This is a genomic window from Actinacidiphila paucisporea, from assembly GCF_900142575.1.
GTDB classification, from domain to species: domain Bacteria; phylum Actinomycetota; class Actinomycetes; order Streptomycetales; family Streptomycetaceae; genus Actinacidiphila; species Actinacidiphila paucisporea.
Genome location: NZ_FRBI01000003.1, coordinates 158,256 through 273,598, shown reverse-complemented (window position 1 = coordinate 273,598; position 115,343 = coordinate 158,256). Strand labels below are relative to the sequence as shown.

Here is a 115,343-nt window from a genome sequence, read left to right as displayed (position 1 = left end):
TCGAAGTCGCAGGAGGCCAGCGGGCCACGGTAGAGGACGGTCAGATCCACGGCCGCCCCCTCACTTCGCGTCATAGGCGGCCATCGCGGCCCGCACGGCAGGGGAGAACAACTCGGGCCCCACCGCGTCGGAATGGGCGAGGCCCTCCGGCGACAGCCGCAGCAGCTCCGGCCCCTCGTCCAGCCAGCCGCGGGCGGCGAAGGCGGCCAGTTCGGGGCCGAAGTCCGCCTCCGGACGGCAGCCGAAGCGTTCCACGTAGTCGGCCACCGGCATGCCCCGCGCCTGGAGCAGCGACTGCAGCAGATGGCGGCGGCGGGATTCCGTACCGTCGACGGCCCGGCCGAAGTCGGCGTGGGCGAAGTCCGCGGCGGGGCGCGAGACGTAGTCGTCGATGATCGCCCGGACCTCGCCGGGGCCGACGGCGTAGTCGAAGCTGTAGTGCAGGCCCGCGGTGTACGAGCGGGCCCCGCAGCCCAGGCCGATCATGCCGTCGGTCTGGCACGCGTGATCGGCGGGTCCGCCCGGGTGGCTGTCCTTCGCGCGGAACATCCGCATCGACACCTGCTCGTAGCCCGCTTCGAGCAGCAGGTCGCGGCCCGCCCGGTACAGCCGCAGCCGCTGCTCGTCCCAACCGGCCTCCGTGCCCGCCGGATCGAGGCGGTGCAGGCCCGTCAGCGGGCGCACGTAGAGCGGGTAGAGATACAGCTCCTCCGGCCGCCAGGCCAGCGCCGCCGCCAGGGACGCGCGCCAGGACCGCTCGGTCTGGCCGTCGATGCCGTAGATCAGGTCGATGTTGAGCACCGGGAAGCCGGCGTCCCGGATACGGCCCAACGCCGTCTCCACGTGGGTGCGTTGCTGCCCCGGGCGGACCGCCGCCCTGGCCTCGGCGGGGTCGAAGGTCTGCACGCCCAGGCTGAGCCGGGTCGTGCCGTGGGCGGCGAGCACCGCGAGCCGGTCGGCGGTCGCGGTCGCCGGTGACGCCTCCACCGACAGCGGCACGGCCCGCAGGTCCGCGCCCATACGGCGCTCCGCGATGCCGAACAGCCGCTCCAGCTCGGCCGGTTCGAGGAAGGTCGGCGTCCCGCCGCCGAAGGCCGCGGTGGTGAAGCGCGGTGCCGGTTCGTCGCCGAGCGCGTCGCGGACGGCGACCGCCTGCCGCTCCAGCGCGTCGAGATAGCGGCCGGCCAGGCCCTCGGGGGCGCCGATCCGGGTGAAGAGGTTGCAGAAGCCGCAGCGGACCTCGCAGAAGGGGATGTGCAGATACAGCGCGAGCGAGTCCCTGGGCTCGGCCGCCCACAGGTCGCGCAGCGCCGGGCGCGGCCGCAGCGCGCCGTAGGCGGTCTTGTGCGGATAGGCGTAGACGTAGCTCTGATACGGCCGCGGCGCGGTCGCGGTGTCCAGGACGGTCATCCGGCCGGTGCCTCCAGGAAGAAGTGGGCGTAGGGCACGGTCCACACGGTGGGGTGGCCGATCCGGTGGCCGGTGTGGCCGTCCTCGCCGTATGCGGTGCCGTGGTCGGAGCACACGACGGCGAAGCAGCGGCGACGGCTGCTCGCCGCCGCGAAGAGCCGCCCGATGTGCCGGTCGACGTATTCCAGCGCGGCGGCGTGGCTGTCCCGGGTGTCGCCCGACTCCCGCGTCGCGCCTGGCAGATGGAACCAGTTGGGCTGGTGCAGTGCGGACACGTTCACGAACAGGAACAGCGGCTGGCGATACGGGGTCGCCGCCACCGCCTGCTCGGCGCGGTCCACCTGCGAGGCGAAGGACGTCGGTGACGCCACCCCGAACTCCGGCTCCCAGTGGCTCTCCTGGAAGAGTCCGGGCAGCACCGAACCGAGCGCTCCCTGCCGGTTGAAGAAGCCGACGCCGCCGACGCAGACGGTGCGGTAGCCGACCGCGGCGAGCCCCGCCACCAGGTCGGGCGCGTCGAAGACCCACGTACCGCCCGCCGTCGTCTCGCTCCCCCCGAACCTCCCGGCGAACAGCCGCGGATGCGGTCCGGGTGCCGCGGGCGTCGGCAGGAATCCGGCGAAGATCGCCTGATGCGACGCGTAAGTGAAACTCCCGGGCGCGTGCCGCTCCTCCCAGCGACCGCCGGGCAGATGCGCGGCGAGGTTCGGCAGCCGCCCGGCTGCGGCCAGCTCGGCGGCCACGTCGTAGCGGAGGGTGTCGAGGGTGACGAGCAGCAGGTCGTGGCTGCCGACGACTGCGTTCATGTCGGGTGCGTCCGGCGCCTCACGCGGCGGCATGGGCGCACTGTCGGGTGTCCCCGGCGCCTCACGCGGCGGCATGCGCGCCCTCAGCCCGCAGCACCGCGGCGACCTGGGCCGTGTAGGTGTCCCGGCCCGCCGCCGGGGTGCCTTGCAGGCCCGGCAGGCGGGGGAGGAGGTCGCCGAAGGCGTTGACCTCGGCGACGGTGAAGCGGCGCAGGTTGAGGGAGGGCAGGACGTCGACGCCGACGCACAGGGTGCCGGGGAAGCAGGCCGCGGCGCCCCGGGCCGCCGCCACCGCGTCGGACCACCGGCCGCCCGCCGCGGTGATCGCGGCCCGCAGCCGGGCGAGGTCGCCGCGGGCGCCGCCGAGGTGGAGGTTGGTCATCGGGTGGCGGCTGGTGCGGACCACCGCGTGGGTGACCCGGCCGCCGACCACCACCAGCCGCAGGTCGCACACCCGGCCGTCGAGTGCGGCCTTGGGCAGCCAGCGCTCGACGTGCAGGTGGTCCGGCGCCAAGGCGTCGACCAGCGCGGCCACTTCCCGCTCCGAGCGGTATTCGCGGACCCGCAGCGAATTGAACAGCGCCCCATCCGGCGCGACTTCCACCGACGTCACGGCCTTCACCCGCCCCGGCCCGCCGAGAGCCAGCGCGACCACACCCGAAGCCGACGATCCGTGCGCGGGTTTGACGAACACCCGCGACACCCCTGCCGCCGCCAGCCGCGCCCGCAGGTCGTCCCAGCCGGCCACCGGGGAAAGAGGCGTACCGGCGGCCCACGGCACCGGCACGCCGGCCGCCGCGAGCCCGGCGTGGCAGCGCCGCTTGTCGAACATCACCGCGATGTCCCCGGGGCCGTGCAGCAGCCGCGCCCCCGCGTCCACCGCGGCGGCCGCCAACTCGCCGACCACGGAGGTGAACCGCCCGTACCACCGGGCGCCGCCCTCCACCCGGGTCGGGTCACCGGCCCCCCGCAGCAGCCGGTCGACCTCCGCGTCCTCGCCGGGCGAGTCGATCCGCACGACCTCGCCGGCGCGGAAGCCGTACGAGCCGTGCAGCACGTCGCGCCAGCCCAGCACCCGGGGCGCGGGCAGGCCCGCGGCCCGTACGGCGTCGGCGAAGAGCGTCACCCGGCGGTGGCCGGGGTTGCCGACCACCGCGAACCGCACGCGGGCGCCGCCGGTCACTCCCCCACCGCGGTGTAGCGGTAGACGTCGCCGTCCTCGTCTTCTTCTTCCTCGCCCCGCTCGTCGAGGTCGACCTCGACGCCGGCCGTCTCCAGCCGCTGCCGAATCCGCTCGGCCACCTCCTCGCTGAGGAAGTTGTGGTGCAGGTCGAGCCATTCCAGGTGGCTCAGCGACTGCCCTTCGAGCAGCGCCTCCGCGCCCTCGTCGCCCAGCACCCCGAGTGACAGGTCAAGCGACTTCAGCCGGGCGACGACCGGGGCGTCGGCGAGCGCGGCGGCTATCTCGTCCTGGATCTCGCTGTTGCGCAGGCCCAGGTGCCGCAGCGCGGGCAGCCGCTCGCCGGTCAGCAGCGGGGCGAGGTCCTCCTCGGTGGCGTCGCCGCCGTATTCGTCGACGCCGAGCCACAGTTCCAGGTACTCCAGCGCCGGCAGGTCGCTCGCACCGACCGCGCGCACCACGCTCGCGGGCAGCCCGCCCGCCTCGACGGCCAGCGTCCGCAGGTGCTCGTGCCGCACGGCGTCGAGCACCAGGTGCGAACCGCCCCTCACCCCCAGTTCCTGGAGCCGCGGATAGGCGGTGAGCAGCGGTGTCACATCGCTCTGGGTGATCCAGGAGATCTCCGACTCCTCCATCACCATGTCGCCCACGAAGACCGCGACCAGGCCCGTCAGTTGCCCACTGGCCTCGATCAGCAGCCGGACGACCGCACCGGAGTCGTCGCTGTGGTCCTCGCTCCACCGACCGATGACCAGCGCCCGTATCCCGGCCGGGTCGACGGCTGCCAGGAAGCGCTGCCACAGCTGCTCGTAGGACTCGTCGGCCCCGTCCCCGTACGGGTCGACGGACAGCCGCCACGCCACCTCGCCGGGCTCGGGCAGCCCGGGGGCCTCCTCGCCCGCCGCGGGGAAGTCGAAGACGGGGAGGCCGTGCAGTTCCTTCAAGTGCTCTACGGCGGACATGTCGTGGGTCTCCTGACGCGGACGGCGTTGGCGGCGGCGTGGCCGGCTCGCTCCGGGCGGACGGCTCGATAGGAGGATTTCTACCAACGCCCACTGACACCGCCCGCGCCGGGTCGTCACCCGGCGCGGCCGCCCTCCGCCGCGGACCGCTGCCCGTCTCTCTCCTCCGCCTCCCAGGAGTGCGGTCCCGGGTGCGCGAGGAAGTGCCCGCATGCCGCCCTGCGTGGGGAGAAGCTGGTGCAGTCGGGCCGGATCCAGAAGGAGTCCGGGGATTCGCCGGTGTCCCACCGGGTCCAGAGCGCGCCCATGACCGGAGCCGGGAAGTGGTCGTAGAGCACCGCGTAGTGCTCGCCGACGCTGTGTGCCCCGAGGACGCAGACCAGGTCTTCCACGACCAGCAGGCGGTCGACCGTGGGATGGGTCCGGAGCAGCTCGCTCCGCAGGTGCGGCGGCAGATACGTGGCCGCCTCGCACTGGTCCGTCCCGACCGGATTCACTGCGCCACCTCTCCCCATACGGCCTTGCCGCCGTCCGTGGCGTCGACTCCCCATCGGCGACGGGTGCAGGCGTTCACGAGCTGCAGGCCACGGCCCCGAATCGCGCTGTCTCCTCCCTCGGGGCGCAGGACCGGCCACCTCGCGGTGTCCGCGTCGTGCACCTCGATGCGGACCCCGCACCCGCCGGTGAGGCGGAGGAGTTGCGTCTGCACCATGCCGTCGGGGTTGCGCGAGTGCTCCACGGCGTTGGACAGCAGTTCCGAGAGAACGAGCGCCGAGTCGTCGGCCAGGTCCGCCAACTCCCAGAGGTCCAGGGTCTCCCGCAGATGCCGCCGGGCGCCGGGCACCGACGCCGGGTTCTGCGACCACCGGCGTACTACCGCGTCGCCGCGGGCCGCACCGCTACTCTCGCCGTTCACGGCTCGTCTCCCTCCGTAGTGCTGCCACTACCCAGTGACGCCACAGTGGCCTACAGTCGGTAACCCCTCAACGTGGGAGAACCGGCGGGAGAGTTGGTGTCGAGGTGGTCAACCGCAAGGAGTTGCATCCCGAGAGCAGTCCAGAAGCGGCCTTCGGAGCACGCATACGCGGGTCACGGGAGGCCCGCGGGTGGACGCAGGATGACCTGGCAGACCGCATGGAGTATTCCAGCAAGCACATTTCGGCCATCGAAACTGCTCGCAGAGTGCCAACTCTGCGCTTCACGCGGAGTATCGACGTCGCCTTTGGCTTGGTCGGCACGGTGGACTCGTTCGAGCGGGAATGGCGCGAGATGCGCAGCGGCAGCCTGCTGGAAGGCTTCCCCGAGTACGTGGATTACGAGGGCCGCGCCGTGGAGATCCGGCTCTACGAGGTCGGGGTCATACCCGGGCTGCTCCAGACTCCCGAGTACGCCGCAGCACTGGCCGACAGCGACGTCAATCGTGGCTTGATCACGCCCGAGCAGGCCCGCGAACGTGTGACTCTCGTCGCCGACCGGCAAGCCGCGCTCGTCAGAAAGCCCCCTCCCCTCATTTTTGCCGCGCTCGACGAGAGCTGTGTCCGGCGGCCGGTCGGCGGACCCGACGTCATGGACACCCAACTCCGTCGCCTGGCGGAGTTCGCGGGGATGTCGAACAGCGTGCTGCAAGTGGCACCGTTCGACATGGGCACTCGGCGGCCGCTGACCTATCCGATCACGGTTCTTACCCTGCCGAACCGGTCGCTGATGGCGTACGCGGAGTCCGCTCTACGGGGTCACCTGGAGCGCGAAAGTACGTTCGTGCTTCCCATGTTGGCGGCCTACCATCAGCTACAGGCCGAAGCGCCGTCTCAATCGGACTCCGTGGCCATGATCGACCAGTTGCGAAAGGGTATCCCGTGACGACCGAATCTCCCCGCTGGTTCAAGTCCTCCTACAGCCAGAACGGCGGCCAGTGCGCCGAGGTCGCCACGAATCTTGTCGTCGTGGACGGCTCGGTCGCCGTGCGCGATTCCAAGGACCCGGCCGGCCCGGCGCTGACCTTCACGAGTGAGGCATGGACTGCCTTTGTGGCCGGCATCCGGAGCGGTGACTTTTCGGGCATCTAGCCGGCGAAAGGCCCCGCCGCCCGGAGGGGCAGCGGGGCCTTTCGGCTGTGTCGGCCTGGCGGAGGCGACTACGCGCAGGGTGCGCGCCTACGCCACGGCGCCGGCCGTCGTGGTGGCGGTCAGTGCATGACGACCGGCACCGACTCCTGCTCGGCCTCGGACTTCGTGCCCGAAGGGCCGTCCGTGCTGGAGGCGACCCGGACCGTGCCGGGCTTGCCGGCGGTGATGAAGATCAGGGCGATCAGCGAGGCGAGGACCTCGATGCCGAAGGCCCACCAGACCGCGTGCGCGTAGCCGTGGACCAGGCCCTGCGCCTGGGTGAGCTTCGCGGCCGCCGGGGTCGCCGCGTGGTGGGCGGCGAGGTAGGTGGCGGTCGCGGACGCGGCGATCGTGTTCAGCAGGGCCGTACCGATGGCGCCGCCGACCTGCTGGGAGGTGTTGACCATCGCCGAGGCGACGCCCGCGTCACGGGGCTGCACGCCGGAGGTGGCCAGCGACATGGCCGGCATGAAGGCGGTACCCATGCCCAGGCCCAGCAGCACCAGGCCCGGCAGGACCACGCCCGGGTAGGACGCGCCGACCGACAGGCGGGTCAGCAGCAGCATCGCGACCGCCGCCAGCGCGAAGCCGGGGGCCATGAGGACGCGGGCCGGCAGCCGGTTGACCAGCCGGGCGCCGATCTGGGTGGAGCCGATGACGAAGGCGGTCACCATGGGCAGGAAGGCGAAGCCGGTCTTGATCGCCGAGTAGCCCTGGACGACCTGCAGGTAGTAGGTCATGAAGAGGAAGACGCCGAACATCCCGATGATGGCCAGGCCCAGCGAGGCGTAGACACCGCCGCGGTTGCGGTCGGCGACCACCCGCATGGGCAGCAGCGGGTGCCGTACCCGGGACTCGACGGCCGCGAAGGCCGCCAGCAGGACGACCGCGCCGACCAGCAGCCCGATCGTGGACACCGACGACCAGCCGGCGGTCTCGGCGCGGGTGAAGCCGTAGACCAGCGAGACCAGGCCGAGCGTGGAGAGCAGCACGCCGGGGACGTCCAGCGGGGAGCGGTTGCGGCCGCCCTCCGGCTCGCGGATCACGAAGTAGGCGCCCAGGGCGGCGATCACCGCGAAGGGGATGTTGACGAAGAAGGTCCAGCGCCAGTCGAGGAACTCGGTCAGCACGCCGCCGAGCAGCAGACCGACCGCGCCGCCACCGCCGGCGATGGCGCCGAAGATGCCGAAGGCCTTGGCGCGCTCCTTCGCGTCGGTGAAGGTCGTCGCGAGCAGTGACAGCGCGGCGGGCGCCAGCAGGGCGCCGAACACGCCCTGTGCGGCGCGCGAGCTGAGCAGCATCGCCTCGTTGGTGGCGGCGCCGCCGATGGCGGAGGCGAGCGCGAAGCCGGTCAGGCCGGTGACGAAGGCGCGCTTGCGGCCCCACAGGTCGGCGATGCGGCCGCCGAAGAGCAGCAGCCCGCCGAACGCGAGGGCGTAGGCCGTGATGACCCACTGCTTGTTGGCGTCGGAAATGCCGAGGTCGTGCTGGGCGCTCGGCAGCGCGATGTTCACGATGGTCGCGTCGAGCACGACCATCAGCTGGGCCAGCGAGATGAAGACCAGCGCTTTCCAGCGCCGGGGATCGGGAAGCGCTGTTCCGGTGGTGTGAGACATGGAGGTATCCACTTCGGTACGCGGAGCACAAGGGTGCGAGGCTTGGCGGGTGTTGCGAGGCTTATGGGATGGCTTGCGGCTCAAGGGTGATAGGTCACGGCGTCGGGTCCGGGTACGGCGTCTTCAGGCCGTCGAGGAAGAGCTGGAGGTGGCGGTGCAGGTCGCTGCCGGTGCAGTCGACGCCGGGCAGCGGGCGGGTGAGCCGGGAGATGGCGACCATCAGGTCGTTGAGGGTCACGTCCAGCCGCAGCCGGCCGTCCCTCCTGGCCCGGTCCATCAGCTCGTCGAGCGCGGTCTCCAGCCGTGCGGCCTGCACGGCGATCTCGGCGGAGTGGCTGTCGTCACCGTTGACGAGCAGTCCGCACAGGGCGCCGACGTTGTCGTCCACGGCGGCGTGGGCGAAGCGGCCGAGCGCGGCACAGGGGTCGCCGCCCGCGGCGGCCAGCGCGGCCTCCGTCTCGGCGCGGTCCGCGGTGCGGGTCACGACGGACAGCAGGACGGCGTGCACGAGGGCGTCGCGGTCGGGGAAGTGCCGGTAGAGCGTGGCATTGCCGATGCCCGCGCGGCGGGCGATCTCGTCCAGCGGGGCGTCGGGGCCGTACTCGACGAAGATGCCGCGGGCCGCCGCGACGATCCGCTCCCGGTTGCGCAGGGCGTCCGCGCGGGTCCGGTGCGTACGGACCGCGGCCGCGGCCGGTGCGATCGTCTCCGCTGTGTCGACTGCGTCGGCGACGGTGGTCACAGTGGTCACTCCTCTCGGCGGCCGGCACGGTAACCGGGGAACAGGTCCCCGGTTTTTCATTCACATGCATGTAACGGGGACCGGGTCCCCGGTTATTTCGGCCGCCGATCGTGACCTGCGTCACGCCATCCGGTTCAGCCCGCCCACCGCCCCGAGGTGAAGGCCACGGTCAGCACCGTCATGAGCGGCCCGGCCACCGCCACGTACGCCGTACGCAGCCAGGGCCGCCGCAGCGTCCAGCCCGCCGCCACCGTCCACAGCGGCCACCACAGCAGCGAGGCCCGCGGTACGGACATGTACCAGTACGACGTCCCCAGCGCCCACAGCGTCAGCCCGAGGTAGACCGCCTCGGCCCACCGCCGCCGCCACACCAGCAGGCCGAAGAGGGCCAGGCCCACCACCATCCCGGCGAGCTCGAACTGGAAGAGCAGCGCGTACGGCGTGGTCTGGGTGTGCGAGAAGGCGCCGTGCCAGGTGTGGCTCCACGCCTGCCACGGCGAGTGGAACCGCCGGTACCAGCCGCGTTCCTGCGCGTGCTTCCAGGCCATCCAGTCGCCGGTGTGCGCGTGCAGGAACCAGGTGTACGCGGCCGCCGGCACGGCCGGCAGCACCAGCCACCCGGCCTGCCGCCACCTCCTGCGCCCCGCGCCCGCGGTGACGAACAGCACGGCGAGCGCGACGCCCAGGAAGACCCCGCTCACCCGCACCGCGCAGGCCCCGCACCCCAGCCACCCGGCCGCCGCCCACCGCCCCTGCCGCGCCGCCAGCCAGCAGGGGAGTGCCAGGGCGAGGAAGACGGCCTCGGTGTAGCCGGCGGCGAGGAAGACCGCGCACGGGGAGAGCAGCAGGTAGAAGACGGCGTGCCGGCCGGCGGCGTCACCGTCCCCGGCACCGGTCCGGATGGCGGCCCCGCGCAGGGAACCGGTCACTCTTGCGGCGCGCTTCCGGCCGAATGCCCCGGACCATCCTCCGGTGCGGACCTCCAGGCGGGCGATGCGCGCCAGTGCCAGCACGGCGACGGCGCCCGCCACGAAGGAGATCACCAGGCCCGCTGCCGTCCAGTCGGGTATCAGCACCGCGTGCACCGCCCGCAGCAGCAGCGGGAAGCCGGGGAAGAAAGCCTCGCGGTTGTCGTCGGTCGGCGCGCCGCTTGGGCCCGGCGGGCCGCTGAAGTAGCCGTGCTGGGCGATCCGCACGTAGAAGGCCCAGTCCCACTGCTGCCACCGCCCCAGCAGCGAGGGCGTGGCCCGCCCGCCGCCGTCGCCGCTGAACAGCCAGCCCGCGCAGTACGCGGTCAGCCACACACCGGCGCGGGTCGCGGCGTACATCGCGAGAACGCTGCGGTCCATGGCCGTCGGCACGGGCAGGCGCCACCGCCGCCCGGGGCCGGCGGCCGGGGCCGGCGCGGCTTCGATGACCGGCGGTGCCTGGGTGTCGTGCATGGTGCGGCTCTCCTGGGTGCGGGCGTGCCGCGTCGCCCCGCGGCGGGGGAGCGGGGTGCGGCGGGGCGGCGTATTCGGCTTGGTACCGCGGCTGCGGCTGCGACCAGCGGATACGGCCAGCGGAAACGCTACGGATACGGTTGCGGCTTACGGCGGCGAGGTCGTACCGCCGTCCGGTGGAAGGGTCGTCGTCGGGTGCCCGCCGAGCGTGGTCGGCAGGCCGTGCCCGGCGCCGGCGGGTGGTGAGGTCGGGATGCCGCGGCCGGCGGTGGGCGGGGTCGTGCGGACGGCGGACGGCGGGCTCGACGCGCCGGCGGTCGCGCTGGTGGCCGAGTGGGACGGCAGTACGGGTTGCCCGCCGGCCGGGAGCAGGACGGCGGTCAGGGCGGCGGCGCCGCCCCCGACGGCCACGCACACGGCGGCCGCGGTCAGCGCGAGGCGCACGCGCCGCCGCCGGTCGCCGCGCGCGGTGACCACGGCGAGCGGTGCGGGCGCGGCGGCGCGCTGCCCGGCCGCGGCGGCGTCCCTGAAGGCCGCCCGCAGCGGATCGCGGGACTCAGGCGTCGGCATCGGATCGCTCCTCACCCTGCAACTCGGGCAGCAGACGGGCGAGCGCGGCCCGCCCCCGCACCAGATGGGTCTTGACGGTGCTGCCGGACACGCCGGTCTCGGTCGCGATCTGCTCGACGGACAGGTCGCACACGTAGTGCAGCGCGACCGTCCTGCGCTGGTGCGGCGGCAGTTCGCGCAGCGCCGAGACCAGGGCGACGGAAGCGGGCCCCGGCCCTTCGAACGCGGCGGGGCCGCCGTGCCGCCGCCAGGCCTCGTCCGTACGCCGTCGACCGCGCCAGCGGCTCACCGCGAGCCGCCACGCGACCGTACGTATCCACGCCTCGGGATTCCCGTCCCCGCTGAGCTGCCGCCGCCGGCTCCACCCGCGGACGAACGCCTCCTGCACGACGTCCTGCGCCTCGTGCAGGTCCCCGAGCATCACGTACAGCTGCCCGGTGAGCCGGCCGACCGCGTGCGCGTAGAACTCCTCGAACTCCTCAGCGGTCACCCGCGCCCCCCGGTCCTTTCCTCGCCTCACCCCGCATACGCCCCAGCCCCCGCCGCCGGTCTACATGTCCCGGGAAAAACCCGTGTGACGCCGGTCACGGCTCACGGGCCCGGGTGCGCCGACAAGGTAACGCCCCCCGGCGGAACGGGAAAAACAGTGGAGCCGCGGTCGCCCGCGCCGCTACCGTGCTTGCGCCCGCGGCCACTCAGTCCCGCGGCCGCTCAGTCCCGCAACCACTCAGTCCCGCAGCCACTCCGTGAAGGACACGCCGTTGTACACCGTGTGAGATCCCCCGAGCGCTGATCCGTCGCGCGTCGCCCAGGTGCGCCGCGCTCCTTTCCGCTGCGGTCCTCTCACTGGAACCGGTGTCTGCCTGTGTCCGAAACCCGGGTGGCCATGCCCACCTGCCTGCCGATCCTTCAACTCCCCTGCTACGGGTGCGCCTTGGGGCGCCTCGGGGTGGACGGCCATGTCCCCGTCGACGCGCACCGCGAGCTCCTCGCGCTGTGCGCCGGCTGCGGGGACACCCTCACGATGAACGTGCGCCGCGTACGGCCCGAAGTCCTGGCGCCCGGCCGGGCGTTCGAGAGGCTCCACGACGCGGGCGGCCCGGGTCGCGCCGGGCGGCCGGCCTGGCAGTCGCCGTACGGTCCGCCGCCGCACCGGGCGCGCCGGGGCCGATGGGCGCCTGCGCCGGTCCCGGCGAGGCGCCGGCCCGCGCTGCGGCGCGGATACGTGTGCGGCCGGTGCGAGTGAAGCGCTGAGCCGTTCCGGCGCGGGGCCTGTCGGGTGGCGTCCGACAGGCCCTAACCCGGCACGTGCAGCGACTCCGCCCCGACCGGCCGGAAACCCGCGGCCTGGAAGGCCCTGACGCTGCGGGCGTTGCCCGCGGCCACCTGCGCCCAGACCGGCTCGGGCACCAGGTGCCGGGCGGCGGTGGCCAGCGCCCGCCCGAGGCCGCGCTGCCGCGCCTCCTCCTCGACCTCGACGGCCGCCTCCCACCGCCCGGCGACCCCCCGCCCGAGGACGAGCACCCCGCCGTCGGCGGCCCACACCCGCACGTCGTCGCGGCGCCCGAGGGCGCGCACGACCCGCGGATGCCCGCCGTCCTCGATCTCGCGCAGCGCGACGGGCGGCGGGCCGCTCAGCGGCGAGGCCACGCTCAGCAGGTCGATCGTGTCGGTCCGCCGCCCCGAGCGCTCCAGCAAGGCGGTCAAAAACCGCGGATTCATGGCGGCGGCCAGCGGGTCACATCCGACGGCGGCCAACTCCCGGCGCACCCACTCCGGGTCCTCGTCCGTGAAGACCACCGCATGCGCGGTGAAGGCCAGCACCCCGGCGTCCCGCACCCCGTCCTGGGCGACAACCGTCGTCCCTCCGTCGGCAGCCGGGAAAACCCCACCGGCGGCCGCCTCCACGATTCCCGCGAGCGCACTCCCCATACGCGGCATCGTAGGCCGCGCCGCAGGTGAACACGCCCGGCGTCTTGTCGAACACCGGACTGATCGACAAGCTGTGTACATGACATCTCCCCGGTGTCCGGCCCGCCCGGCGGGTTGACGTACGTCGGCACCATGCCTCCGGTGGCACCCCACCGGAGGCGGCGTAGCGAAGCCCCGCAATCGTGCATTTTCTCCGGAGGTCAGACCTATGCGCTGGAAGCGCTTGAATCGTGCAGCAGCACCGCGCGGCGGGTGGAGGAGAGCGCTCGTCCTCCTTCCCGCGGTCGCGGTCGCGGTGGCGGCCGGCGGCGTCACGACGCCGAACGCCGAGGCGGCGGTGCCGCCCACGCCGTCGGGTTTCACGCTCACCTGGAGCGACGACTTCAACGGTGCGTCCGGCACCGGCATCGACCAGGGGCTGTGGAAGTACGACACCGGGCCGGGCAGCACCTTCGGCACCGGTGAGATCGAGACCATGACCAGCAGCACGTCGAACGTGTACTACGACGGCCAGGGGCACTTGGTGCTCCAGGCCCAGCACTCCGGTTCCGACCCGCGCGCCGGATGGACCTCCGGGCGCGTGGAGACCCAGGCGGCGACCTTCGGCGCTCCGGCGGGCGGAGTCGTACGCATCGAGTCCGTCCTCCAGCAGCCCAACGTCAGCACCGCCAACGGCGCCGGCTACTGGCCGGCCTTCTGGATGCTCGGCGCGCCGCTGCGCGCCGGTGTGACCTGGCCGACGTCCGGCGAGATCGACATCATGGAGGACATCAACGGCCGCAGCTCCGACTTCAGCACCATCCACTGCGGTGTGAGCCCGGGCGGCCCGTGCAACGAGTCGACCGGCATCGGTTCGGGTGAGCGCGCCTGTTCCGGCTGCCAGACGGGCTTCCACGACTACGCGGCGGAGATCGACCGCTCGGTGTCGCCGGAGCAGATCCGGTTCTACCTCGACGGCAACAACTTCTTCACCGTCAACGCGGGCCAGGTGGACGCGACGACCTGGGCCAACGCGATCGACCACCCGTTCTTCATCATCTACGACCTGGCGATCGGCGGCGGCTTCCCTGACGCCTTCGGCGGCGGCCCGAACGCGGCCACGGTCTCCGGCGGCAAGCTGGTCGTCGACTCGGTCGCCGTCTACAACAAGGGGCCGGGCTCCGGGGGCGGCGGCGGGTCCGTGACCGGCCAGACGATCACCGGTCCCGGCGGCAAGTGCGTGGACGTGGCCGGTGACGACACCGGTGGCGACGGCGCCGCGGTCCAGCTGTGGGACTGCCAGCAGGCGGCCAGGGACCAGCACTGGACCTGGAGCGGCCAGACCCTGCAGACCCTCGGCAAGTGCCTGGACATCGCCGGCGGCAACAGCGCCGGGGGTACGAAGCTGCAGCTCGCCACGTGCAACAGCGGTGGCTACCAGTCCTGGGTGCGGCAGCCCGACGGCTCGCTGCGCAATCCGGCCAGCGGCCGGTGCGTCGACTCGCCGTCCGGCGCCACCGCGAACGGCACCCGGCTGCAGATCTGGGACTGCAACAGCTCCGGCGCGCAGAACTTCGCCATCGGCACCCCGATCTACGGTCCCGGCGGCAAGTGCGTGGACGTGGCGGGCGACGACACCGGCGGCGACGGCACCGCGATCCAGCTGTGGGACTGCCAGCAGGCGACCTCGCTCGACCAGAAGTGGACCTGGAGCGGCCAGACCCTGCGCACGCTGGGCAAGTGCCTGGACATCGCCGGAGGCGTCAACGCGGCCGGCACGCAGCTCCAGCTGGCCACCTGCAACGGCGGGGGATACCAGAACTGGGTGGTCGACGCCGACGGCTCGCTGTCCAACCCGACCACGGGCCGCTGCGTCGACTCGCCGTCGGGCGCCACGGCGAACGGCACCCGGCTGCAGATCTGGGACTGCAACGGCTCCGGCGCCCAGAAGTTCGCCCTGGCGTAGCAGCGAGGGGACTCCGGCCGCGGTCACGGCCGTGGACCTGCCCGCCCCGGACGGTCCCGGGCCGGGCAGATCCTGGCGGCGGGCCCGCGGCCGGTCCCTGCCGCGGGCCCCCTGCCGGGCGCGCCGGGCTCAGCGCAGCCCGTGCGCGTCCACCCACTCCGCGATCGCCTTCGCGATCTCGGCGGGGCTGTCCTCGGCGGCGTGGTGGCCGGCCGGGCCGCAGGGGACGGTGGTCAGTGCGGCGATGTTGTCGGCGCACCAGGCCGCGACGGGAGGAGTGATCGACAGGGTGGGGGAGCCGGTGAAGGTGAGCAGCAGCTTGGGGACCTGGGGGGAGGCGGCCAGCCACCTGTCGTAGGCCTCGATGCGCGGGATCAGCTCGGCGGGTTCGCCGTCGACGGGCATCTGGCGGGCCCAGGCGAGCAGCGGGCGGCGGCTCTCGACGGTGGGGTAGGGGGCCAGGTAGACGGCGAGTTCCGCGGCCGGGAGCGGGGTGCGGACGCCACCGGTGTAGGCGGCGCGGACCAGCGGGTTGTCGCCGCTGATCATCTCCTCGCCGCGGCCCGGGGTGCGCAGCATGCGGGTGCGTTCGAGGGCCTGCGGGGAGATGTCATCACTGGTCAGCGGCTTGATGATGGTCTCGAAGAAGGCGATGCCCGCGACCCGCTCGGGGTGCCGCGAGGCCCAGTCGAAGGCCAGGGCGCCGCCCCAGTCGTGGCCGACGAGGACGACCCGGTCCAGGTCGAGCGCGTCGAACCAGGCGTCGAGGTAGCGGGCGTGGTCGGCGAAGGAGTACGGGATGTCGGGCTTGCCCGAGCGGCCCATGCCGATCAGGTCGGGGGCCAAGGTGCGGCCGGCGCCGAGGCCAGGGGTGATCTCGCGCCACACGTAGGACGAGCCGGGGTTGCCGTGCAGCAGGACGACCGGCGTGCCGGCGCCGGGCGTCTCCTCGTAGTGGAGGGTCGAGTCGAGGACGTCGATGGTGGGCACGGAGGCCTCCGTAGAGTGTTAGTGGAGCTAACGTTCATCGCACTAACGAAAAAGTACATCGTTAGTGCCACTAACGCAACCGCACTAGAATTCCGCCATGACCGACTCCCCCCGCCCCACCCCCGACCGGCTGCGCACCCTCCCGAGCCGGCTGCTCGCACAGGCCGCCCAGCAGGGCGACCGCCTGGTCACCGGCGGTCTCGCGGCGGTCGGCGCCCGCCGGTGGCACTACGCGGTGCTCGCCGCCCTCCAGGAGTACGGGCCCGCCAGCCAGGCGGAGTTGAGCCGGCGGGCCGGGGTCTACCGCAGCGACATGGTCGCGGTGCTCAACGAACTCGCCGACGGCGGCCACGTCCGGCGCACCCCCGACCGGGACGACAAGCGGCGCAACGTCATCACCATCACCGAGCAGGGGCGCCGCAGGCTCGACCAGCTCGACGGCCTGATCGACGGCATCCAGGGCGAGTTGCTGGCCCCGCTCAGCCCGGCCGAGCGCGGCGAACTCGTCCGGCTGCTCACCGTCCTGGCCGCCCACTACGGCGACGCCATGCCGGACCGGATGTAGCCGGAAGGCGGGAGGCGGGTAGGACCGGAGATGGGCCGGACGCAGGACCGGGCGCAGGGCCGGACGCGAGGAGAGCCGTGATATCGGAGCCGGAACTGACCGGGGGTCCCGACGACGGCGGGGCCGAGGTGATCAGCGACGCCGACCGGCCGCCGCGGTGGGGCGGGGCGCGGGTGCGGCGGCCATGGGTGTGGGGGATCGGCGGGGTGCTGGTGGCGTCCGCGGTGTGGGCGGGCGGGCTGCGGGCGTGGGCGGTGCAGCACGACGGGCGGCCCGACCTGCACGGATACGTTCTCGGTGACAGCCCGTGCGCGGGCAGCACGCTGTCGCCGCTGACCTCGGCGCTGCACGCGACGGACACCGCTTCGGTGTCACCGGCCGCGGCCCGGCTCGGCCCGGCGATCGACCAGATCCGCTGCACCCTGTCGGCGGCCGTGCCGGGCGGCGGGGGCGGCACGGACCGCTTCGAGGTCTTCGTGACCATCGACCTGCACAAACGGACCGATCCGCGGGCGGAGTTCGAGGACCAGGCCCAGGTCGACGGCTCCGACCTGACGCCGGTGAAGTCCGTGCGAGCGGTCACCGGACTCGGCGACGAGGCGGTCGCGCAGACGCTGAGCAGGCAGAGCGAGGAGCTGAAAGTCCTGCACGGCGGCGCCGTGTTCACCCTCACGCTCACCGGTTACAGCACCGACTACGTCTCCGACGACACGCTCGGCGCGCTGCACGGCGGCCCCGACCACGTCGCCTCCGACGTCGGACGTTTCGAGCCGGCGCTGGTCGACGCGATGCGGAATGTGATGAAAGGGCAGCAGAAAAACCGGCGTTGACCGGTAGTGGATGAATTGCGGCGCTCGTCACGTCGCCGCCGAGGAGCGCAGAATCTTGCGCAAGAAAGTTACTTTCTCGCAATGATGAGCGTGGATATTGCGGACCCGTGTCCGCGACATTACGGTGCCCCTTGCGTTGACGCTCCACCCCCACCGGTACAGAACCGGCATTCTGTGTCTAAAGGAGCACCTGATGTTCCATATCCCCCACCACGCCCGAGGCCGCCTCAGACGAGCAGTCGCCGTCGTCGGCAGCACCGCACTCCTGACCACCGGCGGTGTGCTCGCCCTGAGCGCCGCCTCCCCCGCCTACGCGGCCGCCGGCGGCGGCAGCGGAGCGAGCCTGCCCTACGTCGAGGTGCAGGCCGAGAGTTCCGCCACCAACGGCAGCCAGATCGGCCCGAGTTGGGCTGCGGGCCAGCTCGCGGACGAGGCGTCGTACCGCAAGGCGGTGACCCTGTCGGGCAGCGGAAAGTACGTCACCTTCACCACCCCGGTGGCGACCAACTCGATCGACTTCCGCTACAGCATCCCCGACGGCTCGGGCGGCTCGGTCTACACCGCTCCGCTGTCGTTCTCCATCAACGGCGTCGCGCAGCCCGACTTCACCCTGACCGACGCCTACAGCTGGTACTACGGCAGCTACCCGTTCACCAACCAGCCGGGCAGCAACCCGCACCACTTCTACGACGAGGCCCACCGGCTGCTGCCGCAGACGTATCCGGCCGGCACCACCTTCACCCTGCAGACCAGCGGCGCCAGCGCCGCCACCACCCTCGACTTCGCCGACTTCGAGCAGGTCGGCGCGGCCCTCCCGCAGCCGTCGGGATCGGTGTCGGTCACCAGCAAGGGCGCCGACGCGACCGGCGGCGCGGACGCCACCGCGGCCTTCAACGCGGCCATCGCCGCGGCCGGTTCCGGCGGCACCGTGTGGATACCGCCGGGCACGTACAACATCCCCGGCCACATCATCGTCAACAACGTGACGGTGGCGGGCGCCGGCATGTGGTACTCGACGGTCAAGGGCGCGGCCCCCGGCTTCTACGGCAACTACCAGCCGAACCCGAGCAGCAACGTGCACCTGCAGAACTTCGCGATCTTCGGCGACGTGCAGGAGCGCAACGACAGCGCACAGGTCAACGGCATCGGCGGCGCGCTCAGCAATTCCACGGTCTCCAGCGTGTGGATCGACCACCTCAAGGTCGGCGCCTGGATGGACGGGCCGATGGACAAGCTGACCTTCACCGGGATGCGCATCCGCGACACCACCGCCGACGGCATCAACTTCCACGGCGGCGTGACCAACTCGACGGTCACCAACAGCGAGATCCGCAACACCGGTGACGACGGCATCGCGACCTGGGCGGACTCCTCGCTGGGCGCCGACGCCAACGACACGATCTCCAACAACACCGTCGAGACGCAGATCCTCGCCAACGGCATCGCGATCTACGGCGGTCACGACAACACCGTCAGCGGCAACCTGGTGATGGACACCGGCCTCGCGCAGGGCGGCGGCATCCACGTCGGCCAGCGCTTCACCTCCACGCCGGTCGGCACGACGAACATCACCAACAACACCATCATCCGGGCCGGCGGCCTCGACCCGAACTGGCAGTTCGGTGTCGGCGCGCTGTGGTTCGACGGCAGCCAGGGCTCGATCACCGGCCCGATCAACGTCAGCAACGCGCTGATCGAGCAGAGCCCCTACGAGGCCGTGCAGTGGGTCGAGGGCACCATCAGCGGGGTCAACCTCAGCAACGTGACCATCGCCGGCGCCGGCACCTTCGCGCTGCAGGAGCAGACCGGCGGCGCCGCGAAGCTGACCAACGTCACGGCGACCGGCATCGGCGCCTCCTCGCCGGTCTACAGCTGCGAGGGCGGCAACTTCGTCGTCACCGACGGCGGCGGCAACTCCGGCGTCACCGGCACGCCGGTGTGCGGCGGCTTCCCGGCCCCGGTCTTCCCGCCCTACCCGGCCAGCGGCGTCACGGCCACCCCGGGTGCGCTCAACTTCGGCTCGGTGGCGACCGGTTCGACCAGCCCCGCGCAGAACGTGACCGTCTCCAACCCGACCGGCTCGGCCGCCGCGGTCTCCGCGCTGTCCGCCTCCGGCGACTTCGCCCAGACCAACACCTGCGGCAGCTCGGTGCCGGCCAACGGCTCCTGCACCGTCGCCGTCACCTTCAAGCCGACCGCGGCCGGGGAGCGTACCGGCACCCTCACCGTCACCGCGGGCGGCAACACCTCCACCGTCACCCTGACCGGCACCGGCACCGCGCCGGGACCGGTGCTCAACGCCAACCCGGCGAACCTGTCCTTCGGCGGCACCGTCGTCGGCTCGACGGCCGCCCCGCAGACGGTGACCGTCACCAACTCCGGCACCACCGCCGCCACCGTCTCCGGTGTGACGGCGACCGGTGACTTCACGCAGACCAACAACTGCTCCTCGCTCGCGGTCGGCGCGTCCTGCGCGGTGACCGTCACCTTCAAGCCGACGGCCGGCGGCACGCGCAACGGCACGCTGACGCTGACCAGCAACGCCAACAACAGCCCGACCGCGGTCGCGCTGAGCGGCGCCGGCATCGACAGCAGCACCGACGTCGCGGCCGGCCACCCGGCCACCGCCAGCTCCACCAACGGCACCTTCGCGCCGGGCAACGTCACCGACGCGGACGCGTCCACGTACTGGGAGAGCGCCAACGGCGCCTTCCCGCAGTGGGTCCAGGTCGACCTCGGCCAGAACTACAGCGTCGGCAAGGTCACGTTGAAGCTGCCGCCGTCCACCGCGTGGGCGACTCGCACGCAGACGCTGTCCGTGCAGGGCTCCACCGACGGCAACTCCTTCAGCACCCTGTCGCCGTCCGCCCCGCAGACCTTCGACCCGAACGCCAACAACAACACGGTGACCGTCACCTTCACCGCGGCCACCGCCCGCTACGTGCGGATCAACGTCACGGCCAACTCCGGCTGGCAGGCGGCCCAGCTGTCCGCCCTCCAGGTCTTCCCGGCCGGCGGCGGCACCAACCCGTCGTCGGCGACCCTCGCGGTCACCCCGTCCTCGCTCACCTTCGCCGCCCAGGCGCCCGGCACCACCAGCGGCGCCCAGAACGTGACGGTGACCAACACCGGGACGGCGGCCGCCGCGATCAGCGGGGTCAGCACCTCCGGCGACTTCTCGCAGACCAACACCTGCGGCAGCTCGCTGGCCGTGAACGCCAGTTGCACGGTCGCGGTGAAGTTCGCCCCGACCGCGTCCGGCACCCGCACCGGCACGCTGACGATCACCAGCAACGCGTCCAACAACCCCACCACCGTCGCGCTGACCGGCACCGGCAGCGGCACGGTCAGCACCAACCTCGCGGCGGGCAGGCCCACCAGCGAGTCCAGCCACACCGACGTCTACCCGTCGTCCAACCTGACCGACGGCAACCAGGCCAGCTACTGGGAGAGCGCCAACAACGCCTTCCCGCAGTGGGCGCAGGTCGACCTCGGCTCCGCGCAGAGCGCCAGCAGGGTCGTCCTGCAGCTGCCGGCCGGCTGGGGTGCGCGCAACGAGGTGCTGTCGGTCACCGGCAGCACCGACGGCAGCACCTTCACCACCCTCAAGTCGTCCGCGTCCTACGCCTTCACCCCGGGCGCGAACAACACCGTCACGATCACCTTCACCGCGTCCACCCAGCGCTACGTCCGGGTGACGGTCACCTCCAACGACGGCTGGCCGGCGGCCCAGCTCTCCGAGGTGCAGGTGTGGAACACCTGACGCCGAACCGGTGAACGCCGGTGCCGCCGGGTGCATGGGCACCCGGCGGCACCGTGCCGTCCGCGCCACCGCGCCGCGGACCCCGGCCGCCGCCGGGCGCGGTCACCACGTCGGGACGAGACCGCCGTCGATCGTGAAGTCGCTGCCGGTGATGTTGCCCGCCCGGTCGCCGGCCAGGAAGAGCACCACGTCGGCGACCTCCGCCGGGCGGGTGAAGCGGCCGGTGGGCAGGCCGGCCGCCGTCTCCTCGACCACGCTCCTGGCCGTGCCGCCCGTCGAGGCCGACACGGTGTCGGCGACGCCCCCGCCGCCGAGCCACAGGTCGGTCTCCACCGGCCCGGGGCTGACCGTGTTCACCCGTACGCCCTTCGCCGCGACCTCCTTCGACAGGGCCTTGGAGAAGGCGACCAGCGCCGCCTTGCCCGCGCTGTAGTCGATCACCAGCGGGTCGGGCAGCGTGGCGTTGACCGACGCGACGGTCACCACCGAGCCGCGCCCGGCCTCCAGCATCAGCGGCAGCGCCGCCCGGGTGACCCGCACCGCGGCCAGCAGGTTCAGGTCGACCGTGCGCTGCCAGTCCGCGTCGGTGACCGACAGGAAACCGCCGGTGCGGACCGGGGCCGCGCCCACGTTGTTGACCAGCACGTCGATACGCCCGCCGGCCGCGTCCACCAGCCGCCCGGCGGCCGCCGGCTCCGCCAGATCCGCCCGCACCCACTCGACGCCGCCGCCCGCCACCAGCGCGTCCAGCTCCGCCGAGGTCCCCCTGGACCCCGCGACGACCCGCGCCCCCGCCCCGGCCAGCGCCGTCACGACGGCCAGCCCGATCCCCTTGCTCGCCCCGGTCACCACGGCGGTCCTGCCCTGCAGCTCGCCAGTCATCGTGCGTCTCCTCGGTAGGCGCTGTTGCCACGGATCCTAGGCTTGCCGCCCCGCGATTCCCCCGCACCGCCGCGGGCACGTCCTGCCGGCCCGCCGACGTGGGAAAGGGCCCCGCCCCCGCTCTTTCGAGCGGGGGCGGGGCCCTTCGGTGGATCGGGTGATCCGGGCCCGTCAGCTGGTGTAGTAGCCGAAGAGGTCCGCGATCACGTCGACGGAACCCGCGTTGACGTGGAAGTCGATCTTCCCGTTGACGACCGGGACGGTCACGAGGTTCGCCACGATCTGCCCCTTCGTCCAGTTGAGGTTGGACGACGTCGGGAGGGTCTTCCCGTCGGGCCACACGGTGAGGACACCGCCGCTGGTGCTGTCGGCGACGGTGACGTTCAGCACCACGGCCTTGGCGTTGGCGAGGACGTTGCCGTCGGCCAGGTTCAGCGAGAGGGAGCCGGTCGAGGTCAGCGGACCGACCTTCGGGGCGCCCACCCCGTAGCGGGTGTCGAGCACCCGGCTCGGGCCGGCGGCGTGGAAGGACGTGCCGCCGGTCGCGGTGGAGTAGTAGCCGAAGACGTCGGCCACGAAGTGCACCGTGCCGTTGCTGGCGTTGTACAGGTCGACCTTGCCGTTGGCGCCCAGCGGAAGGACCACGAGGTTCGGAGTGGTCTGCCCCTTCAGCCAGTTGATGTTCGACGAGGAGGGGCGGGTGGTACCGCTCGGGTACGCGATCAGGTGACCGGTGGCGGTCGGCGCGGTCGCGGTGACGTTCAGCACGACAGCCGTGGCACCGGTGGCCGGGACGCCGCCGGCGCCCGCGACGGTCAGCTCGACCGCCGAGTTGGCCGCGACCGGCTTCGTGGTGCCGACGCCGATCTTGGACCGGGTGTCCAGCACGCGGGCCGGGCCGACCGGGTTGTACGTGGCGCCGCCGGTCGCGGTGGAGTAGTAGCCGAAGACGTCGGCCACGAAGTGCACCGTGCCGCTGCTCGCGTTGTACAGGTTGACCTTGCCGTCCGCGCCCACCGGCACGATGACCAGGTTCGGGATCGTCTGCCCCTTCAACCAGTTGAGGTTGGAGGAGGTGGGACGGGTGGTGCCGCCCGGGTACGCGGTCAGGTGACCGGTCGCGGTCGGCGCCGTGGCGGTCACGTTCAGCACGACCGCGGTGACGCCGGACGCCGGGACGGTCCCGCCGACGCTGCCGGCGATCTGCAGCGACACAGCGGAGTTGGCGGCGACCGGCGTGGTGCCGGTGCGGCCGATCGCGTAGCGGGTGTCCAGGATGCGCGCCGGGTTCACCGAGGTGAAGGTGCCGGCCGGCTGCTGGGCGACGGACTTGCACAGCGTCGGGATGATGCTGCGGGCGTGCGGGGTGCCCCGACCGGTGGTCAGGTCGTAGCCCGCGGCGGCCGAGTAGTCGCCGGACGGGACTCCGGTGTACGACAGGTAGTTGCTGCCGCTGGTGATGTCGCGGAAGGCGGTCGCCGGCAGCTTGTAGAGGGCCGGGTTGACGAAGCCCACCGGGCCGTCGGCCTGGCAGGACAGGTCGAGGTCGGCCTGGGCGATGAGCGCCGCCCAGGTCGGGGAGGCACCGCTGGTGCCGCCGATGATGGTCCAGTACTGACCGCCGGTGTCGTCCTGCCCGTTGGCGAGCAGGTAGCCGGTGAGCGGGTCGGCCAGGGCCGACACGTCAGGGACCTGGCGGCACTTGCCGGTGGCGCCCGCGGCGCAGCCGTCGGCGTAACCGGGGCCGTTCACCCCGGCCTGGTAGCCGGTCGTGGCGTCGAGCGCGAAGTGCTGCGAGACACCGCCGCCGGTGGCGCCGTCGAGGCTGTTCCAGACGGCCGCGGCCGACTCGGAGCCGGTCATGCTCGTACCGCCGACGCCGAGGACGTACGGCTGGCTCGCCGGGTCGTCGGTGGCCACGGAGGTGCCGTGCGGGTCGTCGTTGACGCCGTCGCCGTCCACGTCGTACCAGCAGTCGGCGGAGCCGTTGTCACCGCTCGCGGCGGTGACGGTCTGGCCCTGGGCCGCCGCACGCTGGAAGATCGCGTTCTCGGCGTCCATGAAGGACGCCGGGGTGTCCGGCTCGCAGCCGCCCCAGCTGGTCGAGATGACCTGGGCGCGGTTGTCGGTGACCATCTTGTTGTAGACGTTCAGCACGTTCTGCCAGGTGGCGTTCTCGGCGTCCACACCCTGGTAGACCACGACGGACGCCTGCGGCACCAGGCCGATGACGTCCTCGATGTCCAGCGCCGACTCGACGCCGTACCCGAGGTCGGCGTCGGCCGCGTACTTCGGGCCGCCGTCCACCTTGACCGCGCTGACCGGCACCTTGGTGCCGTAGCAGGACTGGTAGGCCGCGATGTCCTTCGTGCTGTAGTTCTCCAGCTCGAAGATGCCGACGGTCACGCCGGTACCGACGTTCGGCTCGTTGGCCATGCCGTACGTGCTCGCCAGCTTGCCCGCGCTCCAGTAGTCGCGGGTGTCGGCGAGGCCGTACTGCGACAGCAGGCTGCTGATGCTGCTGCACAGCGCCGGCGTCTTGCCGGCCATGTGCGGCTGGGCCGTGCCGCCGGCGGTGGACTTCGGCGCGACGACCCGCTTGGTGGCGGCCGTGTAGTGCGGCTTCACCACGGAGAGCGTGCTCAGGCCGGTCACCGCGGTGATCGAGGAGGCGACATCGCCCTCGACGGCGGGCGCGGCGGTGTTGGACACCGCGGTGCGGCCGTCGGCCGTCCGGTAGCTCGTGAAGCCGGTGCGGAACGCCTTGGCCGCGGCGCCGACCGTGGTGTGCAGCGGGACGGTCATGCCGTCGGCCGCCAGGGCACCCGGGTGGAGACCCTGGGCCTGGAGCGCGCCGCGCACCTTCTGCACGGTGGCGGCGGCCGGCCCGAAGGTGGGGCCGAACTCACCGGTCTTGAGGTAGTGGTGGTACAGCGGCGAGCCGGGGGTCGACACGTCCGTGACGAACTTCGTCAGGGCCGCGGGGTCCCGGGGTGCCAGCACGACGCTCAGATCGAGCGCGGTGCTGTCCGCCGGAGTGCCGGTCCGCACGGCGCCGTGCGGCAGCGTCGGCGTCGCACCGAGGCGCTGCAGCGGCGCTGCGGGAGCGGTGTCGGCCATGGCGGCCGGGGCGGTCGCGGCGATCATGGCGACCGCCGTGGCGGCGACCACGCCGCCGAACAACGCGGTTCTGCGGCGGGATGGCGTGACGGCCCCCCGCGGCATCAGGGATGCCTCTTCGCGGGCAGATATGCCCATGCACAGTCTCCTTCGAATACACGTCAACAGGCCGAGCGGGCAAGGCGATACCTGGGTGGCACGCCGTACCGTCACGACGGACGGCGGCGAAGAAGCGGTCGGTTCCCCCCCTGGCTGCCATTCCGCTCCCCCAAGCGGGCGTCGGCGCCGGATGTTCGAGACCCCCCAGGCGGTATCACCGTGTGAGGGAGCGGCCGGCTCCCCCACATCCTGAAACTGCCAGCAGAGCTTTGTATCAGCTGTGGCGGGGGGATGTTGCGACCGGGTGTGCGATGTTTACCATCCCTTGGGATTCGGCTTGCGCCGTCCTGGCCGCGACACTCCGCACTCTGGCGGCCCGTCACCGGTGAAAGCCCAGGTCGGACAGGGTGTTGCCGGGCGACCCGGCACCGACGGCACCGGTGGGGGCGGAGAACGACGAAGAAGGCGAGGAGGCCGACGCCGCGGGCGACTCGCGGGGCGGTCCGCCGCGTGCGGAGGCTCCCTCGGTTATCGAGACGCTTTGTCGCCGTTGACTCATTACGTCATAGAACGGTCGTCGTGCAGCACCTACACTGCGGATGTGCCGAAACTGTGGAACGAGACGATCGAGGCGCACCGCACCGCGGTCAGGGACGCCACGATGGACACCACGGCAGCGCTGGTCGCCGAGCGCGGGCTCACCGGCGTGACGATGTCGCAGATCGCCGAGCGCACCGGCATCGGCAGGGCCACGCTCTACAAGTACTTCCCCGACGTCGAGTCCATCCTGGCCGCCTGGCACGAGCGCCAGGTCGGCGCGCACCTCGCGAAGCTCACCGCCGCCCCGGCCACCCCCGGCGACCCGGCGGGCCGCCTCGCCGCGGTCCTCGACGCGTACGCCCTGATCCAGTACGAGCACCCGGTGCACGCACTCGCGGCCGTGACGCACCGCGGCGGCCACGTCCCGCGGGCCGAGCAGCACCTCACCGACTTCCTCACCGCCCTGATCGCGGCGGCCGCCGCGACCGGTGACCTGCGCACCGACGTCCCCGCCGCCGAGCTGGCCCGCTTCTGCCTGGCCGCCACGGCCGGCGCCCGCGGCCTGCCGTCGAAGGCGGCGGTGCACCGCCTGGTGCGGGTGACGCTGTCGGGCCTGCGGCCCGCGCGCTGACGTGCCCGCCGGGGGGCTGCGAGCCGCGCGCTGACGTGCCTGTCGGGTTCTGCGGGCCGCGCGCTGACATGGTCCCCAGCGAGGCCGCGGGCCGCGCGCTGACGTGCCCGCAGCCCGCCTGGTGCGGGTGACGCCGGCGGGTCTGCGGCCCGCGCCCCGACGTGTCCGCCGGCGGGTCTGGGATGCTGATCCGCATGCTGCCGCCCGACTTCCTCACCCAGTTGCGCGACGGCGCCCGCGAGCGCCGCCGTGACCGCCCCAAGGGGCCGGAGATGGCCGCCGTCGAGGACCTCACCGGGCCCGGCGGGGTGCCGGTGCGCCGCTACCGGCCGGGCGGCGACGGGCTGCCGCTGCTGGTCTTCCTGCACGGCGGCGGCTTCGTCTTCTGCGACCTGGACACCCACGACCGCACCTGCCGCCGTATCGCCCGCGCCTGCGACGTCGACGTGCTGGCCGTCGACTACCGGCTCGCGCCCGAGCACCCGCACCCCGCCGCGCTGGACGACGCCGTCGCCGTACTGCGCCAGGCGCGGCCCGCCGCGGTCGCCGGGGACAGCGCGGGCGGCTTCCTCGCGGCCGCCGCCTGCCTCGCCCTGCGGGACACCGGCGGCCCGCTGCCCGCCCTCCAGGCGCTGATCTGCCCCAACACCGATCTGACCCTCACCCGGCCGTCGATCACCGAGAAGGGCACCGGATACGGCCTCGACGCCGACGAGCTCGCCTTCTTCGCCGCGTCCTACGTCCCCGACCCGGCCGCCCGCGCCGCCGCGAGCCCCCTGCACGCCCCCGACCTCACCGGCCTGCCGCCCGCCGTGGTCGTCACCGCCGAGCACGACGCCCTGCGCGACGAGGGCGACGCCTACGCCCGGCGCCTCGCCGCCGCCGGCGTCCCCGTACGCCACCGCCGCGAAGCCGGCCTGCCGCACGGCTTCATCCAGAACATGGATCTGACCTCCGCGGTGGCCGCCGCGGCACACGACCGCGTCTTCGCCGACCTGCGCGAGCTGATCCCCCGCGACCGGTGACCTTGCGGGGCCGCGAACGCGACAAGCCCCCACCGGCGGGCGGCCGGCGGGGGCGGGTGACGGGCAGCCGTCAGAGTGTCGGGGTCGTCGTCGGGGCCGGGTGACAGGTGAAGCCGAGACGGGTCAGGGCGCGGACGACCTCGGTGGTGGTGAAGTCACGGCGGTCCTGGCCGGTGATGATCGCGCCGACCTGCTTGATCGGGTACTGCTTGCGGCCGATCGTCACGGACGCCTCGGTGACGGGCTCCGGCTTGACCCCGCTCATGGACTTCTCGACCTCGTCCTTGATGAGGTCGAAAGAGAAGCGGGCGATGACGCAGCGCATGGTGCCTCCGCAGAGTTCGAGAGAGGGGGACGTTCAGGACCTACGGCGTGCGGGACGGCGCCCGGGGCGGGAGGAGCGGGCCGGCCGGGCGGACGTGGCCGACGCGGGTGCCGGGGTCGCGGGGACCGGGACGCCGGACGGGGCCTGCGCGCCGGTGATGCGCGTCAGCGCCGCCTCGCCCGAACGGACCTGCGTGACCTCCGGGGTGATGCCTGCGGCGGCCATCAGCCGGGCCATCTCACGGCGCTGGTGCGGCAGCACCAGGGTGACCACGCTGCCGGACTCGCCCGCGCGGGCCGTACGGCCGCCCCGGTGCAGGTAGTCCTTGTGGTCGCTGGGCGGATCGATGTTGACGACCAGGTCGAGGTCGTCGATGTGGATGCCGCGGGCCGCGACGTTCGTGGCCACCAGCGCGGTGACGTCGCCGGTCTTGAAGCGGGCCAGCGTGCGGGTGCGCTGCGGCTGGGACTTGCCGCCGTGCAGGGCCGCGGCCCGCACCCCGCTGTTGAGCAGGTGCGTGGTGAGCCGGTCCACCGCGTGCTTGGTGTCCAGGAAGAGCAGCACCCGCCCGTCGCGGGCGGCGATCTCCGTGGTGGTGGCGTACTTGTCGGCGTCGTGCACGTGCAGCACGTGGTGCGCCATCGTGGTGACCGCGCCGGCCGCCGGGTCGACGGAGTGCACGACCGGGTCGTGCAGGTAGCGCTTGACCAGCAGGTCGACATTGCGGTCCAGGGTCGCCGAGAACAGCATCCGCTGCCCCTGCGGGCGTACCTGGTCCAGCAGCTTGGTGACCTGCGGCATGAAGCCCATGTCGGCCATCTGGTCGGCCTCGTCGAGCACGGTGATGCCGACCTCGTCCAGCCGGCAGTCGCCGCGTTCGATCAGGTCGGCGAGCCGGCCGGGCGTGGCGATCACGATGTCGGCGCCGCGCCGCAGCGCCGTCGTCTGCCGGCCGATGGACATGCCGCCGACCACGGTGGTGAGCCGCAGCTGCAGCGTGCGCGCGTACGGGGTGAGGGCGTCGGTGACCTGCTGGGCCAGTTCCCTGGTCGGGACCAGGACCAGGCCGAGCGGGCGGCGCGGCTCGGCCTTGCGGCCGACCTCGGCGGTGCGGACCAGCAGCGCGAGCCCAAAGGCCAGCGTCTTGCCGGAACCGGTGCGTCCCCGGCCGAGCACGTCGCGCCCGGCGAGGGTGTTGGGCAGGGTGGCCGCCTGGATCGGGAAGGGCTCCGTCACGCCCTGGGCGGTGAGGACCTTCAGTACCGGGAGGGGTATCCGCAGCTCGGCGAAGGCCGCGACCGCGGGCAGCGCCGGGGTGAGGGTGACCGGCATGGCGAATTCGCCCTGCCGGGTGGCGCCGCCGCCGGGACGGGAGCCGGAGCGCTGCGGGCTACCGCCGCCGGTGCGGCCGTAGCCGCCGCCGCGGGCGCCACCCGAGCCGGAGCCCGCGCCGCCGGAGCCGCGCGTACCGCCTGCTCCGCGCGCTCCGCGCGAGGTCCTGGAATATCGATCGGTGTCACGAGCCTGACGATTCATGCAAGCCTTTCCTCGATGCGGCGCGTATCGAGGAATTCCCGGGGTGCGGCGGTCCGAGTCCGTACGCGTACGAATGCCTGTACGAGTGCGGGCCGCGGCGCCGGGGAATTGCAGGAACGGGCCGGAAACACGAACCCGGGTCCGCACCCGAAGGTGCGGACCCGGATGTGCTGATGCGGGGTACGTCAGGCGGGAACGATGTTCTCGGCCTGCGGGCCCTTCTGGCCCTGGGTGACGTCGAAGGTCACCTTCTGGCCTTCCTGCAGCTCACGAAAGCCGGAGGCAGCGATGTTGGAGTAGTGGGCGAAGACGTCGGCGCCGCCGCCGTCCTGCTCGATGAAGCCGAAGCCCTTTTCCGCGTTGAACCACTTCACGGTGCCAGTAGCCATATTTCTTAATTCTCCTTGGGGCAATACCGCCGGGCCCGCACTGCGCAAACCCGGTGTCGCCGAGATGATTACCCCGTCCGGAGAACTGCACCGGAATCAAGCCTTTGGGAACCACGACTGCAACTGCTTCCACCGTAGCACGGCGCAACCGGGCAGGCGCGGGATGTCATTTCGCTGAGCCCGCCGTGCCATAAACCCTCCGCGGGGGTTCCGACAATTTCTGCCGTGGCGGGCACAGAAATACTCAGGCGCCGCTGTCGGGGCGGCGCTCGCCGGCCGGCTGCCGGCCGCGCATCTCCTCGTTGAGCCGCCTGGCCTCCTCCAGCTGGTCCTCCAGGATCACGATCCGGCACGCGGCCTCGATCGGCGTACCGGAGTCGACCAGCTCGCGCGCCCTGGCGGCGATGCGCAGCTGGTAGCGCGAGTAGCGGCGGTGGCCGCCCTCGGATCGCAGCGGGGTGATCAGCCGGGCCTCACCGATGGCCCGCAGGAAACTGGGGGTGGCGCCGATCATCTCTGCGGCGCGGCCCATCGTGTACGCCGGGTAGTCGTCGTCGTTCAGCCGGTCGGCGGCCCGCGGCGGGGGTTCAGGGGGCACGTACACCTCTTGGGGGATGCGCCGGGCTTGGCCCGGCCGCACAAGGAATCCTACCGGGCCTGCGGCAGCATTTCACGCCCGCGCGAGCCCCGCGCCCGGCGCCACGCCGGTCCCCGTCACACCCGGATGGACGGTGTCGCTCAGCCCGGCGTCCGCGCAGACGCGCTGCAGCAGGCTCACGAAGGCCGCCGCCTCGTCCACGTCGAGACCGCCGAGCAGTCTGGCCTCGAAGCGGTCGAGCAGCACGTCGGCCTCGGCGTGCAGCTGCCGGCCGGCCGGCAGCAGGTGCAGCGCGTGCGCGCGGCGGTCGGTGGGGTGCCGCCGGCGCTCGACCAGGCCGCGCTCCTCCAGCTCGTCGACCAGGTCGACCATCACGTTGCGGTGGATGTTCAGCGGTCCGCACAGCTGGTGCTGGGTGAGGCCGTCCTGCCCGCTGAGCAGGCTGAGCATGCCGAAGTGGCGCGGGTGGATGCCCAGCGGTGCCAGCAGGGCGGTGACCTGCTGCTGGACGTGGACGTCGAGCTGGGTGAGCAGGCACGCGGGGTGCCCGATGAGCGGCTGCGTCTTCACATGACCAGCATAGCCGCCATGAATATCACCTTGAGTGATAGTCACCTCATGTGCATACTGGCCGGGTGACTCATGGCACTCAGGGCACCCCTGACACCGTCCCGTCGACCGCGACCTCCCCGTCACCAGGCATCCCTCCCACCGCGACCTCCCCGTCATCCGGCAGCGACACCGCGCCGCCCCCCGACCCGCGCCGCCGGCTCGCCTTCGCCGTCGTCCTGGTGGCCGGCTTCATGGACCTGGTCGACTCCACCGTCGTCAACGTCACCGCGCCGAGCGTCCAGCAGGACCTGCACGCCCGCTACGTGCAGATCGAGTGGATCGTCGCGGCCTACGTCCTGTCCTTCGCCGCCCTGCTGATCCTCAGCGGCCAGCTGGGCGACATATACGGGCGCAAACGCGTCTTCACCGTCGGCATGGCGGGGTTCACGCTCACCTCGCTGTGCTGCGGGCTGTCGACCGGCCCCGGCATGCTCATCGCCGCCCGGCTCGCCCAGGGCGCCTTCGCGGGGCTGATGGTGACCCAGATCCTCGCCATCCTCCGGGTGACCTTCCCACCGGCGGAACGCGCGAAGGCCGTCGGCGTCTTCGGCGCGGTGACCGGCTCCTCGGCCGTCCTCGGGCTGGCGCTGGGGGGCGTGATCGTGCAGTGGGACCTGTTCGGCCTGCACTGGCGGCCGATCTTCCTGGTCAACGTCCCCGTCGGCGTCGCGGCCCTGATCGCCGGCGGGATCGTCATCCGCGAATCGCGTGCCCCCCGCGTGCCGGAACTCGACGTGCCCGGCATGCTGCTCGCGCTCACCGCGGTCACGCTGCTGGTCTACCCGCTGACCGAGGGGCGCTCGCTCGGCTGGCCCGCGTGGACGCTGGCGATGATGGCCGGGGCCGCGGTGCTGCTCGCCGTCTTCGTCGGCTACGAGCGGCGCCGGTTCGCCCGCGTCGGCTCGGCGCTGGTCGACTTCGCCGTCTTCCGCTCCCGCGCCTTCTCCGTCGGCATGGGCATGTGGTGGCTGTTCTGGACCGTCTCGGGCGGCTTCTTCTTCACCTGGACGCTGTTCCTGCAGCAGGGCCTCGGCTGGACGCCGCTGCACGCGGGCCTGGCCGCCGCCACCTTCGCCGTCGGCGTCGGGACAGGCGCCGGCAATGCGCCCGCCAAGCTGGTGCCGCGCCTGGGCCGTACGGTCCTGGTGCTCGGCGCGCTCGTCAACGCGGCCGGCTTCCTCGCCTTCGGCTGGCTGGTGTGGCACTACGGCACCGGCCTCGCCACCTGGCAGATCGCCGCCGTGCAGGTGGTGGCGGGGGCGGGCTTCGGCATGGTCATCGCGCCCACCCTCGACCTGCTGCTCGGCCAGGTCGGCAGCGGCGACGCGGGCGCGGCCTCGGGCATGCTCAACACCGTGCAGCAGCTCGGCATCACCTTCGGCGTGGCGCTGTCCGGCGTCCTCTTCTTCGGCCGCCTGCACGGCGGCACGGACGGCACGGGAGGCACCGGCGACTTCCCGGCCGCCTTCAGCCTGGTCCTGCTGGTGGCCGGCGGCATCCTGCTCGTCGTGGGACTCGGCTTCCTGGCACTGCCGGGCCGCCGCAAGGAGCAGGCGTACGTGTACGGCCCGCGTCCGTAGCCGGACAGGCGGCAGGCCCCGACCGCGGTGCGAGCGGTCGGGGCCTGCCGGGCTCCTGGGTGCTGCGTCCTGTGCGCCGGGGTCTCAGGCGTCGTGCGTCACCGGGGGCGGATCAGTGCTCGACCCACTGCGACCACGCCATGTTCCACCCGTTGATGCCGTTGTCCGGCGAGATCACCTTGTCCGGGGAGTTGACGACCTGGACCACGTCGCCGATCAGCGAGTGGTTGTAGAACCAGGCGGCCGGGGTGCTCGGGTCGCCGCCGCCCTTGACGTCGTGCAGGCCGACGCAGCCGTGGCTGGCGTTCACGTGGCCGAAGGTGGACAACGGGCGCCAGTAGTTGCCGTGCGTGTAGGTGCCGGAGTCCGACAGCCGCATGCCGTGCGGGACGTCCTTGATGTGGTAGGCGTTGCCGAGCCCCACGGACTGGGAGTCCATGTCCACCACCGGCTCCTTGCTCTCGATCACCATCTTGCCGTTGTAGGTGGTGTGCTCGGCGTCACCGAGCGTGGCAGGGAAGGTCTTGAAGAGCTTGCCGTCGCGGTAGATCTTCAGCGTCTTCGACGTGTTGTCGGCGACGGACGTCTGCGAGCGGCCGATGGTGAACGACACGTCCTTGTACTGCGCCCCATAGGAGGTCTTGGACGTCTTCACGCCGTCGAGCTTGAGGTGCAGCGTGACCTTGGTGCCGGGTGCCCAGTACTGCTCGGGGCGGAAGTCGATGCGCTGGGAGCCGAACCAGTGGCCCTCGACCGGGACGCTGGGAGTGGTGGTGACGGAGATCGCGTGGCGGACGTCGGCCTGGTGGGTGACCGCCTTGCCGAAGCGGATCGAGACCTCCATGCCCACGCCGTACGTCGCGCCCTGCTCGACGTTGAAGATGCCGTAGTTGGCGGCGGAGGCCGCCGGCTTCAGGGTGGTGAAGGTCGACTGCCGGCTGGCGGCCTTGCCCGCGCTGTCCGTGGCGGTCGCGGCGACGCTGTACTGCGTGCCGGTCCGCAGGTTGCCCTTCGGCGTCCAGCTGAGGCCGTCGGCGGATATCGCGCCGTCGACCGCGGTGCCGTCCTTCGCGGTCACGGCGACCTTGGTCAGCTTGCCCTTGGCTGCCGAGACCTGGAGCGCGCCCGTGGTGTCCACACCGGTGGCACCGTCACCGGGCAGCACCGTGACGGTTGCCTGCGAGCCGTCGGGCGTGGCGGCGCCCTTCGACGACCCGGCCTTCCCGTCCTGCTGCGAGCCGGCGTTCGCGTCCGCGTTCCCCCCGCAGGCCGCGGCGCCGAGCAGTACGGCGCCCAGCGCGAGCGCCATCAGCCCCCGCCTGCCCCGCCGGCCCCGCACGCTCCAGGTCCCCCGGCCGCCGGGGGCGGCCCCCTCCACCCTGGCGGCGGTGTCGGCCGCCGTCTGCTCCGTCATCACTCGTGTCTCCCCATTTCCGCAAAGGTCGCACTCTAGGAGACCGCATCCCGGGTCCGCGGTTGCGGCTGTTGCATGACTGATACGCCATATTCCCCGGCGCGTTTCAGCCGGGGTGCCGTTTTGGCCGCCTTTACGGTCCTGGTCGGAGGCCCGCCGGGGGTCGGCGGGGGGTGCGGCGGGTTCGCGGTGGCGGGTGCGGGAGGTCGGCGGTGGCGGTGCGGCCCGGGGCCGGCGGCGGGTGCGGCGGGGTCGTGGCGGCGGGTGCCCGCCCGGTCCGGCGGGGGTGCCGTCCCGGGCGGATTCCTACCTCGTGGACGTTTCGGGAAGCGGGTTTGTTCCGTAAACGTTGCCGGTTCTCTTGACACCGCGGAGGGCGGGGGAAGACTCTCCTGAGAGCGCTCTCACCTCCCCCCAACCGGTGTCGCGGCAAGGCCAGTTGCGGTACCGACCCCCCACAGGAGAAGGAGTACGACCGCATGTCGATCAGAGGCAAGCGATTGCGCCGCCGTGCGCCGCTCAAGCGGTTCGCGATCGGGCTGCTGGCCGCCACGGCTGTGGCGGCCGTCACACTGGCCGGCTCCGGCCAGGCGTCGGCGAACGGCTCGGCGTCCTCCCGGGCCGCGGCCCAGCCGGCCGCCGCCGTACAGCAGGCCGCCCAGCCCGCCGCCGTACAGCCGGCAGCCGTCCCCGCCGCACCGGCCGGCTTCACCACCACCTGGAGCGATGACTTCAACGGTGCCGCCAACACCGGTCTGGACACCGGCTCCTGGCGTTACGACGCCGGCGCCGGCTGGACCTTCGGCACCGGCGAGATCGAGACGATGACCAACAGCACGGCCAACGTCTACCAGGACGGCAGCGGCCACCTGGTGCTCAAGGCCCTGCACACCGGCACCGACCCGGCCGCCAACTGGACGTCGGGCCGTGTGGAGACGCAGGCCGACGGCTTCGGCGCGCAGCCGGGCGGCGTCGTCCGCATGCAGGCGTCGATCCAGCAGCCCAACGTGACCACCGCCAACGGCGCCGGCTACTGGCCGGCGTTCTGGATGCTCGGCTCGCCCCTGCGGGTCGGCGTGCCGTGGCCCGGGTCCGGCGAGGTCGACATCCTGGAGGACATCAACGGCCGCAGCTCCGTCTTCGGCACCCTGCACTGCGGTGTCGGCTCCGGCGGCCCCTGCAACGAGACCAGCGGCGTCGGCAGCGGCGAGCGCGCCTGCTCCGGCTGCCAGACCGGTTACCACACCTATGCGGTGGAGGTCGACCGCTCGACCTCGCCCGAGCAGATCCGCTGGTACCTGGACGGCGCCAACTACTTCACGCTCAACTCCAACCAGGTGGACGCGGCGGCCTGGGCCAACGCGGTCGACCACAGCTTCTACATCATCTTCGACCTGGCGATCGGCGGCGGCTTCCCCGCGGCCTTCGGCGGCGGTCCCAACGCGGCCACCGTCTCCGGCGGCCAGATGAACATCGACTACGTGGCCGTCTACAACAAGACGCCCGACCACGGCACCAACATCGCCAAGGGCAAGCCGACCACGTCCTCGTCCAACGAGAGCGCGACCTTCCCGGCCTCCAACGCCACCGACGGCGACATCACCACCCGCTGGTCGAGCGGCTTCTCCGACCCGCAGTGGCTCCAGGTCGACCTCGGCCAGAACTACAACCTCAACCACGCGACCCTGACCTGGGAGGCGGCGGCAGCGTCCGCCTACCAGTTGCAGACGTCCACCGACGGGACCAACTGGACCACCGTCTACACCAACAACAACAGCCCGGCCGACATCCAGGACACCAACCTGTCGACGACCGCCCGCTACGTCAGGGTCTACGCCACCGCGAGATCCTCGCAGTACGGCGACTCGCTGTACGAGATCGCCCTCTTCGGCAGCCCGTCGTCCGGCGGCACCACGGGCGGCGGCACGGGCGGCACCGGCGGCACGCCGACCCTGCTCTCGCAGGGGAAGACGGCCACCGCCTCGTCCTCGGAGAACGGCAGCTTCACCGCCCCCATGGCGGTGGACGGCAACACCGGCACCCGCTGGTCGAGCACCTTCTCCGACCCGCAGTGGCTCCAGGTCGACCTCGGCGCCAGCCACACCATCAGCCAGGTCGTCCTCAACTGGGAGACGGCCGCGGCCAAGTCCTTCCAGATCCAGACCTCGGCCGACGGCGCCAACTGGACCACCGTCTACAGCACCACGACCGGCACCGGCGGCGTCCAGACCGTCCCGGTCACCGGCACCGGCCGCTACGTCCGGGTGAACGGCACCGCCCGCACCACGCAGTACGGCTACTCGCTCTGGGAGTTCCAGGTCTTCGGCACCTGACCTCCCCGGCTGCCCGCGGTACGCCCGCCGCTCCGACGCGGCGGGCGTACGTGGGCCAGATCCCGCCGGTCAGACGGGACTTCGCGGACACGCCCTAGCGTGCCGGGGTCCTGCGCCGCCTGAGCAGCACCACGTTGCCGACCGCCGCGGCGGTCAGCACCAGGACGTTCAGCGTCCCGCTGCCGGCCGTCAGCCACCCGGCGTCGCTGCCGTCGGCGACCGTACGGGACGCGAACAGCCCGCCGACGCCGGACAGCAGCGCGTAGCCGCCGTAGATCGCCACCACCGCGGCGATGCCGCACGGCAGCGCCAGCACGATCGCGGCCAGGTAGTAGTGCCCGTCCGCGCGCACCGACCCGAGCAGCGCGAGCACGGCGACCGCGCCCACGTACACACCCTCGGCCGACCCTCGCCACCCCATGACCACAGTGTGGCAGCAGGCCGGAAGCTCCCTACCGCCAGGGCCAGTCGGCGCGGCGGCCCGCCTCCAGCAGCGGGATCATCCGGAAGGCGTGGTCGGTCAGACCGCCGAAGGTGTGCCGGCGGCCGTGGCCCGAGGGGGTCGCGCCGGCGACGTAACCGGCCATGTTCCACATGTAGACGGGGACGTCGGGCGGCACGAGCGTGTCGATCTCGGTCGGCGGCATGCCGCCGTGGGCGGCGGCGTTCGACGGGAGCCAACCCGCCCTGGTCTGCTCGTCGGTGATCACCACCACCCGGTCGTGCCCGGCGAAGTGCGCCTTGACCGCCGACGGGATGTCGGTGCCGTCCTGCCGCCCGAAGGCCTTCACCAGCCGCAGCACGCTGGCGCCCTTCGGCACGCGGACGACCTTGTTGCGTATCCCGAACTCGACCAGCGTGGGCGCCTGCGCCCGCACCGCGAGCGCCGCGCCGAAGAGCGCGGCCTGCTCGGCCAGCGGGATGTCCGAGCTGTTCGGCGTCGAGAAGGAGTGGCCGGGGAACATCGACAGCGACCTGTCCACCAGGATCAGCGAACGGCCCTCCAGGGCCGGCACGTTGGCCAGCGACAGATTCACCGCCCGCTCCAGCGCCTGCGCCCAGCGCAGCGAGTCGGTGTGCTTGTACGCGGCCCAGAACCGGAAGGGCAGCATCCGCGAATCCGCCACCTCCCGCGGGTCGCTGATCCGCCGCGCCACCTGCTCGGCGACGTCGTCGCGGAGACCGGCCCTGTCGAAATTGCGCAGGTTGCGGACCAGGGCGAAGATCCCCATGGACGGGATGACCGCCTCCCAGGCGGCCGCGTCCATCGGGCCCTGCAACCACCCCGCCAGCGCCTCCCACGTCATCCCGGCCGCCGCGAGCCGCTCCCCGGCCGCCGCGTCCCGCACCGACGCGCGCCGCCGCTCCACCGGTTCGGCCAGCAGCTCGGCCCGCGCCCGCAGGACGCCCAGCGGTTCGGGGATCGACTCCCCCCGCCCGTGCCGCCGGTCGATCGCGTGCCGGAACAACTCCCCCTGCCAGGGCGCCCGCGGCGCCGGGTGCACCAGCTCCAGGACGTCGCCGAAGCGGAAGCCGGCGGCGGCGGAGTCGTACTTGAGCAGCGCCTTCTCCGTGTACAGCCCGCCGATCGCGTCGGCGACACCGCGCTTCACCGGCTTGGGCACCTGCCGCCCGTAGCGCGACATCCAATACGCCAGCAGCTCCCCCGGCTCGTCGGCCCGCCGCAGCACCGACGCGACGACCTCCCGGTTGCTCACCCCGTCCCCGGCGGCGCCGGCCGCCAGCCGCGCACGGACGAACTCGGCGGCCCCCACGATCGCGGCCGTCCGCATGTTGCCCTCGCCGCGCAGCCAACCCAGCAGCCCCGCCGTCCACTCGGCGTCCTCGACCGCCGACTCCCGCACCAGCTCGCGGAACCGCTCGTCGCGGTCGGACCCCTTCTCGTAGAAGGTGTCCGTCCCGACGAAGTCGGCGACCGCCAGCAGGAACAGCTCCGACCTGGCATCCCGCCGGTATCCCGACGCCCCCTCCGCGGTCGCCACCCGCTCCCCGGTGCTCCGCACGGGCGACGCGGCCGCCGCCGCGCGCAGGCGGCGGGTATTGAATCGGGACATACGTATCTCCCCCTCACGGGATCAGGAAGCCACGACGACACGGAGGGAGAACGCAGCCCGCAGCGCCCCCCGCACCCGGGGGGCGAACCTGCGGCTGAGCCTCCCGAGATCAAAGCGGCTGCGGATCGCGGGGTTCGATCCCCGCTCGCCCGAGGGCGATTCGCCAGAAGAAGTAACCGCGGCCTGCGCACCGGGAGGTGCAAGACGTCGTGCCTGGACAATAGCCCGCGAGGTGCGTGCCGTGTCGGCCTATTTACGCCGCCGGGCCCGCGCGGACGCCCCCGCCGGGGCCTTCGCCACCGCCGCGCGGGTCCGTCCCCTTCCGTCCCCCGTACGGCGCCCCCGCGCTGGCGCGCGTGCCGCGGGGCGGACAGGATGGATCGGCGGGCACCCGTACGGACAGGTCACCGACCCTGGAGCGCGATGTGGACGTCTTTCCGCCCCTGCCGCTGGAGTCGTGGCGGGACACGAAGGAGACGCTGCACCGCTTCCTGCAGATCGTCGGCAAGATCCGGCTGGAGGGCAGCCCGCGCCGCAACCACTGGTGGAACGTGCCGTTCCACCTGACCGGGCGCGGGATCACCACCCGCCCGATGGGCCCGATCCACGGCGGCGACGCCTTCTGCATCGACTTCGACTTCGTCGCGCACCGCCTCGTGGTGCGGACGCTCTCCGGCCGGGAGGCGTCCTTCCCGCTGGCCGAGCGCTCGGTCGCGGACTTCTACCGGGACACCCTGACCGCGCTGGTCGCCCTCGACATCGACGCGGCGCCGCAGCACCCGTATCCCTACGACCTGCCGGACGCGCGCCGGGCCTTCGCCGAGGACCGCGAGCACCGCAGCTACGACCAGGCCGCGGTCAGCCGCTACTGGCAGATCCTGAGCCAGGTGAACCTGCTGCTGGAGCAGTACGCGGCCGGCTTCTCCGGCAAGACCAGCCCGGTCCACCACTTCTGGCACACCTTCGACATCGCCGTGACCCGCTTCTCCGAGCGCGAGATCACCCCGCCCGCCGAGGCCGACCCGGTCACCCGTGAGGCCTACTCGCGCGAGGTGATCAGCGCGGGCTTCTGGTTCGGCGACGACACCGTGCCCGCGCCCGCCTTCTACTCCTACACCGCCCCCGAGCCGCCCGGCCTGCCCGACCGCCCCCTCCACCCGGAGGCGGCCCGGTGGTCGGAGGCCCGCGGCAGCCACATCGCGCTGCTGATGTACGACGACGCGCGCGCGGCCACCGACCCGTGGTCGACCACCCTCCGCTTCCTGGACAGCGCCTACCGCGCCGGTTCCGAGCTGACGCACTGGGATCGCCGCCGCGAGTGCCCCGGCGGCATCACCGACCCCCAGCTCCGCGGGGACCCCGCCTGAGCCGCTGCCGGGGGACCCGTCACGGCTGGAAGTGGTCCGCCCTCATGCGGCTGACCGTTCCGGCGCCGTCCGGTCGTTCCTGACCGTCCCTCTCGGCGTGACCTCGAAGCTTGGCATGGCCAGATCTCCACCCCCGCGCCCGGCGCCGTGGCCAGACGGGTCAGGGGCGCGGGCCCGCGCCGCCGCCCAGCCTTCGGGCAGCGCCTGTCCGGCTCAGTAGTGCCAGTGCGGCCGCCCGGACTCCATGACGCAGGTGATGGATCGGCCCTTGGCGTCGGTGGTGGTGGCGCCGAGGTCCGCCTTCCTGCAGAACTGCCCGGCGGTGTAGCAGTTGCCCGCGTTGGAACGGATGCTGCACACGGCGGCCTTGCGGGCCGGCGGGGTGGTCCGGTGGACCGGTCGCGCGGTGGTGTGCCGCACGGGCGCCTTCGGCTTCGTCGTGTGCGGGGCGCTCGTCCTCCTGGCCGCGGTGGGGCTCGGCGACGGGGGCGGCGGGGTCGGCGAGGCCGACGGGGATATCGAGGCGGACGCCGAGGCCGGCGGCGTCGTGGCCGTCACGGTGCTCGTGGTCGGCGCCCCACCCGCGTCCGATACCCCCGCCGGGCCGCACGCGGCGAGCGTGATCGCGGCGATTCCGGTGGCGACTGCGACAACTGTGCGAACGATCTTCATGTCCGGCACGCTAGAGCCGCCCGGAAGCCGCCCGCGGCGGAAACGGGCACAGCTACGCTGCGTGCGCCTGCCCGCATAGACGAACCGCCCGAACCGGGCGTACGCGCGCAGGCCTCGCGGTACCGGATCAGCTCGTACCGCCAGGTGCGCAATGGCCCGGCGCCGATCCGGCCTCCCCCGACGCGACGCCGCCGGAGCCTCGCCGCGCGGACGGCTGGCGGTCTTCGGGGCTGCCGCCTCGGACTGCTCCGGCATGCGCGCGGCCCGTGTGCGCAGGGGGGAACGGCCTTCCGGGGGGACGCGGCAGCGCGGGGGTGTCGGTGGCGGCGGTTAGCCTGGCCCGGGCGGGACGGATGCGGGAGTAGGTGCGGTGGCGTGGCAGGGCGCTCATGGCCGGTGGCGGGCACCCCCGCCGGCCGCGTCCCGGGCGCGGTGCCGCAGCCGGTCGCCGTGGACCGGGGACGGCTGCTCGCCGCGCTGCCCGCGCTGGCAGCCGGTGAGGCGGTGTTCCTCCCCGCCGACCCGCCCCGCGAGGGACACGTGGCCTTCTGGACGCCGGACGGCGACCCGCCCGACCTGGGGATCGAGCCGGCGCAGCTCACGGTGGCCGGCCCGGACGGGGCCTCCGCACGCCGGGTGAGCGCCGTCGTCCTGCCGGTGGAGCACGCCGTGCAGCTGCTCACCCGCTGCCGCGCCCTCGGCGCCACCGGCCGGGCATCGGCCGCCACGACCTTCTGGGGCGCGGCGGCCACCCTGGCCCTGAGCCTGCTCGCCCGCGGCCGGGTCCTGCCCGTGGTGACCCCGGCGGGGGCGGACGCCTGGGAGGCCGGTCCGCTGGACGTCGCCGATCGCGAGCGGATCGCCGCGCTCGCGGCGACGATGCCGCCGGGGGCGGGCGGGTGGCTGGCCGGTCCGCTGGACGTCGCCGATCGCGAGCGGATCGCGGCGATCGCGGCGCCGGGTCCCGGCGGGTGGTCGGGGGTGACCCCGGCGGGGGCGGACGCCTGGGAGGCCGGTCCGCTGGACGTCGCCGATCGCGAGCGGATCGCCGCGCTCGCGGGGGCGGGGCCCGGCAGGGAGCCGGCTCCGGTCGCGCTCCCGGCGGCGGAGCCGCTGCTGCGGGCGTTCCTGGACGCCGTGGCCGACGCGCTCACCCGTACGCCTGCCGCCAGGCACCGGCCGACCGGCCCGGCGGTCATCGCGGTGGCGCGGCCCGTGGCCGACGACCCGGCCGGGGACGAAGCCCCCGGGCTGGAGGTGTCCCTGCGCGTGGAGTTGGACCCGTCCGCGCAGGACGGCGAAGCCGCCGCCTTCCGTGTCGTCGTCCAACTGCGCAGCCTGGCCGACCCGGCGGCCCTCACCGACGCCGCCGACCTGTGGGCCGGTACGGCCGCGGCGCCCGAACTGTTCGGCCCTCGCGCCCGGTCGGACGTGGCGCGGGCGCTGCGCCGGGCCGCCCGCGTATGGCCGCCGGCCGAGCGGCTGCTGGCCGCACCGGCCCCGAGCGGTCTCGAGCTGGCCGGCGAGGAGGCGGCGGCCCTGCTCGGCCCGGCGGCAACGCGGCTGTCCGCGGCCGGAATCGCCGTGCACTGGCCGAAGTCGCTGGTACGCGGCCTGACCGCCACCGGCGTCCTGGAGCCGGCACGCGAGAGCCCGCGGTCGTCCGCGGAGACGCTCCTGTCGTCCGGCGGGGTGCTGGACTTCCGCTGGCGGGTCGCGCTCGGCGAGCGGGAACTCACCGCGGCCGAGCTGGAGAAGCTCGTGGGCACGCATCGGCCGATCGTGCGGCTGCGCGACCAGTGGGTGGTCGTGGAGGCCGGGTTGGTGCGCCGGCTGCGTCGCCGCAGGCCGCCGCTGACCGCGATCGACGCCCTGGGCGCGGCGCTGACCGGCACCGTCGAGGTGGACGGCGAGCGGGTGGAGGTGACGGCCGGGGGCGTACTGGCGGACCTGCGGGCCCGTATCGCGGAGCCCGAGCGCGAGCCCGGCCCGCCTACCGCACCCGCTTCCCCCGGACCGCCGGAGGCCCTGGCCGGGACGCTGCGGGACTACCAACTCCGCGGCCTGGACTGGCTGCACCGCATGACCTCGCTGGGACTCGGCGGCTGCCTGGCCGACGACATGGGCCTGGGCAAGACCGTCACCCTCATCTCGCTGCACCTGCGCCGCCAGGAGCAGGCGGCCACCGCGGGCCCCACGCTGGTGGTCTGCCCGGCCTCGCTGCTGGGCAACTGGGAGCGCGAGGTCCGCCGCTTCGCGCCCACCGCACCGGTCCACCGCTACCACGGCCCGGGCCGCGTCCTGCCCGATCCGGCGGCCCCGGAGAGCGCCGGTTTCGTCCTGACCACCTACGGGACGATGCGCCGCGACGCCGACCTGCTGGCGGCCGCGGGCTCCTGGGGCCTGCTGGTCGCCGACGAGGCCCAGCACGCCAAGAACCCGCACTCCCGCACCGCGCGGGCCCTGCGCACGATTCCCTCCAGGGGCCGCGTCGCGCTGACCGGAACCCCGGTCGAGAACAACCTCACCGAGCTGTGGGCCCTGCTCGACTGGACCACCCCCGGCCTGCTCGGCACGCTCCCCGCCTTCCGCGACCGCTACGCCCGAGCCGTCGAAGGCGACAGGGACCAGCGCGCGGCGAGCGAACTGACAGCCCTCGTAAGTCCTTTCCTGCTGCGCCGCCGCAAGTCCGACCCGGGCGTCGCGCCGGAGCTGCCGCCCAAGACCGAGACCGACCGGCCCGTGTCCCTCACCAGGGAGCAGGTGTCGCTCTACGAGTCCCTGGTCCGCGAGGTGATGGCCGAGATCGAGGGCACCGACGGCATGGCGCGGCGCGGCCTGGTGATGAAGCTGCTCACGGGGCTCAAGCAGGTCTGCAACCACCCGGCGCACTTCCTGAAGGAGCCCGCGGGCCGCGCCAAACTGCCGGGCCGCTCGGGGAAGTTGCAGCTGCTCGACGACCTCCTGGACACCGTCGTCGCCGAGGACGGCTCGGCCCTGGTCTTCACCCAGTACGTGGCCATGGGCCGCCTGCTGGAGCGGCACTTGACCGGCCGCGGCGTCACCACGGCCTTCCTGCACGGCGGTACACCGGTCGGCCGCCGCGAGCAGCTGGTCGACGCCTTCCAGGCGGGCGGGCACCGGGTGTTCCTGCTGTCCCTCAAGGCCGCGGGCACGGGTCTGAACCTGACCCGCGCCGGCCACGTCATCCACTACGACCGCTGGTGGAACCCGGCCGTCGAGGACCAGGCGACCGACCGGGCGTACCGCATCGGCCAGACCCGGCCGGTGCAGGTGCACCGGCTCATCGCCGAGGGGACGGTCGAGGACCGGGTCGCCGACATGCTCCGCCGCAAGCGCGAGCTGGCCGACGCCGTACTCGGAGCGGGGGAGGCGGCGTTCGGCGATCTGACCGACCGCGAGCTGGCCGACCTGGTCACCCTGCGAAGGCCCCGCCGCTGAGCGCCGTCTGATCTACAGTGCTGCGGTCAGTAACGGTCACCCCTGGTGACCTGAGAAGGACACAGAAGGACCAGAAGGGCCAACGGACCATGTCGACCGAGACGTTCGAGTTCCAGGTGGAAGCGCGCCAGCTTCTGCAGATGATGATCCACTCGATCTACTCCAACAAGGACGTGTTCCTGCGCGAACTCGTCTCCAACGCCTCAGACGCCCTCGACAAGCTGCGGCTCGAAGCGCTCCGCGACGACTCCCTCGGCGCGGACGTCTCCGACCTCCACATCGCCCTGGAGACCGACCCGCAGGCCCGTACGCTGACCGTGCGGGACAACGGGATCGGCATGTCGCGTGCCGAGGTGGTCGAGCTGATCGGCACGATCGCCAACTCGGGCACGGCGTCCTTCCTGCGGGAGCTGAAGGAGGCCGGCGACTCCTCGGCGGCGACGCAGGGCCTGATCGGCCAGTTCGGCGTCGGCTTCTACTCCAGCTTCATGGTCGCCGACGAGGTGACGCTGCTGACCCGGCGCGCGGGCGAGAGCCAGGGCACCCGCTGGACGTCCAGCGGCGAGGGCACGTACACGGTGGAGACGGTGGACGACGCACCGCAGGGCACATCGATCGTGCTGCGGCTCAAGCCGGCCGACACCGAGGACCAGCTGTACGACTACACGTCGCCGTGGAAGCTCCGGGAGATCGTCAAGCGCTACTCGGACTTCATCACCTGGCCCATCAGGATGGCCGCCCGCCCGGCCGAACAGCCGGACGCCGAGGCGGATGCGGAGCCGGACCCCGGCACCGAGGCCGAGCCGGAGACCCTCAACTCGATGAAGGCCCTGTGGGCCCGCTCGCGCGACGAGGTGACCGACGAGGAATACCACGAGCTGTACAAGCACATCAGCCACGACTGGACCGACCCGCTGGAGACCATCCGCCTCCAGGCGGAAGGCACCTTCGAATACCAGGCGCTGCTCTTCATCCCGGCCCACGCCCCGCAGGACCTCTTCCTCCAGGGCTACAAGCGCGGCGTGCAGCTCTACGTGAAGCGCGTGTTCATCATGGACGACTGCGAAGCACTGATGCCGCAGTACCTGCGCTTCGTCAAGGGCGTCGTGGACGCGCAGGACCTGTCGCTGAACGTCTCCCGGGAGATCCTCCAGCAGGACCGCCAGATCCAGCTCATGCACCGCCGCCTGGCCAAGAAGGTGCTCTCCACGGTCAAGGACATGATGTCCGCGCACCCCGAGCGGTACGCCACCTTCTGGCGGGAGTTCGGCCGTGTCCTGAAGGAGGGGCTGCTCGGCGACCCGGAGAACCGCGACGCCATCCTCGGTGTGTCCTCCTTCGCCACGACCCACGACAAGGACCAGCCGACGACGCTGGCGCAGTACGTGGAGCGGATGAAGGACGGCCAGGAGCACATCTACTACCTGACCGGCGAGTCGCGCCAGACCATCGAGAACTCCCCCCACATGGAAGCCTTCCAGGCCCGCGGCATCGAGGTCCTGCTGCTCACCGACCCCGTCGACGAGGTGTGGGTCGACACCGCCCCGCAGTTCGACGGCAAGGAATTCCGGTCCGTGGCCAAGGGCGAGGTCGACCTCGGCACGGAGGAGGAGAAGCAGCAGGCCGACACCGAACGCGAGCAGCAGCAGGAGCAGTACGCCCCCCTGCTGACCTGGATGGCCGCCCAACTGGCCGACCAGGTCAAGGAGGTCCGCCTCTCCTCCCGCCTCACCGTCTCCCCGGCCTGCGTCGTGACCGACACCCACGACGTGACCCCGGCCCTGGAGAACCTCTACCGCGCCATGGGCCAGGAGATCCCGCACGCCAAGCGCATCCTCGAACTCAACCCGGCCCACCCGCTGGTCACCGCCCTCCAGCAGGCCCACACCGCGACGCCCGACGCCCCCACCCTCCCCGAGACGGCCGAACTCCTGCACGGCCTGGCCCTCCTGGCCGAGGGCGGCGAAGTCCCCGACCCGGCCCGCTTCGTGAAGCTGGTGTCGTCCCGCCTGGAACACACGCTGTGAGCCTGGGCCCGTCCCCTTCCCCGGGTACGTCGGCCGGTTCGACGGCCGGTCCGACGGCCGGTCCGACGGCCGGTCCGACGGCCGGTCCGACGGCCGGTCCGTCGGCCGGTCCGTCGGCCGGGGGAGGGGCGGGCCTCGACCCGGCCGCGCGCCGGAGACCGTAAGAGAGCCGGCGGGACCGCCGGCCGCCGCGGTGCCGAGCCCGCCGCTCACCCCGTCTCGCCCCGCGCCATGACCGCGCGGGCCAGGGAGACGCGGGAGCGGACGGCGAGTTTGCGGTAGGCGCGGGTGAGGGCGGCCTCGACGGTCTTGACGCTGATGGTGAGGTGGGTGGCGATCTCGCGGTTGCTGGCGCCCTGGGCGACGAGCAGGGCGACCCGGTGCTCGGTGCCGGTCAGGGCGTCGAGCGGGGTGGGTGGCAGGACGGTCTCCGCCTGCCCGCCGGGCGTCAACGACGCGAGGTGGTGCGCGCGTTCGGCCGGGTCGTCGGCCGCCCCGGCGAGCGCGGCATGCACCCGGCGGCGTACGGCCGGGTCGGCGTCCTCGTAGAGGACCCGCGGCATCAGCGGCTGCGTGAAGCGTACGGTCCCGGTCGGCGACGGCTCGACGACGCCCAGCCGGACCGCGTCGCGTACGTCGGCCGACGCGGTGCCGAAGCCGGCCCGGCACAGCAGCGCCACGGTGGGGCGGGCGGCCGCGCTCGCGGCGAGCAGCGTGCGGCGGGCCCGCGAGGTCAGCGGGGTGAGCCGGCGCAGCAACAGGCGGCGCAGAGACGGCGGGATCGGCAGCGGACCGGCCGGGTCACGCCCGGTGGCGCGGCCCTCCTCAGCCAGCGCGCGGGCCAACTCCAGCGCGGCATGCGGGTTTCCCCCCGACGCCTCGTGCAGCCGCGCCAGTTGGGCGCCCGAGGGAGTAGGCCCCTCCTGCCCGGCGAGCAGCGCCGCGACCTCGCATGCGGTCATCGGCGGTACGGGCAGCGCCAGTACGGGCGCCGGGCACAGCGCCTGGGCCTTCCCGCTCCAGGCCCACGCCGGGCCGTAGGGGGTGCGTACGGCCGCGATCGCGGTCAGCGGCAGGCGCCGCGCGCGCCGGGCCACGAAGGCCAGCGCCTCCGCGCTGGGCCGGTCCAGCCACTGTGCGTCGTCCAGCACGAGCAGCACGGGGGAGCGCTCGCACAGCGCGGCCAGCGTCTTGAGCACGGCCACCCGCAGCGTGAGGACGTCGTCGTACGCGCTCCCGTACGACCGCCCGCGCGGCGCCTCCTCCCCGGTGCGGTGCAAGGCGGCCCGCAGCAGGGTCCGTTCACGGGACGACAGCGCCTCGAACGCCGGTGGGCCCACCTCGGACAGCAGGTCGATCATGCCGAGGAAGGGCAGGTGCCGTTCGGACTCCGCCGGCGCGCACCGCAGTACCAGGTTTCCGGCGCGTTCCGCCGCCAGGGCGGCCAGCACCGTGGAGCGGCCGATTCCCGGCTCGCCCGTGATCAGGACGCTGTCGCCCGCGTCGAGCGCGGCCCTGGCGGTCGTGAGCAGCGCGCTCCGGCCGGTGAGCCGCGCGTCCGCACTGCCCGATTCGATCCGGCTACTGACCATGCACCTGCCAACCTGAGAGGGTGATCTCAGTGTCGGAAGTGGCGCCCCCGCGGTCAATGCCGCCTCGCTCCCGCACGCGAGCGGCGGGCGCCTCCCCGCGAGGGGAACGCCCGCCGCCACGCCCTCCGACGGCTACCCGTCGATGCGGTGCGTGCTCCAGAACGACGTCAGGTCGGTCGACGTCGCCGCCTGCGCCGCCGCCTTGAACTCGGCGGTCGTGGACACCCCGTACCAGTGCGCCTGCGCGTAACTCCGCAGCAGCGACGTCATCGCGCTGTCACCGATGAGCCGCCGCAGATCGTGCAGCGCGCACTTCCCGTACCCGTACACCACCGTGGAGTAGCGCGACGAGTGCGCGTCCCAGTACGCCATCGAGTTGGTGATCTTCTCGCTCGACGACGCCCACGAGACGCTGCTCCAGCAGTTCGTCCCCGTCTTGCCGAGCGCGAGGTCCGTGGAGTAGTCCGCGAAGGACTCGTCCAGCCACGGGTTGTTGTACTCGTCGTCGCCGACGATGCCGTACCACCACTGGTGCCCCAGCTCGTGGGTGAGCGCGGTGCTGTCCACCAGGTCCAGGACGAAGCCCGGGTATTCCATCCCGCCGAACCAGAAGTTGTTGTCCAGCACGGCGTCCACCTCCGCGTACGGGTAGGCCCCGAACCGCCCGGCGTGCGCGTCGACCGCCGAGATCGACGTGGTGAGCATCGACTGGGCGTTCGCCGAGCTGATCCCGCTGACCGCGTAGACGTTGACCTTCACACCGGCCGGCGACGTACCCGACACCTTGCTGAAGGCGCCCGCGGCCCAGGCGAAGTCCCGCACCTTGGTGGCGGTGGCCGTGGTGACCGTACGGCCGGAGGCCCCCGGTGTGTCCACCGACGTACCGGTGGCGGGCACTTGGAGGCCCGTCGGGTGGTCGAGGGTGACCCGGAAGTCCGCGGCCAGCGAGTAGAACGACTCGCCGTTGTTGGTGTACGGGTCCAGGTGCCACCCGGCCCCGTCCCTGATCGCCAGCAGCGGCAGCGCGTTGCCGATGAAGCTGAACGCCCCGTCCCGCCCGAACCGGTCGGCCCCGCTGGGCACCACGATCCTCAGGTCGAACCCGACCGTGCCCGACTGGCCTTGGGCCAGTGGCGCGGGCAGCGTGATGTCCAGCGCCGTGCAACCGACCGACAGCGCACCCGCGGTGCCGCCCGACACATTGGTGACGGTGATCGGCGTCGTCGGGCACGAGCCGTGGTAGTTGTCCCACAGCCGCAGATAGACGTCACCCAGCGGCGACGGCGAGGCGTTGGTGAAGGTCACGCTCTCGTGCCCGGTCCAGGTGACGCCGGTCGCGTCGCTGGAGAGGCTGACGGTGTAACCGGGCGCGGCCGGTGTCCGGGTGGAGTCCGCGGGCGGCGGAGTCGTGGGCGGCGGTGTGGTCGGCGGCGGTGTGGTGGGCGGCGGGGTGCCGTCCCCCGAGGTGGTCAGCGACACGTCGTCGAGCACGAAGCTGGTCTGCAGCCCGGAGTCCTCGGTGCCGCTGAAGGCGAGGCTCACGTTCTGCCCGAGGTACGCCGACACGTCGAACGTCCGCTGCACGTACCCCGTCCCCGCGTTGAGGTTCGAGTACGTCGCCAGCGTGCCGCTGCCGAGCTTCACGGTGAGCTTGTCGTACGCCGTCGTGGTCGTCGTCTCGGCGGTGTCGACATGCACCCACACGGTCAGCGACGCGGCGCTGCACCCCGCCGGTATCGCCACCGACTGGCTGAGCGTGTCCGTATGGCTGGACCCGTAGCCGTTCAGCCATGCGAACGCGCTCCCGCTGTGCGCGCTCTGCCCGCCGCCGCTCGTGATCACCCCGCTCGACGCCGTCCACGGCGAAGTCCCGCTCTCGAAGCCGCCGTTGCCGACCACCTGCGCGGGCGCGCAAGCCGCGGCCCGGGCCGGGGCTCCGGCGCCGGTGGCGCCCGCCGTCCCGGCCACGCCCAGGCTCACCGCGAGGGCGAGCCCGGCCGCGCCCGCGCCGGCCATCAGGGAGAGAAGTCGTTTCCTCATCTACTCATCGGTCCTCTCGGAGGTGGGGGGATGAGCCGGCAAGTGCCACTGCCGTAAAGGAAGCTGAGCACGCCCGCTGCCCGCCGGTAAGGCCCGGCGGGCAGCGGTAGGGATATCCCTATGCGTTTCCTGTGCGCCTCGCGGGTGCCCCGGCGCGCGGGGTGCCTACGGTGTCACGCTGCCGTCGCTCTGACCCGGGTTGGGGGTCGGGCTCTGGCTCGGGGCGGGGGTCGGCGGGGCGGACGTCGGGCCGGCGGGGTTCGCCGGCGTCTGCGGGGTGCTGGGCTGCGGGGTCGAGGGGGTGGTGTGCGGGCTGGGCCACTTGCCGCCGTTGTGGCGCTGCGGGGTGGTGGTGCCGCCCTCGCCGGTCGTACCCGATGTGCCGGTCGTACCCGATGTGCCGGACGTGTCGGAGGGGTCGGGCGTGGGTGTGGGCTTGGTTCCGCCCGAGTGCGGCGAGCTGTGCCCGGTGACGGCGTTGCCGATGGTCGTACCGTGCCCGTGGCCGCTGATGTTCTCGCCGGCGACGGCCTCGTAGCCGGTGATCCCGCCCATGGTCAGCCCGAAGGCGATCACGAGGCCGACGACGGGCCGCTTCCAGTTCCTGCGCCGGCCTGCCCGGTAGGAGGTGGGCGCACCGTAGCCGTCGGGAAGGGGGCCGGGGCCGGGGGTGGTGCCCGTCGCGGGATTCCTGTCCGCCGGGTGGTGGGTGGCTTCGTGGCCGGTCGCCGGGAGCGGCCGCGTACGGTCCGGGGCGTCCGTGCGTGGCCGGACCCGGCGGATGGTCGGCCGGGCCTGGACGGCGACCACCTGCACGTGCCGACCGGTGCGCCGGAAGACGTGCTGGAGTATCGACCCGCCGCACGTTCCCAGAACGCTGACGACACCCGCGCCGACGATGGTCCCGTAGACCCCGAGATTGGACGCGAGCTTGGCGGCCACCACCGCGGCGACCGCGCTCCCGGCCACCTGCGGCACGCTCAGTCCCAGCCTGCCCTCGCGCTCGTCAGGGCCCGCCTGCTCCGGCGACGGCATGCGCTTCTCCGGTGACGGCGCGTGCTTCTCCAGTGACGGCCCGCTCTCCGTCCGCCCTGTCTCACCCGGGCGCCGGTCACCGCCCCATGCCTCGCCCATGCCGGACCCTGCCCGCCTCTCCCGATCGTCGTCGTGGGTTCATACGGACAAGCGGAGACAGGGGTTCCATTTGTCGCGTTTTCGTGAGGTACGCCACTGCCGCGGCCTCGTGCGGGTGGCGACGGTCCGTGCTCGTACCGTCGCATTCCGCGCAGGGCGCGGCAGGCGTGGGCGCGGGCGACGCCGGGATCAGCCGCTCAGGGAAGGTCGACGTCGTAGCCGCCCGCGGCTTCGATCAGCCGGCGCAGGGCGGGGCGGCCTCCGTAGGGGTGCCCGTCGGTGCCGTACCGGAGACCCAGCCGGTGCCACGGCCGCTGGTCCCGCCGTCCCACCAGCGCCAGCTGCGGCTGTCGGCCGCCCCGCCGGGGTCGAAGAGGTTGAGCCAGTCCAGCAGCCGCCAGTCCGCGTCCGCGTCCGTCCTGACCTCGGTCTCACGCTGCCGGCGGGTCAGCCCGTGCCACCAGGTCGTCCAGGAACCGGCAGCGCCCTCGCGTACGGGAGCCTCGGGCGCGCAGCGCTTTTCGGCTCGACGGGCGGCTCGACGGACGGTGCGGACGCCCGTCTGTCGGCCGGCCCTGGCCGCTGGGGGGCTGGGGTGAGCCCGGGGGCAGGCGCGTCGGCGGCGTCCGTGCCGCGGTTCCGCGGAAACCGGATCGGTGTGTAACAACGCGCTCCGGAACTGTCGTTCAGCCCGGATGCCGCAGTGACACGGCTGTTGCACGCTCCCCTCGATACTGATCACCACGTCGCCACCACGTTCGATCACCGGGAGAAACCGTGTCTCGTGCCCTGTGCACTGCCGCTGTCGCCGCAGCCGCCCTCGTTGCGTCTGTCGGCCTCGCTGCCTGCGACGCGGGATCATCCACGTCGGCGAAGCCGCCGGCCTCCACGACGCCGAGCGCGAGCGCCCCCGGGGCCGCGACCGCCACGGACGCACCGGGCACGTCGGACCCGACGGACCCGACGGACGCGGTCGACGCGAAGCCCGGCGCGGCCGGCGCGAAGGCGTCGTCCGCGGGCGGCAACGGCAAACCCGCAGCCGCCGTCACCGGCCGCTGCCACACAGCCGGGTTGAGGTTCTCCTTCGGCAACGGGAGCCAGGGCTACAGCAGTTCGGACGACCAGCAGCACCTTCAGGTCGTGATGACGAACACCAGCGGAAGGACCTGCACGGTCAAGGGCTTCCCGGGCGTGGACCTCAAGGCCGCGGACACCTGGTCCCTCGTCCGCTCCTCCGCGTCCAGCTCCGCCGTAACCCTCAAGCCCGGCGCCCGCGCGAGCTTCACGGTGACCTACCTCCCCTGGGAGGCTGGCTCCGGAGTGGAGTTCAAGGCGAAGAGCCTCGTCGTCACCCCGCCCGACGAGACCACCCCGGTCACCCTCACCTGGCCGGGCGGCAGCGTCCTGCGCCAGGACGGCGCCACCCACCCCGGCACGTACGTGGGCCCGGTCGCCACTTCTTGAGCAGGCAGGCCGGCGGGGTGACGTCGGCCCTGCGCGGGCTCGCCGTCAGTGCCGTCCGGCTGCCGTGCGGCGGCGCACCGCGAACAGCACGGCTCCGCCGGCGGCGACCACCGCGGCGGCCGACCCGGCGATGAGACCGGTGTTGCTCCCGCCGCCGGTGGAGGCGAGTTGGGTCCCCGCACCGTTCGAGGACGCGGACGCCGAAGGGGCCGCGGACGTCGAGGACACCGGCGCGACGGCGGCCGGGGAGGTCGGCGACGCCGCGGGGGCCGGGCTGGTCGCTGTCGGAGTGCCGCCCGACGGGGAGGCGTCGGGCACGCACGCGGTGTCCGGGGAGATCGGCAGTTCCGTCAGCCGCTCGTCGGCGAGGCTGCCCGCCGTGACCGAGACGTTCCACTGGTAGCCCTGCATCCACGGCACGAGGATCGTGGTGGTCGCCTGCCCCGTGGTGAAGTGGTCGATGTGCCCGGTGCCGACGGTCTCGCCGTCGAACCCGCTCGCCATCCTGATCCGCACGGTGATGTCCGCGGGCGTGCCGGAGGGGTCCGTGTCCGTGACGGTGATGGCGGCCTTGGCCGTGCCCGTGCTGGTGTCGCAGGACGCCTTCGCGGTGAAGTCGCCGATGCTGCAGGCGTAGGCGCTGCCAGAGGCCAGAAATACGGCAGCGGTTCCGGCCACGGCGGCAGCGGTGACGGCGCGCTTGGAAATCACGGGTGTCCCTCCCCAGGGAAATCGACGAGGGACGCCCGGCTCGGACCCCCACTCGCTGCGGGCCCAAACCCGCGAAGCCTCCGAGGGACCAGTGTCCCCGTCGAAGCGGCTCGCATTATGCCAACCCGCCCGACCGGCCAACGCACCGGCCCCCGGGCGTGATAAGCGATGCGCGTGCCGGGGCTGACCGGCGACGAGGCATGGCGCGGGCGTGGCCGGATTGCGGTGCCCGGTCCCGGGCGGCACGTAGAGTCGTGCGACTCGTCGCGGACATCTTGGGGGAGCACGCGTATGGCGCAGGTCGAGCAGCCGTTTCCGGTGCCCCAACTGCTCGCGGCGGTTCGGTCGGAGATCGCCGCCGAGCGGCGGAGCGACGGCATGGACGCGGAGAAGGTCTCGCTCGGCTCGGGGCGCCGGGTCACCACCGGGGGAGGACGAACCGAGTACGTCTTCACCTGCCGCAAGTGGAATCCGGTGCTGGACGGCGCCAAGGTCCTGATCCGCCCCTCACAAGCCCGCGGCCCGTGGACGCCGGCCGAGGTGTCCCGCATGCCCGACGGCAAGATCCGGGTCGTGGTCACCGGACCCGAATGGGGGCTCTCGGTGACCAGCGCCCAACTGCGCAGGGACGACGCCGAGAGCTGGGCCGCCATGGCTCGGAGTCTTGAAACGGTCGGTACGCCGAACAGCACCGTGCGGCTGGAGAGCGCCGGCTGGATACTCGGGCAGGGCAGTCCCCGCAACGCCCGGGTTCCCGACCCCGCTCGGTGGGTCGCCGGCTGGTCCGGGCTCAACCTCAACGCACGCCAGCGCCAGGCCGTGGAACAGGCCCTGGGGAGTCAGGTCCTGTTCCTCTGGGGACCGCCGGGTACGGGCAAGACCGATGTGGTCGGCCACATCATCGAGGGCAGCGTAAGACAGGGCCTCAAAGTCCTGTTCGTTGCCCCGACGAAGGTGGCCGTCGACCAGGCGCTGGAACGCGTCTGCGATCTCATGCGCGCCGAACCCGGTTTCACCGACGGTCTGGTGCAGCGTGCGGGCGCCATCGAACTTCCCTCGCTGAACGAGCGCTATGGCGAGCAGGTCGACACGGCTCGGATCACGGCCCGTATGTCGGCCCGGCTGGATGCCGCGCTGACCGAGGCCGCACACGCTCTGTCCGGAACACGCGCCGTCATCGCCCTCCATGACGAGGCTGCGTCGATCGAGGAAAAGCTCACCGGAGCCCGTGCCACACGTGCCGTAGACGCACAGGCTGCGAAGGCTGCCGAGGCGGAGCAACTGGGAGCAGAGGCGGAGGCGTCCCGGCTCCGCTCGAAAATCCTCCAGATGGGCGTGCCCAAAGGCATTTTCGCCAAGCGCAGGGAGGCCCAACTGGCTGAGCTCCAGGACGACATCACCCGCGCCGACACCGCCGCAGCGGCAGCACGGCGGCTTGCCGCCGACAGCACGCTTCGTGCTCGCCGGACCGCCGTCGCCATCGAGGACCTGCAGGATCGGGCAGCCACCGCCCGCGCGCGGCTCGCAGGGGCGTCGCCCCGGCCTGTGCTCGCCCAGCAGGCCGAGCAGCTCCAAGAGCGGATCGACGGACTCGACAAGCAGCGCAGGACGATGCAGGACACCGTGCGGGCCAAATGCCGTGTCATGGGTGCGACCGTTGCCAAGGCCATCCAGGCCCGCAAGCTTCTCGACCAGGTCGATGTCGTCGTCATGGACGAGGCCGGGATGGTAAGTCTGCCCGCCGCCTGGCTGGCCGCCGGACTCGCGGGCAAGCGCGTGGTCGTCGCTGGGGACTTCCGCCAACTGCCTGCGGTGATCAAAGGCGACAGCGACCCCGAGTCGACGGAGGCGGAGCGCGGGCACTCGCGGCACTGGGCTGCCCGGGATCCCTTCCATGCGGCTGGTCTGGTGGACCCCGGCGGCCGGGTGCGTCCGGACTCCCGTCTCGTAGCCCTCGACACCCAGTACCGCATGCGGGCCCCGATCTGCGATCTCGTCAACACGGTCGCCTACCCGGACGCCCGACTCGCCACCGGCCGCCAGGATCGCAGCAGCATCCCGTTCAACGGCCTGATCGACGCGCCCGTGATCCTCGTCGACACCTCCGAGCAGCGCATCCCCGGCTCCGACCACAAGACCAACACCGTCAACGAGGCCGTCGTCCACGAGATCGTGCGCGGCCTGCAGTACGAGGGGGTACTCCCGGGCCGTAAATGGGACTCGGACGAGATCGTACGAGGCGAGCGCGCCACCGACCGCCTCGGGGTGATCGCCCCCTACCGTGCCCAGGTCCGTGCGCTCCAGGGGAGTCTGAAGTACCGCTTCGGCCAGGAGTACGAAGGCCTGGTCGACACCATTCATCGTTTTCAAGGCAGCCAGCGCCCGGTTGTCGTCATGGACACCGTCGCGGGCGCCGGGAGACATCCGGGCTACTTCTACCAGGGCACGGGCCTCGACTCGCAGACCTGCCGCCTGCTCAACGTCGCACTGAGCCGGGCCCAGGACCACCTTGTCGTCGTCGCCGACGCCGACCACCTGAGGCGGCACCTGCCTCCCCACAGCGAAGCCATGCGCATGCTCGACCACCTCGGGGCACACGCCCAGCTGATGTCCGCCGACCAGCTCGTACCGACCCGCGGCGCCGCGCAGCTCGGCGGGTTGTCCGAGGAAGAACTCGCCCGCCCGGCGTTCTTCCCAGCAGACGAGGTGTACCGGGCCGTCGAGTGGGACATCGCGCACGCCGGCACCAGTATCGAGATCTACTGCGCCTTCCTGGACCCGAAGCCCGTGGCCAAGTGGTCGGCGCAGCTCGCCGCACGCACCGCCGCGGGAATACGCGTCGTCGTCCATACCCGCCCAGCTGAGGAACAGCGCGACACCGCCGCCGTGATCCGCCACCAGCAACAGATCGACGAACTACGGTCGGCCGGCTGCGAGGTGGACTTCCGCGAGCGCATGCACGAGAAGGTCCTCATCCTCGACGACACCGTCCTCTGGCACGGCTCACTCAACCTCCTGGCGAACATCGGCCCGACGGACCTGATGATGCGGCTCACCGACCCGACATCCTGTGCACGTGTCGGCCGCGTCGTCGGCCGCGCCCGCAAGGATCGGACCGCCTGGAAACCCCACGCCGCCACCCCTGCCGCCCCGTCTGCGGAATCGAGTGCCGAGGGTGTCCGCCCGGGTGCGGTCGTCGCAGGACGCCTCTACCTGAACGTCCCCTTCGCGGAGAAGGACGAGGCGAAGCGAACCATCGGTGCCCGGTGGGACGGCAAGAACCGCCTGTGGCACGTGGACGCCGAACGCGTCACCCGCCAGCAGGCCGGCCGCTGGCTACCGTGACCTCCGCCCCGGACTCTCTTCCGACCGGGGCACCCCGAATCAGCCCTACATGACGCCGGGGCCCGTACCCCGGGGCGTGGCCAGGATCTCGTGCCCGCGGGCCTGGGTGATCAGTTGGGCCAGGACAGGGTCGGCGAGCAGGGATACCGGGGCGACGTGGTCCTCGCACTCCGGGCGCCACAGGCGCAGCGCCGCCCGGAGTTCGGGCCAGGCTTTGTCGGTTGGTCGGGGATCTGGAACGGCCGGGTGCAAGGCGAGAGGGTCGATGACGGCGTGCACGGCCGCGTCGAAGTCGGGGCCGCCGCCGAAGGTGAGCCGGAAGCCTGGTTCTTCCGTCCGGGCCTCGTAGTCGGCGATGAGCGTTCGTACCGGTTCGGGCGCGTACTCCTTGAGCCGCGGTAGGGGCCGCAGGTCGTGAGGGTGGGCGAGCCGGTCGTGCCGAACCAGCAGCGGGAGGAGCTCCGTGGCGAACAGCGGGCTGAGAAGGAGGTCGTCCTTCGTCGGGCTGTACCACAGCAGGCTCGCGATGATCCGGGGCCAGTCGCCGAGCATCGCTTTCATCTGCGCGCTCAGGACATCGGCGCGCTCGCGTCCGTACTCGTACGCCTGGGCGAACGTGGCGAGCGGTTCGCTCACCGCCCCGGCCAGCGCCTCACCTCGGGCCCGCTCGACTTCCGCGTCCCAGTGGTCCCGAGTGGCACCCGGTGGCTTGCGCAAGGCGTGGAAGGACACCCACTGCCGGCGCATGAGGTCGTGGAACGATCCGTACCGCTCCGGCCCCTCGCCGGACCAGGAGGCGAGCCAGTACCCTGCCCACTCGCCGTCCTCGTCCACGTCGTCCGGGTCGAGCAACATGACCGCGGCGTCACCCTCGAGAGAAAGACGCAGGGAACGCGCGAGGACCTTCGCCTCCTGGACGCCAAAGGCTTCCTCGCCGTCATCGTCTTCCTCGATGTTGTCTTCCGTGAGGTCTTCCCAGACTTCGATCCAGTTGCGGTCGTCGGTGTCCCGCAGCCACTCCAGTTCCGTGGTTCCCGCCAGTCGGTAGATGAAGTTCCCCGCATCCCGCCACCCGTTGGTGACGAGCAGGAACTCCCGCAGTGAAGGCGGCAGTCGGCGCCCGAGCCGAGCCTCGGCCGCAGCGACCTCGGCCTCGCTCGCCGGCGCGAACCCGAGCCAGGCGTCCCGTACGACCTCCTCCGCGAGCGGCCCGTCCTGATCCGGATCGTGCGCAGCGACCCACTCCTCACTCCACTGCTTCAGAAAAGGCCGCCAAGCCCCATGCTCACCCATCGTCCCCACCCCTCGTCGTCCACCCTTCGACTTCACCCCACCACAGGGCTACGACACACGGGTCACGTGGTCGCCGGGGGAGGCACGGTCTTGGCAACGGCCGTCGGCTGGTGCGGGACACAGGTTGCCAAGGAGTCCGTTGTCGTCAGGACGGCCATGCGTCCGAAGTCCGCGCAGGACGAGCGATCCGGCACGCCGGCCCGGTCATGCCGGTTACACGTCCAATGCGACGCACTGCCCGACGAGGTCCTGGAGTTCGAACGCGGCCTCGGTGACCCGCTGTGCCGCGTCGTCCTCGTACAGTGCGATGTTCCCTTCGGTCGCTGAGAAGATGTCCACAGGATGTTCGCCCCCGGCTTCGGAATGGCGTCCTGCGCCCCCCAGGCGTCGGCACACGCCTGGATGAACTGCTGGCGCTGCTGGTCGCCGACGAGCAGTTCCGCGATGAGTACGCCGGGGGCGGCACCGATGCGGCCGGGCAGACGCTTAGGGAGGGGTAGGGCATGGGGATGTTCAGCAGGAAGCGGGCCGGGTAACGCGACGTCCCGCCTGAGTTGGTCGACGAAGCCAAGGCCAATCCCGGGGGCTGGGTCTACGAGATCGACGGGGACATGGTCGACGATCCGAACGGGGACGTACCGTCTGAGGCCATCATCGGAGCGTGGCAGGTCAACGCACGCGGGAAGATCTCCGGCGCGTTCCAGCCGAATCCGAACTACCGGCCGGGGGCGGAAGACCAGTAGCTCGGCGCCGACGCGGCGGATGGCCTGGGCACCCACACGGCAGTCGTGGGGCGATCACTCGCCGTCGTCCACCGGCTGGAGAATCTGCTCGAAGTCGCCTTCGTCGAGTGCGCCGCTGATCGCCGCGGTCATGTTGGCGATGCCGGCTTCGCGAACGATCAGCCCGTCCGAGCACCAGAAGTAGCGACCTCCCGCCGCCTCGCCGGTCCGGGCCCACCTCTCCATCACGCGCTGCACCTCGGCGACGGTCGTCGTCGGTCACCGGGTGAGTATCCCGAGCGAATTGCTGCGGCATCAACGGCACTTCCTGCGGCTGCCCCTCTATCTTTCCTTGCGACGGGCCCATTTGCGGAGCATCGACGTACGGGGCTGCTCCGTATCGTCCACGACCGCCGAGCCTTGCCGGGCGGCGAGGGTCTTTCGAGCCAGGCGCACTGTCTTGGGATCGATGCCTGGGCAGATCAATACGACGTGCGCGAGGGGGTCGTGCAGCGCGGTCGGCCGCCGGCCGACTGCTTGGGCGGCGTGGAGGTAGCGTCGCGAGACGGCGTCCGCGATTTCGGCGCGCCGGCCGGGATTGCGCCAGGCCTCGACGCACAGGGCGAACGCGGCGGCGTCGACGGTCCAGTCCTCGGGTCCGAACAGCAGGCGCAGCAGCAGGGTGCGCCGGGTGGACCGGGGCCACGGCTCTTCCACATGGTGGTGGAGGATGCCGAGGCACACCCACGCCTGGGCGAACCGCTCCCAGTACAGCGGGTGTTCGCGCTGGAGGTTCACCCATGACGGTTCGCGTGGCGGTGGCATATGGGCGAGCAGCCCCAGGAGATCGGCCGAGTCCAGGGTCGTGAAAGCCGAGGCCCGGTCGAAGGCGGTCAGGGGGTCGGCCCAGACGCCGGATGCGACGTGGTGGACGAGGTCGACGGCCTCCGGTGAGGGCGGTGGCACGGTCGCGGTGGCCTCGGTGCCGCGGTAGGTCCACAGCGGCGGACCGAATTCCGTACGGACGGGGATGCGCGGGTCGGGGTCGGACGGTTCCGGCACCGCGAGCGTGGACCGGGGGAAGCGCGTGTGAAGGAGGGACGTCGGGGTCGGTGCTTCGAGGGACGTCGCGTGTGACCTGACACCGGTGACCTTCCCCTGCCCTGACTCCTCGATCTCGGTCAGGTGACCGAAGGTCAGGGTGACGGCTTCGGTCGGCGGGGGGACGGTCTGGAGCCAGGTCGCGTCGTGGCAGGCACGCGATACGCACATGGCGAGGTAGGACTCGTCCGGATGTGCCAGTGCGAGTTCGATGAGCGCGGTCAGCTGGGCTACGTCGCCGCCCTCGTGGGCCTGCCTGCTCGCTCGGTATCGGGCCGCGAGGAGTGCCGCCCGGGCCTTGACCCCCGAACGGTCGGCTGCCGCCGCGCGCTCGGCCCAGCTCAGCGACTGGTCGAAGTCGCCCTGGTCGTACGTGATGTCCACGAGGTCGAGCAGGAGATCGGCGTTCGTGGGCCGCAGCGCGGTGGCGCGCGTCCAGGCGTCGATCGCCTGCTCAGGCTGTCCGCCGTCGCGGTGGGCGTAGCCGAGCATGATCAGGGTGAGCTGCGTCGTACTGCCCGTGGCACGTTCGGTCTTCTCGGCCAATTCGCACCACGCGATCGCCTCCGGGTACGCCCCGAGCCGTCTGGCCAACGCGGAGAGGGCGCACAGGAGGTCGGCGTCGGCGTCCCGGCGCTCCGCGGCTATTCGGGCCAGCGCCAGCCATGGTGCCAGCGGCATCATCGTCTCGGGCGGCGCCGGGTTGTCGATGGCTTGCCAGACAGCCGTTACAGCTTTGCCGATGGATATCAGCGGCAGAGAGGCGGCGAGTTCCGGGCTGAACCAGGGCGCGGCGGCCCACGGCCTCTCGGGTTGAGCGGCCACCAGGGACCCGAGCAGTTCGACGGCGTCGGCTGCCCGGCCCTCTCCGGCGATCAACACGATGATCGCCGCCGCGTTCCCGGAGAAGACCGTGGTGCCGTCGCCCTTGAACAGGTCGCGCGCCGCATCGGACGACCCGGCGGCCTCGGCGAGGTCACTGAGCGCGGCATAGGCGGACGCGAAGGTCGGATCATGGGAGAGTGCCTGGCCGAGATGGTGGGCAGCGTGCGAAAGCCGGCCGACGGCCACGTTGTTGCGGCAGGCTCTCACCTCGGCCGCAGCCCGAGAGCCAGGTGTCTTCGGCGTCATTCCGCTCCCATCGGCCCAGCGGACCAGGGCGCCCGCGAACGGGGAGCATACCGATGCGCAGTGACAGGCCGGCCGCGCGACCAGGAATCCGCAAGGGCGTTGCGGCCGACCGCTGGTGGAGCGTGCGTCCAGTGCTCTGACCGGGCGGGTTTCTCTAGTTGAGTAGGCTCAGCCTGGCTGCGTTGGAGGAGGAGGGCGGGTGTGACGGGGAGACCGTCGGGGCGGCGGCGGGGCGAATGGTTCCGGAGCCGGTCCGGGCGGGACACCGGCGCAGCTGCACTGCTCTTCGCAGGTGACGCACGGGGCGACAGCCGCGTCAGGAGGCCAGGGACGTCATCAAGTGGCGCATGGCCGTGGTCATGGCTGGGCGGAGATGGGTGAGGTCGGGCTCCTCCGGCGGGTCGCCGGAGTCCGTCGGGGACTCGTTGGTGCCGTTCCACTGGGTGTAACCGGTGACCTGGAGGGTGAGTACGGCGCCGCCGTGGAGGACTTCAAGCGTCTGGCCGGGGGCGGAGGGTGTCAGCAGGTATCCCTCGTCTCCGACGCCGGTCACGGGGTGCACGTCGGCGGCGGAGGTGAAACCGCTCTCGGCGATGGCGATCGCGGGGTCGCTGCCCGCGTCGTAGCCGGGGAGGTTGGAGACCCGGGCGTGGCGGGTGTTCTCGAACTCGGCGCGGGGGTCGGTCTTCTTGTGGAGTTCCACGCTGACGCTGATGTCGTAGGTGGTTGCCCATCCGTCGCCGGCCGACGACGCGGTGGTCAGGACGCACGACAGCTTGTCCAGCGCAGGTCCCCTGCTCACGGTTGCGCCGGACGTGACGAAGTCCCGCCTGCCCACGGCATCCTTGAGAGGCTTGAGAACGTCGCCGCTGCACGGGTTGCCGCTCAGGTGGTAGCCGTGCAGGTCCGGCGTCGTGCCGCCGGTCCCGTGCATGACCGCCGCCCACACCGCCGAAGCCACTGCGATTCCGCCGACCGCCCACAGCCACGGCCGGGGTTCGCGGACCACGGTGGGCCCGGTACCAGGTCCGTCGGAGTTGCTCAGCAGATCGCCGGGTAGGTCGCCGCCCGGGTCATCCGACATCTCCGGCTCACTGATCACAGCGGTTCCCCCCTTGCCACATGCTCCTGACATTAGTCGCTGCTGCTGTTCCGCTGTTCCGAACTGCGGGGCGGCGTTCTTACTTATGCTGTGCGACGTCGCCGACGGTCTCACCCCCCTCGGTGGCCGTCCGGCTAATACCTTCCTTACGCGTCCAGCTGGCGCAAGACTCCGCGATTGTCGACGCGCACCCACTCCTCGACAAGGCGTCCCCGGTCGTCGAAGCGGAAGATGTTGATCAGGTCGAACACGACGCGTCTGCCGTTGGGCGGCAGCGGGCCGACCGGTGACTGGGTGAACTCACGGGCGAATGTGCCTTCGATCCACGTCTGGCAGGCCACGTGGTCACCTTCGGCCACCACGATGCCGCGCCGTATCGACCGGTCGTCGAATGCCTCGCGCACCGACGCGAAGTAGTCGTTGAGCCCGGCGAAGTCGGACTCGAAGCCGTCCGGCCCGTGGAAGCGGAACTCCTCGGTGTCGAAGTACGTCGCCGCCTCGTCCGGATCCTCGCCCGACACCTCCAGTTCGCCGGCCCGGACCAGGCGTGCCACGAGTTCGTCACGAGTGAATTGCTGGGTCATGCCACCAGCCTGCCCGCCCCCAGCCATGCGGTCAAACGATGATTCGGCACCACTCGCATGACGGAACCGCATGTTAGGTTCGGGTCATGGCAGAGTTCACCCTCACTGGCTTCCGCGTCGTTCACCAGGTCGCCACCGCGGGATCGTTCACCCGGGCCGCCGAGATGCTCGGCTACACACAGTCGGGCGTCTCCCGCCAGGTCGCTGCCATGGAGGCGGCAGCCGGAGCGCCGATCTTCGACCGCACACGACGCGGCGTCGCGCTCACACCGGCAGGCCAGGTGCTCGTCCGCCGCGCGACGGAGGTTCTCGCCGGCGTGGCGGCGACCGAGCTGGAGCTCGCCGGCTTGCGCGACCGGCTCGCGGGGCGTCTCACGATCGGCGCCTACCCCACCGCCGCCATGGCATTGGTCCCGCGAGCGATGGCGCAGGTGACCTCCGGCCATCCAGGTCTCGCCGTGCTCCTGGAGGAGGCCGCTACGCCCGCCCTGCTCCGGCGGCTGCGGATGGGCCGGCTGGACATGGCCGTCATCGGGGTCGGCCACGGCCTGCCCGACTACGACCTGAGCGACCTCCGGCAGACCACCGTGCTCCAAGGCGATCTTCTGGTGGTCGTCCCGGACACGCACCGGTTCGCGGGCCACGCCGGCGTCACCGTACCGGACCTGGCCCAGGAACACTGGATCGCCGGGGACGGCGCGGCGGGTGAGCCGCAGTTCGGAGCCTGGCCGACACTGTCGGACCCCCACATCGCCCACACCGCGCGCAGCTGGTCGACACGCCTCAGCCTGGTCGCGGCCGGACTGGGCATCACGGTCATCCCCGACCTGGCCCTACCGGCCCTGCCGACGGGCGTACGGGCCGTGGCCGTCACCGACACCTACTGGCCCCGCCGCGCGACCGTCACCGTGACCCGGCCGCACCCTTCCGCTCAGACACAGGCAATGGTGGCAGCCCTGCAGAACCAGGCTGCCCGCCTGCAGGAACCGCCTGCGGACTCCTAGCAGGCAGAGGTCCTCAGGCGGCGCCGGCAGATGATGGCGCAGCCGGGGGTGAGGAAGGCTTCGTGGAGGTCGTCGCGGATCTCCCAGCGGGTGCGCCGGGAGGCGAGTTGACGGAGGAGGCCGACCGTCGCACGGTCGAAGTGTCCCGGACGGGCGGCCTGAGGGCTGCGGCAGCGGGGTCGCGTACCGGGCTCAGGCGTCGAGGCAGAGGACGAAGAGCGGGAAAGCGTAACGGCCCGGCTCGTCGCCGACCTCCCTGAGCGCGGCGGCGATCTCCCGCAGGTGGTCGGTGCTCATCTCCAGCGGGGGTTCGTCCGGCTGGTGGACCGTGCGGATGGGGTAGTCCACACCGGGGCTGCGCGTCATCTCGATATGGCAGCCGAGTACGTGGGTCACGGTCCGCCGGTCGCAGAAGTCGATCAGGCGGTCGATCGTACGCGTGAAGGCGGGCCGGTCCTGGACGTAGAGGCGCCCCGGGTAGACCGTGTCGCCGGTGAGGAGGAATCCCGTCCACGGGTCGTAGAAGGTGACGGCGGCCTCGTGGTGGCCGGGAGTGGCCAGGCATTCCAGCACCCGGCCACCCAGGTCGACCCGCGCCACGGCGTCGGGGTCGTGGTGGAAGCCGAAGTACGCCCATGCGGTGGCCAGATCGGCGCCGACGACCGTGGTGTCGGGCCGGTCGGCGAACTGTCCGTCGCCCGCGATGTGGTCCCCGTGCGCGTGGGTGTGCAGCACCAGAAGGCGGTATCCGTCCCGAGGGTGTTGGGCGAGCCACTCCGCGACGAGCCCGTCGACCACGCGTCGTACCGGAAAGAACTCCGGGGACGCGGTGGCACCGGTATCGATGAGCACCGCCTCGGTGTGTCCGAACAGCAGGAAGAGGAAGGGCGCCTCGAAGTTGATCGCCATGTTCTGCCGCAGGATGAAGGTGTGCTCGTCGTAGGCGTGGACCTGGATATCGGGGTCCGTGTTGTGCTTGGCCGACGGCGACCCGTGGATCCACGAGACACCCAGCCCGGCCTGCCCGACGAGTTCGTTCCGCGCCACATCACCACCCACGACGTCTCCTTCTCCGTACGCCACGCCGGCCCCCGGCTCACCGTATCGGCCGGAGCGCGGGAGCCGGCTCACCGTGCCGCCGCCCTGTGCGCGCGAATCTCCGGGGCGGGCCGCGGTGGAGGGGCGTGGCGCAGGAGCATCACCACGAGCGTCCCCGCGAGGACGTAGCCGACGCCTTGCGCCACAAGTATCGGGACGATGCCGAGTGTCCGGCCGAGGAAGCCCGCCGCGCTCGTGCCCGCGACGACCGCGATCCCCTCAACGGCGCTGAGCGCCCCGAAAACGCGGCCGCGTTGGCTGTCGGCGGTTTGGCGCTGCAGCAAGGTCGTCATGGAGGTGACCGTCAGCGCGCCGGGAACGCCCACCACGATCATCAGCACCATGGCGGGCCAGGTGGCCGCATACCCCCCGGGATAGAGGAACACCGCGAGGTCGATCAGGCCGAACGCCACCGCGGCTCGGCCCATCGTTCGGGTGGCGCGTAGCCGGTTGCCGATCGACGCGGCGAGAAGCCCGCCGCCGATGCCGCCGATCGCCTGGGCGGCGCTGATCAGTCCGTAGGTGCCGGCGCTCGCGTGCAGCACCGACCGGACGAAGGGAGCGAAGAGCGTGCTCATGACGCCCTCGCCGACACTGGTGATGAGCAGGAAGACGGCAATGGTGCGCAGCACGCGCCGGCGCAGGCACAGCCGTATCCCGTCCCTCCAGTCGGTGCGCAGCCGCGTGATGCGGGCACTGAGGTCCGTGCGCGCCGCGGGCGTCCGCTCGGTGCGCGGCGAGGCCGGGATCGCCGCGACCAGGGCAGCAGAGGCGACGAAGCTCATGCAGTCGAGGAGCGCGAGCAGGCCGATCCCACCGGCAAGCATCTGCTGGGAATATTGGGTAACGGCCATGGCTCGGATAGCGTGATCACGACCGACCGTGGATCTGCCGCGAGGAAGTACGTCAAGATGCGTGATCTGAACATCCTGAGCCTCGTGATGACCGCCCTCATCGCGGTCTGTGCCTGCATCACCTTTGGCATCACGGACGACGCCTGGGTACAGGGCCTCTCCGCTGGGACAGCACTGCTGGCTGTGCTGGGAGGCTGGCGTGAGCTACGGGCAGTACGCAGGTGACCCGTGCTCGGCACAGCTGGTCGGCCGCCAGTGACGTGTGGAGCCGTGTGCCGTTTTCCCAGTGACGGCCGACGCCGGACTGGTCAATCCCGATGGGCTTCGCGGGAGGTCGGCTGTCCACTCCGGCGGCCGGCCCAGGCGCTGAGGCGGTCATGGGGGAGTTGACTTGCTCCGCGCAGTCCGGTCCGGTCTGTTCCGATCCGGTCTGGTCCGGTCCGGTCTGTTCCGGTCCGGTCCGGGAGAAGGGGGTGACCACCATCGTGGGAGCCAGTGGTGCTCAAGGCCGGAGGGCCGTTTCCCGTGGCGGGAACCGGCCCTCCAGGTACGGGTACGGGGTCAGTTGACGGTGAGCGCGGCCGTGTCGTTCGACGTGTTCGTGTCGAACGCCGGCTGCCCCGCCGGGCTCCAGTCCATGGCGACGGAACCCTGGGCGCCGGGGATCACCTGGTCGACGCGCACGGTGAGGGAGAAGTCCGTGACGGTGCCGGCCTTCGAGACGATGCTCTGACTCGAGCAGTGGTATCCACCGCCCTGCTGACGGCAGTTGGCGGAGGAGCCGACGGGCGATGTGCCCGGCGGCAGCTGGACGTCGACGATGCCGACGACGTCGCCGCTGCGGTAGAAGATGGTCGCGGGACCGTTGTTGGTCATGGCGAGGTCCAGCGTCACGGTGTCGCCCTCGGCCGCGGTGGCGCTCGCGCCGGTCACCGAGAAATCGGCCGTGTTGGCGGCCTGCAGGCTGGTGATGCGGTAGTCGCCGTGCGTGCCGCGCTCGGACAGCGACACGACGCCGGACGGCGCGTCGTCGGCGGTTCCGGGAGTGATGACCTTCAGCGTCAGCTGGCCGCCGGCGCCCTGCGTCCACTGGTGCCCCGCGGCCGACTGCTGGATGCCCGGGTCACCGGCCGGCGCGATCATCGAGTCCAGGTAGGTGTAGTACGCGGTCGACTCGACGTTCAGCCGGACTGCCGGCGCGAGCGCGGCCTTCTCCCCCGGCAGCACCTGTCCGGGGATGGTGCACAGCGCCATCTCCGCGACCATGGGGCCGCCATCGGCGCTGTACTCGCAGTTGGCGAAGTGCTTGGCGAACCCGATGCCGGGTGACGCCCACAGCAGCACCTGCGTGCCGTCCGCGGCGCGGTCGCCGATGTTGGTGAAGCGCACCGGCTCGTTGACGGTCGACCCGACCGCCAGGCCGGTCAGGTTCGTCGGCTGGGCCTGGTCGTAGGCCGGTCCGCCGATCTCCACCGTGCCCTGGCCGCCGACGATCGCCGCGTTGTCCGCGGTGCCGCTGATCGTATAGCTGCCGGACGACCCGACCGGCGCGCCGGCCTTCGCCTTCACGGTCATCTGGGTGTCGGCGCCGATCGTGCCGACACCGGTCAGGTCGTCGTAGTAGAACGACTCCCCGCAGCTGGCGACGTGCTGGACCACCGTGCAGTTGCCCGAGAACGTCACGTCCGCGATCTCGGAGAGCTGCGTCACGTCGATCGTCAGCGTGGCGCTGGTGCTCAGGCTCTTCGCCGTGGTCGTGAACGAGAGGTAGGGCGTCGCGGTCTTCGACACCCCCGCCAGGGTGGCCGGGGAGACCGCGACCGGTGCGATCTGCTGGAGGGCGATGACGGGCTGGTCGTCTGCCTGCGCCGGGACGGCGGCGACCCCGGCGAGCGCGAGGCCCACGGCCGCGCCGACGACTGCGGTCAGCGCCATGGCACGGCGCTTCGGACTGTGTTGCATGCGGTTCCCCCCACAAAGAGTGCACAGGGCGTGCGCGGGACAGGCTAGGCACCGGCAGCTGGAGCTGACCATTCCGGTCCCGCGCCCGGCCGGGCCAAATCCGGCTGATCCAGCATGAACACCCTGCGGCTTTGCGGACATTTGACGAGCGCGCAAGACGGCCCTGACCTGAGGTTCCTGGACGCCGGCTGCGGGTGTCGACCTCTTCGAGCAGCGGGGACACGCGAGTGGCGGCCGTCACGGACAGGAGGGCTGGCGGGGGGGTGGGTATGGACGAAGGCCAGGTCAGGGTGCGGACGTGGCCGGGGAGACCCCGGGGACATGGAGGGTGTCGGCCGATTCGGCTGGGTCACAGATCCGGAGGGCAATCGGATCGAGCTGTGGCAGTCCGCCTGACCGCGACATCCCCGAGGGTGTGACGCCGGCTCCGTTCGCCGGGTCCGGCGAGTGGCCTCCGGCGGCTCAACGCCCGCGGGTGCCCGGGGCGATCCGGGCGATGATCGCCGAGGCCTGTTCCGGGTGAGCCGCCAGCCAGGTGCCGAGGTGTTCCCGGACGCCCTCCGCTACGCAGTCGCGTACGGGGGCGCTGCCCAGCGCGCCGCGGGGGGGGGCGCCTTCGAAGATGGGGAAGTCCAGCTTCACGGACACGACCGCCGTCAGGCCCTCACCGATTCGGTCAGCGCTGAGATCAGGACCGGCGGCCGGCAGCAGTCGATGCCGCCGTGAGTAGGCGTTGACAGCGGCCGCCGCGCCTTCGCGGAAGCCCTCCATGTGTGTGCCGCCGTAGGGAGTGGGGCGGCTGTTGGCGAAGCCGCGGATCCGCTCCTCGCCGGAGGCGCACCACCGCAGGGCGACCTCCGCCACGCCCTCCATCCGCTGGTCCTCCCACGCGAAGCCGATGACGTCCGGATGGACGGGGCTGCCCGCCGGCGCATCGAGGAAGGCGACGAAGTCCCGGGCCCCGCCGGGGGATTGGAACCGTACCGATCGGGGCTCGCCCGGGTGGCGCGCGTCGGTCAGTGAGATCGCCAGGCCCTGGTTGAGGATAGCCAGCTCTCTGAAGCGTGCCGCCAGCACGCCGAACGAGCACTCGACGGTCTCGAAGATGTCGGGGCCGGGCCAGAAGCTGATGGCGCTCCCGCCGTCCACCGCCGGTCCCACGGCACTGGGCGGGGCGACGGGCACGCCGCGTGCCTACTGCTGGACCCAGCGGGTGCCCTCGCGCCGCACCTCGGCCGTCAGACGGCTCGACAGGGCGTTGGTGACGCAGAGGCCGAGGACCGCAAAGCCCATGGCCGCGGTGTCGCGGCCGACGAGTTCCCACCGATCGGGCACGCGGGTCAGCAGGGCTTCGAGGCCGGGATCGTCGGTGTCCCCGGCCGCTTCGACGGGAACATCGGGATCGTCATCGACGACGCTTACGCCGCCGTCGGACATGAGAGTGACGTCGACGGAGGTGGCACGGCCGGCCAGAACCTCGTTCACCGACCGGCCGACGACTTCGAACACCGCCTGGTGCAGGCCGCGTTCGCTGGTCGAGCCGAGGTATATCCCCGGCCGCTTACGAATGGCCTCCCACCCGTTCAGCACGGTGATGCCACTGGCGTTGTAGCTCTTGGCGCCGCCATCGCTCGTGAAGCCCCCTCCGACTGTGTCCAGCAGACCTCGCCAGCGTAGGCGAATTCCCGGAAAATGGCAGGTCAGAGGTGGTTTGGCGAGGGTGTGGGCGGGCTGGTGAGCGTCTATCCGGAGGTGGTCGGCCCCGGAGTCGCGGGCCGCAGCCGCAATGCGGCCGGCCCTCAACCGAGGCCGCTCGCGGCCCTTTTCACGGCACCTCCAGCGTGCCTGATTTCACGGCGTCAGCGCGCACCGCCCGCCGCATCGGTTCTACGCCGTCGACGCGCTGACGGCTCCCTTACCGAGGCGTTCGCGGCGATGATTCCCCCGCGCGGGTGGGGCGGCTGCGCATGCCGCCCGAGCCGACTCTGGCGAGGTCCGCGGGAAGCAACCGTGGGTTACGGGGCAGGGCGTTCAGGGCTCACCGCAGGGCTCCGAAAAGAGCAGTACGAGAGGGATCAGCCGCGATCCGCTGCCGGTCTTGTTGCAAGGCCGCCCGGGAACGCCCCTGACCTGCTGCCCCCGAACTGGGACGCCGGAATCAGAACCCGCGGCCGGTCCGCCGCCGTGACTGGACCGGGGCTCGATCTTGGTCCGCCGTGTGGGGGACCCCGCGACTACGGGAACCGCCTGGTGCGCGAGCCGCTCCGGCGGATGACCGATGAGTTCCGGCCGGGCGGGGAGTCGGTACTTCCGCAAAGGCACTCGACCACCCGGAGGCATCATCGTGTCCACCAGTAGTAACGCCAACGCCCTGCCCCCCGTCGTCGACGTCCCCACCTGGCAGAAGGAGCTGGCGGCTCTGCGGGTGCGGGAGAAGGCCGCCACCCGCGAGCTCGACGCCATCGCAGCGCAGCGCCGCCGGCTGCCCATGGTGGAGATGCCCGACTACGTGCTGGAGGGCGAAGACGGCCCTGTCCGGCTCGCGGAGATCTTCGGCGAGCATCCGCAGCTGATCGTCTACAGCCACATGTGGCACGAGGGCGCCGAGTGGCAGTGCGGGGGCTGCACGGGCTTCACCTCCCAGTTCACCCGGCTTGCGGGCCTGGAAAAGTTCGACGCCCGGTTCGTGATCGTCACTCAGGGCCCGATCGACGAGGCCCTCGCCTACAAGCGCAAGGTGGGCAACAAGATGACGTGGTACTCGACGGCGAACAGCACGTTCGGCGGCGATGTCGGCGCCCCGCCGAACGGCGGCTTCGCGGTCAACGTGTTCCTGCGTGACGGCGATACGGTCTACCGCACCTGGCACACCGACGGCCGCGGCACCGAGCAACTGAGCTACCTGTTCCCCCTGGTCGACGTCCTGCCTTACGGCCGCCAGGAGGAGTGGCAGGACTCCCCGGACGGCTGGCCCCAGTCGCCGACCTACAGCCGCTGGGCGTCGTCGCAGGAGATCGCTGCGGCGTACGGCGAGGGCGCCAACTGAGGCGTTGCGGCCAGGGGGTCCGGGCCGAGGCGGGAGTCACCTCCCGGGTCCGGGCTCTACTGGTCGGCCGCGATGTTCCCGACGAAGAAGTGGACGGCCCGGTCGGGGGGGGGACGATCTGGTCGAACCACCCTTGCCGCAGCTTGTTCAGGACTTCCTGCTCGACGGCCGACGGTAGGTCGTGCTCGATGGCTGATCGACGGGGGCTGGGCTCAGAAGGTCCAGCGGGTGGCGCCGCCCGGCTCGACCGTGGCGGTGGCGTACGCCGATCGGGCGGTGATGCGGTAGACGGACCACGGCGGTTTTCCGGCAGACGGCGCACTGAACGGCGCTGTGAGGGCTGTGCCAGTGGTGTCGACTTCGCAGGGCCAGCCTCCCTCGGCCCGGACTGCGGCGAGCCGGGCGACGGTGCCGCGGTCGGTGACGGGTTCGGCGGTGCCCTCGACCACGAGGTCGAACTCGTGGGTGGCGATCGCGACGGTGCATCGCGGGTCGCGGGCCAGGTTGCGGCCCTTGCTGGTGGTCCGGCCGGTCTCGAACCAGAAGCTGCCGTCGATCCAGAGGGACCCGATCGCGGTGACGTGCGGGCTGCCGTCGGGATTGATGGTCGTGAGCCACGTCGTGTGCCTGTCGGGGCCGCCCGATCCGGGTGCCTGGTCGCAGCCGGCGTCGAGCCGGTCGGTGACCGACGACCAGTCGAGGGGCGCCAGTTCGTAGAGGTGTGCGAGGTTTTTGATGTCCATGCCCGTGTAGACGCGGTGGGCGTCCCGAACTCATCGGTGGCCCGCACCATCGACACCCCGGATTTCCTGTCCGGGCTGGCGGACGGCCCGCCTCGGGTGATACCCGGGGCGGTCGCTTGTCGTCGAACCGCTGAGCCGCGACCCGGATCAGGTGTCGAGCAACGTCATCAGGACGGCCCGTGGGCGGGTGCCGCCCGGTCCCTGCCAGCCGGTCGCGACATGGCCGAGGGCACCCTGGCGCGGCAGCGGCGGACGCTCGCCGACGGGGTCGAGGACGCGGTGGACGTGCAGGATCGTGCCGCCGGGCGTGGGGATTCGGGTCCCGTCGTGGTCGTCGGTGGGGTGGGGCGTGAAGCCGTCCGGGCCGAGCGGGGTGCCGGTGTGGGAGCGGGTCACTTCGTGGTCGCGGGTGTCGGTGATGCTCTGCGCCATCGCTGGTGCGGTGCCCTCGATGAGCGCCAGCAGTTCGGTGACGAGCACTGGGTCGTGGCAGCCGTCGTATACCCATCGTGTGCCCAGCACGCCGTGCTGCGCCGTTCCGATGAGGGCGGGTTCGGCGCCCTCCAACGGCGCCGCGCGGTAAGTGAGCGGTACGAGATAGGCCGTCCGCTCGGGGCCGCTCGTGTCGGTGGCCACCATGAACTCGATGCCGACCTCGCCCTCCGGGTCGTCCAGCCGGAAGCCACCCGACTTCTCCAGCACGGGCGTTTCCGGTCCGCCCCGGTACCAGGGGCGGGTGGGCAGCCAGCCGGCGAGCAGCTCCACCTTGCTCGGCGTGAGGGTGGTGTGGTGAATCAGGGCCATGCCGGTGGTCGCCCCTCTGTCGCGGATCTGGTTCCTCGCAGCCTTCCACACCGGTGGTTCCAGCGAAGATCGCCGGTGCCGTGGGGTCATGCCCGGGCGAGTGAGCGAGCACCGACGGGTCCCAGAACTTGTCCGCCATTTCGCGCGCTGCGAGTGCGGGCCACCGACGACGATGGGCTACTCGCGGACATGCGGGACGCCCTTCAGGCACTACGGCTGCATCGTTCCATTTGTCGGCGTCGGGGCGGTGAAGACGGCGAGGTAGCGGAACTCGCCCCGGGACCGTCCTGCAGTGAGTACGGATGCCAGTTGAGGGAGAAGGAGCCGTGCAGGGTTCGCGTGTGGCCCGGGTAATCACCGCCACCCCAGAGGAGTTGGCCCGTGAGGGGGCGGCCCTCGTGATTGCGGAATTCGCGATCCCGGATGTTGCCCTGCTTCGGCGGCGTCCACAGGCCGGATTCGTTGGTGATGAGCAGGGCCAAGCCGTTCTGGTTGGGGTTGCCGAAGCGCTCCAAGCGGGCGATGTCGGAGACGAAGCCCAGGCGGGCCAGGTCTGGGGCCGAGTGCGACTTCAGCGCGTACTGCTCCGGGGCCGGTCCGGTTGCCCCGGTCCACCTCACCGTGCGGTACTTGAACTCGATGGCGGTGCGGGCTGACGGTCCGATGCCGCTGGAGCTGGGGCCATGACCTCGGGCAGCGATACTTCGCCGGCGATGAGAGGTCCGGACGTCGTGACGACCCCTGAACGCTGTTCCGCTGATCTGTCTTGCATGTGTAGCTTCCCCCCGGTCGGCAATCCGTGGCGGCGACCGTAGCGCCGTCGGGAGGGCCGTCTCGGACCTTCCGCCGACTCGGGCCGCTCCCGCCGGGGAGCCGGATTTCGGGTGTGGCTCCCAAAAGGCCCCCAGGGAGGGCTCAGGGCCCTGACCTGCTGCTATACCGTAGGAGTGGCGGAATTTGAACCCACGGCCTCTTCGTCCCGAAGGCAGTTGAGGCCCCTGGCGTGACCTGCGGGATTCGGGAAACCGCAGGTCAGGGGGTTGGTGAGGGTTGGTCTGAGCGGGTGTGGGGAGGCGGTTTTTCCATGATCGTCTCCCAATTTTCTCCCAGAGCCCTGGGTCCTGACCTGCTCGATCACACGCCTGGCCGTTGGCGGCGCGTAGCGGCCAACGAGCTCCCATCTGTGGCGCCGGGAGCAATGAGCACGTGGAGCTACTGCACTTACGCGAGCTGGCCGTCATCCGATCTAAATAGGTCAGATGTGATCAAGTGCTGGCCGGGTGTCGCTCGGGTTCGGCAGTATGCGCCCAGGGTGGGATCTGTCGGACTATGCCGAGTTCGGAGGGGTGCATGGCGATCAACGTGCTGCCAGTGACAGGGGAGCAGCCGGAACTACTCGCTGCAGCCATTGCGCTTGGCAACCGCTACAAGAAGCAGCTGGGCCTGCTCACGCCGCCCGCCTACCGCAAGTACGCCGACGACGGTGGGCTGCTGGTGGCGCTGGAGGGGTCCGAGGTCGTCGGGTACACGCTCTTTGGCTTGCCCAAGCGCAACCAGCACGTGCGTCTCGCCCACCTCTGCGTGGCGGAGGAACGTCGGGGCTCGTGGCGGCCGGCGGTGGCGAGGACAGACCCGATGGTGATGATGCGGCCCCAGCCGAAGGCGGCCATGCCGGCGGTCAGCTCGTGGGCCAGCAGATAGTGGCTGGTGAGGTTGGTGGCCAGCATGTCGTCCCAGACATTGGGAGTGGTTCCGGCCCAACTGGTGCGGGGGTAGGCACCGGCGTTGCTGACGAGGATGTCGACAGGACCGAGCCGGGAGTGGGCCTGCTGGCAGAGGTCGCGGACCGCATCGAGGTCGCGCAGGTCGGCCTCCACCGGTCGGGCGGTACCGCCGTCGGCGGTGATCTCCTCAGCGAGGGCGCCGGCGGCGTCCCAGCAGTCGAGGTGGGCGAGGACAACGGCGGCACCCTCGGCGGCCAGGCGGCGGGCTATGGCCGCGCCGAGGCCGCCGGTGGCTCCGGTGACGAGCGCGGTGTGGCCTTTCAGGGAGCGGGGCATTGTGCCTCCTCGATGGAGAAGAAGGTGAGGGGGTCGAAGGTCCGGCTCATGGCTTCTGTGAGGCGGGCCAGGACGAGCAGTCGGTCCGTAGGCGCGAGGTCGGCCAGGTTGTAGACGGCGAGGATGCGCATGGCCAGGTACGGGCGCAGGAGTTCGCCGAGACCGGCGTTCGGCCAGAGCTTGTCGGCGACGGGCTGTACGAGGCGGTGCCAGTACGCCGTCGCAGCGGCTCGCCTGGGCGCGGCGAGGACGGACGTGTAGTCGATGTGGATAGTGCGCGAGACGTGGTTGACCCGCGCACCATCCAGGAGGGGACGGTTGGCGTCGACGCTAGGGAACGTCGCCGGGTGGTCGGCGAAGGCAGCCGAGTTGTACGTAGGAACGAGCCAGCCGCCGAGGGCGGTGACGTACCAGAGGAAGTTGGCGAACTCGCCGAGGACACTGTTGAGGCCGGCGGTGTCGTAGTCGAACCATGCCAGCGGATGCGCGAGGTTGACGTCGGTGGGGTCGCCTTGGGTGAGCGCGGCCCAGACCGGTTCGTCGCGCTGGAAGTGGGTGCGAAGCCGCCGCAACGCAGCCGCCCAGCCGAATGCGAGGGGGCGGCCGTTGACCGCGATGACGTACTCGGCCAGGCGGCTGACCGGCAGGTCGATGATGCCGTCGGCGACAGGGAAGTCGGCATCGGCGTAGTAAGTGTCGAGGCGTCCGCCGGGCGCGGCGCGGTCCCAGTACAGCTTGCGGACGACGCGCGCGGGCGGCACTTCCTGAGCCGTCTCCAGGATGACTTCGCGGTATGCGGTGGTGAGGTCCTCCACGTACCGCAGGAGTTCCGGACCGGGTTCCTGCGTGTTGAGCAGGTCGAGCAGCAGCCCGCGGTCGGTACCGCCGGGCAACCGCTCGTAGGCCAGCAGGTAACCGCCCGGCACGCGCACGTGGGCATGGAGGGCGGGCACGCGGTAGTGCTCGCGCAGGCGGGCGTGACCGCGTATCTCCTGGCGGGCCTCGTCGCGATTGCGCGTGTACTTCACCAGCAGCGGACGGCCGCGCCAGTCGACCGGCAGGAGGAGGTTGCGAGTGGCGCGACGCAGGGGGCCTACCCCCCAACGGCGGTCCGCGGTCACCGGTCGGCTCCGGCCAGGAGGTCCGCGCAGACCCGGGCCAGCGCTGCCGGAGTGATGGCGTCCAGGCCGACATCCGTGGCCGGTGCTATGCGATCTCGCACCGGGCACAGGTCGCCCTGGTGCATCCGCTCGGAGAACGGCGTGGCTACCGCATGATGGTGGGGCAGGCCCGTTCGCCATTTGCTGTGGGCGTGGCGGGCGTAGAGGCCGATGACGGCCGGACCGCCGCCGTCCGCGGTACGGGCGAGAGCGGCGAGGTGGGTAAGCCCGGTGTCGTTGCCCATGACGAGGTCGCAGTGCGGAAACACGTCGGCGAGCTCGTCGGCGGGAACACCGTCGAGGTGCAGCGCGCTCACCCCGCGGCCGGCTTGCGCCGCGGCTATGCGCACGCATCCGTCTGCGCTGCCTTCGATCAGCAGAAGGCGCACCTGAGTCCGGCTGACGTCGGCGAGCCGGACGGCGACGTCGGTGAACCGCTGCGCGGTGTAATCCTTGCGCTCCGGCCAACTCGTCGCGGTGATGGCGGCCAGGGTGACGCCGTTGAACCAGCCCGCTGCTTGGAGTTGCTGTGCGAGTCGGCTGGGTGTCGCGGACAGAACCGGAGCGAAAGGCGGATCGGCCGGCAGGCGTACTCCGAGACGGCGTTCGATGGCGAGGTAGTAGCGGGCCGGCATGTCGGGAAGAGCATGCCCGTCAGCGGCCCAGCACGGTGGCGCGGCAGGGTCGCAGACGACACTCGCGTACGCCTCGGCCTGGTGGCGCGCGACGGATTCGGGGTCTCCGATGACGGCGTACCGGCCCCGCGGCGGCGTAGCGGGCGGGCCTGTGACCAAGCCGCTACGGGTGATCAACGGTGCGTACGGCCCCTCCACGTGGAACGGCGGGGACGCCTGCGACCGTGCCGCGAACCAGTCCCGCATGGCGCGCACGGCGGACAGCGCCAGAAGCGAGTCACCGAGCTTGCCCTCGAAGGACACCAGGACCTCGCCGCACTCGGCGAGGCGGTCGACGAGTTCGGCCGAAGGGGGCAATGGGAGGGGCCTTCCCACAGCCAGAAGCTGCCGGTCGTAGCCCAGGGGGGTCGCATGTACTACGCCCTCGTCGAATGCCTCGCCTCCCGGGCAGAAGCGCACGCCGGTCGTCGCGGGCGCGGTCACCGTGTGGGCTCCAGACTCGTCAACGCCACCAGGGGCATGTCCAGGCGGGCGAGCAGTTCTCGGGCGCCCTGGGTGACGTCCTCCACCAGGCAGGCGGCAGCGAGCGGCTGGGCTCCGGCCTCGCGCAGGCGGCGCGTCAGGTCCGCGAGGGTCCGGCCCGTGGTGACCTCGTCGTCCACCAGGACGATGCGCTGGCCGGGTGCGATTCCGTACGCGAAGACGTCGGTGCGCACCGCGTGCGGCTCGCTGAAGCGGACGGCCCCTGCAAGGGGCAGGTGCAGCTTCCAGGCGATCTTGTAGGGGAGGGCGGCGGCCGAGGAGAGGGAGACGGTGGGGAGGATGCCGCCTGCGTCGAGACCGAGCAGGAAGTCCACGCCACCCAGTGCCGACGGGATTTCGGTCAGGAGGTGATTCCAGAGCCGAGCCCCGGCGGCGGTGAGCGTGTCGGGGTGGACTGGGTCCTCCAGGCCGTCGAGCGAGTGGATGACACGCTCGCGGCGACTCGCGGGGCCGACGCCGAGGCGTTCGACGACGCGGGCCGAGAACGGCGGAACGACAACGGTTTCGGGCATGGCGAAGCTCCCGTTGAGAGGTTGAAGTCGGTGGCGAGAGGTGGTGGTCAGGCGGCGAGCTGGGCCGCGTACCAGTCAAGGAGGGCGTCGACCGCCGGAAGGACCTGGGCCAGTGCCTGGTCGCGCGTGCCCTCGCGCCAGGCGGCGGCGGTCTCGGCCAGTGTCGGAAGGGACGAGTCGGGCAGGCCGGGCAGCCTTGTGGCGGCGGCCAGGATCTTATCCGGCCCGGTCTCCCACACGCCGTGCTCGCGCAGGAGAAGCCGGCTGGCGAGCACCAGGTGCTTGTAGAGCTGCCGCAGGAGGTCCGGGGCGGCGTCGGCGCGCAACCTGCGCAGGGTGAGCATCACCTGGGGCAGCTCGTACACTGCGGCGAGCGCGAGGTCGCCGGATGTGATGTGCGGCAATTCCAGGTGCGGGTCCGCATACAGCACCGGTCGGTCGGCCTGGAGCTGGTGCAGGGCGAAGGCGAGCCGCGGGGTGAATCGGCGAGAGAGCAGTTCGTGCGGCGTCGCGAGGGTCAGTCCGACGGAGGCCGTGCCGCCCAGGTCCCGCCGGTAGGCACGCAGCGCCTCCGCGACGGGTGCGGCTGCGGTGTGGTCGGAGACGACCAGGAGGTCGAGATCGGACCAGCCGGCTATCCAGGTGCCCTCTCCGGGGCTGCCGGTGAGGGCGACCAGGCGAACGGCGGGTGCGTGCGAGCGCAGCCTGTCGACGAGGTCGGAGGTGGCGGCTGCGGCAGGACCCGGCAGGCCGAGGCCGTACGGCGTGGTGTTGCGCGGCCTCGCCGGTATTGGCGGTGCGACGATCTTGCGCAGCCGGGCGCGGAGTTCGACGATGCTGCAGGAATTGTCGACGAGGTGGTCCGCGAGGGCCGCGACCTGGTGGGCTCCGCGGCTCATCTTGATCTCGTCCTTGGCGGCGACGGCATGTGCAGCCATTCCGGACCGGCTCACCCGCACGGCGAAGGACGCGTCCAGGTAGACGATCTGGAGCCGGTCACCCATGAGTTTCTTCAGCTCGCCGATCGACGCCTCGTCGTGGACGGATTCGATGGTGATGAGCCGGGTGTCGACGTGAGCGTCGGCGAAGCGATTCAACTCGTCCAGGAGCAGTTCCGCCTGGCGGCGGGGCGAGAGGGCGTACGGGTCGGCCAAGCCGTGGCGTGCGGCGGACTGGCGCAGCAGGTAGCCGATCTTGAAGCGCTGCGCCCCGCAGGCCCGGCGGACGAATTCCGCGCTGGTGCTCTTGCCGCATTCGCTGAGCCCGCCGAAGGCGACGACCCGGGCGAGACGGCGACTTGGCGTAATCTCCGACGCCACCGCCTCGTCCGCGCCGTACAACTTGTAGCGCGCGGGGGCCGGGAGGCGTCGGACGCCGGCGATCACGTCGGCGGTGAGGGCGTCGAGCGCAGCGTGCAGGTCCTCGCGCTGCCGGTGCAGGGCCGGCACCCGGCGTTTGGCCAGGTCGTCCCGGTCCGCGGCGTGCTCGCTGTGCCAGATGCGCAGGGTCAGTACGGACAGGCGGTCGAGAACGGAGGCGAGGGTCTCCGTGTGCAGGGGTGCCTCGGTCGGCGCGGCGCCGGCAAGCACGCTCAGAACCTCGTCGGCGCGCTCGGCGAGGACATTGCGTTCGGCGTTAAACTGGTCGATCTCGCGCTTGAAGTCCGCTACACGGTCGGCGGACAGACCGACCGCACGGACACGGTCCTCGGTCTGCCACAGGCGGGCGTTGACCGCGTGGAGACGGGCGAGTGCGTCGTCGAGGCGGCGCAGCTCCTTCTCGGGCAGGCCGGCGGCGGCGCGGGCGAAGCCGGATGGGAGGAGTAACGGGGGCGGACCCCCGATGAGGGCGGTCATCTGTGGTCGTCATCCTCTCGGCGCGGGTGGGAGGGCAGGAGAAGGTCGAGGCCTGTGACGATCTGCCGGTGGACTTCGGCGACGTCGTGGTTCTCGCAGTCGACGACCAGGTCGTAAATCCCCTCCTCCGCCTGGTGGCGCAGGATCGCGTGCAAGTGCCGCTGATAGGCCGGGTAGATCCCCGTCCACGGGCGGTTCTCGCGGGTGCTGGTGATCGCGTAACTGCGGTCCGGGTCGAGCGAGGGCAGGAGCAGGACTGAGGCTTCCCGGTGCGTGGGGAACGGTGCGGTGATGTGCCGGATGGTCCGGAGTGCCTCGTCCGCGGAGAGGCCGTCCTTGACGACGCTGGTCGCCGCTGCCACGGCAGTGAGCATCGACAGGCCCCGGTCGAGCAGCCCCGTGCGCGGCGCCCTGCGCGCCGCGGCGCGCTTGAGGTGGCTGCTGACCAGCATGGTGGTCAGCTCCACGGTCGTCGACTTCTCGAACCACCAGCTCGCGTAGTCGTCCGCGGCGACACGCTCCCAAGGCTCGGGGTCGTGCTCGTGGACGGCGCCGAGCATCTGGAAGGTGTCCCAGCGTTCCGCGAGCCGTTGCAACTGGGTCGTCTTGCCGGCATTGTCGGGCCCGTTGACGCTGACGAACTCAGGCACGCCCGCCACGTCACGCCTTCCGGACCGGGGTGTCGAGGACGGAGACGATCGCCTCGATGTTGGCCGCGACGAACTCGGCCAGCTCGGGCGGCATGAGGTCGAGTTCGCTGACCGATTCGGCGGTGAAGGGTACGCGGACAACGTCGTAGGCGCCGCGCTCGGGCTTGGCGAACTCGGTGCCCGTTCGCACGGACAGGTCCATCCCGGCCAGGCGGGCAGCGAAGATGTGCTGGACGCCGATGCCGTCTTCCAGGCGGTCCGTGATCAGGTGGACCAACTCGGCCTTTTCCAGGGTGCCGCCGAGCTCCTCGAAGATTTCGCGATGCAGTGCCGATTCGATGCTGTCGTCTTCCACCTCGACACCGCCGCCGACGGTCACCCAGTACGGATCCCGTCCGGGCTTGGTGCGCTTGATGAGCACCAGCTCGTCTCCGTCGAGCAGAACAGCACGGGCGTTGCGCTTGACGATCTCGGGCATGCGGAGAACTCCTCGACGGAGATGGGTCTTTCGGGACCGGCCGGTGCCGACCGCGGGTACAGCATGCTGCACACCGGTGACCGGAAGTGACGTACGGATGCCGCACAAACGCCGTACCGCTGCCGAACACGACTCGTTACGCTGGGTATTTCGCGGTGCGGGAGGGGACTGAACGGTCATGGTCACGGTGCAGACGTGGACCGGACGGGAGGCCCGGCTGCTTCGTGCGGCCATGCGGATGAGCATCCGGGACTTCGCCGCGCACTTGGGCGTCAGTGATCGCGTCATCTCCAAGTGGGAGGCGGGAGGGGAGAACTACACCCCGCGTCCCGACTCGCAAGCTGTTCTCGACACCGCTCTGGCGCGGTCCTCGGGCGAGATCAGGGCGCGCTTCGCCGGGGCGCAGGGCCAGCCGACGGTCGCCGCGCCTAATACGGCGGAGATACGGGTCAATTCCCACAAGCTCGTACCCGTCTTCGTTGGTACGGAGCAGGCGCAGCACCTTCGGGCCGGAATGAACACAGGCTCGAAAGACAGCTGGCTCGAGTCGTCGTGGGCACGCGCCGACCACCCGGATGAGGGCACCGTCTGCACTCTCCACGCCTTCGCCTGCGGCGTGGTCGTCTTCCACCTCGTTCAGCAACAGATACCGCAGTCGCTGACCGAGCTGGCTCTATGGCGGTACCGCTCGTACGCCTCCGACCTGCCGTGGGCCGGATCTCTGATGCGGGAATTGCTGCACGTCGGCCCCGGTGAACAACCCGATCCCGAGTACGTCCTCTCGCTGTACTGGGTGACCTCGGGCCCGTGGAGCGCCGGACCGGAGTTCGACACAGCGTTGCGTCTGCTGTCCACACCTTCGGTACTGGTCGACCGCGGTACGCCCGGCGGACCCGCGGCGCTTCACCCGTCCGTCGAAGAATCCCTGCTGGCTTCGGGATTCGACCACCCCGACCTCGTCTCCTTCGGCATACGGGGCGTGTCCACGGGCTACGCGGGCTGGTCCGGCGTCGCCTACGCCGCTCACGCAATTGAGCGCAGCCTCACGATCGACGAACTCATCTCCTGCGAACTCACGGTCCAGGCACTGTGGTGCTTTTCCCGTCAGGTCCAACAGCTCGTGGAGGACGGCCAGGACCCCTCGACCCACGAGGACTTCGGCTGGCGATTCCTGCGGGCGGCGTCGTCCCGTCTCACCACCGCCAGAGCGCAGGAGACCGCGCAGCATGTCCTCATGAGAGAGGCCATCATGAAGACGAGCGGACTCGCGGAGCGACTGCGTGCCGCGCAGGACGCTCTCCGGGACAATATGGGCTGACGACGGGAGAACAAGGCCATGGACGTCACGGACACCGCAGTGGACATCGACCGCGCAGTCCTGATCGTTGTCGACGTGCAGAACGGCTTCACCAACCACCACAGCCGACACGTCGTTCCTGTCATCTCCGGCGTCGCTGAACGGTGGTCCGCCGCCAGCCGGCCTGTCGTCTTCACCCGCTACCGCAACTACCCCGGTAGCTCGTTCGAGCGGTTCTTCCGCTGGAGCCGGTTGCAGGACTCACCGGAGACGGACATTGTTCCGGAGCTGGCGGATCAGGCTGCGTCCGCCTATGCCGTACTCGACAAGGTCGGCTACTCCCTGTTCACCGACGAGGCCATCACCCTGCTCGCCGACGCGGGCTGGACCGATCTCGTCTTCTGTGGCATCGCGACCGAGAGCTGCGTTCTGAAGTCCGCGGCAGACGCCTTCGAGCGGGGCTACGCGCCTTGGGTCCTCACCGATGCCTCCGCCAGCGACGCGGGGCCCGCGGTCCACGACGCCGGCCTCACGGTCGCCCGCCGGCTCATCGGCCCACGCCAACTGATCACCACCGAGAACCTCTTGGCCCAACTCGCCCCAAGGCTCGAAGTCCCGGTGCTGGAATAGCCCCATGACAGCGATCGCGGACCTGGTCATCATCGGTGGAGGCCCAGCCGGCTGCGCGGCAGCGGTGATGGCCGCGAGCGTCGGCATGCGGTCGGTCCTGATCGAGCCGGATGCCCTGTGCGCCAAGCTCCGACACATCGCCGCCATCAACAACGTCGTAGGCGGCCACACCGGCGGGCCGGAACTCGCCGCAGCTATTGCGGCGGACGTCGCTCGCGCCGAGCGGTGCGAGGTGGACCTCGGGGCGCGGGTGACCGAGGTACGTGCCAACGACGACCACGTGTCCGTCACGACGGACACCGGCCGCACCGTCAGCGCCTCTTACGCGGTCGTGGCCACCGGCGTGGGCCCGGTCCCCGTCTCGGCCGCCGCCTGGCTGACGGTGGCAAGCGACTCCGACCTGCCCACCCTCTGGGGCGCGGAAGCCCCCGAGACGGCTGCCGGTTCCCTCCTCGTGCTGGGCGCAGATCGTCCCCTCGGCACGTTCCTCCGTGCCCACCCGGCTCTCGACACGACGGTCCTGGTCGCGTATCCACCGGGGGACGACTACAAGGTCGACGAAGTACGCGAGGACGCCCGCGTCACCCTGCTCCCGGTCACCCGCCTGTCGGTGCAGGTAGGTGGTGCTTCGGCGTTCACCGCTGAGTGGCTCGGCCGAGACGGCCGCCGCGATGCGGGGACTGCTGACGCCGCCTACCTCAACCTGGGGAGCGCCCCCAGACCACCGCAAGGCGCCCTGGTGCCCGACAGCACCGGCTACTGCCCGCCGGACCGCCAGCACCCGCGCATCCTCACCGCCGGTGACCTGCGCTCCTCCCGCTACCAGCGCATCATGGCCGCTACCGGCTCCGGAAGCGAGGCCGCCCTGGGGGCGTACTACGCCCTGCGGGGTGTGGGGTCTGCGTAACGTGCGGCATCCGAACGAGAAGCGCTGGAACCCCCCTTTGTCACGAGCCGTCAGGGTCGTCCCGTGACCTCAGAGAGGCGCGCTGTCGTCGTTGGAGCCGGTGTGGCCGGACTGACCACGGCGGTGCTGCTTGCCGAGAGCGGCCGGCGAATTCAGGTGGTCTGCGATCGGCTTCCCGGGACCACATCACTTGCTGCAGGGGCGATGTGGGGACCGTACCTGGTAGAGCCGAAGGACCAGGTCGATCACTGGAGCCAAAGGTCGCTGGAAATCTTCGGGACATTGAGCGAGAACCCGGCCACAGGGGTGCGGTTCACCAGTGGCATCGAAGCCTCCCGCACAGCCGAAACCGCGCCGGACTGGGCTACAACGCTGCCTGGCTTCCGTCCGTGCCAGGCAGCCGAACTCCCCAGTGGATTCACCGCCGGCTACCGGTTCACGGTGCCCCTCATCGATATGCCGGTCTACCTTGCCTACCTCCAGCAGCGCCTCCGCAGGGCCGGAGGAACCGTTGAGCAGCGAACCCTCGGCTCCCTCGCCGAAGCCGGTCCGTCCTCGGCGATCATCAACTGCACGGGCCTCGGCTCCCGCGCTCTCGTACCGGACCCTGACCTGCGTCCGATCCGCGGACAGCACGTCGTCGTCTCGAACCCCGGCTTGACCGAGTTCTTCTCCGAGGACACCGGCACGTCGCCGGACCTCCTGTGCATCTATCCGCACGGCGACACCGTCGTACTCGGCGGCACGGCGATCGACGGTGAGGGCGGCTTGGGACCGGACGAGGAGGCAGCGTCGGCCATCCTGCGTAGGTGCGCTCAGGTGGAGCCGCGGTTGGCCGAGGCGCGGGTTCTCGGCGGCCGTGTCGGAGCCAGGCCCACCCGGGGCAAGGTGCGAGTCGAAGCTGATCGTCTGGCGGATGGGACGTTGGTGGTGCACAACTACGGCCACGGCGGCGCGGGCGTCACGCTGTCCTGGGGGTGCGCTGAGAACGTTCTGACCCTGCTCGGCGAGAGGTGACGAGAGGCTGCGGGCCGCTGCGGGGGTGCGGTGAACGGAGGTGCGTCCCTTCGCCGTTACGGTGCATGGGGCGCGCCCCGTGCTCTGCCGTCGACCAGGGAGTCGCCTATGAACGAGCTGGACGAGCGACCGAAACCGTTCCTGTACGCCGTGGTGTGCGCGGCAGGCGTCGCGGGGGACGTGGGCAAACTGATCACCATGGCGCAGGACCGTGGGTGGGGCGTTGGCGTAGTTGCCACCCCGCAGGGGCTTCATTTCATCGATGGCGCGGCCGTCGAGGCACAGACGGGCTACCCGATCAGGTCTGCGTGGCGCTCGCCCGGGGACCCGCGTCCGCTTCCGCCTGCGGATGCGATCGCCGTTGCGCCGGCGACGTTCAACACGATCAACAAGTGGGCTGCCGGGGTCTCCGACACGCTGGCGTTGGGCATTCTCTGCGAGGCGTACGGACTTGGCATTCCGACGGCTGTGCTGCCGTATGTGAACTCGGCCACGGCCGCCCACCCCGCTTACCAGGAGAGCCTGGACCGGCTGCGGGGGATGGGCGTCATGGTCAGTTCCTACGAGCCGCATCCGCCGAAGGCGGGCGGGGGCGCTGATCGGTTCCGCTGGGAGGAAGCGCTGGAACTGCTCGGCCCAGCTGTGGACGCGCGGCGGTGAGTACCCTTTCCGGGCGAGCGAGCGTTCTCCTCGTTTCGGAGTGTGAGGGTCAGCGGTCGCTCGCCGAGCAGACGGAGATCGCGCAGGTCCGAATCGATTCCTCACTGCATGCGCTGCACGTCAAGCCGTATCCGTACTACGACGTCCGACGCCACGACCGCGGACGTCGTCGACTGCCTGCGCTCCGCTGCCGTACGCCGATACGCCTGGCGATCTGCTTCCGGCCCTGCCCGGCCCGGTGGCTTCGGGCTGCGCAGAACACCCCGAGCCACCAGCGCCCGGTCAGGGTCAGGGTCAGGGCGTCAAGCGGTGCAGGTCACGCGGGAACAAGGTGGTGCGGCGGATGTTGTCGGCGCCGGTCAGGCGGGCCGTCCAGCGCTCCAGGCCGAGGGCGAAGCCGCCGTGCGGGGGCATCCCGTGCGCGAAGGCGGACAGGTAGCTCTCGTACGGCTCCGCGGACTCACCGCGCGCGGCCAATGCGGCCACATAGTCCTCGTACCGGTGCAGCCGCTGCCCGCCGGTGACCAGTTCCAGGCCGCGGAAGAGCAAGTCGAAGCTGTTGGAGTACGCGGGCCGCTCCGGGTCCGGATGGGTGTAGAAGGGGCGCTTGGCCATCGGGTAGCCGGTCACGAACAGCAGTTCGCTGCCGTGTTCGCGCAGCGCCCATTCGCTGAGGAAACGTTCGTGTGCCGGTGCGAGGTCGGGCTCGTCCACGCCGAGCATCTTCATCGCGTCGGCGAAGTGGATCTGCGGGATCTCCGCGGGCACCTCAGGCAGCGTCAACTCCAGCCGCTCCACGGCCTCGGCGGACCGCTCCTCGATGCCCTCGACCATGCCGGCAACGGCTTCCCGCACCACGGCCATCACATCGCGGTGGTCGGTGATGAACCCCAGCTCGGCGTCGAGGCTGGTGTATTGGGCCAGGTGGCGGGCGGTGTCGTGCGGCTCGGCGCGGAAGACCGGGCCGGTCTCGTAGACCCGCTCGAAAACCCCGACCATGGCTTGCTTGAAGAACTGCGGGGACTGCGCGAGATAAGCGGGGCGGCCGAACCAGTCCAGAGCGAAGACGCTCGCACCGGACTCCGTTGCCGAGGAGACGACCTTCGGCGTGTGGATCTCGGTGAAGGACAGTGCGTCCAGTGCGGCCCGGAATCCCGCCACCGAGGCGGCGGAGAGCTGGAACGGCGCCTTGAGGTGCGGATGGCGCAGGGCTACGGGTGCGTGGTCGAGGATGGTGGGCAGTCCTGCAGACACCGCGGGGCGGTACAGGTCGAACGGCGGGGCCTGGGCGAGCGAGGACAGCGGCTCGATCTGCGGCGAGGTCAGCTCGACCCCGCCGGGCGCCTGCGCGTTGGCGGTGACCGTGCCGCGTACCCGCAGCACGGTCTCTTCGGGGACGTCACCACCGGGCGTGGTCAGGACGACCTGGGTCAGCCCGGAGCGGTCCCGCAGGACCAGGAAGGTGACGGATTTCAGTTCGCGGCGGCGGTGCAGCCAGCCGGAGACGTCGACGGTTTCGCCTACGTGCGCGGGCAGCTCGGCCGCCAGGACGCGGTTCGTCGTGTGGATCATCGCGGCCCTCCATGGGGCGTCGTGGTGATCCCTTCTGGGTGCGGGCGAGAAGGGCAACTCGCGGTGCCACCGCACCTTCGCCGCCACGCGCAGCGTGACGGCCTCGTTCCTGCCCGGTGACGGGGGCAAACCGGCGGGGCATGGGGCCTTCGGCCGTTCCTCCCCGCGCTCGGGAGTGTCTTCGCCCCAGGTCGCGAGGCTGCCTTCTCAGCTACCGGCAGCTCTCTCGGCTCGCGTGGGCCCGTGGTTACTCGTCTCCGTCTACGCGTTACGGCCGAGAATACGGGGACTACTGCGTGTCAGCAACGAGATACCCTGCGGGTCGCCGGTTGGAGGGATCAGGCCGGCCGACGGACCTGCTGCAGCCGGGCCGCCGCAACCTCGACACTCAGCCCAGAAAGGGGTCCGCCTGGCCGGTCGCCCTTCATCGCCGGACACGCTCAGCAGCTACGAGTCGAGCGGCGTACGGGCTGATGGGATGACGTCTACGACGAAGGCCTGAAGCCAGACCGGCGTTCGTCCTCCAGGCCGCCGAGACGGACGCCGCCTTCGACCAGGGCCATGGGTCTACCGCCGCTCGGTTGCCGTCCGTGGTACTGGACGACGGCTCGTATGGCCGGGTGCCGTTCGTCATCTCCGGCTGCCTTCGTAGCCCACGCTGGCCCGAGGCCCATGCCTGCGCGCCGATCAGATCTGCTCGCCGGGGATATCCAGGTACTCCGTGCGGAGGATGTCCAGAATCGGGTGGTCGCCGGCGAGTTCGGTGTTGTCGATGCGGGCGATGGCTCGGACGCCGATGGCGGCGTTGGTGGCGAAGGCCGCTTGCATCGTGCTCAGGCCGGACAGGGTGACGGGAATGTCGATGTGCTGGTAGGCGTCCTGTAGGAGCAGCATGGTGATGCCTGGGAGTGATGCGGCGGTCGGCCAGATGATGCGGTTGCCGTCGTAGAAGCCGATGTTCCATGTGACGCCTTCGCTGATGACGCCGTCCTCGTCCACGAAGAGGGCATCGTCGAAGCCGTAGAGCTGGGCGGTCCTTCGGTGGTGGAGGGAGGCGAAGAGTCCCACGCTCTTCACGTGGGGTACTTCGCGTCGGTAGACCGTCGACTGGACTGACAATGGCGGCAGTGGCAAGACCCCAGCCGATCGTTGGGTCACAAGGATGCGCGGATTGTCGGCACGGCTGGGATGGCCGAGATCGGTCTCGGGGTCGAAGACAGTGACCCGAATGGTCGCTGCCCCGACCCTCGGCGCGACGCGGCGAACGAGGCTCCGAATGTGCTCCTGGTCCAGGTCGACCCCGAATAGGATTCGGCTGTCCCTGGTGAGCCGCTCCAAGTGCAGTGCCAGGCCCCGAACGCGTCCGTCGTCCACCCGCAGGCTCGTGAACGAACCGTAGTTGGTCAGGGCGAGAGCCTGTAGTTCGTCCACGGTGACGGGACGTCCGTCGAGTTCGGCCATGGGCGAAGCATGACAGCCAGGTTGGCGGCCGGCGTCCCCGCGGAAGCCGTCTGATTTCGTGTTCACTGGTACGTCACGGCTGCCGCGGCGACCGCATTCCCAGGAGGCAACCGTCGTCAAGTGGGATGCGGGCGAGTAGCCGGGCAGGGCGGGTTTCGCCTGCTGAGGCAGGATGAGGCCTTCGACCACTGCGGGAGGGCCGGGGATGGGTTACGAGTTGCAGGCGGTGATCGCGGAGGAGGGGCTGCTGCGTGCTGCCGTACGGGACCTTCCCGGCGCCGGGGTGGCGTCTCTTGGCCAGGGCCTGTCGCTGATGGTGATAACGGACCAGCTGTTCGACGCCGTCACGGACGGCGGCTCCGTCGGGGCTTTGGGGTTTTGGCGACTGCCGGGAGGCTTCGAGTTGACGCTCGCGGAGTGGTCGACCGCGGGGCCGGTCGCCTACGTGGAAGCGGAGTTTTTCGGCGGTGATGGTGAGCAGCGAGCCGCAGTGTGGGCTGATGGGGCCGCTGCACACGCCGCCGGGTCAGCCCTTCCCCTCCGCCGGCAGCCCGATTTCACAGGCGCTTCGACGGTTGGGCGCCGTGCGGCGCGCGGACGGGGACGAGTTCTTGGCCGTGGGCCTGGACCGCCATCGATTCAGCGAAGACTGGATTGATGGCGCTGACCGTCAGGGCCCGCGCTGAGACGTCGACGGTTGTGGGGAGAGTCGGCACCTATGTGATGGCGGTGGCCGTCGAGATGGTGGGGTCGGCGCTCGCACCGCGAGCAACTCGGTCCTCGTCGCAGTCGCGCTTCCGTCGCGGACGATGTTGAAGTGTCCGTCCGGCAGGTTAGCGTGGTCCGGTGACTCAGCTCGTCTTCGATGCCCAGAGCTTCGTGAACTTCCGGAACTACAAGTTCACGGGACACGGTCATCGATGGGCCGACGTGAAGTCCTTCCGGATCACCTCGGGAGACAAGGACGATGAGCTGCTGGCGCTGCTGGTCGCCGACGAGCAGTTCCGCGATGACTACGCGGGGGGCGGCACTGACGCGTCCGGGCAGCGCCATGGGCCGTACGGGCTGCGTCACATCACCGCAGACGCCTACCAGGAGGTGGGCAGCGCCGACGTCGTAGGCACGATCCGTCGCTGGGCCGACCAGCATGGTGCGCTTCCCGAAGCCCTCGAAGCGGTGATGGCCGCGGAAGTGTACGCGGTGCTCGCGGCGGCCACCAGGTGCTTCGTCCTGCCGGATCTGGGCAGGACCGCGTTTCACGATTGGGGCGGGGTGCACACCGAGTTCCATGAATACGTCGTGATCGACCGCGAGCGGGCGTCCTTGGCGTTGATCGTCGCGGCAGACGACTGACGGCGGGCTTCCATCGATCCGAGACGGTCTGGAATCGATCACAGGTTTGCCGCCGGAGCGGTGCTGTGGCTCTGCTCGGGATAGCACGCGAGCCCAGCTTGCGGGCACGCTCGGGGGACAGGCGCAGGTTGGCGCCAGCCGCGAAAGGCGAGGTCACGCTCTTGCGCCGGCCAATGGGCTGGGGTGGTGGCCGTTGGGGGCGGCGCGGGCCTGGGCTCGTCAGCGTGTGGCGGTACGGGTGCGCTCGGTCAGGGTGTCCTGCGAGGTGACGTCCGGGCCCGCGCAGGTGCGGCGGATGCCCTCGTGCGGGGCCGGGCGCGCACAGACGGTGTACTCGTACCGGCGAGGCAGAGCGGTGACCGGCTCCGGCGCCGGAGGGAGCTTGCGGGTCAGGCGGTCGCGGGGAAGGCCGACGCGCTGTGGACCCGTTCGGGCAGGCCGCCAGCGGAGCAGAGGAGAGGTCGCGGGTGCCGAGGGCGCGTTCCAGCCAGGGCCCCACGGTAGGGGAAACTTCAGCCTGTGTACCGGCCGTCTTACGCGACGCACGCGCGGAGAGTACAACCATCGGTGACTAGCAGTTTCCAACCGTGAGGATCTCCGCGAGGAAGGCGAGCCGTGCTCTCCGCAGACTTATGGTCCGAGATCCTGGCCCAGGGCTCGGAACGACGTTTCCGCGCGGGCAGCGTGATGCTGCGCCAGGGGGATACGGGGACTCATCTGCTCGCCCTCACTGGGGGTCTCGCGAAGGTCGTAAGCCGAGATCGGGACGGAACCGCGACCCTGCTCGCCTTCCGCGGGCCGGGAGATCTGCTCGGCGAGGTGGCGGTCTTCGACGGTGGCACACGCATTGCCGATGTGATCGCACTCAGCCCGTGTTCCGCGGTCATCCTTGAGGCCGCCAGATTCAGGGCTTTCGTCGAACAGCGGCGTCTGGTGATGGACCTGATGCGACAGGCGATGGCCAGGCTGCGTGAATCGGACCTTTTGAGGTCGGAGTTACTCACTCTGCCGTTGGTCGTACGCCTTGCGCGCACCCTCGTGAGACTTGTCGACCTGGCCGATCCCAACGGCGGGACGCACTCCGCCGCGGTACCCCTGTCTATGGCAACGGCCCCGTTGCGTCTGACTGGTCTGACGCAGGAGGAGCTGGCCCAATCGATCGGGGTGACTCGCAACGCGGTGAGCAGCGGGCTGAGGCAGTTACGGGTGTCGGGGGCGGTGGAGACCGCCCGCAGAGAGATCATGATCAAGGATCTGGAAACACTTCTGCTCTGGGCCAAGGGGGGCTGAGCGCTACGCGCCGGAGTGAGTGACGCACGCGGCTATGTGACTGCCGTTACGTGCCGGGCGCCCAGCGGTGTGCACAGCGGACCTCGGAGGAAGCGAATGCTGGAAATCGGTGGCCGTACGGCCGTACCGATCCCAGCCCGTTGCCCCTCCAAGGAGAAGATCCATGTCTACAAGCGTTCCCGTTCCCGGCGCGGAGAGCCAGCCGCTGCCTCCTTATCGCGCTCTGCTGGCAGTTGACGCCAAGGACTTCACCGGCTTGCCGGCTGTCCAGCACGGCGCGGTCAGCGAGCTGATCCCCCAGCTTGTCGACCATGCGTTGGAGAAGGCCGGCCTCGCCGTGCTGAGGGACGCCAAGAGGTTTCCGGCAAGTACCGGGGACGGCATCGTCTTCGGCTTCGACCCAGCACACCTCCCCTTTGTCCTCTGGCCGTTCCTCGCAGTCCTGGACGAGGAACTCGGCCGGTACAACATGACGTCGGTCGGGCCGCGCATTCGGCTTCGGGCCAGCGTTCACGTTGGCCCGCTGCCCGACTCGGGCGCCGTCGGCGATGGCAACGGCACTGCCCGCAATGACACCCATCGGCTGCTTGACTCGCGCCCGGTCAAAGCGATGCTCAGCGCCGCAAGCGAGCGGACCACCCACCTGGTCGCGATCATTTCCGACCGGGCCTACCAGGATGCTGTCGTCGGCGGCTACACGCGGCTGCTTCCGGACTACTGCACCGAAGTACCCGCGACCGTCGAAGGAAAGAGCTTCGCCCAACGGGCTTGGCTGTACGTGCCGTCGCCGTCGGGGAACCTGCTGAGTGCCGGGCTGCCGGAGAAGGAGCCGGTGCCTGGCGGGGAGCTGGAGCCGCCCACTGCCGCAGCGCCGTCCGGAGCCCGCTACCAGGGCAACTCCCAGCAGGTCGGGGAGGGCGCCGCCGTCATGGGTGACGTCCGAGGGGATTTCTCCTACACCGGCCGATCCACCACCGCAAATCGCGCCGCTAATCAGCACTGGGGCAGCGGCGACAACGTCTCCGGCTCCAAGCACGTCGGCGGCACGCACGAGGATGGCCGGTGAACACCGCGGCCGAAGAACCGAGCGACACCGCGGATCGCTCCGACGAGGGCTCGGCCCGGGAACCAGGGCGCGCGGATGATTCCGGCGAAGCGGGACGCTCCGCGCGAGGCGCCACATACGAAGGGAATCGCCAACGGGTTTCCGGCGGTGGGGCCGGATTCATGGGGACGGCCAGGGACGTCCACTTCCACATGTTGCCGGATGAGGCAGACAACGAGGTTGTCGATCCGCGATTCCGCGAGGGTCCCTACCCAGCTGAGGAAGTGGAGAAGCGGCTACGCGGCTTCGTCGAGCCGCCCTCGCATGCCGCCTGTCGTCGGGTGCTGGGCCGCCGTGTGCTGCTGCTGCGGGGAGGTGGAGGAACCGGTACGGGCACGGCAGCCTTCGCGCTGCTCCGTGAGCGGTTCGGCGCAGGCGGCCTCATCGGCCTCGATCCGGGCCTGGACCTGACGAGATGGTCGCCGTCCGCCCCCCGCGGCTACCTCCTGCAAGGGCTGTCGTCCGATGCCGCAGCTGCCCTCAGCGAGACCGCGTTGCTCGCTCTGACAGAACTGCTGGGACAAACCGGCGGCGCCTTGGTCGTCGTCGTGGGCAACGGGCAGGCACTGCCGGGTGACACGGCGACGTGGCAGGTGCCTCACGTCCCGCCGACGGCATACGACGTGGCGAAGGGGCATCTGTTGTCGATGGCGCAGGAGGGGAGACTGCCAGGACACATGCTCTCCATGGCCCTGACGCACCTCGATGAGCCCCGTTTCGCCGACTACGTCGGACCCGTGCAGTTGCCGGTGGCGGGAGTGGACGTCGCGGAAGAGCTGCGCGAGGTGGCGATCGGCGAACGATCAGTGGCAGACGCGGTCGAGAACCTCCGAACCGGAGGAGACAAGGCCGTGCAGGAAACGCTGACCAGGCTACGCGCCAGCGCCGAGGGACTGGCGTTCGTGGCGGCTGTCGCACTGTTGGAGCACCAGGACCGCACGGTCATCAGGCAGTACGCCAACGGACTCCGTGATCACATCACCGAGCGGGCCGTTCAGCGAGGGGCGGTGCCGCCACCGGTGCCCGACACCTCACCGCAGTGGGACCTCCTGGGCTGCAGTTTCGAGGACCGCTTGACCGAGATACGGGCGAAACTGCTGTCGCGGCGCGTGGTCCGGACCAACAGCACCCGCTATTGGTCACAGCCGGTCGTCTTCCAAGGCAGGCACCAGGCGGAGTTCCTGCTGCGCCGTCTGTGGTGGGACTACGACGGGATGTCCGAGGGCATCTGGTCGGCTCTCCGAGACATGCCTTACCAGCTGGGAATCGATCTCGCGGCGGGCCGGGCCATCGGGGTCGTTCTCTGCCACGCCACCGGCCCGAAATGGCTCCAGCCGCTGTACGAATTCGCTTCTTCGGATGACCGCTGGCGGCGCAGGCTGGCGGCCTACGCGCTGGGAGAGGTGGCGCAGAATCCGGACCTGTCCGGCGCAGTGCGCGCACAGCTCAGGGATTGGAGCCGCCTCCGCGACGTCAACATGCGCTGCACCGTGGCAGAGACCTGCGCGGGCAGCTTCGGGCTCAGCCGTCCGAACGCTGCTCTGGATCTGCTCCACGCGATTCTGCAGGGAAGCGACGAGGAACTGAAGCCGAGACTCCGCAGTGCCGTCACTTTCGCACTGAACGTCCTGCTCACGGAGGAGTCGAATCGCCCGGCGGTACTCGGTCGCCTGACTGAGTGGCTCACCGAACCCGTCGGCTCGCTCCGCCGCGTGTACGCGGTCCACGCCATCACAGCGCTCAGCCCCACCGCTTCTGCCGGACCGTTCCGCCCGACCGCTCTGAGACTTCACCTGGCGGAACTGATTGCCGCTCAGGAAGAAGGCCTCCTACCGCTGGTCACTGCCGCACTGGAGAATCCCGCCTCCCATCCGGCCATGGCGGAGGCGCTGACCGTGGTCGGTTCGTCCCCCGACAGCCGGCAGCGCGTCTGCTTGGCCGAGCTGCTGGCCGCCCTCTCCGACGCATCGAACGGCCGTCGTGGGGTTGTCACCTTCCTGCTCTCCCGCTATCGCGCCCGCACCGCCGCCGCCATCTCCGAAGGGACACGCCCGTGAACAAGCCGCTGGTCGAGCCGCTGACTTCTTCGCCCCTGTGGTGCCTGCTGACCTTTCGCAGGGGCCGGAGCGCTCTCGGCGGCCGGGCCCTGGTCTTTCTCCACCCGGACGACGCGGACCGAGTGGAGTACCCGAATCGGCGCGCATCCCGTACCTACCCAAGGCCGTCGCTACTCCACGCCTGGCAGACGACCCCGACCGACGCCCGCTGGGTCTCGCTCACCGAATACGAGTGCCAGGTGCAGGCGCCGAACCGCGGGCGCGACAGGGATGGCCGGGCGCCATCGGGCGCGACGTCTCCGCACACCGTGATCTGGTGGGTGATCGACCCCGTGATCGTCGCCCGGCAAGCGCTGACCGAAGAAGAAGTCGCCGGGCGCGTCGCCGCTGATGCCGCTTCTCGGGGACTGGGACCAAGGCACCCCGAGGCATCTCGCCCTCCCTTCGAGGTCGGCCCGCCCGATCCCTACCGCGTCGCCTATGAGCTGCAGGGATACGGGATCGCGTACCGGCTGCTCCCCCGGTCACCTGGCGATACGAGTCCTCCAGCCGGGCCCGTCCTTCCGGCGGTATGGGGCGCGGAGCATCACGAGGCCTATCGGTTCTACCGGGACGTGGTCGCGGGCGGTCCGCACGGCTTGGCTGCGCTCTGGCTGCTTTACCACCCCGAGCAGGCAAAGGATGTCCTTGAGTGGACCATTACGCATCGGAGCGCGCTGTCTCAGCCGGACAGTTGGGAGCAGTCCCTGGCCTCCGTGCTGCAGAGCCTTACCGGCGCCGACCGTGCTTTCCTCGGTGTCAAACTCGCCGAGGTCCTGAGCGACGCGGGCGTGCCACAGGGCGAGGAAACGCTGAATCGGGTGCGCGAAGTGAGTGACGCGGGCACCGAGGGTGCGCCTGGGGGACCCTGGTGAGCCCGCGCCCGGAGGCTGATGCGGTAGGTCGCCCCAACCGGCTCCGAGCCAGAAGGTCCCCATCGCCTCCCGGCACCACGGCCCTGCTGCGCGAGCTGATCGCCCACAACCACCTGGAGATCGGCCGGGCCGACGGGAAGGCCGCGATCCTGATCGCCACCGACGGCTCACTGCTCAGCCTGCTCATCGTCCGCCGGCCGGCCACCTCACCGTGGGCGCAGTTGTTCTGGTGGAGCGCCGTGTTCAGCACCGCGGCAGCCCTCGGGGCGCTCCTTCTGGTCCTCATTCCGCGCCGAGATACCCCGCTGCACCAGGGCATACGCCTGCTCACCTACTTCGAGGACGTGGTGCGGGCACAGCACCAGGCCCGCCTGCCAGCGGCTATCGAGGACACCAGTAGAGCACCGGAATCGAGGCTCCTCCGAGCTCTCGAAGAGACCAGCAGGATTGCGCACGTCAAGAACCGCTACGTCCGTCGCTCCATTTTGCTGCTGCTCCCCTCCCTCCTCGCCACACTCGTGTCTCTGGCACCCAAGGGCTGACCAAGGCGCCACACCCGCGGCTCCACGGCTGGAAGCCGGATTTCGAGGTTGGCTCCCAAATGGCTCCCAAGGGGCCTCCGGGAACGCATCAGGGCCCTGATCCTCGGAAGGATCAGGGCCCTGACCTGCTGCTTTGGAGTCGGGGTGGCGGGATTTGAACCCACGGCCTCTTCGTCCCGAACGAAGCGCGCTACCAAGCTGCGCCACACCCCGGTGCAACGGGGTTTACTTTAGCGGACCCGGGGCCGGAGGCGAAATCCGGATTCGGCGGGGGTCAGGAGGAGGCGGGGGTCAGGAGGAGGCGGGGGTCAGGGTCAGGAGGGTGGCTTCGGGGGGGCACGCGAAGCGGAGGGGGGTGTAGCGGTTGGTGCCGCAGCCGGCGGAGACGTGGAGGTAGGCGGTCGAGCCGGTGGCGGTGTGGGTGGAGAGGCCCTTGACGCGGTCGGTGTCGAGGTCGCAGTTGGTGACCAGGGCGCCGTAGAAGGGGATGCAGAGCTGGCCGCCGTGGGTGTGGCCGGCCAGGATCAGGGGGTAGCGGTCGGCCGTGAAGGCGTCGAGGACGCGCAGGTAGGGGGCGTGGACCAGGGCGATGGTGAAATCGGTGTCCGGGTCGGGGCCGCCGGCCACCGCCGCGTAGCGGTCGCGCTTGATGTGCGGGTCGTCCAGGCCGGTCAGGCCCAGGACCGGGCCGTGGTCGAGCTTGATGCGGCCGCGGGTGTTGCTCAGGCCGACCCAGCCGGCCGCGTCGAACGCGTCGCGCAGGTCGCCCCAGGGGTTGCGGATGACGCCGTGGGCGCCGCCGCTCTTGCCGTTCAGGCCGTGCTGGCCGCGGGCCTTCTCGACCAGGTAGCGGCCGGGGTTGCGGAATTTGGGGCCGTAGTAGTCGTTCGACCCGAAGACGTACGTGCCGGGGAAGCTCAGCAGCGGGCCCAGGGCGTCCAGGACCTCGGGGACCGCGGTGGGGTCGGACAGGTTGTCGCCGGTGTTGACCACCAGGTCGGGGCGCAGGCCCGCCAGCGACTGGAGCCAGCGGCGCTTCTTGTGCTGGCCGGACACCATGTGGATGTCGGACAGCTGGAGGATGCGGATCGGCCGCATCCCGGGGGGCAGCACCGGGACGTCCACCCGGCGCAGCCGGTAGGACCTCGCCTCAAAACCGGCCGCGTATGCCACGCAGGCCGCGCCTGCCGCCGTCACACCGAGAGGAAGTCCGTATCGCGCGCGCATACGCCCATCGTGTCAGAGTCCGGGACGCGGCCGGTACGGGCGCCGGGGCCCACCGTGGGCCACGGTTTGATGCGCGGGCTTAATACGGGGCGTGCGCCTCGCCGTGGTGCGAAAATCGGGGCATGACCACGACGCTCAAGCAGCGACTCAAGGACGACCTGACCACGGCGATCAAGGGCCGTGACGAACTGCGCTCCGCCACGCTCCGGCTCACGCTGACCGCCATCACCAAGGAGGAGGTCGCAGGCACCACGGCCCGGCAGCTCTCCGACGACGAGGTGCTGACCGTGATCACCCGGGAGGCGAAGAAGCGGCGCGAGGCGGCCGAGGCGTTCGAGCAGGGCGGCCGCGCCGAGTCCGCGGAGCGTGAGCGGGCCGAGGGCGAGGTCCTCGCCGGGTACCTGCCGCAGCAGCTCACCGACGAGGAGATCGCCGCGATCGTGCGGGAGGCGATCGGCGAGTCGGGCGCGACCGGGCCCAAGGGTATGGGCGCCGTCATGAAGCTGGTCAATCCGAAGGTCGCCAAGCGGGCGGAGGGCGGCCGGGTCGCCGCCGAGGTCAAGCGGCAGCTCGCCGGCTGACGCACACCCGCACGCGTAAGGGGCGCCCCTCAGGGAGGGGCGCCCCTTACCGGCTCACCGTCGGACCGTGCGGGTCACGGGCCGCCGTTGCCGCCGTTGCCTCCGCCGGAGCGGCCGTTGCCGCCTCCCGTGATCCCGGGCGGGATCGTGAAGCTCGGGAAGGGGTTGGGCGGGCCGCCGGTGCCGCCGTTGCCCTTGCCGTCGTTCGCGGGCGGGGTCGGGTTGTTCGGGTTGTTCGGGTCGCTCTTCGGGGGCGAGTCGGGCAGCGGCACCGTGATGAAGGACTCTGGCTCGGTGCCCTTGAGGGCGCCGGACATCGCGTCCTTCCAGATCGGCGCGGGGCCGGTGGCTCCCTCGACCTTGTCGTAGGTCTTCGGGCCGATCTTGATCGGCAGGCCGCCGTTGATCGTGCTGATGTCCTTGCTGTCCATGGACAGGCGCGTGCCCTTGCGCCCCTTGCCGAAGGGGTCGCCCAGCCAGACCGCGGAGGCCAGCTGCGGGGTGTAGCCGGCGAACCAGGCGTCCTTGCGGTCGTCGGTCGTACCCGTCTTGCCCGCCGTGTCGCGGCCCTGCAGGTTGGCCGCGGTGCCGGTGCCGTCGTCGACGACGCCCTTGAGCATGCTGTTGAGCGTGTCGGCGGTGTTCGTCGACATGGCCCGGCTGCACAGGCTCTTCGGCACGGTCATCTGCTTGCCGTTCGGTCCTGTGGCCGACTCGATGGCGACCGGCGTGCAGTAGACGCCGCGGTTGGCGAAGGCCGCGTAGGCCGCCGCGACGGTGAGCGGCGAGACCTCGTTGACGCCCAGGGTGAGCGAGGCGCTCTGGATGAGGGGATTGCCGTCGGCGCGGTTGAAGCCGAGCTTGGAGGCCATGTTCACTATCGGGCAGAGGCCGACGTCGGCCTCAAGCGCCACGAAGTACGTGTTGATCGAGTGTTTCAGGGCGTCGGGCATGGCATAGGGGCCGACTTCCGACGGCATCTCGTTCTGCGTGCCGACGTTCTTGTAGTGCAGCGTCTGGCCGGCGCAGTTCTTGACATCGGGGTAGGTGTCCATCTTGTACGGCGACGGGTAGGCCTGGTCCGCCTTGAAGCCCGATTCGAGAGCCGCGGCCGCCGTGATCGGCTTGAAGGTCGAGCCGTTCTGGAAGCCGATGCTGTTGCCCATGGTCTTGTCGACCGACAGGTTGATCTGCGTCTGGTTCTTGCCGAAGCCGTAGGGCTTGCTCTGGCCCATGGCGACGATCTTGCCGGTGCCCGGCTGGACCATGGTGTCGGCGGCGACGAAGTTGTCGCTCTTGTAGACGTGCTTGCCCAGGCCCTTGAGCAGCGCGGTCTGCGCCTTCGGGTCGAGGGTGGTCCTGATCGTCAGACCGCCGATGTCCCACGTCTTCTGCCGGTCGGTCTTGGTCTTGCCGAACGTGGCGTTCTGCAGGAACGTCTCGCGCACGTAGTCACAGAAGAAGCCGGCGCCGTTGACGGCGGTGATGCAGCCGTTCTTCGGGGAGCTGACCTTCAGGCCGAGCGGGGCCTTCTGCGCGGCGGCGGACTGGGCCGGGGTGATGTCCTTGAGCTGGGCCATCCGCGCCAGCACCGTGTTGCGCCGGTTGAGAGCCGTCTGCTCGTTGCTGATCGGGTCGTAGCGGCTCGGCGACTGGACCATGCCGGCCAGCAGTGCGGCCTGGGTCAGGGTGAGCTTCTTCGCGGAGGTGCTGAAGTAGCGCTGGGCGGCGGCCTCGATGCCGTAGGCCTGCTCGCCGAAGAAGGTGATGTTGAGGTAGTTCTCCAGGATCTTCTTCTTGCCGAGCTCCTTCTCGACCTGGATCGCGTACTTCATCTCCTTGATCTTGCGGCCGATGGTCTGCTGGGTGGCCTGCGCGACCTTGGTGGGGTCGTCGCCCGCCTCCTCGATGAAGACGTTCTTCACGTACTGCTGGGTCAGCGTCGAGGCGCCCTGGGTGCCGCCGGCGGAGGCGTTGTTGCTCAGCGCGCGCAGGATGCCCTTGACGTCGAGGGCGCCGTGTTCGTAGTAGCGCGAGTCCTCGATGTCGACGATGGCCTGGAGCATGTTCGGGCTCATGGCGCTGATCGGGACGACCGTGCGGTCGCGCGAGTAGACGGTGGCGATCAGGCCGCCCTTGGAGTCCAGGATCTTGGACGCCTGGCTGAGGGGCGGGGCCTTCAGCTCTCCCGGCAGGTCGGCGAAGCCGGCCGCCGTGCCCTTCGCGGACAGGCCGAGCGCACCGGCGGCCGGCAGGGCTATTCCCGCCAGGACCGCGCCGGCCAGAACACTGACGCCGAGGAACTTGGCGGCCTGCTGGGCCGTCGTGAGCCCCCCGCCCGAACGCTTGTGAGCCATGAGGGCAGCCTACGTGGCGATTCCCCGGACGTACGCCCAGGTGTTCGCCTAGTCTGTAACAGACAGGATGCGAACGTCGGCGCATCACTGTCCCCCGTCGTCACTCTTGTGAGTGATGAGAAGTGCCCGAATTTCGGTATATGCCGGAGGACTTGGTCCTTTCGGCGGGTGATATCAGACCGAATCGCCCCATAGTTCCGATATGACCAGCAGTCACTCCGTTGGGTGATCTGCTGGGCACGCATAGTCCATTCGGGCCATGCAAGATTGGGCCTGAAAGGGCTGTTGCGTCGCGCCTACCTTCCGTAACGTCCCAACTGGCACCGGTGAATATGCCGGTTGCCGCCGTGGGGGAGCCTCGATTCGGGAGAGGACGGCGCCAGCATGAGCAGCTGGGTAACCGACTGGAGCACGCAGGCCGCGTGCAGGACGACGGATCCGGACGAACTGTTCGTCCAGGGTGCGGCGCAGAACCGGGCGAAGGCGGTGTGCACCGGATGTCCGGTACGCACCGAATGCCTGGCCGACGCGCTCGACAACCGGGTCGAGTTCGGGGTGTGGGGGGGCATGACCGAGCGGGAGCGCCGGGCACTGCTGCGCCGCCGCCCGATGGTGACCTCCTGGCGCAGGCTGCTGGAGACCGCCCGCACCGAGTACGAGCGCAGCACCGGTCTGCTGCCGCTCGGTGACGAGGACGACTACGCCGCCGCGGGCTGACCCTCCGCGAGTTCCTGACCGATCGCCCGCAAGCCCTCCAGGTCGTGCACGTCGCCCGGCAGGGCGGTGACATCCACCATGGGCACCTCCGGATGCACGGACACGAAGCGGTCGCGGGTGCGTCGTTCACGCGCGACCACCTGCATGCGTTCCGCATGGAGGCGCAGCAGTCCGGCGGCGAGTCGCTCCGTGTCACCGGTGCCAGTGCCGTCGTCTTCGTCAGTGCTGTCCGGCCGGTGCTGCCGGGAGTCAGCATTCCCGGCACCGTGATCCACAATGCCGCCGCCGGCAAGATTTTCTGCGGGGCCGCCGTCCGGGTCCGGTGCCGCGTCCACAGCGGCGCCCTCCGTGCCGTCCTCCGCCGCGTTCTCGGCCGCGTAGTCCTCCAGCGCCTCGGCCGCCGCGAGCGCGCGCTCCGCGGTCAGCTGGGCCGCCCCGCTGCCGTGCACCCGGTTCAGCACGAGCCCGGCCAGCGGCATGTCCTCGTCGGCCAGCCGCTCCACGAAATACGCCGCCTCGCGCAGCGCGTCCCGCTCCGGTGCCGCGACCACCAGGAAGGCGGTGCCCGGGGCCTGGAGCAGCCGGTAGGTGGCGTCGGCGCGGGTGCGGAAGCCGCCGAACATCGTGTCCATCGCCGCCACGAAGGTCTGCACGTCACGCAGCAGTCCGGCGCCCATCACCTTGCTCAGGGTGCCGGTCATCATCGACATCCCGATGTTCAGGAACTTCACCCCGGCGCGGCCGCCGACCTTCGCCGGAGCCATCAGCAGCTTGATGAAACGGCCGTCGAGGAAGGACCCGAGGCGCTTGGGCGCGTCGAGGAAGTCCAGCGCGCTACGGCTCGGCGGGGTGTCCACGATGATCAGGTCCCAGGCGTCCTGGGCGCGCAGCTGGCCCAGCTTCTCCATCGCCATGTACTCCTGAGTACCGGCGAAACCGGCCGACAGCGATTGGTAGAAAGGGTTTTCCAGGATCCCCCTGGCCCGTTCGGGGTCGGAGTGCTGGACGACGACCTCGTCGAACGTCCGTTTCATGTCCAGCATCATCGCGTGCAGCGAGCCGCCCGCCGACCGATCGATTCCAGCCACTTCGCGCGGGGTGTTGTCCAACTCGGTCAGGCCCATGGACTGGGCGAGCCTGCGGGCCGGATCGATGGTCAGCACCACCGCCGTACGCCCGCGCTCCGCGGCCCGCACACCGAGGGCCGCGGCCGTCGTGGTCTTGCCGACGCCGCCGGAGCCGCAGCAGACGACGATCCGGGTCTTCCGGTCGTCGAGCAGCGGGTCGATCTCCAGTAGGGGGCTCTCCAGGCTCATCTCACGCGTCCTCGTCGTCGGCTGCGCTGTCCGCTACGTCCTCGTCCGGCACGTGCATGTCCACGTCTACGTCGTCGTCCAGGATGTCGTCGGCCGCCACGTCCACGTCTTCGTCTACCTCTACGTCGTCGTCCAACGCGTCGTCGGCCTGCGCGTCCGGCACGAGGGCGGCCGGGTAGGTGATCCCGGGTACGGCCTGTTTGCGCAGGCTGTCGGCCAGCCGGTAGAGGCCGCCGAGGTCGACACCGTCGCTGAGCAGGTCCAGCTCGCGCACCGGCAGGCCCAGCGCGGCGATCTCGGCGCGCTGCTCGCGCTCCAGGACCACCCGCTGGGCGTGCTCGTGGGCCTGCGCGAGCAGCGGGTCGACCAGCCGCTCCGCGACGCCGCCGCGCCGGGCGCCGCCGAGACCGGCCTGCGACAGCGCCTTGGCCACCGCGGTACGCCGCTTGCCGACGGCCACCGCGCTGCGGTCGGCGGCGGCCTTGGCCAGGTCACCGTCGCCCAGCAGCACCGGGCGCACCATGTTGACGATCACCGCGCCCACCGGCAGGCCGGCGGCCCGCAGCTCGGCGACGCCGTCCATCGTCTCCTGGACCGGCATCTCCTCCAGCAGCGTGACCAGGTGGATGGCCGTCTGCGAGGACTTGAGCACCCGCATCACCGACTGCGCCTGCTTGTGTATCGGGCCCATCTTGGCCAGGCCGGCGACCTCGTCGTTGACGTTGAGGAAGCGGGTGATGCGGCCGGTGGGCGGGGCGTCGAGCACGACCGCGTCGTAGACCGGCCAGCCCGCCTTGTCCTTGCGGCGGACGGCCTCGCACACCTTGCCGGTGAGCAGCACGTCGCGGATGCCGGGCGCGACGGTGGTGGCGAAGTCGATGGCGCCGAGCTTCTTGAGGGCGCGGCCGGCACGGCCCAGCTTGTAGAACAGGTCCAGGTAGTCCAGCATCGCCAGCTCGGCGTCGATGGCGAGCGCATGGACCTCGCCGCCGCCCGATGCGGAAGCGATCCTGCGCTCCTCGTACGGCAGTGCCTCGGTCTCGAACAGCTGGGCGATGCCCTGCCGCTCCTCGACCTCGACCAGCAGTACGCGCCGGCCCTCTGCCGCGAGGGCGAGCGCCAGCGCGGCGGCGACCGTGGTCTTACCCGTGCCGCCCTTGCCGGTCACGATATGGAGCCTGACGGCGGATGACTGTTGAGCGCTCACCTGGCGAGCCTAACCACTGAAGGGGCGGGCCACGCCCTGGGTCCCGGCGAGGCGATAAAGTCGCGGCATGGCGAAGAAGTGGGAATACGCGACCGTGCCGCTGCTCGTGCACGCGACGAAGCAGATCCTCGACACCTGGGGCGAGGACGGCTGGGAGCTGGTCCAGGTCGTACCGGGACCCAACAACCCCGAGCAGTTGGTGGCCTACCTGAAGCGGGAGAAGCAGGCGTGAGCGGGGCGGTCGCCACCCGGCTCGCCGAGCTGGGCCTGACGCTGCCCGACGTCGTCCCGCCGCTGGCGGCCTACCAGCCGGCCGTGCGGACCGGCCTGCACGTCTACACCTCGGGCCAGCTCCCGATGGTCGACGGCAAGCTCGCCGCCACCGGCAAGGTCGGCGCGTCGGTTACGCCGGAAGAAGCCAAGGCGCTGGCGCGGGTCTGCGCGCTCAACGCGCTGGCCGCGGTCAAGTCGGTCGCCGGCGACCTCGACCGGATCGCGCGCGTCGTCAAGGTCGTGGGCTTCGTCGCCTCCGACCCCTCCTTCACGGGTCAGCCCGGCGTCGTCAACGGCGCCAGTGAACTCCTCGGGGAGGTCCTCGGGGACAAGGGCGTGCACGCGCGCAGCGCCGTGGGCGTCGCGGTGCTGCCGCTCGACGCCCCCGTCGAGGTCGAGATCCAGGTCGAACTCCTCCCCTCCGGGGCGGTCCCCCAGCCGTGAGGGTGCCCCCCGGGGGCCTGGGATACGCGGGGCCTGCGTCCGCCCTGCGGCCGGCGCCGCGGTAGCCGGTCCACGGCCGGTGGTCCGGGGCGTACCGGTTAGCCCCTGTGGGTCGGTGGCGACCCGTGGGGTGCCCCCGGGGGCGCGGGCAACTGCGCGCTCAGCCGGTCACCGGCGGGTGGTCCGGATCGGACCGGTTAGCCCCTTTGGGTCGGTGGCGACCCGCGCGCGGTCGGTGGCTGGTCGCGCAGTTCCCCGCGCCCCTGGGGTGGTGGCGGTTCGTCGCCATGCTGTCACCAGTGGTGCGCTGGTCGCTCCGTTCTCCCGCAGCGCTGTGCCTGGGGTACGCCCACGCGCACCCGTCGCCATACGGCGGTGGGTGGTGGCGCCGCCTCTGAGGGGCGCGTCTGTCCGCAGAGGGCGCACCCGGGGGCGCGGGGAACTGCGCGCTCAGCCGGTCACCGGCCGGTGGTCCGGATCGGACCGGTTAGCCCCTTTGGGTCGGTGGCGACCCACCCCCGGTGGTCCGGGTGGACCGAGGAGCCGGGCTGGGGCGGTGGCGGCCCGGGCGCCGGTAGGGGGTCGGGGCTTCGAGCCCCGGGAAGAGGTGCGGGGCTCGAAGCTGGGCTTCGGGGCACGTAGGCTCGCGCCCATGGGGAAGTTGAGCGGGGCCGCCGTGCCCGGGGGCTGGACGGAGCGGGTACGGGCGCTGGCCCGCGGGGAGCTGACGCCCGTGGTGCCGCGGCGTGCGGCCACCGTGCTGCTGCTGCGGGACACCGGGGAAACCGGTGGCCCGGCGGTGCATATGCTGCGGCGCCGCGCGTCGATGGCCTTCGCCGCCGGTGCGTACGCCTTTCCCGGCGGCGGGGTCGACCCGCGGGACGAGCGGCCGGTGCGGTGGGCCGGGCCGGCGCTGGACGAGTGGGCGGCGCTGCTGGGTGTCGGGCGGGCCGCCGCCCAGGCGGTGGTGTGCGCGGCGGTGCGGGAGACCTTCGAGGAGTCCGGGGTGCTGCTGGCCGGGCCGGACGCCGGCACCGTCGTGGCCGACACGACCGGCGAGGACTGGGAGGCCGACCGCGCGGCCCTGGTCGGGCACGACCTGGCCTTCGCGGACTTCCTGGACCGCCGCGGACTGGTGCTGCGCACCGACCTGCTGCGGCCGTACGCCCGCTGGATCACCCCGGAGTTCGAGGAGCGCCGCTACGACACGTGGTTCTTCCTCGCCGCGCTGCCCGCGGGCCAGCTCACCCGGGACGTGTCGGGCGAGGCGGACCGCACGGCGTGGCTGCGGCCGGCCGACGCCGTCGCCGGCTACGGCCGCGGCGACCTGGTGATGCTGCCGCCGACCATCACCATGCTGCGCGACCTGCTTCCGTACGACTCCGCCGCCGCGGCACTGGCCGCCGCGGCGGGGCGCGATCTCACACCGGTCATCGCGACGGCCACCGTGGACGCCGCGGGCGCCGTCGTCCTGACCTGGCCGGGGCATGACGAATTCACCCGCGACGCACCCGGGGGTGGGGCGCGATGAGCGCGGGGACCGCTCCCGGGCGGCCGCGGGCCGGCGTCGGCGGGTGGGCGACCGCCCGCGCGCTGTGCGTGCTCGCGCCGAACGCCTCCCCGATGACCCTGGACGGCACGAACACCTGGATCGTCGCGGAACCCGACTCGCCGCTGGCGGTCGTCATCGACCCGGGACCGCTCGACGAGGGCCATCTGTCGCGGGTCGTGGACGCCGCCGAGCAGGCGGGCAAGCGGGTCGCCCTGACCCTGCTCACGCACGGCCATCCGGACCACGCGGAGGGCGCGGCCCGTTTCGCCGAGCTGACCCGCACCCCGGTCCGCGCCCTCGACCCGGCGCTGCGGCTGGGCGACGAGGGGCTGGCCGCGGGCGACACGGTGACTACCGGCGGCCTCGAACTGCAGGTCGTGGCCACCCCGGGCCACACCGCCGACTCGCTGTCCTTCCTGCTGCCCGCCGACGCGGCGGTGCTGACCGGCGACACGGTGCTGGGCCGCGGCACCACCGTGGTCGCGCACCCCGACGGCCGGCTCGGCGACTACCTGGACTCGCTGCGGCGGCTCCAGGCGCTCACCGTCGACGGCGGTGTGGACACCGTCCTGCCGGGCCACGGCCCGGTGCTCGGCGACGCCAGGGGCGCCGTCGAGTTCTATCTCGCCCACCGTGCCCACCGGCTCGCCCAGGTCGAGACCGCCGTCGAGTCCGGGCTGCGCACCCCGGCCGAGGTGGTCGCCCGCGTCTACGCGGACGTCGACCGGGCACTGTGGCCCGCAGCGGAGCTGTCCGTCCGCGCCCAACTCGACTACCTGCGCGAACACGGACTCATCGAGCTGCCATGACCCTTCCTTCCGCTGTCTTCACCCCGCACTCCCGCGCTTTCGCCGCCGACCCCTACCCGGCGTACGAGGACCTGCGGGCGGCCGGCCGCGCGCACTACTACGAGCCGACCCGGCAGTGGCTGATCCCGCACTACGACGACGTGAACGCGCTGCTGCGGGACCGCCGCCTGGGCCGCACCTATCTGCACCGCTTCACCCACGAGGAATTCGGCCGCACCCCGCCGCCCGCCGACCTCGAACCCTTCACCGTCCTGAACAACAACGGCCTGCTCGACCTGGAGACCCCGGCGCACTCCCGTATCCGCCGGCTGGTCGCCAAGGCCTTCACCCCGCGCACGGTGGAGGAACTGGCGCCGACCGTCGAGCGGTTGGCCGCCGAACTGATCACCTCCCTCCACGCGGACGGCGGCGGCGACCTGCACGCCCGGGTGGCCGAGCCGCTGCCGGTGGCGGTCATCGCCGAGATGCTGGGCATACCGGCCGGCGACCGGGACCAGCTGCGGCCCTGGTCGGCGGCCATGACCGGGATGTACGAGCTGAACCCGGGGGAGGGCGCCGCCCGCGCCGCCGTGGCGGCCAGCGAGGAATTCTCCGGCTATCTGCGGGAGCTGATCGCCGCCCGGCGCACCGATCCCGGGGAGGACCTGATCAGCGCGCTGATCGCGGTCCAGGACGACGGCGACGTGCTGAGCGAGCAGGAGATGGTGTCGACCTGCGTGCTGCTGCTGAACGCCGGCCACGAGGCCACCGTCAACACCACCACCCTGGGCTGGCTGGCCCTCTTCCGGCATCCCGACCAGCTGCGCGTCCTCCAGGACGTGCCGGACCGGCTGCGGGACGGGGTGGAGGAGATGCTGCGCTACGACACGCCCTTGCAGCTCTTCGAACGCTGGGTCCTGGACGACATCGAGGTCGGCGGCACGGTGATCCCGCGCGGCTCCGAGGTCGCCCTGCTCTTCGGCTCGGCCAACCGCGACCCGGCCCGCTTCGCCGAGCCCGACCGCTTCGACGTCACCCGCCCGGCCTTCGACAACCGGCACGTCAGCTTCGGCGCGGGCATCCACTACTGCCTGGGCGCCCCGCTGGCCCGCCTCGAACTGAGCGCCTCCTTCGGCACCTTCCTGCGGCACGCCCCCGGGATGAAGCTGCTGTCGGAGCCGCGCTGGCGGCCGAACTACGTCATCCGCGGGGTGGAGGAGCTGCTGGTGGGCTGGTGAGGCTCCGGGCGCCGCGGCACCGTCAGCCGCCAGGCCGCCGGCTCGACCGTCCACGTCCTTGTCCGGACCGGTCCGGTGATGGCCCAGTCGGCGCGGTAGCGGAAGTCCCGCCCGGAGACGGTGACCGTGCGCGCCCTGGCCCGTACGTGGGAGGCGCCTTCGGTACGCCGGACGTAGACCTCGGCGAAGCCGGCGGGGGCCGGGCGGACCGAGATCTCCTGCACCGGCTGGTCGAGGTCGACCAGAAGCACGCCGTCCGCCTCCACCCGCAGCCGCTGCCGGGGCGGCTGGTGGCCGCCGGCCGGGATCGGCGCGGTCAGGGTGCGGACCAGGGAGCGGGCGGTCTTCTCCACCGGTGTCCACCAGTGCGCCGCGGTCTGCGAGACGGGGCTGCCGCACGGGATGCTCAGCGCGCCGAGCACGATGCCGCCGCTCTCGTCCACCAGCAGGTCCAGTTCGCGCTGCACGCCGTCGAGCACCGCGCGGGCCGCCGCCGGGACGTCGCCGGGCACGCCGAGCGCGCGGGCCAGCCTGGAGCGCGGCCCGATCGGCACCAGCGAGACCGGTGCGTCGTGCAGGGTCCGGTCGCGGTGCAGGGAGCGGACCGTACGCAGCAGGGCCTGGTCGTCGCCGAGCACCACCGGGTGGCGGCGGCCGCGGTGGGCCAGGGCGCGCTCGGCCTCCTCGGCGGACTCGGGGAAGACGATCTTCACAGAAGGGGCCCCCGCACAAAGGACATCCTTCGCGATTCGCACGGACTCGCCGTCGGTCGCACGCGCTGCCGGATCGATGACCAGCAGCAGGGGCCACCTCCGGACGGAGTCCGGCGGAGGATGCCCGGGAGGGTGAGCCGACACCTTGGTCCTTCCTCAGGTAAAATCTCGGTGCAAGAGCCCCTTGCGCCTTCGCGTCAGGGGCTTCGTCTATTCCGGGGCAGGTTCGACGGCTCTCTGCACGTTGGACATGCCCCGCCCGGAAGGGGTGTACGCCTGTGCCCGCACTTGTGCTGCTCGGTGCTCAGTGGGGTGACGAGGGCAAGGGGAAGGCCACCGACCTGCTCGGCGGCTCCGTCGACTATGTGGTCCGTTACCAGGGCGGCAACAACGCCGGCCACACGGTGGTCGTCGGCGACCAGAAATACGCACTGCATCTCCTCCCCTCCGGCATCCTGTCACCTGGATGCACTCCGGTGATCGGCAACGGTGTCGTGGTCGACCCGGCGGTCCTGCTCTCCGAGCTGAGCGGACTCGACGAGCGCGGCGTGGACACGTCCAAACTGCTGATCAGCGGCAACGCCCATCTGATCACGCCGTATCACCAGACCATCGACAAGGTGACGGAGCGCTTCCTGGGCAACCGCAAGATCGGCACCACGGGACGCGGGATCGGACCGGCGTACGCGGACAAGATCAACCGGGTCGGCATCAGGGTCCAGGACCTCTTCGACGAATCGATCCTCCACCAGAAGGTCGACGCGGCGCTCCAGGACAAGAACCAGGTCCTGGTGAAGATCTTCAACCGGCGGGCGATCAGCACCGACCAGGTGGTCGAGGAATACCTCGGCTATGCCGAGCGGCTCCGTGGCTACGTCACCGACACGGCGCTGGTGCTCAACCAGGCGCTGGACGACGGCAAGGTCGTGCTCATGGAGGGCGGGCAGGGCACGCTCCTCGACGTCGACCACGGCACCTACCCCTTCGTCACCTCGTCCAACCCGACCTCCGGCGGGGCCTGCACCGGCAGCGGAATCGGTCCTACGAAGATCACCCGGGTGATCGGCATCCTCAAGGCGTACACAACGCGTGTGGGCTCCGGACCGTTCCCCACCGAGCTGTTCGACGAGGACGGCGAGCGACTGCGCACCGTCGGCCACGAGTTCGGCGTCACCACCGGGCGCAACCGGCGCTGCGGCTGGTTCGACGCGGTCATCGCCCGCTACGCGACCCGCGTCAACGGCCTGACCGACTTCTTCCTCACCAAGCTGGACATCCTCACCGGCTGGGAGCGGATCCCGGTGTGCGTCGCCTACGAGGTCGACGGCCGCCGGGTGGAGGAGCTGCCGTACAGCCAGAGCGACTTCCACCACGCCAAGCCGATCTACGAGTACCTGCCCGGCTGGTCGGAGGACATCACCAAGGCGCAGACCTTCGCCGACCTGCCGAAGAACGCGCAGGACTACGTCAAGGCGCTGGAGGAGATGTCGGGAGCGCCGATCTCCGCGATCGGGGTCGGCCCCGGCCGTACCGAGACGATCGAGATCAACTCGTTCGTCTGACCCTTCGCCACTGATCCGGCGCCGCCCATTGCCACGCACTGCGTATGCCGTGGCAATGGGCGGCGCCGCACTCAGCCGACCTTCTCGTACGTCAGCGGCGTCTTCTCGCCTGCGACCCCGTCGCGTCGCAGGTGCAGGTCGTCGAGCAGGGTCAGCGTGGTCGTCGTGGTGCCAGGCTGGCACGAGGCGGCGGGCTTGCCGCTGACCACCACCGACGGGCTCAGCTCGGCCGGCGGCCCGGTCTTCGTGACCGACATCGACCACGAGCAGGAGTAGATCTGAGCCGTGCCGTCGGTGCGGGAGCCGCGCAGTTCCACCGAGCCGTTCTCGTGCACGGTCAGGGTGCGGACGTCGTGGATCCCCGGCGGTATGTCGGTCATCGACTCCCAGACGCCCACCACACCGTTCGGCGGGGCCACGGCCACCACCGGCGCGGGCGGGGTCGTGCTCGCGGACTCGGACGGCGTGGCGGTCTTCGACGGCGTGGGGGCCGCCGTGGTGGCCGACGGGGTCGGTTCGGCCGACGTGGCAGACGGCGACGGCGTGGTGGACGGCGAAGGGGTCGTGCCGGTGGCGGAGGGCGTGCGGGCGGGCGGCGTCTCGTTGGCCTGGCCGCCGCCGGCGGTCTCGTGGACGAGGACATAGGCGGTGGCGGCGCCGGCGACCACCGCGAGCAGGGTCATCACGGCGACGAGCACGCCGCGCCTGCCACGCCGGCGAGCGGGCGCCTCCGGCGGCCCGGCGGGTCCTGGGGCGGCGGATGGACCGGCGGCGCCCGTCCCTGCGCCCGGACCCGACTCCGACACCACGGTCGGCCCGGCCGCGCCCGGCAGCCCCGCCTGCGCGACGGCGCCCGGCCCGCCGCCGGCCCTGGCCGCGGAGCCGACGGCGACGTCGGTCCTGACCTCCGTCTCGGCCTCGACCTCGGCCTCCGCCTCCAGTTCGAGCAGCTGCACCGCGTGCCGCCCCAGCTGGGCGACGATCGCTCCGGGCAGCCACGGCTCGACGCGGCCCGCGGGGGTGTCCTGCGGCGGCTCGTCCGCCGAGTCCTTGATGAGGCCCAGCACCTCGGTCAGCGAGGGGCGCAGCTCAGGGTCCTTGACCAGGCAGGCCGCCACCAGGTCGCGCAAACCCTCGGGGACCGCGTCCAAGTCCGGCGGCTCCTGCACTATGCGGAACATCTGGGCGTGCACGCCGCTGCCGGCCGCGCCGAAGGGCGCCAGTCCGGTGGCGGCGTAGGCGAGGATCGAGCCGAGGCAGAAGACGTCGCAGGCCGGGGTCACCCGGTCGCCGCGCACCTGCTCGGGCGACATGAAAGCCGGCGAGCCGACCATCGCCCCCGTGTGGGTGAGCGTCGCAGAACCGTCCGCGACGGTCTCCAGGGCGCGGGCGATACCGAAGTCGATCACCCGGGGCCCGTCGATCGTGATCATCACATTCGACGGTTTGAGATCCCGGTGCACCAGACCCGCGGCGTGGATGTCCGCCAGCGCGTGCGCGAGCCCGGCGGCCAACACCGTCACCGAGCGCTCGGGCAGCGGCCCGTAGTCCTTGACGACCTGCTGGAGGGAGGGGCCGGCGACATAGCCGGTGGCCACCCACGGGATCTCCGCCTCGGTGTCGGCGTCTAGCACCGGCGCCGTCCAGGCGCCGCCGACCCGCCGGGCCGCCCGCACCTCGCGGCGGAAACGGGTGCGGAATTCCTCCTGCGCGGCTAGCTCGGCGCGTACCAGCTTCACCGCGACCGTGCGGCCGCGGTCCGAGCGGGCCAGGAAGACCCGGCCCATTCCGCCGGTGCCCAGCCTGCCGAGCAGCCGGTAGGCGCCGATCCGCTGCGGATCGTCCGTTCTGAGCTGCTCCATGCCTGTCTCCCCCCGCCGCTGTACCCGGCTCCCGAACCCCAGAGCGAAGAATATGCGCATACCCGCCGGTGGTTACCCGCTGGCTACCCCGTGGTTCCCGGGCCGGACAGCACCGTTACGCACCGTCCGCGTGCCCTCCGCGTGCCCTCCGCGTGCCGTCCGCGTGCCGTCCGCGCCGGGGAGAGCCGGCCCGGCCCTACGACCACCACGGTCGCGAGCGCCCGCCGCGGGCCGATCCCGGGCCGTATCGTGTGCGGCGGGTGCGCGGCGGGAAGCCACCCGCGGACGCGACACGACAGGGAGACGGCATGCCGGAGGCGGGCGGTCCTGCCATGCCGGTGCGGCGCAGCAGCCTGCGCCAGCAGATCGCCGACGCCCTGCGCGACGAGGTCCTGACCGGCAGGCTCCAGGCCGGGCGGCACTTCACCGTCAAGGAGATCGCCGAGCTGTACGGCGTCTCGGCCACCCCGGTCCGCGAGGCCCTGGTCGACCTGGCCGCCCAGGGCCTGCTCGACGTCGAACAGCACCGCGGCTTCCAGGTGCGGCAGCTGACCGCGGCCGACTTCCGCGCGCTCAGCGAGGCGCGGCTCTTCATCGTCGAGGCGGCCTTCCGGCTGATGGGCGAGCGCGGCATGGGCGACCTGCCCGCCGACGCCGTGGCCTCCGTACGCCGCCGCGCCGAGGCCGCCGCAGGCGCCGCGCACGCCGGCAGCCTCGACGTCCTGGTCGGCTGCGACCTGCGCTTCTGGCGCGAGCTGACCGCCATCGGCGGCAACCCGCACATCTGCGAGTTCCTCGACCGTATCCGCACCCAGACCTGGCTCTACGCGGTGCCGCACCTGCGCGCCCTGCGCGACCCCGCGGGCGTCTGCTGGGCCGGCCACGTCGCCCTCGTCGACGCGGTCGCCGCCCGCGACACGGCGGCCGCGTACGCCCTCACCATCGAAGCCGACGTACATACCCGCGCTTTGATCGAAAAGCTGGCTCCCGCACGCTCCTGACGGGACCGGCGCACCCGATCTACCCTGGACGCCCCCGACCGGATGGAGTGTTCGTGGCCTGCGACCTGTGGCTGGTGCCGCTGGTGGACGTGCTCTGCCACAGCCCGGAAAACCCCTTCTCCGAGGAACTCGCCCGCTATGACAAGGCCCTGGGCGACGCCGGGCAGCCGCCCGTACCGATCCACGCGTACATGCCCGGCCTGTCGGGCGACGTCGGACCCGTCGCCTGCTTCGACTACGACGCCCTGCACTTCCTGCGCCGCGCCTATCTGCTGAGCCTCCAGGGCCTGGAGGTCTCGCCGGTCGACGCGCTCGGCGGCGACTACGAGCAACTGCTGGAGATGTTCGAGACCACCGCGCAGCGCTCGCACCTGGTGTGGCACTACGACCACGCCGGCGCATATGTGCCGCTGGACTTCCCCGAACCCGTCGTCAACGACGAACTGCTCGAAGGCGGCGGACCGCTCGGCTCCAGCCACGGACTGCTGCGCGAGCTGGAATTCGTCGCCCCGGTGATCGGCATCGACCCCGCCAACCCGCCCCTGCCGCCGGCGCCGCCCGACCGCCACACCACCCTCGAAGAGCCCGCACTCCACCCGCCCACCGGCCTGGAGGGCCCCTTCGCCCGCGAACACCACGTCTGGCTTGGCCTGCACGCGGCCGCGACCCGGTCGCTGGGCCAGGGGTCGATGATCGTCTTCAGCTGACAGCGGGGCCGGCCGGGCTCCCTCCTCAGACCCGGCCGGCCCGCCGGCCCCTCACCCCCCTTGCCGCGGATTCTCCGGCGGGCGCTGGCGGGGCATGTTCGGGCGGGTGCCGGGGTGGGGGAGGCGCGGCGAGCCAAGAGCGTCGGGGCGGGTCGGGGACCACGGAGGGGACTGGGTGCGCAGCGGGGTGCCCGCGGCCGTGCGGGACCCGAAATCCAGCATCCAGTCCGCGGTTTCCATCCGCACCAGGTCGGCGACGTCATCGCAGAAGCGGCGCAGGATCGCCAGGCAGCGCTCCGCGGCCTCCGCGGCGGTCCCCTCCGTCGGGCCGAGGACCTCCCGGACGCTTTCCGACGCCCAGTCGAAACGCAATTGCTCAAGGCGGCGCTCCACGCCCTGCGCCGTACCGACGTCCCGCATCCAGCCCGCGGTGAGGCCCATGACGCGGTCCATTGCCACGCACACCGTCGCCAGCAGCAGCGCCAGGTAGCCCCACGCCGCCGTGGAACCGCCCGTGCCGGTCAGCTCGACCAGCGGCAGCGCCGCGCCCGCCGCGGCGAACACCGCCGCACAGCAGCGCAGCCCCCGTGCCCCGCGGCGCTTCCACACCCGGTCACGCAGATACCAGTCCGCCGTACGCAGCGCGCCGGCCTCCGCCCAGCGGTACAGCTCCTCCAGCCGCTCCGCGGGTTCGCCCCAGTCGCCCAGCGGGAAGGGCAGCGCCCGCAGGTCCTCGTGCTGGTGGTGCAGCGCCCGCCGCTCAGGTTCCTCCCGAGGGGCTTCCTCGGGAAACATGTCCGGCTGGCTCACTGCACGCTCCCTCGATGGCTTCCGGCGCCCCCCGGCCTTTCCCGGCCGTGACGAAGGTCTCTTCTTAGCGCCGAACGGCTGAGCGTGGGGTGGGCAAGGCGGGACATCCGCCCGTACGGGCTGCGTGATCAGGTAGAGACCGCGGAATACGGTCACCCGAAAGAGTGAGGGCGGCCGGTGGTCGTACGGGCCACTACCCTGGTGCGCGTGAAGGTCCTTGTCATCGGCGGCGGCGCCCGCGAGCACGCCCTGTGCCGTTCCCTGTCCCTCGACCCCGACGTGACGTCACTGCATTGCGCTCCCGGCAACGCCGGCATCGCCGAGGTGGCCGAGCTGCACCCGGTCGACGCCCTCGACGGCGCCGCGGTCGCCGGCCTCGCCGCCTCCCTCGGGGCGGACTTCGTCATCGTCGGCCCCGAGGCGCCGCTGGTCGCCGGAGTCGCCGACGCCGTACGCGCGCGCGGCATCGACTGCTTCGGGCCCAGCAAGGAAGCGGCCGCGCTCGAAGGCTCCAAGGCCTTCGCCAAGGACGTCATGGCCGCGGCCGGCGTACCGACCGCCCGCTCCTACGTCTGCACCAATGCCGAGGAGATCGAGCGGGCCCTGGACGCCTTCGGCGCGCCCTACGTCGTCAAGGACGACGGGCTCGCGGCGGGCAAGGGCGTCGTCGTCACCGGCGACATCGGCGCCGCGCGGGCGCACGCGCTCGCCTGCGTCGCCGCGCCCGGCAGGGTCGTCATCGAGGAGTATCTCGACGGCCCCGAGGTGTCCCTCTTCGCCGTCACCGACGGCCAGACCGTCGTACCGCTGCAGCCCGCGCAGGACTTCAAGCGCGCGCTCGACGGCGACGAGGGGCCCAACACCGGCGGCATGGGCGCGTACTCGCCGCTGCCGTGGGCCGACCCGAAGCTCGTCGACGAGGTCGAGCGGACCGTGCTCCAGCCGACCGTCGACGAACTGCGGCGCCGCGGAACGCCCTTCGCGGGCCTGCTCTACGCCGGGCTCGCGATCACCTCGCGCGGGGTGCGGGTCATCGAATTCAACGCGCGCTTCGGCGACCCCGAGACGCAGGTCGTCCTGGCCCGGCTCAGGACGCCGCTCGCGGGCCTGCTGCGGGCCGCCGCCACCGGGCAGCTCGCCGGCTATCCCGCGCTGCGGTGGAGCGAGGGCGCCGCGGTCACGGTGGTCATCGCCTCCTACAACTACCCCGACACGCCGCGGACCGGCGACCCCGTCACCGGGCTCGACGTCATCGCCGAGCAGGGCGACCACGCGTACGTCCTGCACGCCGGTACGCGGCTTTCGGACGACGGGCGGGTCGTCAGCGCGGGCGGCCGCGTCCTTTCCGTGACCGCCACCGGGGCGGACCTCGCGGTCGCCCGCGAGCGGGCCTACCGGGCGGTCGACTGCGTCGGGCTCGACGGCAGCCACCACCGCGGCGACATCGCTGCGGCGGTGGCCGGCGCGTAGCGCTTTTTCGCGGGTGTGCTTGTTGGTTCCGGGCATCTCTTCGTGCCCGGAACCTGCGCTGGGGCGATGTGCGGCGCTTGGCGTCTTCTTCCGCGTGTGCCCGTCGGTGGCGGGAATTCGTGCCCGGACCCTTCGCCGGGGGGCGCCCTCCTGTGGGGAGGGCTTGGGGAGGGCTCCCGCCCACGCCGTGGGGAAGTTCAGGGGGAAGCCACTCCAAGGAGTGATGGCTCGGCCGTATGGATGACTGGTTCGCAGGGGGCGAACTAGGGTGCCGCGCAGGCGCACTGCGGGACATTGCGGCAAACAGCCGTACGGCCATTGCGATGTCGGTGGGCGGTGCGACAGTGGGGGGAGGCCGTCATCGGGGCGGTCGCCACAGCGCAGGGGGGTGAGCCGCCCGATGGCTGGAGAAGCAGGCGAGGCAGTGGCGCGGACCCGCGCGCTGGCGGTGCTGCGGATTCGCGGTGCCGCGCTCGGGGTGGTGCTGGTGCCGGCGGCGTTTGCGGTCGTGCTGCAGGTGGCCGGGACGACCGGGCGGATCGGCGGCGGCGCGTGGGACGGCGTGCGGTGGGGGCTGACGGGCGTCGCGCTCGTGGTGCTCGCCGTCGCGGCCGCGGTCGCCGCGGTGATCGCACGGGCGCGGCCGGCGGTCAGCCCCGCGGTGCCGGTCTCGGAGCGCGCGGCCCCCGACCTGCATCGGATGGTGCAGGAGCTGGCCGAGAAGTTGCAGGTCCCACCCCCGTCCGGGATAGAGCTGACGCCCGACTGCGACAGCTGGCTGGAGGACCGCAGGCCCGCCCCCGGTGACACGGAGCGCAGGCCCGCGCCCGTGCTGGTGATCGGCTCGCCCTTCCTGTGGTGGATGCGGGTCGCCGAGCTGCGCGCCCTGCTGGCCCCGGTGGTCGCCGGCACGGGCGCCGCCGCCGACCCGGAGATATACGCGGCCCGGCGTTTCGTCCGCGGGCTGGACGCCGCGGTCGGCGTGGCCACCCACGGCAGGCAGCAGCACTCGGTGCTGCTGCGGCCGGCGTACGGCACCCTCGGGTGGGCCGCTCGGCTGCTGCTGCGCGGATGCAGCGCGCATGTCGCCGAGATGGAGCGGGGCGTGGCCGCGTCCGCGTCCGAGCGGGCGCAGGCCGTCGACTACGGACTGCGGATCGTCGCCCAGGAGCAGGTCGGCCTCGCCTACGCGGGGTGGGACCGGCTGCTGACCCGCGTCGCGCTGCCCGCCTGGCGGATGGGCCGCTGGCCGTCCCGGCTGGACGCCGGCGTGGTCGCCGCACTGACCGAGCTGTCGCGCCGCGACCGGCTCGCCGACGGCTTCGAGACCAGGCTCGGCGAGCGGCCGGCCTGTGACCTGCTCGAAGAGCCGGGTGTCGTCGACGAGGCCGTGTCGCTGCTCGCGGCCCGCCTCTTCCACGGCGGCCCGCGCAGGACGGGTCCCGACTGGGCGCCGGTCAGTTGGGCGCGCTATCCCGAGGAAGTCGTGGACCGGATCTGGCGGGCCGAGGCCGCCCGGCTGATACGGGTGCTGGACGAGGTGC

Annotated in this window: 100 protein-coding genes, 1 tRNA gene and 2 pseudogenes (2 of these 103 cut by a window edge); 43 read left to right on the top strand and 60 right to left on the bottom strand. The window is 71.5% G+C overall.

Annotated features, from left to right (window positions below):
• From BUE44_RS07270 to BUE44_RS07240, 7 genes are all read right to left on the bottom strand, one after another.
• On the bottom strand, window positions 1-50 hold the 5' portion of the coding sequence (locus BUE44_RS07270; protein WP_073495017.1) for an STM4011 family radical SAM protein. 799 nt of this gene lie to the left of the window's left edge; the window shows 50 of its 849 coding nt (coding positions 1-50); it begins with the start codon at window positions 48-50; its stop codon lies off the left edge, out of view.
• Window positions 51-60: 10 nt separating this feature from the next.
• The gene (locus BUE44_RS07265; RefSeq protein WP_073495015.1) at window positions 61-1,410 is read right to left on the bottom strand and encodes an STM4012 family radical SAM protein; all 1,350 of its coding nucleotides are present in this window, start codon (window positions 1,408-1,410) and stop codon (window positions 61-63) included.
• Window positions 1,407-2,216: an STM4013/SEN3800 family hydrolase gene (locus tag BUE44_RS07260; protein WP_073495428.1), complete on the bottom strand. Its 810-nt coding sequence runs from the start codon at window positions 2,214-2,216 to the stop codon at window positions 1,407-1,409. The genes BUE44_RS07265 and BUE44_RS07260 overlap by 4 nt, the downstream gene beginning before the upstream one ends.
• A gap of 61 nt (window positions 2,217-2,277) precedes the next feature.
• Window positions 2,278-3,399, bottom strand: a complete 1,122-nt coding sequence (locus BUE44_RS07255) for an STM4014 family protein (protein WP_073495013.1) — start codon at window positions 3,397-3,399, stop codon at window positions 2,278-2,280.
• Window positions 3,396-4,358, bottom strand: a complete 963-nt coding sequence (locus BUE44_RS07250) for an STM4015 family protein (RefSeq protein WP_073495011.1) — start codon at window positions 4,356-4,358, stop codon at window positions 3,396-3,398. Before BUE44_RS07250 ends, BUE44_RS07255 begins: the two co-directional genes overlap by 4 nt.
• A 116-nt stretch (window positions 4,359-4,474) precedes the next feature.
• Window positions 4,475-4,855 (bottom strand): hypothetical protein, encoded by a 381-nt coding sequence (locus BUE44_RS07245; protein ID WP_073495009.1) that lies wholly within the window; start codon window positions 4,853-4,855, stop codon window positions 4,475-4,477.
• Window positions 4,852-5,274 (bottom strand): ATP-binding protein, encoded by a 423-nt coding sequence (locus BUE44_RS07240; protein ID WP_073495007.1) that lies wholly within the window; start codon window positions 5,272-5,274, stop codon window positions 4,852-4,854. The genes BUE44_RS07245 and BUE44_RS07240 overlap by 4 nt, the downstream gene beginning before the upstream one ends.
• 104 nt (window positions 5,275-5,378) lie before the next feature.
• Here BUE44_RS07240 and BUE44_RS07235 point away from each other — a divergent pair, with 104 nt between their 5' ends.
• Window positions 5,379-6,218, top strand: coding sequence for a helix-turn-helix domain-containing protein (locus BUE44_RS07235; protein ID WP_073495005.1), 840 nt, complete (start codon window positions 5,379-5,381; stop codon window positions 6,216-6,218).
• Complete coding sequence (locus BUE44_RS07230; RefSeq protein WP_073495002.1) at window positions 6,215-6,424, top strand: DUF397 domain-containing protein; 210 nt, start codon at window positions 6,215-6,217, stop codon at window positions 6,422-6,424. Before BUE44_RS07235 ends, BUE44_RS07230 begins: the two co-directional genes overlap by 4 nt.
• A gap of 119 nt (window positions 6,425-6,543) precedes the next feature.
• Here the strand turns inward: BUE44_RS07230 and BUE44_RS07225 are convergent, their stop codons facing one another.
• The 6 genes from BUE44_RS07225 to BUE44_RS07195 form a co-directional block, all read right to left on the bottom strand.
• On the bottom strand, window positions 6,544-8,079 hold the full coding sequence (locus BUE44_RS07225) for an MFS transporter (protein WP_073495000.1): 1,536 nt from the start codon (window positions 8,077-8,079) through the stop codon (window positions 6,544-6,546).
• A 94-nt stretch (window positions 8,080-8,173) separates the two neighbouring features.
• The gene (locus BUE44_RS07220; RefSeq protein WP_407640007.1) at window positions 8,174-8,821 is read right to left on the bottom strand and encodes a TetR/AcrR family transcriptional regulator; all 648 of its coding nucleotides are present in this window, start codon (window positions 8,819-8,821) and stop codon (window positions 8,174-8,176) included.
• 134 nt (window positions 8,822-8,955) lie between these two features.
• Window positions 8,956-10,263, bottom strand: a complete 1,308-nt coding sequence (locus tag BUE44_RS07215; RefSeq protein WP_073494998.1) for a hypothetical protein — start codon at window positions 10,261-10,263, stop codon at window positions 8,956-8,958.
• 147 nt (window positions 10,264-10,410) lie between these two features.
• Window positions 10,411-10,833 (bottom strand): hypothetical protein, encoded by a 423-nt coding sequence (locus tag BUE44_RS07210; RefSeq protein WP_073494996.1) that lies wholly within the window; start codon window positions 10,831-10,833, stop codon window positions 10,411-10,413.
• Complete coding sequence (locus tag BUE44_RS07205; protein WP_073494994.1) at window positions 10,820-11,323, bottom strand: SigE family RNA polymerase sigma factor; 504 nt, start codon at window positions 11,321-11,323, stop codon at window positions 10,820-10,822. The genes BUE44_RS07210 and BUE44_RS07205 overlap by 14 nt, the downstream gene beginning before the upstream one ends.
• Window positions 11,324-12,129: 806 nt before the next feature.
• On the bottom strand, window positions 12,130-12,765 hold the full coding sequence (locus tag BUE44_RS07195; protein WP_073494990.1) for a GNAT family N-acetyltransferase: 636 nt from the start codon (window positions 12,763-12,765) through the stop codon (window positions 12,130-12,132).
• 223 nt (window positions 12,766-12,988) lie between these two features.
• On the opposite strand from BUE44_RS07195, the gene BUE44_RS07190 reads away from it, so the two are divergent.
• Window positions 12,989-14,710, top strand: a complete 1,722-nt coding sequence (locus BUE44_RS07190; protein ID WP_235001950.1) for a ricin-type beta-trefoil lectin domain protein — start codon at window positions 12,989-12,991, stop codon at window positions 14,708-14,710.
• 129 nt (window positions 14,711-14,839) lie between these two features.
• Here BUE44_RS07190 and BUE44_RS07185 read toward each other — a convergent pair whose 3' ends face one another.
• Window positions 14,840-15,700, bottom strand: coding sequence for a haloalkane dehalogenase (locus tag BUE44_RS07185; protein WP_073494986.1), 861 nt, complete (start codon window positions 15,698-15,700; stop codon window positions 14,840-14,842).
• A gap of 97 nt (window positions 15,701-15,797) precedes the next feature.
• Here BUE44_RS07185 and BUE44_RS07180 point away from each other — a divergent pair, with 97 nt between their 5' ends.
• The 3 genes from BUE44_RS07180 to BUE44_RS07170 all read left to right on the top strand — a co-directional run bounded on the left by BUE44_RS07180 (window position 15,798) and on the right by BUE44_RS07170 (window position 20,858).
• A complete protein-coding gene (locus tag BUE44_RS07180) occupies window positions 15,798-16,265 on the top strand; it encodes a MarR family winged helix-turn-helix transcriptional regulator (protein WP_073494984.1) in 468 nt (155 codons plus the stop codon).
• A gap of 77 nt (window positions 16,266-16,342) precedes the next feature.
• Complete coding sequence (locus tag BUE44_RS07175; RefSeq protein ID WP_073494982.1) at window positions 16,343-17,095, top strand: hypothetical protein; 753 nt, start codon at window positions 16,343-16,345, stop codon at window positions 17,093-17,095.
• 193 nt (window positions 17,096-17,288) lie between these two features.
• Complete coding sequence (locus tag BUE44_RS07170; RefSeq protein ID WP_073494979.1) at window positions 17,289-20,858, top strand: choice-of-anchor D domain-containing protein; 3,570 nt, start codon at window positions 17,289-17,291, stop codon at window positions 20,856-20,858.
• Window positions 20,859-20,960: 102 nt separating this feature from the next.
• Here the strand turns inward: BUE44_RS07170 and BUE44_RS07165 are convergent, their stop codons facing one another.
• Together BUE44_RS07165 and BUE44_RS07160 are read right to left on the bottom strand one after the other, a co-directional pair.
• Window positions 20,961-21,740, bottom strand: a complete 780-nt coding sequence (locus tag BUE44_RS07165; protein WP_073494977.1) for an oxidoreductase — start codon at window positions 21,738-21,740, stop codon at window positions 20,961-20,963.
• 171 nt (window positions 21,741-21,911) lie between these two features.
• The gene (locus tag BUE44_RS07160) at window positions 21,912-24,998 is read right to left on the bottom strand and encodes a S53 family peptidase (RefSeq protein WP_079189545.1); all 3,087 of its coding nucleotides are present in this window, start codon (window positions 24,996-24,998) and stop codon (window positions 21,912-21,914) included.
• A 562-nt stretch (window positions 24,999-25,560) separates the two neighbouring features.
• Here BUE44_RS07160 and BUE44_RS07155 point away from each other — a divergent pair.
• The gene (locus BUE44_RS07155) at window positions 25,561-26,130 is read left to right on the top strand and encodes a TetR/AcrR family transcriptional regulator (RefSeq protein ID WP_073494973.1); all 570 of its coding nucleotides are present in this window, start codon (window positions 25,561-25,563) and stop codon (window positions 26,128-26,130) included.
• Between the two features lie 194 nt (window positions 26,131-26,324).
• The gene (locus tag BUE44_RS07150; protein WP_079189569.1) at window positions 26,325-27,155 is read left to right on the top strand and encodes an alpha/beta hydrolase; all 831 of its coding nucleotides are present in this window, start codon (window positions 26,325-26,327) and stop codon (window positions 27,153-27,155) included.
• A gap of 70 nt (window positions 27,156-27,225) precedes the next feature.
• Here BUE44_RS07150 and BUE44_RS07145 read toward each other — a convergent pair whose 3' ends face one another.
• The 5 genes from BUE44_RS07145 to BUE44_RS07125 all read right to left on the bottom strand — a co-directional run bounded on the left by BUE44_RS07145 (window position 27,226) and on the right by BUE44_RS07125 (window position 30,573).
• Complete coding sequence (locus BUE44_RS07145) at window positions 27,226-27,480, bottom strand: SCO5918 family protein (RefSeq protein ID WP_073494971.1); 255 nt, start codon at window positions 27,478-27,480, stop codon at window positions 27,226-27,228.
• A gap of 33 nt (window positions 27,481-27,513) precedes the next feature.
• Window positions 27,514-29,016: a DEAD/DEAH box helicase gene (locus BUE44_RS07140; protein WP_073494969.1), complete on the bottom strand. Its 1,503-nt coding sequence runs from the start codon at window positions 29,014-29,016 to the stop codon at window positions 27,514-27,516.
• 185 nt (window positions 29,017-29,201) lie between these two features.
• On the bottom strand, window positions 29,202-29,405 hold the full coding sequence (locus BUE44_RS07135; RefSeq protein WP_073494967.1) for a cold-shock protein: 204 nt from the start codon (window positions 29,403-29,405) through the stop codon (window positions 29,202-29,204).
• Between the two features lie 244 nt (window positions 29,406-29,649).
• Window positions 29,650-30,003 (bottom strand): MerR family transcriptional regulator, encoded by a 354-nt coding sequence (locus BUE44_RS07130; protein WP_073495419.1) that lies wholly within the window; start codon window positions 30,001-30,003, stop codon window positions 29,650-29,652.
• A 72-nt stretch (window positions 30,004-30,075) separates the two neighbouring features.
• The gene (locus BUE44_RS07125) at window positions 30,076-30,573 is read right to left on the bottom strand and encodes a MarR family winged helix-turn-helix transcriptional regulator (protein WP_073494965.1); all 498 of its coding nucleotides are present in this window, start codon (window positions 30,571-30,573) and stop codon (window positions 30,076-30,078) included.
• A 65-nt stretch (window positions 30,574-30,638) separates the two neighbouring features.
• Here BUE44_RS07125 and BUE44_RS07120 point away from each other — a divergent pair, with 65 nt between their 5' ends.
• Complete coding sequence (locus BUE44_RS07120) at window positions 30,639-32,195, top strand: MFS transporter (RefSeq protein WP_235001949.1); 1,557 nt, start codon at window positions 30,639-30,641, stop codon at window positions 32,193-32,195.
• 112 nt (window positions 32,196-32,307) lie between these two features.
• Here BUE44_RS07120 and BUE44_RS07115 read toward each other — a convergent pair whose 3' ends face one another.
• Window positions 32,308-33,609 (bottom strand): L,D-transpeptidase, encoded by a 1,302-nt coding sequence (locus tag BUE44_RS07115; protein ID WP_079189543.1) that lies wholly within the window; start codon window positions 33,607-33,609, stop codon window positions 32,308-32,310.
• Window positions 33,610-34,088: 479 nt separating this feature from the next.
• Here BUE44_RS07115 and BUE44_RS07110 point away from each other — a divergent pair, with 479 nt between their 5' ends.
• Complete coding sequence (locus BUE44_RS07110; protein WP_079189542.1) at window positions 34,089-35,942, top strand: galactose-binding domain-containing protein; 1,854 nt, start codon at window positions 34,089-34,091, stop codon at window positions 35,940-35,942.
• A 94-nt stretch (window positions 35,943-36,036) separates the two neighbouring features.
• Here BUE44_RS07110 and BUE44_RS07105 read toward each other — a convergent pair whose 3' ends face one another.
• Both BUE44_RS07105 and BUE44_RS07100 read right to left on the bottom strand, forming a co-directional pair.
• Window positions 36,037-36,363, bottom strand: a complete 327-nt coding sequence (locus tag BUE44_RS07105; RefSeq protein WP_143172481.1) for a hypothetical protein — start codon at window positions 36,361-36,363, stop codon at window positions 36,037-36,039.
• 31 nt (window positions 36,364-36,394) lie between these two features.
• Window positions 36,395-38,017: a TROVE domain-containing protein gene (locus BUE44_RS07100; protein WP_073494960.1), complete on the bottom strand. Its 1,623-nt coding sequence runs from the start codon at window positions 38,015-38,017 to the stop codon at window positions 36,395-36,397.
• A 425-nt stretch (window positions 38,018-38,442) separates the two neighbouring features.
• On the opposite strand from BUE44_RS07100, the gene BUE44_RS07095 reads away from it, so the two are divergent.
• Window positions 38,443-39,384, top strand: coding sequence for a DUF5996 family protein (locus tag BUE44_RS07095; protein WP_073494958.1), 942 nt, complete (start codon window positions 38,443-38,445; stop codon window positions 39,382-39,384).
• 213 nt (window positions 39,385-39,597) lie between these two features.
• On the opposite strand, the gene BUE44_RS37035 is transcribed toward BUE44_RS07095, so the two are convergent.
• Entirely contained in the window at window positions 39,598-40,056 is a 459-nt protein-coding gene (locus tag BUE44_RS37035; protein WP_143172480.1) for a hypothetical protein, read from the bottom strand.
• A 375-nt stretch (window positions 40,057-40,431) separates the two neighbouring features.
• Here BUE44_RS37035 and BUE44_RS07085 point away from each other — a divergent pair, with 375 nt between their 5' ends.
• Together BUE44_RS07085 and htpG are read left to right on the top strand one after the other, a co-directional pair.
• The gene (locus BUE44_RS07085; protein ID WP_407640006.1) at window positions 40,432-43,518 is read left to right on the top strand and encodes a DEAD/DEAH box helicase; all 3,087 of its coding nucleotides are present in this window, start codon (window positions 40,432-40,434) and stop codon (window positions 43,516-43,518) included.
• Between the two features lie 89 nt (window positions 43,519-43,607).
• Window positions 43,608-45,545, top strand: coding sequence for a molecular chaperone HtpG (htpG, locus tag BUE44_RS07080; protein WP_073494954.1), 1,938 nt, complete (start codon window positions 43,608-43,610; stop codon window positions 45,543-45,545).
• Window positions 45,546-45,754: 209 nt separating this feature from the next.
• On the opposite strand, the gene BUE44_RS07075 is transcribed toward htpG, so the two are convergent.
• The 4 genes from BUE44_RS07075 to BUE44_RS39210 form a co-directional block, all read right to left on the bottom strand.
• Window positions 45,755-47,137 carry a helix-turn-helix transcriptional regulator gene (locus tag BUE44_RS07075; protein WP_073494951.1) on the bottom strand — a complete coding sequence of 461 codons (1,383 nt, stop codon included), beginning with the start codon at window positions 47,135-47,137 and terminating at the stop codon, window positions 45,755-45,757.
• A 132-nt stretch (window positions 47,138-47,269) separates the two neighbouring features.
• Window positions 47,270-49,177, bottom strand: coding sequence for a M1 family aminopeptidase (locus BUE44_RS07070; RefSeq protein WP_073494949.1), 1,908 nt, complete (start codon window positions 49,175-49,177; stop codon window positions 47,270-47,272).
• Window positions 49,178-49,342: 165 nt separating this feature from the next.
• Window positions 49,343-50,212 carry a hypothetical protein gene (locus tag BUE44_RS07065; RefSeq protein ID WP_073494947.1) on the bottom strand — a complete coding sequence of 290 codons (870 nt, stop codon included), beginning with the start codon at window positions 50,210-50,212 and terminating at the stop codon, window positions 49,343-49,345.
• A 296-nt stretch (window positions 50,213-50,508) separates the two neighbouring features.
• Window positions 50,509-50,643: a hypothetical protein gene (locus BUE44_RS39210; RefSeq protein ID WP_265737149.1), complete on the bottom strand. Its 135-nt coding sequence runs from the start codon at window positions 50,641-50,643 to the stop codon at window positions 50,509-50,511.
• 445 nt (window positions 50,644-51,088) lie between these two features.
• Between BUE44_RS39210 and BUE44_RS07060 the strand changes: the two genes are divergently transcribed.
• Window positions 51,089-51,775 (top strand): DUF4232 domain-containing protein, encoded by a 687-nt coding sequence (locus tag BUE44_RS07060; protein ID WP_073494945.1) that lies wholly within the window; start codon window positions 51,089-51,091, stop codon window positions 51,773-51,775.
• Between the two features lie 45 nt (window positions 51,776-51,820).
• Here the strand turns inward: BUE44_RS07060 and BUE44_RS39495 are convergent, their stop codons facing one another.
• Window positions 51,821-52,486, bottom strand: coding sequence for an LAETG motif-containing sortase-dependent surface protein (locus tag BUE44_RS39495; protein WP_073494943.1), 666 nt, complete (start codon window positions 52,484-52,486; stop codon window positions 51,821-51,823).
• A gap of 549 nt (window positions 52,487-53,035) precedes the next feature.
• Here BUE44_RS39495 and BUE44_RS07050 point away from each other — a divergent pair.
• Window positions 53,036-55,831 carry an AAA domain-containing protein gene (locus BUE44_RS07050; protein WP_159450237.1) on the top strand — a complete coding sequence of 932 codons (2,796 nt, stop codon included), beginning with the start codon at window positions 53,036-53,038 and terminating at the stop codon, window positions 55,829-55,831.
• 45 nt (window positions 55,832-55,876) lie between these two features.
• On the opposite strand, the gene BUE44_RS07045 is transcribed toward BUE44_RS07050, so the two are convergent.
• On the bottom strand, window positions 55,877-57,124 hold the full coding sequence (locus BUE44_RS07045) for an SMI1/KNR4 family protein (protein ID WP_235001964.1): 1,248 nt from the start codon (window positions 57,122-57,124) through the stop codon (window positions 55,877-55,879).
• Between the two features lie 213 nt (window positions 57,125-57,337).
• Entirely contained in the window at window positions 57,338-57,463 is a 126-nt protein-coding gene (locus BUE44_RS39205; protein WP_265737148.1) for a hypothetical protein, read from the bottom strand.
• Between the two features lie 215 nt (window positions 57,464-57,678).
• On the opposite strand from BUE44_RS39205, the gene BUE44_RS07040 reads away from it, so the two are divergent.
• Entirely contained in the window at window positions 57,679-57,867 is a 189-nt protein-coding gene (locus BUE44_RS07040; RefSeq protein ID WP_073494937.1) for a hypothetical protein, read from the top strand.
• Window positions 57,868-57,921: 54 nt separating this feature from the next.
• Here the strand turns inward: BUE44_RS07040 and BUE44_RS37390 are convergent, their stop codons facing one another.
• The 4 genes from BUE44_RS37390 to BUE44_RS07025 form a co-directional block, all read right to left on the bottom strand.
• A complete protein-coding gene (locus BUE44_RS37390) occupies window positions 57,922-58,095 on the bottom strand; it encodes a hypothetical protein (protein ID WP_159450236.1) in 174 nt (57 codons plus the stop codon).
• A 93-nt stretch (window positions 58,096-58,188) separates the two neighbouring features.
• The gene (locus tag BUE44_RS37385) at window positions 58,189-60,078 is read right to left on the bottom strand and encodes a tetratricopeptide repeat protein (protein ID WP_235001948.1); all 1,890 of its coding nucleotides are present in this window, start codon (window positions 60,076-60,078) and stop codon (window positions 58,189-58,191) included.
• Between the two features lie 316 nt (window positions 60,079-60,394).
• Complete coding sequence (locus tag BUE44_RS07030; RefSeq protein WP_143172479.1) at window positions 60,395-61,162, bottom strand: hypothetical protein; 768 nt, start codon at window positions 61,160-61,162, stop codon at window positions 60,395-60,397.
• A 164-nt stretch (window positions 61,163-61,326) separates the two neighbouring features.
• Complete coding sequence (locus BUE44_RS07025) at window positions 61,327-61,764, bottom strand: ester cyclase (RefSeq protein WP_235001947.1); 438 nt, start codon at window positions 61,762-61,764, stop codon at window positions 61,327-61,329.
• An 86-nt stretch (window positions 61,765-61,850) separates the two neighbouring features.
• On the opposite strand from BUE44_RS07025, the gene BUE44_RS07020 reads away from it, so the two are divergent.
• On the top strand, window positions 61,851-62,768 hold the full coding sequence (locus BUE44_RS07020) for a LysR family transcriptional regulator (protein WP_073494928.1): 918 nt from the start codon (window positions 61,851-61,853) through the stop codon (window positions 62,766-62,768).
• A 192-nt stretch (window positions 62,769-62,960) separates the two neighbouring features.
• Here the strand turns inward: BUE44_RS07020 and BUE44_RS07015 are convergent, their stop codons facing one another.
• A complete protein-coding gene (locus BUE44_RS07015) occupies window positions 62,961-63,827 on the bottom strand; it encodes an MBL fold metallo-hydrolase (protein ID WP_235001946.1) in 867 nt (288 codons plus the stop codon).
• 68 nt (window positions 63,828-63,895) lie between these two features.
• On the bottom strand, window positions 63,896-64,720 hold the full coding sequence (locus BUE44_RS07010; RefSeq protein ID WP_073494924.1) for an MFS transporter: 825 nt from the start codon (window positions 64,718-64,720) through the stop codon (window positions 63,896-63,898).
• A 12-nt stretch (window positions 64,721-64,732) separates the two neighbouring features.
• Here BUE44_RS07010 and BUE44_RS37030 point away from each other — a divergent pair, with 12 nt between their 5' ends.
• On the top strand, window positions 64,733-64,945 hold the full coding sequence (locus tag BUE44_RS37030) for a hypothetical protein (RefSeq protein ID WP_143172478.1): 213 nt from the start codon (window positions 64,733-64,735) through the stop codon (window positions 64,943-64,945).
• A gap of 336 nt (window positions 64,946-65,281) precedes the next feature.
• On the opposite strand, the gene BUE44_RS07005 is transcribed toward BUE44_RS37030, so the two are convergent.
• On the bottom strand, window positions 65,282-66,682 hold the full coding sequence (locus BUE44_RS07005; RefSeq protein WP_143172477.1) for a DUF11 domain-containing protein: 1,401 nt from the start codon (window positions 66,680-66,682) through the stop codon (window positions 65,282-65,284).
• A gap of 289 nt (window positions 66,683-66,971) precedes the next feature.
• Between BUE44_RS07005 and BUE44_RS39490 the strand changes: the two are divergent.
• Window positions 66,972-67,078, top strand: a pseudogene (locus BUE44_RS39490) (VOC family protein); the annotation flags it as partial.
• A 66-nt stretch (window positions 67,079-67,144) separates the two neighbouring features.
• Here the strand turns inward: BUE44_RS39490 and BUE44_RS38350 are convergent.
• Window positions 67,145-67,867: a DNA topoisomerase subunit B gene (locus BUE44_RS38350; protein ID WP_235001945.1), complete on the bottom strand. Its 723-nt coding sequence runs from the start codon at window positions 67,865-67,867 to the stop codon at window positions 67,145-67,147.
• 9 nt (window positions 67,868-67,876) lie between these two features.
• Window positions 67,877-68,272: a hypothetical protein gene (locus BUE44_RS38345; RefSeq protein ID WP_235001944.1), complete on the bottom strand. Its 396-nt coding sequence runs from the start codon at window positions 68,270-68,272 to the stop codon at window positions 67,877-67,879.
• A 754-nt stretch (window positions 68,273-69,026) separates the two neighbouring features.
• Here BUE44_RS38345 and BUE44_RS06990 point away from each other — a divergent pair.
• A complete protein-coding gene (locus BUE44_RS06990; RefSeq protein ID WP_235001943.1) occupies window positions 69,027-69,728 on the top strand; it encodes a DUF899 family protein in 702 nt (233 codons plus the stop codon).
• 212 nt (window positions 69,729-69,940) lie between these two features.
• On the opposite strand, the gene BUE44_RS06985 is transcribed toward BUE44_RS06990, so the two are convergent.
• The 9 genes from BUE44_RS06985 to BUE44_RS06935 all read right to left on the bottom strand — a co-directional run bounded on the left by BUE44_RS06985 (window position 69,941) and on the right by BUE44_RS06935 (window position 79,169).
• Window positions 69,941-70,471 carry a pyridoxamine 5'-phosphate oxidase family protein gene (locus BUE44_RS06985; RefSeq protein WP_073494920.1) on the bottom strand — a complete coding sequence of 177 codons (531 nt, stop codon included), beginning with the start codon at window positions 70,469-70,471 and terminating at the stop codon, window positions 69,941-69,943.
• 147 nt (window positions 70,472-70,618) lie between these two features.
• Window positions 70,619-71,275 (bottom strand): maltokinase N-terminal cap-like domain-containing protein, encoded by a 657-nt coding sequence (locus BUE44_RS06980; RefSeq protein ID WP_073494918.1) that lies wholly within the window; start codon window positions 71,273-71,275, stop codon window positions 70,619-70,621.
• Window positions 71,276-72,735: 1,460 nt separating this feature from the next.
• Complete coding sequence (locus tag BUE44_RS06965) at window positions 72,736-73,335, bottom strand: SDR family NAD(P)-dependent oxidoreductase (RefSeq protein WP_079189540.1); 600 nt, start codon at window positions 73,333-73,335, stop codon at window positions 72,736-72,738.
• On the bottom strand, window positions 73,320-74,363 hold the full coding sequence (locus BUE44_RS06960) for a hypothetical protein (protein WP_235001942.1): 1,044 nt from the start codon (window positions 74,361-74,363) through the stop codon (window positions 73,320-73,322). The genes BUE44_RS06965 and BUE44_RS06960 overlap by 16 nt, the downstream gene beginning before the upstream one ends.
• Before the next feature lie 89 nt (window positions 74,364-74,452).
• The gene (locus tag BUE44_RS06955) at window positions 74,453-75,613 is read right to left on the bottom strand and encodes a glycosyltransferase family 9 protein (RefSeq protein WP_073494912.1); all 1,161 of its coding nucleotides are present in this window, start codon (window positions 75,611-75,613) and stop codon (window positions 74,453-74,455) included.
• Window positions 75,610-76,185, bottom strand: coding sequence for a phosphoribosyltransferase (locus tag BUE44_RS06950; RefSeq protein ID WP_073494910.1), 576 nt, complete (start codon window positions 76,183-76,185; stop codon window positions 75,610-75,612). Before BUE44_RS06950 ends, BUE44_RS06955 begins: the two co-directional genes overlap by 4 nt.
• A gap of 47 nt (window positions 76,186-76,232) precedes the next feature.
• On the bottom strand, window positions 76,233-78,041 hold the full coding sequence (locus BUE44_RS06945) for a DUF4254 domain-containing protein (RefSeq protein WP_073494908.1): 1,809 nt from the start codon (window positions 78,039-78,041) through the stop codon (window positions 76,233-76,235).
• Window positions 78,038-78,691, bottom strand: coding sequence for a hypothetical protein (locus BUE44_RS06940; RefSeq protein ID WP_235001941.1), 654 nt, complete (start codon window positions 78,689-78,691; stop codon window positions 78,038-78,040). Before BUE44_RS06940 ends, BUE44_RS06945 begins: the two co-directional genes overlap by 4 nt.
• Window positions 78,692-78,701: 10 nt before the next feature.
• Entirely contained in the window at window positions 78,702-79,169 is a 468-nt protein-coding gene (locus BUE44_RS06935; RefSeq protein ID WP_073494904.1) for an NUDIX hydrolase, read from the bottom strand.
• Between the two features lie 178 nt (window positions 79,170-79,347).
• Between BUE44_RS06935 and BUE44_RS06930 the strand changes: the two genes are divergently transcribed.
• The 5 genes from BUE44_RS06930 (at window position 79,348) to BUE44_RS06910 (ending at window position 83,680) form a co-directional block, all read left to right on the top strand.
• Window positions 79,348-80,487 carry a helix-turn-helix domain-containing protein gene (locus BUE44_RS06930; RefSeq protein WP_073494902.1) on the top strand — a complete coding sequence of 380 codons (1,140 nt, stop codon included), beginning with the start codon at window positions 79,348-79,350 and terminating at the stop codon, window positions 80,485-80,487.
• An 18-nt stretch (window positions 80,488-80,505) separates the two neighbouring features.
• A complete protein-coding gene (locus BUE44_RS06925) occupies window positions 80,506-81,096 on the top strand; it encodes a cysteine hydrolase family protein (RefSeq protein ID WP_235001940.1) in 591 nt (196 codons plus the stop codon).
• Between the two features lie 4 nt (window positions 81,097-81,100).
• Window positions 81,101-82,003 (top strand): FAD-dependent oxidoreductase, encoded by a 903-nt coding sequence (locus BUE44_RS06920; RefSeq protein WP_073494900.1) that lies wholly within the window; start codon window positions 81,101-81,103, stop codon window positions 82,001-82,003.
• A 63-nt stretch (window positions 82,004-82,066) separates the two neighbouring features.
• Entirely contained in the window at window positions 82,067-83,020 is a 954-nt protein-coding gene (locus BUE44_RS06915) for an FAD-dependent oxidoreductase (RefSeq protein WP_073494897.1), read from the top strand.
• Between the two features lie 108 nt (window positions 83,021-83,128).
• A complete protein-coding gene (locus BUE44_RS06910) occupies window positions 83,129-83,680 on the top strand; it encodes a flavoprotein (protein ID WP_073494895.1) in 552 nt (183 codons plus the stop codon).
• 294 nt (window positions 83,681-83,974) lie between these two features.
• On the opposite strand, the gene aspS is transcribed toward BUE44_RS06910, so the two are convergent.
• Together aspS and BUE44_RS06900 are read right to left on the bottom strand one after the other, a co-directional pair.
• Window positions 83,975-85,252, bottom strand: a complete 1,278-nt coding sequence (aspS, locus tag BUE44_RS06905) for an aspartate--tRNA(Asn) ligase (RefSeq protein ID WP_073494893.1) — start codon at window positions 85,250-85,252, stop codon at window positions 83,975-83,977.
• 687 nt (window positions 85,253-85,939) lie between these two features.
• On the bottom strand, window positions 85,940-86,713 hold the full coding sequence (locus BUE44_RS06900) for an aminotransferase class IV family protein (RefSeq protein WP_073494891.1): 774 nt from the start codon (window positions 86,711-86,713) through the stop codon (window positions 85,940-85,942).
• Between the two features lie 846 nt (window positions 86,714-87,559).
• On the opposite strand from BUE44_RS06900, the gene BUE44_RS06890 reads away from it, so the two are divergent.
• From BUE44_RS06890 to BUE44_RS06865, 6 genes are all read left to right on the top strand, one after another.
• Complete coding sequence (locus tag BUE44_RS06890; protein ID WP_073494889.1) at window positions 87,560-88,066, top strand: hypothetical protein; 507 nt, start codon at window positions 87,560-87,562, stop codon at window positions 88,064-88,066.
• Between the two features lie 615 nt (window positions 88,067-88,681).
• The gene (locus BUE44_RS06885) at window positions 88,682-89,356 is read left to right on the top strand and encodes a Crp/Fnr family transcriptional regulator (RefSeq protein WP_073494887.1); all 675 of its coding nucleotides are present in this window, start codon (window positions 88,682-88,684) and stop codon (window positions 89,354-89,356) included.
• Window positions 89,357-89,519: 163 nt separating this feature from the next.
• Complete coding sequence (locus BUE44_RS06880; RefSeq protein WP_073494885.1) at window positions 89,520-90,422, top strand: hypothetical protein; 903 nt, start codon at window positions 89,520-89,522, stop codon at window positions 90,420-90,422.
• The gene (locus BUE44_RS06875) at window positions 90,419-92,518 is read left to right on the top strand and encodes a hypothetical protein (protein ID WP_143172476.1); all 2,100 of its coding nucleotides are present in this window, start codon (window positions 90,419-90,421) and stop codon (window positions 92,516-92,518) included. The genes BUE44_RS06880 and BUE44_RS06875 overlap by 4 nt, the downstream gene beginning before the upstream one ends.
• Window positions 92,515-93,432, top strand: coding sequence for a hypothetical protein (locus BUE44_RS06870; protein ID WP_073494881.1), 918 nt, complete (start codon window positions 92,515-92,517; stop codon window positions 93,430-93,432). Before BUE44_RS06875 ends, BUE44_RS06870 begins: the two co-directional genes overlap by 4 nt.
• Complete coding sequence (locus BUE44_RS06865) at window positions 93,429-93,974, top strand: Pycsar system effector family protein (RefSeq protein ID WP_235001939.1); 546 nt, start codon at window positions 93,429-93,431, stop codon at window positions 93,972-93,974. The genes BUE44_RS06870 and BUE44_RS06865 overlap by 4 nt, the downstream gene beginning before the upstream one ends.
• 139 nt (window positions 93,975-94,113) lie before the next feature.
• Here the strand turns inward: BUE44_RS06865 and BUE44_RS06860 are convergent.
• Both BUE44_RS06860 and BUE44_RS06855 read right to left on the bottom strand, forming a co-directional pair.
• Window positions 94,114-94,187, bottom strand: a tRNA-Pro gene (locus BUE44_RS06860).
• A gap of 78 nt (window positions 94,188-94,265) precedes the next feature.
• Window positions 94,266-95,201, bottom strand: a complete 936-nt coding sequence (locus BUE44_RS06855; protein ID WP_073494879.1) for a metallophosphoesterase — start codon at window positions 95,199-95,201, stop codon at window positions 94,266-94,268.
• 122 nt (window positions 95,202-95,323) lie between these two features.
• Between BUE44_RS06855 and BUE44_RS06850 the strand changes: the two genes are divergently transcribed.
• Window positions 95,324-95,782 carry a GatB/YqeY domain-containing protein gene (locus BUE44_RS06850; RefSeq protein ID WP_073494877.1) on the top strand — a complete coding sequence of 153 codons (459 nt, stop codon included), beginning with the start codon at window positions 95,324-95,326 and terminating at the stop codon, window positions 95,780-95,782.
• A 74-nt stretch (window positions 95,783-95,856) separates the two neighbouring features.
• On the opposite strand, the gene BUE44_RS06845 is transcribed toward BUE44_RS06850, so the two are convergent.
• Complete coding sequence (locus tag BUE44_RS06845; RefSeq protein WP_073494875.1) at window positions 95,857-98,139, bottom strand: transglycosylase domain-containing protein; 2,283 nt, start codon at window positions 98,137-98,139, stop codon at window positions 95,857-95,859.
• A gap of 384 nt (window positions 98,140-98,523) precedes the next feature.
• Between BUE44_RS06845 and BUE44_RS06840 the strand changes: the two genes are divergently transcribed.
• A complete protein-coding gene (locus BUE44_RS06840) occupies window positions 98,524-98,856 on the top strand; it encodes a WhiB family transcriptional regulator (RefSeq protein WP_033175459.1) in 333 nt (110 codons plus the stop codon).
• Here BUE44_RS06840 and BUE44_RS06835 read toward each other — a convergent pair.
• A complete protein-coding gene (locus BUE44_RS06835; protein ID WP_073494873.1) occupies window positions 98,838-100,172 on the bottom strand; it encodes an ArsA family ATPase in 1,335 nt (444 codons plus the stop codon). The genes BUE44_RS06840 and BUE44_RS06835 overlap by 19 nt on opposite strands.
• A 190-nt stretch (window positions 100,173-100,362) precedes the next feature.
• Window positions 100,363-101,379, bottom strand: a pseudogene (locus BUE44_RS06830) (ArsA-related P-loop ATPase); the annotation flags it as partial.
• Between the two features lie 67 nt (window positions 101,380-101,446).
• Here BUE44_RS06830 and BUE44_RS36330 point away from each other — a divergent pair.
• The 5 genes from BUE44_RS36330 to BUE44_RS06805 all read left to right on the top strand — a co-directional run bounded on the left by BUE44_RS36330 (window position 101,447) and on the right by BUE44_RS06805 (window position 105,674).
• Entirely contained in the window at window positions 101,447-101,611 is a 165-nt protein-coding gene (locus tag BUE44_RS36330; RefSeq protein WP_073494871.1) for a DUF4177 domain-containing protein, read from the top strand.
• Complete coding sequence (locus BUE44_RS06820) at window positions 101,608-102,096, top strand: RidA family protein (RefSeq protein ID WP_073494869.1); 489 nt, start codon at window positions 101,608-101,610, stop codon at window positions 102,094-102,096. The genes BUE44_RS36330 and BUE44_RS06820 overlap by 4 nt, the downstream gene beginning before the upstream one ends.
• A 652-nt stretch (window positions 102,097-102,748) precedes the next feature.
• Window positions 102,749-103,627, top strand: coding sequence for an NUDIX hydrolase (locus tag BUE44_RS06815; RefSeq protein WP_073494867.1), 879 nt, complete (start codon window positions 102,749-102,751; stop codon window positions 103,625-103,627).
• A complete protein-coding gene (locus BUE44_RS06810) occupies window positions 103,624-104,457 on the top strand; it encodes an MBL fold metallo-hydrolase (protein WP_073494865.1) in 834 nt (277 codons plus the stop codon). The genes BUE44_RS06815 and BUE44_RS06810 overlap by 4 nt, the downstream gene beginning before the upstream one ends.
• A complete protein-coding gene (locus tag BUE44_RS06805) occupies window positions 104,454-105,674 on the top strand; it encodes a cytochrome P450 (protein WP_073494863.1) in 1,221 nt (406 codons plus the stop codon). Before BUE44_RS06810 ends, BUE44_RS06805 begins: the two co-directional genes overlap by 4 nt.
• Here BUE44_RS06805 and BUE44_RS06800 read toward each other — a convergent pair.
• Complete coding sequence (locus BUE44_RS06800; RefSeq protein WP_107415646.1) at window positions 105,632-106,471, bottom strand: diacylglycerol kinase catalytic domain-containing protein; 840 nt, start codon at window positions 106,469-106,471, stop codon at window positions 105,632-105,634. The two genes, BUE44_RS06805 and BUE44_RS06800, sit on opposite strands and share 43 nt — an antisense overlap.
• Window positions 106,472-106,665: 194 nt before the next feature.
• Between BUE44_RS06800 and BUE44_RS06795 the strand changes: the two genes are divergently transcribed.
• Complete coding sequence (locus BUE44_RS06795; RefSeq protein ID WP_073494861.1) at window positions 106,666-107,949, top strand: adenylosuccinate synthase; 1,284 nt, start codon at window positions 106,666-106,668, stop codon at window positions 107,947-107,949.
• A gap of 71 nt (window positions 107,950-108,020) precedes the next feature.
• Here BUE44_RS06795 and BUE44_RS06790 read toward each other — a convergent pair whose 3' ends face one another.
• Window positions 108,021-109,811, bottom strand: coding sequence for a serine/threonine-protein kinase (locus tag BUE44_RS06790; RefSeq protein WP_073494859.1), 1,791 nt, complete (start codon window positions 109,809-109,811; stop codon window positions 108,021-108,023).
• 308 nt (window positions 109,812-110,119) lie between these two features.
• On the opposite strand from BUE44_RS06790, the gene BUE44_RS06785 reads away from it, so the two are divergent.
• A complete protein-coding gene (locus BUE44_RS06785; RefSeq protein ID WP_073494857.1) occupies window positions 110,120-110,812 on the top strand; it encodes a GntR family transcriptional regulator in 693 nt (230 codons plus the stop codon).
• A gap of 53 nt (window positions 110,813-110,865) precedes the next feature.
• The gene (locus BUE44_RS06780) at window positions 110,866-111,519 is read left to right on the top strand and encodes a hypothetical protein (RefSeq protein WP_073494855.1); all 654 of its coding nucleotides are present in this window, start codon (window positions 110,866-110,868) and stop codon (window positions 111,517-111,519) included.
• 51 nt (window positions 111,520-111,570) lie between these two features.
• Here BUE44_RS06780 and BUE44_RS06775 read toward each other — a convergent pair whose 3' ends face one another.
• On the bottom strand, window positions 111,571-112,329 hold the full coding sequence (locus BUE44_RS06775) for an SLATT domain-containing protein (RefSeq protein ID WP_073494853.1): 759 nt from the start codon (window positions 112,327-112,329) through the stop codon (window positions 111,571-111,573).
• Window positions 112,330-112,536: 207 nt separating this feature from the next.
• Here BUE44_RS06775 and purD point away from each other — a divergent pair, with 207 nt between their 5' ends.
• Both purD and BUE44_RS06765 read left to right on the top strand, forming a co-directional pair.
• A complete protein-coding gene (gene purD, locus BUE44_RS06770) occupies window positions 112,537-113,799 on the top strand; it encodes a phosphoribosylamine--glycine ligase (protein WP_073495393.1) in 1,263 nt (420 codons plus the stop codon).
• A 400-nt stretch (window positions 113,800-114,199) separates the two neighbouring features.
• A protein-coding gene (locus BUE44_RS06765) for a M48 family metalloprotease (protein ID WP_073494851.1) crosses the window boundary here: on the top strand, window positions 114,200-115,343 show its 5' portion. Its footprint extends 632 nt past the window's final position; 1,144 of the gene's 1,776 nt are visible here — the first part of the coding sequence; it begins with the start codon at window positions 114,200-114,202; its stop codon lies off the right edge, out of view.

Coding starts and splice junctions, on each gene's coding strand:
- BUE44_RS07170 (WP_073494979.1), top strand. CDS start 17,289: ATGTTCCATATCCCCCACCACGCCCGAGGCCGCCTCAGACGAGCAGTC.
- BUE44_RS06845 (WP_073494875.1), bottom strand. CDS start 98,139: ATGGCTCACAAGCGTTCGGGCGGGGGGCTCACGACGGCCCAGCAGGCC.
- BUE44_RS06950 (WP_073494910.1), bottom strand. CDS start 76,185: ATGCCCGAAACCGTTGTCGTTCCGCCGTTCTCGGCCCGCGTCGTCGAA.
- BUE44_RS37035 (WP_143172480.1), bottom strand. CDS start 40,056: ATGAAGATCGTTCGCACAGTTGTCGCAGTCGCCACCGGAATCGCCGCG.
- BUE44_RS06930 (WP_073494902.1), top strand. CDS start 79,348: ATGGTCACGGTGCAGACGTGGACCGGACGGGAGGCCCGGCTGCTTCGT.
- BUE44_RS06815 (WP_073494867.1), top strand. CDS start 102,749: ATGGGGAAGTTGAGCGGGGCCGCCGTGCCCGGGGGCTGGACGGAGCGG.
- BUE44_RS07115 (WP_079189543.1), bottom strand. CDS start 33,609: ATGACGGAGCAGACGGCGGCCGACACCGCCGCCAGGGTGGAGGGGGCC.
- BUE44_RS07005 (WP_143172477.1), bottom strand. CDS start 66,682: ATGCAACACAGTCCGAAGCGCCGTGCCATGGCGCTGACCGCAGTCGTC.
- BUE44_RS06945 (WP_073494908.1), bottom strand. CDS start 78,041: ATGACCGCCCTCATCGGGGGTCCGCCCCCGTTACTCCTCCCATCCGGC.
- BUE44_RS06920 (WP_073494900.1), top strand. CDS start 81,101: ATGACAGCGATCGCGGACCTGGTCATCATCGGTGGAGGCCCAGCCGGC.
- BUE44_RS07265 (WP_073495015.1), bottom strand. CDS start 1,410: ATGACCGTCCTGGACACCGCGACCGCGCCGCGGCCGTATCAGAGCTAC.
- BUE44_RS07135 (WP_073494967.1), bottom strand. CDS start 29,405: ATGGCTACTGGCACCGTGAAGTGGTTCAACGCGGAAAAGGGCTTCGGC.
- BUE44_RS07030 (WP_143172479.1), bottom strand. CDS start 61,162: ATGTCGGATGACCCGGGCGGCGACCTACCCGGCGATCTGCTGAGCAAC.
- BUE44_RS07075 (WP_073494951.1), bottom strand. CDS start 47,137: ATGGTCAGTAGCCGGATCGAATCGGGCAGTGCGGACGCGCGGCTCACC.
- BUE44_RS36330 (WP_073494871.1), top strand. CDS start 101,447: ATGGCGAAGAAGTGGGAATACGCGACCGTGCCGCTGCTCGTGCACGCG.
- BUE44_RS06805 (WP_073494863.1), top strand. CDS start 104,454: ATGACCCTTCCTTCCGCTGTCTTCACCCCGCACTCCCGCGCTTTCGCC.
- BUE44_RS07225 (WP_073495000.1), bottom strand. CDS start 8,079: ATGTCTCACACCACCGGAACAGCGCTTCCCGATCCCCGGCGCTGGAAA.
- BUE44_RS07020 (WP_073494928.1), top strand. CDS start 61,851: ATGGCAGAGTTCACCCTCACTGGCTTCCGCGTCGTTCACCAGGTCGCC.
- BUE44_RS07010 (WP_073494924.1), bottom strand. CDS start 64,720: ATGGCCGTTACCCAATATTCCCAGCAGATGCTTGCCGGTGGGATCGGC.
- BUE44_RS07100 (WP_073494960.1), bottom strand. CDS start 38,017: ATGTCCCGATTCAATACCCGCCGCCTGCGCGCGGCGGCGGCCGCGTCG.
- BUE44_RS06965 (WP_079189540.1), bottom strand. CDS start 73,335: ATGCCCCGCTCCCTGAAAGGCCACACCGCGCTCGTCACCGGAGCCACC.
- BUE44_RS06985 (WP_073494920.1), bottom strand. CDS start 70,471: ATGGACATCAAAAACCTCGCACACCTCTACGAACTGGCGCCCCTCGAC.
- BUE44_RS06810 (WP_073494865.1), top strand. CDS start 103,624: ATGAGCGCGGGGACCGCTCCCGGGCGGCCGCGGGCCGGCGTCGGCGGG.
- BUE44_RS06980 (WP_073494918.1), bottom strand. CDS start 71,275: ATGGCCCTGATTCACCACACCACCCTCACGCCGAGCAAGGTGGAGCTG.
- BUE44_RS06850 (WP_073494877.1), top strand. CDS start 95,324: ATGACCACGACGCTCAAGCAGCGACTCAAGGACGACCTGACCACGGCG.
- BUE44_RS07025 (WP_235001947.1), bottom strand. CDS start 61,764: ATGACCCAGCAATTCACTCGTGACGAACTCGTGGCACGCCTGGTCCGG.
- BUE44_RS07160 (WP_079189545.1), bottom strand. CDS start 24,998: ATGGGCATATCTGCCCGCGAAGAGGCATCCCTGATGCCGCGGGGGGCC.
- BUE44_RS06880 (WP_073494885.1), top strand. CDS start 89,520: ATGTCTACAAGCGTTCCCGTTCCCGGCGCGGAGAGCCAGCCGCTGCCT.
- BUE44_RS07250 (WP_073495011.1), bottom strand. CDS start 4,358: ATGTCCGCCGTAGAGCACTTGAAGGAACTGCACGGCCTCCCCGTCTTC.
- BUE44_RS07065 (WP_073494947.1), bottom strand. CDS start 50,212: ATGCCGTCGCCGGAGCAGGCGGGCCCTGACGAGCGCGAGGGCAGGCTG.
- BUE44_RS07180 (WP_073494984.1), top strand. CDS start 15,798: ATGACCGACTCCCCCCGCCCCACCCCCGACCGGCTGCGCACCCTCCCG.
- BUE44_RS07105 (WP_143172481.1), bottom strand. CDS start 36,363: ATGGGGTGGCGAGGGTCGGCCGAGGGTGTGTACGTGGGCGCGGTCGCC.
- BUE44_RS07215 (WP_073494998.1), bottom strand. CDS start 10,263: ATGCACGACACCCAGGCACCGCCGGTCATCGAAGCCGCGCCGGCCCCG.
- BUE44_RS07210 (WP_073494996.1), bottom strand. CDS start 10,833: ATGCCGACGCCTGAGTCCCGCGATCCGCTGCGGGCGGCCTTCAGGGAC.
- BUE44_RS06855 (WP_073494879.1), bottom strand. CDS start 95,201: ATGCGCGCGCGATACGGACTTCCTCTCGGTGTGACGGCGGCAGGCGCG.
- BUE44_RS07145 (WP_073494971.1), bottom strand. CDS start 27,480: ATGCGCTGCGTCATCGCCCGCTTCTCTTTCGACCTCATCAAGGACGAG.
- BUE44_RS06840 (WP_033175459.1), top strand. CDS start 98,524: ATGAGCAGCTGGGTAACCGACTGGAGCACGCAGGCCGCGTGCAGGACG.
- BUE44_RS07070 (WP_073494949.1), bottom strand. CDS start 49,177: ATGAGGAAACGACTTCTCTCCCTGATGGCCGGCGCGGGCGCGGCCGGG.
- aspS (WP_073494893.1), bottom strand. CDS start 85,252: ATGATCCACACGACGAACCGCGTCCTGGCGGCCGAGCTGCCCGCGCAC.
- BUE44_RS07260 (WP_073495428.1), bottom strand. CDS start 2,216: ATGAACGCAGTCGTCGGCAGCCACGACCTGCTGCTCGTCACCCTCGAC.
- BUE44_RS07045 (WP_235001964.1), bottom strand. CDS start 57,124: ATGGGTGAGCATGGGGCTTGGCGGCCTTTTCTGAAGCAGTGGAGTGAG.
- BUE44_RS37385 (WP_235001948.1), bottom strand. CDS start 60,078: ATGACGCCGAAGACACCTGGCTCTCGGGCTGCGGCCGAGGTGAGAGCC.
- BUE44_RS07140 (WP_073494969.1), bottom strand. CDS start 29,016: ATGAATCGTCAGGCTCGTGACACCGATCGATATTCCAGGACCTCGCGC.
- BUE44_RS07195 (WP_073494990.1), bottom strand. CDS start 12,765: ATGGGGAGTGCGCTCGCGGGAATCGTGGAGGCGGCCGCCGGTGGGGTT.
- BUE44_RS06925 (WP_235001940.1), top strand. CDS start 80,506: ATGGACGTCACGGACACCGCAGTGGACATCGACCGCGCAGTCCTGATC.
- BUE44_RS06900 (WP_073494891.1), bottom strand. CDS start 86,713: ATGGCCGAACTCGACGGACGTCCCGTCACCGTGGACGAACTACAGGCT.
- BUE44_RS07150 (WP_079189569.1), top strand. CDS start 26,325: ATGCTGCCGCCCGACTTCCTCACCCAGTTGCGCGACGGCGCCCGCGAG.
- BUE44_RS06835 (WP_073494873.1), bottom strand. CDS start 100,172: ATGAGCCTGGAGAGCCCCCTACTGGAGATCGACCCGCTGCTCGACGAC.
- BUE44_RS07050 (WP_159450237.1), top strand. CDS start 53,036: ATGCCCGACGGCAAGATCCGGGTCGTGGTCACCGGACCCGAATGGGGG.
- BUE44_RS06785 (WP_073494857.1), top strand. CDS start 110,120: ATGCCGGAGGCGGGCGGTCCTGCCATGCCGGTGCGGCGCAGCAGCCTG.
- BUE44_RS06910 (WP_073494895.1), top strand. CDS start 83,129: ATGAACGAGCTGGACGAGCGACCGAAACCGTTCCTGTACGCCGTGGTG.
- BUE44_RS06790 (WP_073494859.1), bottom strand. CDS start 109,811: ATGGAGCAGCTCAGAACGGACGATCCGCAGCGGATCGGCGCCTACCGG.
- BUE44_RS07165 (WP_073494977.1), bottom strand. CDS start 21,740: ATGACTGGCGAGCTGCAGGGCAGGACCGCCGTGGTGACCGGGGCGAGC.
- BUE44_RS06935 (WP_073494904.1), bottom strand. CDS start 79,169: ATGCCCGAGATCGTCAAGCGCAACGCCCGTGCTGTTCTGCTCGACGGA.
- htpG (WP_073494954.1), top strand. CDS start 43,608: ATGTCGACCGAGACGTTCGAGTTCCAGGTGGAAGCGCGCCAGCTTCTG.
- BUE44_RS07110 (WP_079189542.1), top strand. CDS start 34,089: ATGTCGATCAGAGGCAAGCGATTGCGCCGCCGTGCGCCGCTCAAGCGG.